This is a genomic window from Umezawaea endophytica, assembly GCF_025061645.1.
Lineage (GTDB): Bacteria > Actinomycetota > Actinomycetes > Mycobacteriales > Pseudonocardiaceae > Umezawaea > Umezawaea endophytica.
The window spans coordinates 55,750-169,236 of the sequence record NZ_JANYMP010000006.1 but is presented as its reverse complement, the minus strand read 5'-3'; the positions used below and the strand labels follow the sequence as shown (position 1 = coordinate 169,236).

At 69.5% G+C, this 113,487-nt stretch carries 108 protein-coding genes, 2 tRNA genes and 2 riboswitches (1 of these 112 only partly in view); of the genes, 63 read left to right on the top strand and 47 right to left on the bottom strand.

Going from position 1 to position 113,487, the window contains the following annotated elements; genetic code table 11:
• The 8 genes from NZH93_RS15285 to glyA all read left to right on the top strand — a co-directional run.
• Positions 1 to 678, top strand: the 3' portion of a protein-coding gene (locus NZH93_RS15285; RefSeq protein ID WP_259623723.1) for an acyl-CoA dehydrogenase family protein. The gene continues 447 nt to the left of window position 1, outside the view; the window shows 678 of its 1,125 coding nt (coding positions 448-1,125); its start codon lies off the left edge, out of view; the stop codon is at positions 676 to 678.
• 14 nt (positions 679 to 692) lie between these two features.
• Positions 693 to 1,823, top strand: a complete 1,131-nt coding sequence (locus NZH93_RS15280; protein ID WP_259623722.1) for a CaiB/BaiF CoA transferase family protein — start codon at positions 693 to 695, stop codon at positions 1,821 to 1,823.
• Between the two features lie 399 nt (positions 1,824 to 2,222).
• Positions 2,223 to 2,384, top strand: a complete 162-nt coding sequence (locus tag NZH93_RS15275) for a hypothetical protein (RefSeq protein ID WP_259623721.1) — start codon at positions 2,223 to 2,225, stop codon at positions 2,382 to 2,384.
• 245 nt (positions 2,385 to 2,629) lie between these two features.
• On the top strand, positions 2,630 to 3,121 hold the full coding sequence (locus NZH93_RS15270; protein ID WP_259623720.1) for a helix-turn-helix transcriptional regulator: 492 nt from the start codon (positions 2,630 to 2,632) through the stop codon (positions 3,119 to 3,121).
• Positions 3,122 to 3,230: 109 nt separating this feature from the next.
• On the top strand, positions 3,231 to 3,584 hold the full coding sequence (locus NZH93_RS15265; protein WP_259623719.1) for a hypothetical protein: 354 nt from the start codon (positions 3,231 to 3,233) through the stop codon (positions 3,582 to 3,584).
• Between the two features lie 26 nt (positions 3,585 to 3,610).
• A complete protein-coding gene (locus tag NZH93_RS15260) occupies positions 3,611 to 3,913 on the top strand; it encodes a DUF3817 domain-containing protein (RefSeq protein WP_259623913.1) in 303 nt (100 codons plus the stop codon).
• 67 nt (positions 3,914 to 3,980) lie between these two features.
• Positions 3,981 to 4,068, top strand: a riboswitch (glycine riboswitch).
• Positions 4,069 to 4,163, top strand: a riboswitch (glycine riboswitch).
• 117 nt (positions 4,164 to 4,280) lie between these two features.
• Positions 4,281 to 5,381 carry a glycine cleavage system aminomethyltransferase GcvT gene (gcvT, locus tag NZH93_RS15255; protein WP_259623718.1) on the top strand — a complete coding sequence of 367 codons (1,101 nt, stop codon included), beginning with the start codon at positions 4,281 to 4,283 and terminating at the stop codon, positions 5,379 to 5,381.
• Between the two features lie 19 nt (positions 5,382 to 5,400).
• Entirely contained in the window at positions 5,401 to 6,666 is a 1,266-nt protein-coding gene (gene glyA / locus NZH93_RS15250) for a serine hydroxymethyltransferase (RefSeq protein WP_259623717.1), read from the top strand.
• Positions 6,667 to 6,867: 201 nt separating this feature from the next.
• Here the strand turns inward: glyA and NZH93_RS15245 are convergent, their stop codons facing one another.
• Positions 6,868 to 7,521, bottom strand: a complete 654-nt coding sequence (locus tag NZH93_RS15245; protein ID WP_259623716.1) for a hypothetical protein — start codon at positions 7,519 to 7,521, stop codon at positions 6,868 to 6,870.
• Positions 7,522 to 7,650: 129 nt separating this feature from the next.
• Here NZH93_RS15245 and NZH93_RS15240 point away from each other — a divergent pair, with 129 nt between their 5' ends.
• Genes NZH93_RS15240 through NZH93_RS15220 form a run of 5 tightly spaced genes read left to right on the top strand, consistent with a single transcriptional unit; the run spans position 7,651 to position 13,874 of the window.
• Positions 7,651 to 8,937 (top strand): class I SAM-dependent methyltransferase, encoded by a 1,287-nt coding sequence (locus tag NZH93_RS15240; RefSeq protein ID WP_372506634.1) that lies wholly within the window; start codon positions 7,651 to 7,653, stop codon positions 8,935 to 8,937.
• Positions 8,934 to 9,710, top strand: coding sequence for a DUF1295 domain-containing protein (locus tag NZH93_RS15235; protein WP_259623715.1), 777 nt, complete (start codon positions 8,934 to 8,936; stop codon positions 9,708 to 9,710). Before NZH93_RS15240 ends, NZH93_RS15235 begins: the two co-directional genes overlap by 4 nt.
• A gap of 44 nt (positions 9,711 to 9,754) precedes the next feature.
• Positions 9,755 to 10,423 carry a response regulator transcription factor gene (locus tag NZH93_RS15230; protein ID WP_259623714.1) on the top strand — a complete coding sequence of 223 codons (669 nt, stop codon included), beginning with the start codon at positions 9,755 to 9,757 and terminating at the stop codon, positions 10,421 to 10,423.
• Positions 10,420 to 11,754: a sensor histidine kinase gene (locus NZH93_RS15225; RefSeq protein WP_259623713.1), complete on the top strand. Its 1,335-nt coding sequence runs from the start codon at positions 10,420 to 10,422 to the stop codon at positions 11,752 to 11,754. The genes NZH93_RS15230 and NZH93_RS15225 overlap by 4 nt, the downstream gene beginning before the upstream one ends.
• A 50-nt stretch (positions 11,755 to 11,804) precedes the next feature.
• The gene (locus NZH93_RS15220) at positions 11,805 to 13,874 is read left to right on the top strand and encodes a S9 family peptidase (protein WP_259623712.1); all 2,070 of its coding nucleotides are present in this window, start codon (positions 11,805 to 11,807) and stop codon (positions 13,872 to 13,874) included.
• Positions 13,875 to 13,914: 40 nt separating this feature from the next.
• Here the strand turns inward: NZH93_RS15220 and NZH93_RS15215 are convergent, their stop codons facing one another.
• The 4 genes from NZH93_RS15215 to NZH93_RS15200 all read right to left on the bottom strand — a co-directional run bounded on the left by NZH93_RS15215 (position 13,915) and on the right by NZH93_RS15200 (position 17,751).
• Positions 13,915 to 14,766, bottom strand: coding sequence for a spermidine synthase (locus NZH93_RS15215; protein WP_259623911.1), 852 nt, complete (start codon positions 14,764 to 14,766; stop codon positions 13,915 to 13,917).
• Between the two features lie 5 nt (positions 14,767 to 14,771).
• Positions 14,772 to 15,182: an adenosylmethionine decarboxylase gene (gene speD, locus NZH93_RS15210; protein ID WP_259623711.1), complete on the bottom strand. Its 411-nt coding sequence runs from the start codon at positions 15,180 to 15,182 to the stop codon at positions 14,772 to 14,774.
• A gap of 55 nt (positions 15,183 to 15,237) precedes the next feature.
• Positions 15,238 to 16,404: a type III PLP-dependent enzyme gene (locus tag NZH93_RS15205; protein WP_259623910.1), complete on the bottom strand. Its 1,167-nt coding sequence runs from the start codon at positions 16,402 to 16,404 to the stop codon at positions 15,238 to 15,240.
• Positions 16,405 to 16,542: 138 nt separating this feature from the next.
• Complete coding sequence (locus tag NZH93_RS15200; RefSeq protein WP_308214202.1) at positions 16,543 to 17,751, bottom strand: metallophosphoesterase; 1,209 nt, start codon at positions 17,749 to 17,751, stop codon at positions 16,543 to 16,545.
• Positions 17,752 to 18,136: 385 nt separating this feature from the next.
• On the opposite strand from NZH93_RS15200, the gene NZH93_RS15195 reads away from it, so the two are divergent.
• Entirely contained in the window at positions 18,137 to 19,753 is a 1,617-nt protein-coding gene (locus NZH93_RS15195; protein WP_259623710.1) for an aromatic amino acid ammonia-lyase, read from the top strand.
• 15 nt (positions 19,754 to 19,768) lie between these two features.
• Here the strand turns inward: NZH93_RS15195 and NZH93_RS15190 are convergent, their stop codons facing one another.
• Positions 19,769 to 20,032, bottom strand: coding sequence for a hypothetical protein (locus NZH93_RS15190; protein ID WP_259623709.1), 264 nt, complete (start codon positions 20,030 to 20,032; stop codon positions 19,769 to 19,771).
• Between the two features lie 92 nt (positions 20,033 to 20,124).
• On the opposite strand from NZH93_RS15190, the gene pabB reads away from it, so the two are divergent.
• Entirely contained in the window at positions 20,125 to 22,149 is a 2,025-nt protein-coding gene (gene pabB, locus NZH93_RS15185) for an aminodeoxychorismate synthase component I (protein WP_259623708.1), read from the top strand.
• A 104-nt stretch (positions 22,150 to 22,253) separates the two neighbouring features.
• Here pabB and NZH93_RS15180 read toward each other — a convergent pair whose 3' ends face one another.
• Positions 22,254 to 22,595 carry a histone-like nucleoid-structuring protein Lsr2 gene (locus tag NZH93_RS15180; RefSeq protein WP_259623707.1) on the bottom strand — a complete coding sequence of 114 codons (342 nt, stop codon included), beginning with the start codon at positions 22,593 to 22,595 and terminating at the stop codon, positions 22,254 to 22,256.
• A gap of 268 nt (positions 22,596 to 22,863) precedes the next feature.
• On the opposite strand from NZH93_RS15180, the gene NZH93_RS15175 reads away from it, so the two are divergent.
• From NZH93_RS15175 to NZH93_RS15160, 4 genes are all read left to right on the top strand, one after another.
• Entirely contained in the window at positions 22,864 to 23,145 is a 282-nt protein-coding gene (locus tag NZH93_RS15175) for a metal-sensitive transcriptional regulator (protein ID WP_259623706.1), read from the top strand.
• A 50-nt stretch (positions 23,146 to 23,195) separates the two neighbouring features.
• Positions 23,196 to 23,272 (top strand) — tRNA-Leu (locus tag NZH93_RS15170).
• An 82-nt stretch (positions 23,273 to 23,354) separates the two neighbouring features.
• On the top strand, positions 23,355 to 24,236 hold the full coding sequence (locus tag NZH93_RS15165; RefSeq protein WP_259623705.1) for a site-specific integrase: 882 nt from the start codon (positions 23,355 to 23,357) through the stop codon (positions 24,234 to 24,236).
• A complete protein-coding gene (locus tag NZH93_RS15160; protein ID WP_259623704.1) occupies positions 24,233 to 24,610 on the top strand; it encodes a tyrosine-type recombinase/integrase in 378 nt (125 codons plus the stop codon). Before NZH93_RS15165 ends, NZH93_RS15160 begins: the two co-directional genes overlap by 4 nt.
• A 2-nt stretch (positions 24,611 to 24,612) precedes the next feature.
• On the opposite strand, the gene NZH93_RS15155 is transcribed toward NZH93_RS15160, so the two are convergent.
• Positions 24,613 to 25,773, bottom strand: coding sequence for an NsdA family TPR-like regulatory protein (locus NZH93_RS15155; RefSeq protein ID WP_259623703.1), 1,161 nt, complete (start codon positions 25,771 to 25,773; stop codon positions 24,613 to 24,615).
• Between the two features lie 184 nt (positions 25,774 to 25,957).
• Between NZH93_RS15155 and NZH93_RS15150 the strand changes: the two genes are divergently transcribed.
• Genes NZH93_RS15150 through NZH93_RS15140 form a run of 3 tightly spaced genes read left to right on the top strand, consistent with a single transcriptional unit; the run spans position 25,958 to position 27,399 of the window.
• Positions 25,958 to 26,230 (top strand): hypothetical protein, encoded by a 273-nt coding sequence (locus NZH93_RS15150; protein ID WP_259623702.1) that lies wholly within the window; start codon positions 25,958 to 25,960, stop codon positions 26,228 to 26,230.
• A gap of 54 nt (positions 26,231 to 26,284) precedes the next feature.
• Entirely contained in the window at positions 26,285 to 26,509 is a 225-nt protein-coding gene (locus tag NZH93_RS15145; RefSeq protein ID WP_259623701.1) for a hypothetical protein, read from the top strand.
• Positions 26,506 to 27,399, top strand: coding sequence for a helix-turn-helix domain-containing protein (locus tag NZH93_RS15140; RefSeq protein ID WP_259623700.1), 894 nt, complete (start codon positions 26,506 to 26,508; stop codon positions 27,397 to 27,399). Before NZH93_RS15145 ends, NZH93_RS15140 begins: the two co-directional genes overlap by 4 nt.
• A 284-nt stretch (positions 27,400 to 27,683) precedes the next feature.
• On the opposite strand, the gene NZH93_RS15135 is transcribed toward NZH93_RS15140, so the two are convergent.
• From NZH93_RS15135 to NZH93_RS15115, 5 genes are read right to left on the bottom strand one after another with little or no spacing between them, the layout of a single operon-like run.
• Positions 27,684 to 29,846 (bottom strand): P-loop NTPase family protein, encoded by a 2,163-nt coding sequence (locus NZH93_RS15135; protein WP_259623699.1) that lies wholly within the window; start codon positions 29,844 to 29,846, stop codon positions 27,684 to 27,686.
• Positions 29,843 to 30,700 carry a hypothetical protein gene (locus NZH93_RS15130; protein WP_276023486.1) on the bottom strand — a complete coding sequence of 286 codons (858 nt, stop codon included), beginning with the start codon at positions 30,698 to 30,700 and terminating at the stop codon, positions 29,843 to 29,845. Before NZH93_RS15130 ends, NZH93_RS15135 begins: the two co-directional genes overlap by 4 nt.
• Positions 30,700 to 31,026 carry a hypothetical protein gene (locus tag NZH93_RS15125; protein ID WP_259623698.1) on the bottom strand — a complete coding sequence of 109 codons (327 nt, stop codon included), beginning with the start codon at positions 31,024 to 31,026 and terminating at the stop codon, positions 30,700 to 30,702. The genes NZH93_RS15130 and NZH93_RS15125 overlap by 1 nt, the downstream gene beginning before the upstream one ends.
• A complete protein-coding gene (locus NZH93_RS15120; protein WP_259623697.1) occupies positions 31,023 to 31,379 on the bottom strand; it encodes a WhiB family transcriptional regulator in 357 nt (118 codons plus the stop codon). Before NZH93_RS15120 ends, NZH93_RS15125 begins: the two co-directional genes overlap by 4 nt.
• Positions 31,376 to 31,660 carry a helix-turn-helix domain-containing protein gene (locus tag NZH93_RS15115; RefSeq protein WP_259623696.1) on the bottom strand — a complete coding sequence of 95 codons (285 nt, stop codon included), beginning with the start codon at positions 31,658 to 31,660 and terminating at the stop codon, positions 31,376 to 31,378. The genes NZH93_RS15120 and NZH93_RS15115 overlap by 4 nt, the downstream gene beginning before the upstream one ends.
• A gap of 149 nt (positions 31,661 to 31,809) precedes the next feature.
• Here NZH93_RS15115 and NZH93_RS15110 point away from each other — a divergent pair, with 149 nt between their 5' ends.
• Both NZH93_RS15110 and NZH93_RS15105 read left to right on the top strand, forming a co-directional pair.
• Positions 31,810 to 32,184 carry a helix-turn-helix domain-containing protein gene (locus NZH93_RS15110; RefSeq protein ID WP_259623695.1) on the top strand — a complete coding sequence of 125 codons (375 nt, stop codon included), beginning with the start codon at positions 31,810 to 31,812 and terminating at the stop codon, positions 32,182 to 32,184.
• Between the two features lie 150 nt (positions 32,185 to 32,334).
• Positions 32,335 to 33,510, top strand: a complete 1,176-nt coding sequence (locus tag NZH93_RS15105) for an NsdA family TPR-like regulatory protein (RefSeq protein ID WP_259623694.1) — start codon at positions 32,335 to 32,337, stop codon at positions 33,508 to 33,510.
• Here NZH93_RS15105 and NZH93_RS15100 read toward each other — a convergent pair.
• Positions 33,478 to 34,050, bottom strand: a complete 573-nt coding sequence (locus NZH93_RS15100; RefSeq protein WP_259623693.1) for an NUDIX hydrolase — start codon at positions 34,048 to 34,050, stop codon at positions 33,478 to 33,480. The genes NZH93_RS15105 and NZH93_RS15100 overlap by 33 nt on opposite strands.
• Before the next feature lie 225 nt (positions 34,051 to 34,275).
• On the opposite strand from NZH93_RS15100, the gene NZH93_RS15095 reads away from it, so the two are divergent.
• The 5 genes from NZH93_RS15095 to NZH93_RS15075 all read left to right on the top strand — a co-directional run bounded on the left by NZH93_RS15095 (position 34,276) and on the right by NZH93_RS15075 (position 43,107).
• Entirely contained in the window at positions 34,276 to 36,042 is a 1,767-nt protein-coding gene (locus NZH93_RS15095; protein WP_259623692.1) for an ATP-binding protein, read from the top strand.
• 168 nt (positions 36,043 to 36,210) lie between these two features.
• Positions 36,211 to 36,981 (top strand): hypothetical protein, encoded by a 771-nt coding sequence (locus tag NZH93_RS15090; protein ID WP_259623691.1) that lies wholly within the window; start codon positions 36,211 to 36,213, stop codon positions 36,979 to 36,981.
• A gap of 164 nt (positions 36,982 to 37,145) precedes the next feature.
• Positions 37,146 to 37,277, top strand: a tRNA-OTHER gene (locus NZH93_RS15085).
• 499 nt (positions 37,278 to 37,776) lie between these two features.
• Positions 37,777 to 42,246 (top strand): serine/threonine-protein kinase, encoded by a 4,470-nt coding sequence (locus NZH93_RS15080; protein WP_259623690.1) that lies wholly within the window; start codon positions 37,777 to 37,779, stop codon positions 42,244 to 42,246.
• A gap of 15 nt (positions 42,247 to 42,261) precedes the next feature.
• Positions 42,262 to 43,107: a hypothetical protein gene (locus NZH93_RS15075; protein ID WP_259623689.1), complete on the top strand. Its 846-nt coding sequence runs from the start codon at positions 42,262 to 42,264 to the stop codon at positions 43,105 to 43,107.
• 296 nt (positions 43,108 to 43,403) lie between these two features.
• Here the strand turns inward: NZH93_RS15075 and NZH93_RS15070 are convergent, their stop codons facing one another.
• Complete coding sequence (locus tag NZH93_RS15070; RefSeq protein ID WP_259623688.1) at positions 43,404 to 44,768, bottom strand: trypsin-like peptidase domain-containing protein; 1,365 nt, start codon at positions 44,766 to 44,768, stop codon at positions 43,404 to 43,406.
• Complete coding sequence (locus NZH93_RS15065; protein ID WP_259623687.1) at positions 44,768 to 45,412, bottom strand: hypothetical protein; 645 nt, start codon at positions 45,410 to 45,412, stop codon at positions 44,768 to 44,770. Before NZH93_RS15065 ends, NZH93_RS15070 begins: the two co-directional genes overlap by 1 nt.
• A gap of 132 nt (positions 45,413 to 45,544) precedes the next feature.
• Here NZH93_RS15065 and NZH93_RS15060 point away from each other — a divergent pair, with 132 nt between their 5' ends.
• Together NZH93_RS15060 and NZH93_RS15055 are read left to right on the top strand one after the other, a co-directional pair.
• Positions 45,545 to 46,141: a phosphoribosylanthranilate isomerase gene (locus tag NZH93_RS15060; RefSeq protein ID WP_259623686.1), complete on the top strand. Its 597-nt coding sequence runs from the start codon at positions 45,545 to 45,547 to the stop codon at positions 46,139 to 46,141.
• Positions 46,142 to 46,193: 52 nt separating this feature from the next.
• On the top strand, positions 46,194 to 46,931 hold the full coding sequence (locus NZH93_RS15055; protein ID WP_259623685.1) for a methyltransferase domain-containing protein: 738 nt from the start codon (positions 46,194 to 46,196) through the stop codon (positions 46,929 to 46,931).
• A 3-nt stretch (positions 46,932 to 46,934) separates the two neighbouring features.
• On the opposite strand, the gene NZH93_RS15050 is transcribed toward NZH93_RS15055, so the two are convergent.
• The gene (locus tag NZH93_RS15050) at positions 46,935 to 48,281 is read right to left on the bottom strand and encodes a pyridoxal phosphate-dependent decarboxylase family protein (RefSeq protein ID WP_259623684.1); all 1,347 of its coding nucleotides are present in this window, start codon (positions 48,279 to 48,281) and stop codon (positions 46,935 to 46,937) included.
• Positions 48,282 to 48,458: 177 nt separating this feature from the next.
• Here NZH93_RS15050 and NZH93_RS15045 point away from each other — a divergent pair, with 177 nt between their 5' ends.
• Positions 48,459 to 50,435: an APC family permease gene (locus NZH93_RS15045; protein ID WP_259623683.1), complete on the top strand. Its 1,977-nt coding sequence runs from the start codon at positions 48,459 to 48,461 to the stop codon at positions 50,433 to 50,435.
• On the opposite strand, the gene NZH93_RS15040 is transcribed toward NZH93_RS15045, so the two are convergent.
• A complete protein-coding gene (locus tag NZH93_RS15040) occupies positions 50,432 to 51,235 on the bottom strand; it encodes an alpha/beta fold hydrolase (RefSeq protein WP_259623682.1) in 804 nt (267 codons plus the stop codon). The genes NZH93_RS15045 and NZH93_RS15040 overlap by 4 nt on opposite strands.
• A gap of 163 nt (positions 51,236 to 51,398) precedes the next feature.
• On the opposite strand from NZH93_RS15040, the gene NZH93_RS15035 reads away from it, so the two are divergent.
• The gene (locus NZH93_RS15035; RefSeq protein WP_259623681.1) at positions 51,399 to 51,770 is read left to right on the top strand and encodes a PH domain-containing protein; all 372 of its coding nucleotides are present in this window, start codon (positions 51,399 to 51,401) and stop codon (positions 51,768 to 51,770) included.
• Between the two features lie 61 nt (positions 51,771 to 51,831).
• Here NZH93_RS15035 and NZH93_RS15030 read toward each other — a convergent pair whose 3' ends face one another.
• Together NZH93_RS15030 and NZH93_RS15025 are read right to left on the bottom strand one after the other, a co-directional pair.
• Positions 51,832 to 52,011, bottom strand: a complete 180-nt coding sequence (locus NZH93_RS15030; protein WP_259623680.1) for a DUF397 domain-containing protein — start codon at positions 52,009 to 52,011, stop codon at positions 51,832 to 51,834.
• An 11-nt stretch (positions 52,012 to 52,022) separates the two neighbouring features.
• On the bottom strand, positions 52,023 to 52,856 hold the full coding sequence (locus NZH93_RS15025; RefSeq protein ID WP_259623679.1) for a helix-turn-helix domain-containing protein: 834 nt from the start codon (positions 52,854 to 52,856) through the stop codon (positions 52,023 to 52,025).
• 316 nt (positions 52,857 to 53,172) lie between these two features.
• Between NZH93_RS15025 and NZH93_RS15020 the strand changes: the two genes are divergently transcribed.
• Genes NZH93_RS15020 through NZH93_RS15010 form a run of 3 tightly spaced genes read left to right on the top strand, consistent with a single transcriptional unit; the run spans position 53,173 to position 54,034 of the window.
• On the top strand, positions 53,173 to 53,376 hold the full coding sequence (locus NZH93_RS15020) for a hypothetical protein (protein WP_259623678.1): 204 nt from the start codon (positions 53,173 to 53,175) through the stop codon (positions 53,374 to 53,376).
• A 22-nt stretch (positions 53,377 to 53,398) separates the two neighbouring features.
• Positions 53,399 to 53,623, top strand: coding sequence for an HC3 family zinc finger protein (locus tag NZH93_RS15015; protein WP_259623677.1), 225 nt, complete (start codon positions 53,399 to 53,401; stop codon positions 53,621 to 53,623).
• Positions 53,624 to 53,644: 21 nt separating this feature from the next.
• Complete coding sequence (locus NZH93_RS15010; RefSeq protein WP_259623676.1) at positions 53,645 to 54,034, top strand: RidA family protein; 390 nt, start codon at positions 53,645 to 53,647, stop codon at positions 54,032 to 54,034.
• On the opposite strand, the gene NZH93_RS15005 is transcribed toward NZH93_RS15010, so the two are convergent.
• Positions 54,031 to 54,453 (bottom strand): CoA-binding protein, encoded by a 423-nt coding sequence (locus NZH93_RS15005; RefSeq protein WP_259623675.1) that lies wholly within the window; start codon positions 54,451 to 54,453, stop codon positions 54,031 to 54,033. The two genes, NZH93_RS15010 and NZH93_RS15005, sit on opposite strands and share 4 nt — an antisense overlap.
• A 116-nt stretch (positions 54,454 to 54,569) precedes the next feature.
• Here NZH93_RS15005 and NZH93_RS15000 point away from each other — a divergent pair, with 116 nt between their 5' ends.
• Positions 54,570 to 55,832 carry a phosphoinositide-specific phospholipase C-related protein gene (locus NZH93_RS15000; RefSeq protein ID WP_259623674.1) on the top strand — a complete coding sequence of 421 codons (1,263 nt, stop codon included), beginning with the start codon at positions 54,570 to 54,572 and terminating at the stop codon, positions 55,830 to 55,832.
• Here the strand turns inward: NZH93_RS15000 and NZH93_RS14995 are convergent.
• From NZH93_RS14995 to NZH93_RS14960, 8 genes are all read right to left on the bottom strand, one after another.
• A complete protein-coding gene (locus NZH93_RS14995; protein WP_259623673.1) occupies positions 55,829 to 56,656 on the bottom strand; it encodes a S1 family peptidase in 828 nt (275 codons plus the stop codon). The genes NZH93_RS15000 and NZH93_RS14995 overlap by 4 nt on opposite strands.
• Positions 56,657 to 56,711: 55 nt before the next feature.
• A complete protein-coding gene (locus NZH93_RS14990; RefSeq protein WP_259623672.1) occupies positions 56,712 to 57,797 on the bottom strand; it encodes a CaiB/BaiF CoA transferase family protein in 1,086 nt (361 codons plus the stop codon).
• Positions 57,794 to 58,918 carry a Glu/Leu/Phe/Val family dehydrogenase gene (locus NZH93_RS14985; RefSeq protein ID WP_259623671.1) on the bottom strand — a complete coding sequence of 375 codons (1,125 nt, stop codon included), beginning with the start codon at positions 58,916 to 58,918 and terminating at the stop codon, positions 57,794 to 57,796. Before NZH93_RS14985 ends, NZH93_RS14990 begins: the two co-directional genes overlap by 4 nt.
• Before the next feature lie 8 nt (positions 58,919 to 58,926).
• A complete protein-coding gene (locus tag NZH93_RS14980; protein WP_259623670.1) occupies positions 58,927 to 60,069 on the bottom strand; it encodes an NAD(P)/FAD-dependent oxidoreductase in 1,143 nt (380 codons plus the stop codon).
• The gene (locus NZH93_RS14975) at positions 60,050 to 61,558 is read right to left on the bottom strand and encodes an aldehyde dehydrogenase family protein (protein WP_259623669.1); all 1,509 of its coding nucleotides are present in this window, start codon (positions 61,556 to 61,558) and stop codon (positions 60,050 to 60,052) included. The genes NZH93_RS14980 and NZH93_RS14975 overlap by 20 nt, the downstream gene beginning before the upstream one ends.
• Before the next feature lie 140 nt (positions 61,559 to 61,698).
• Complete coding sequence (locus NZH93_RS14970) at positions 61,699 to 62,205, bottom strand: mycothiol transferase (RefSeq protein ID WP_259623668.1); 507 nt, start codon at positions 62,203 to 62,205, stop codon at positions 61,699 to 61,701.
• Between the two features lie 10 nt (positions 62,206 to 62,215).
• A complete protein-coding gene (locus NZH93_RS14965) occupies positions 62,216 to 63,805 on the bottom strand; it encodes a thiamine pyrophosphate-binding protein (protein WP_259623667.1) in 1,590 nt (529 codons plus the stop codon).
• Positions 63,806 to 63,829: 24 nt separating this feature from the next.
• Positions 63,830 to 64,534 (bottom strand): hypothetical protein, encoded by a 705-nt coding sequence (locus NZH93_RS14960; protein ID WP_259623666.1) that lies wholly within the window; start codon positions 64,532 to 64,534, stop codon positions 63,830 to 63,832.
• Positions 64,535 to 64,790: 256 nt separating this feature from the next.
• Between NZH93_RS14960 and NZH93_RS14955 the strand changes: the two genes are divergently transcribed.
• The 7 genes from NZH93_RS14955 (at position 64,791) to NZH93_RS14925 (ending at position 71,719) form a co-directional block, all read left to right on the top strand.
• A complete protein-coding gene (locus NZH93_RS14955; protein ID WP_259623665.1) occupies positions 64,791 to 65,765 on the top strand; it encodes a hypothetical protein in 975 nt (324 codons plus the stop codon).
• A 246-nt stretch (positions 65,766 to 66,011) separates the two neighbouring features.
• Positions 66,012 to 66,608 (top strand): ANTAR domain-containing response regulator, encoded by a 597-nt coding sequence (locus tag NZH93_RS14950; RefSeq protein ID WP_259623664.1) that lies wholly within the window; start codon positions 66,012 to 66,014, stop codon positions 66,606 to 66,608.
• Between the two features lie 276 nt (positions 66,609 to 66,884).
• Positions 66,885 to 68,048, top strand: a complete 1,164-nt coding sequence (locus NZH93_RS14945; protein WP_259623663.1) for a branched-chain amino acid ABC transporter substrate-binding protein — start codon at positions 66,885 to 66,887, stop codon at positions 68,046 to 68,048.
• Positions 68,049 to 68,165: 117 nt separating this feature from the next.
• Complete coding sequence (locus NZH93_RS14940; RefSeq protein WP_259623662.1) at positions 68,166 to 69,128, top strand: branched-chain amino acid ABC transporter permease; 963 nt, start codon at positions 68,166 to 68,168, stop codon at positions 69,126 to 69,128.
• A complete protein-coding gene (locus tag NZH93_RS14935) occupies positions 69,125 to 70,243 on the top strand; it encodes a branched-chain amino acid ABC transporter permease (protein ID WP_276023443.1) in 1,119 nt (372 codons plus the stop codon). The genes NZH93_RS14940 and NZH93_RS14935 overlap by 4 nt, the downstream gene beginning before the upstream one ends.
• A 32-nt stretch (positions 70,244 to 70,275) precedes the next feature.
• Complete coding sequence (locus NZH93_RS14930) at positions 70,276 to 71,016, top strand: ABC transporter ATP-binding protein (protein WP_259623907.1); 741 nt, start codon at positions 70,276 to 70,278, stop codon at positions 71,014 to 71,016.
• Positions 71,006 to 71,719 (top strand): ABC transporter ATP-binding protein, encoded by a 714-nt coding sequence (locus NZH93_RS14925; RefSeq protein WP_259623660.1) that lies wholly within the window; start codon positions 71,006 to 71,008, stop codon positions 71,717 to 71,719. Before NZH93_RS14930 ends, NZH93_RS14925 begins: the two co-directional genes overlap by 11 nt.
• A 66-nt stretch (positions 71,720 to 71,785) precedes the next feature.
• Here the strand turns inward: NZH93_RS14925 and NZH93_RS14920 are convergent, their stop codons facing one another.
• Positions 71,786 to 72,331, bottom strand: a complete 546-nt coding sequence (locus NZH93_RS14920) for a DUF4352 domain-containing protein (RefSeq protein ID WP_259623659.1) — start codon at positions 72,329 to 72,331, stop codon at positions 71,786 to 71,788.
• A 77-nt stretch (positions 72,332 to 72,408) separates the two neighbouring features.
• On the opposite strand from NZH93_RS14920, the gene NZH93_RS14915 reads away from it, so the two are divergent.
• Positions 72,409 to 73,248: an ABC transporter permease subunit gene (locus NZH93_RS14915; RefSeq protein ID WP_259623658.1), complete on the top strand. Its 840-nt coding sequence runs from the start codon at positions 72,409 to 72,411 to the stop codon at positions 73,246 to 73,248.
• Here NZH93_RS14915 and NZH93_RS14910 read toward each other — a convergent pair.
• Positions 73,245 to 73,691, bottom strand: a complete 447-nt coding sequence (locus tag NZH93_RS14910; RefSeq protein WP_259623657.1) for a PaaI family thioesterase — start codon at positions 73,689 to 73,691, stop codon at positions 73,245 to 73,247. The two genes, NZH93_RS14915 and NZH93_RS14910, sit on opposite strands and share 4 nt — an antisense overlap.
• Positions 73,692 to 73,744: 53 nt before the next feature.
• On the opposite strand from NZH93_RS14910, the gene polA reads away from it, so the two are divergent.
• Together polA and NZH93_RS14900 are read left to right on the top strand one after the other, a co-directional pair.
• Positions 73,745 to 76,420, top strand: a complete 2,676-nt coding sequence (gene polA / locus NZH93_RS14905; protein WP_259623656.1) for a DNA polymerase I — start codon at positions 73,745 to 73,747, stop codon at positions 76,418 to 76,420.
• An 815-nt stretch (positions 76,421 to 77,235) separates the two neighbouring features.
• On the top strand, positions 77,236 to 78,732 hold the full coding sequence (locus tag NZH93_RS14900) for a beta propeller repeat protein (RefSeq protein ID WP_259623655.1): 1,497 nt from the start codon (positions 77,236 to 77,238) through the stop codon (positions 78,730 to 78,732).
• 1 nt (position 78,733) lies between these two features.
• Here the strand turns inward: NZH93_RS14900 and NZH93_RS14895 are convergent, their stop codons facing one another.
• Together NZH93_RS14895 and NZH93_RS14890 are read right to left on the bottom strand one after the other, a co-directional pair.
• On the bottom strand, positions 78,734 to 79,702 hold the full coding sequence (locus NZH93_RS14895; protein ID WP_259623654.1) for a helix-turn-helix transcriptional regulator: 969 nt from the start codon (positions 79,700 to 79,702) through the stop codon (positions 78,734 to 78,736).
• A 69-nt stretch (positions 79,703 to 79,771) separates the two neighbouring features.
• Positions 79,772 to 80,221, bottom strand: a complete 450-nt coding sequence (locus NZH93_RS14890; protein WP_259623653.1) for a DUF1453 domain-containing protein — start codon at positions 80,219 to 80,221, stop codon at positions 79,772 to 79,774.
• A 43-nt stretch (positions 80,222 to 80,264) separates the two neighbouring features.
• Between NZH93_RS14890 and NZH93_RS14885 the strand changes: the two genes are divergently transcribed.
• Complete coding sequence (locus NZH93_RS14885) at positions 80,265 to 80,897, top strand: TetR/AcrR family transcriptional regulator (RefSeq protein ID WP_259623652.1); 633 nt, start codon at positions 80,265 to 80,267, stop codon at positions 80,895 to 80,897.
• 12 nt (positions 80,898 to 80,909) lie between these two features.
• Here NZH93_RS14885 and NZH93_RS14880 read toward each other — a convergent pair whose 3' ends face one another.
• Positions 80,910 to 81,359 (bottom strand): winged helix-turn-helix transcriptional regulator, encoded by a 450-nt coding sequence (locus tag NZH93_RS14880; protein WP_259623651.1) that lies wholly within the window; start codon positions 81,357 to 81,359, stop codon positions 80,910 to 80,912.
• Between the two features lie 82 nt (positions 81,360 to 81,441).
• Between NZH93_RS14880 and NZH93_RS14875 the strand changes: the two genes are divergently transcribed.
• From NZH93_RS14875 to NZH93_RS14865, 3 genes are all read left to right on the top strand, one after another.
• Entirely contained in the window at positions 81,442 to 81,963 is a 522-nt protein-coding gene (locus tag NZH93_RS14875) for a GNAT family N-acetyltransferase (RefSeq protein WP_259623650.1), read from the top strand.
• 51 nt (positions 81,964 to 82,014) lie between these two features.
• Positions 82,015 to 82,611 carry a P-loop NTPase family protein gene (locus tag NZH93_RS14870; RefSeq protein WP_259623649.1) on the top strand — a complete coding sequence of 199 codons (597 nt, stop codon included), beginning with the start codon at positions 82,015 to 82,017 and terminating at the stop codon, positions 82,609 to 82,611.
• A 187-nt stretch (positions 82,612 to 82,798) separates the two neighbouring features.
• Positions 82,799 to 83,362: a Rossmann-fold NAD(P)-binding domain-containing protein gene (locus NZH93_RS14865; RefSeq protein WP_259623648.1), complete on the top strand. Its 564-nt coding sequence runs from the start codon at positions 82,799 to 82,801 to the stop codon at positions 83,360 to 83,362.
• Between the two features lies 1 nt (position 83,363).
• Here NZH93_RS14865 and NZH93_RS14860 read toward each other — a convergent pair whose 3' ends face one another.
• From NZH93_RS14860 to NZH93_RS14840, 5 genes are all read right to left on the bottom strand, one after another.
• Entirely contained in the window at positions 83,364 to 83,960 is a 597-nt protein-coding gene (locus tag NZH93_RS14860; RefSeq protein WP_259623647.1) for a TetR/AcrR family transcriptional regulator, read from the bottom strand.
• On the bottom strand, positions 83,957 to 85,837 hold the full coding sequence (locus tag NZH93_RS14855; protein WP_259623646.1) for a YhgE/Pip domain-containing protein: 1,881 nt from the start codon (positions 85,835 to 85,837) through the stop codon (positions 83,957 to 83,959). Before NZH93_RS14855 ends, NZH93_RS14860 begins: the two co-directional genes overlap by 4 nt.
• Positions 85,834 to 86,499: an ATP-binding cassette domain-containing protein gene (locus NZH93_RS14850; protein ID WP_259623645.1), complete on the bottom strand. Its 666-nt coding sequence runs from the start codon at positions 86,497 to 86,499 to the stop codon at positions 85,834 to 85,836. Before NZH93_RS14850 ends, NZH93_RS14855 begins: the two co-directional genes overlap by 4 nt.
• 106 nt (positions 86,500 to 86,605) lie before the next feature.
• Positions 86,606 to 87,538: a GNAT family N-acetyltransferase gene (locus NZH93_RS14845; protein WP_259623644.1), complete on the bottom strand. Its 933-nt coding sequence runs from the start codon at positions 87,536 to 87,538 to the stop codon at positions 86,606 to 86,608.
• A 66-nt stretch (positions 87,539 to 87,604) separates the two neighbouring features.
• Positions 87,605 to 88,435 (bottom strand): class I SAM-dependent methyltransferase, encoded by an 831-nt coding sequence (locus NZH93_RS14840; RefSeq protein ID WP_259623643.1) that lies wholly within the window; start codon positions 88,433 to 88,435, stop codon positions 87,605 to 87,607.
• A 190-nt stretch (positions 88,436 to 88,625) separates the two neighbouring features.
• On the opposite strand from NZH93_RS14840, the gene rpsA reads away from it, so the two are divergent.
• The 3 genes from rpsA (at position 88,626) to coaE (ending at position 92,541) form a co-directional block, all read left to right on the top strand.
• The gene (gene rpsA, locus NZH93_RS14835) at positions 88,626 to 90,116 is read left to right on the top strand and encodes a 30S ribosomal protein S1 (protein WP_259623642.1); all 1,491 of its coding nucleotides are present in this window, start codon (positions 88,626 to 88,628) and stop codon (positions 90,114 to 90,116) included.
• Between the two features lie 748 nt (positions 90,117 to 90,864).
• Complete coding sequence (locus NZH93_RS14830; protein ID WP_259623641.1) at positions 90,865 to 91,353, top strand: hypothetical protein; 489 nt, start codon at positions 90,865 to 90,867, stop codon at positions 91,351 to 91,353.
• A 12-nt stretch (positions 91,354 to 91,365) separates the two neighbouring features.
• The gene (gene coaE, locus NZH93_RS14825) at positions 91,366 to 92,541 is read left to right on the top strand and encodes a dephospho-CoA kinase (RefSeq protein ID WP_259623640.1); all 1,176 of its coding nucleotides are present in this window, start codon (positions 91,366 to 91,368) and stop codon (positions 92,539 to 92,541) included.
• On the opposite strand, the gene NZH93_RS14820 is transcribed toward coaE, so the two are convergent.
• Both NZH93_RS14820 and NZH93_RS14815 read right to left on the bottom strand, forming a co-directional pair.
• Positions 92,517 to 93,035 carry a ribonuclease FAU-1 family protein gene (locus tag NZH93_RS14820; protein WP_259623639.1) on the bottom strand — a complete coding sequence of 173 codons (519 nt, stop codon included), beginning with the start codon at positions 93,033 to 93,035 and terminating at the stop codon, positions 92,517 to 92,519. The two genes, coaE and NZH93_RS14820, sit on opposite strands and share 25 nt — an antisense overlap.
• Before the next feature lie 90 nt (positions 93,036 to 93,125).
• Positions 93,126 to 93,665 (bottom strand): ribonuclease FAU-1 family protein, encoded by a 540-nt coding sequence (locus tag NZH93_RS14815; RefSeq protein WP_259623638.1) that lies wholly within the window; start codon positions 93,663 to 93,665, stop codon positions 93,126 to 93,128.
• A gap of 74 nt (positions 93,666 to 93,739) precedes the next feature.
• On the opposite strand from NZH93_RS14815, the gene NZH93_RS14810 reads away from it, so the two are divergent.
• On the top strand, positions 93,740 to 95,038 hold the full coding sequence (locus NZH93_RS14810) for a DUF5685 family protein (protein WP_259623637.1): 1,299 nt from the start codon (positions 93,740 to 93,742) through the stop codon (positions 95,036 to 95,038).
• A 58-nt stretch (positions 95,039 to 95,096) separates the two neighbouring features.
• Entirely contained in the window at positions 95,097 to 97,265 is a 2,169-nt protein-coding gene (uvrB, locus tag NZH93_RS14805) for an excinuclease ABC subunit UvrB (RefSeq protein WP_308214200.1), read from the top strand.
• A 578-nt stretch (positions 97,266 to 97,843) separates the two neighbouring features.
• Here the strand turns inward: uvrB and NZH93_RS14800 are convergent.
• On the bottom strand, positions 97,844 to 98,236 hold the full coding sequence (locus NZH93_RS14800) for a contact-dependent growth inhibition system immunity protein (RefSeq protein WP_259623636.1): 393 nt from the start codon (positions 98,234 to 98,236) through the stop codon (positions 97,844 to 97,846).
• A gap of 226 nt (positions 98,237 to 98,462) precedes the next feature.
• On the opposite strand from NZH93_RS14800, the gene NZH93_RS14795 reads away from it, so the two are divergent.
• The 3 genes from NZH93_RS14795 to NZH93_RS49805 are packed head-to-tail and all read left to right on the top strand — an operon-like array spanning position 98,463 to position 102,212.
• Positions 98,463 to 99,299 (top strand): vWA domain-containing protein, encoded by an 837-nt coding sequence (locus tag NZH93_RS14795; protein ID WP_259623635.1) that lies wholly within the window; start codon positions 98,463 to 98,465, stop codon positions 99,297 to 99,299.
• A gap of 5 nt (positions 99,300 to 99,304) precedes the next feature.
• Complete coding sequence (locus NZH93_RS14790) at positions 99,305 to 100,102, top strand: hypothetical protein (RefSeq protein WP_259623634.1); 798 nt, start codon at positions 99,305 to 99,307, stop codon at positions 100,100 to 100,102.
• A 13-nt stretch (positions 100,103 to 100,115) separates the two neighbouring features.
• Positions 100,116 to 102,212: a protein kinase domain-containing protein gene (locus NZH93_RS49805; protein WP_308214199.1), complete on the top strand. Its 2,097-nt coding sequence runs from the start codon at positions 100,116 to 100,118 to the stop codon at positions 102,210 to 102,212.
• A gap of 342 nt (positions 102,213 to 102,554) precedes the next feature.
• Here NZH93_RS49805 and NZH93_RS14780 read toward each other — a convergent pair whose 3' ends face one another.
• The gene (locus NZH93_RS14780; protein ID WP_259623633.1) at positions 102,555 to 102,935 is read right to left on the bottom strand and encodes a VOC family protein; all 381 of its coding nucleotides are present in this window, start codon (positions 102,933 to 102,935) and stop codon (positions 102,555 to 102,557) included.
• Positions 102,936 to 102,996: 61 nt separating this feature from the next.
• Complete coding sequence (locus NZH93_RS14775) at positions 102,997 to 103,590, bottom strand: TetR/AcrR family transcriptional regulator (protein WP_259623632.1); 594 nt, start codon at positions 103,588 to 103,590, stop codon at positions 102,997 to 102,999.
• Between the two features lie 90 nt (positions 103,591 to 103,680).
• Between NZH93_RS14775 and NZH93_RS14770 the strand changes: the two genes are divergently transcribed.
• Positions 103,681 to 104,145 (top strand): cupin domain-containing protein, encoded by a 465-nt coding sequence (locus tag NZH93_RS14770; RefSeq protein WP_259623631.1) that lies wholly within the window; start codon positions 103,681 to 103,683, stop codon positions 104,143 to 104,145.
• Between the two features lie 92 nt (positions 104,146 to 104,237).
• Here the strand turns inward: NZH93_RS14770 and NZH93_RS14765 are convergent, their stop codons facing one another.
• Entirely contained in the window at positions 104,238 to 105,179 is a 942-nt protein-coding gene (locus NZH93_RS14765) for an ABC transporter permease (RefSeq protein WP_259623630.1), read from the bottom strand.
• Complete coding sequence (locus NZH93_RS14760) at positions 105,176 to 108,046, bottom strand: alpha/beta fold hydrolase (protein WP_259623629.1); 2,871 nt, start codon at positions 108,044 to 108,046, stop codon at positions 105,176 to 105,178. Before NZH93_RS14760 ends, NZH93_RS14765 begins: the two co-directional genes overlap by 4 nt.
• A gap of 331 nt (positions 108,047 to 108,377) precedes the next feature.
• Between NZH93_RS14760 and NZH93_RS14755 the strand changes: the two genes are divergently transcribed.
• Positions 108,378 to 109,379 carry a TerC family protein gene (locus NZH93_RS14755; RefSeq protein ID WP_259623628.1) on the top strand — a complete coding sequence of 334 codons (1,002 nt, stop codon included), beginning with the start codon at positions 108,378 to 108,380 and terminating at the stop codon, positions 109,377 to 109,379.
• Between the two features lie 65 nt (positions 109,380 to 109,444).
• On the opposite strand, the gene NZH93_RS14750 is transcribed toward NZH93_RS14755, so the two are convergent.
• Positions 109,445 to 110,656 carry a metal-dependent hydrolase family protein gene (locus tag NZH93_RS14750; RefSeq protein WP_259623627.1) on the bottom strand — a complete coding sequence of 404 codons (1,212 nt, stop codon included), beginning with the start codon at positions 110,654 to 110,656 and terminating at the stop codon, positions 109,445 to 109,447.
• Positions 110,657 to 110,730: 74 nt separating this feature from the next.
• Here NZH93_RS14750 and NZH93_RS14745 point away from each other — a divergent pair, with 74 nt between their 5' ends.
• Both NZH93_RS14745 and NZH93_RS14740 read left to right on the top strand, forming a co-directional pair.
• Positions 110,731 to 112,653 carry a S9 family peptidase gene (locus NZH93_RS14745; RefSeq protein WP_259623626.1) on the top strand — a complete coding sequence of 641 codons (1,923 nt, stop codon included), beginning with the start codon at positions 110,731 to 110,733 and terminating at the stop codon, positions 112,651 to 112,653.
• 88 nt (positions 112,654 to 112,741) lie between these two features.
• Positions 112,742 to 113,314, top strand: coding sequence for a GNAT family N-acetyltransferase (locus NZH93_RS14740; protein ID WP_259623625.1), 573 nt, complete (start codon positions 112,742 to 112,744; stop codon positions 113,312 to 113,314).
• Positions 113,315 to 113,487 lie beyond the last annotated feature (173 nt).

The following is a 113,487-nucleotide window of genomic DNA, read 5'->3' as shown; positions in this document are numbered from 1 at the left end:
ACCTTCATCACCAACGGCAGCCAGGCCGACCTGGTGATCGTGGTCGCCAAGACCGACCCGGCCGGGGGAGCGGCGGGCACCTCGCTGGTCGTCGTCGAGACCGCGCAGGCGCCCGGCTTCCGGCGCGGCCGGGTGCTCGACAAGGTCGGCATGAAGGGCCAGGACACCGCCGAGCTGTTCTTCGACGACGTGCGCGTGCCGGAGGCCAACCTGCTCGGCGGCGCCGAGGGCCAGGGGTTCGTCCAGCTCATGAACCAGCTCCCGCAGGAACGGCTGATCATCGCGGTTGCCTCCGTCGCGGGCATCGAGGCCGCCGTCGCGCTGACGCTGGACTACGTGAAGGACCGGACCGCGTTCGGCCGCGAGCTGATCAAGTTCCAGAACACCCGGTTCACGCTCGCCGAGTGCGCCACCGAGGCGGCCGTGACCAGGTCGTTCGTCGACGACTGCATCCAGCGGCACCTGGAGGGGCAGCTCGACGTCCCCACGGCGGCGATGGCCAAGTGGTGGTCGACCGAGCGGCTCTGCCGGGTCGTCGACGAGTGCGTGCAGATGTTCGGCGGCTACGGCTACATGACGGAGTACCCGATCGCACGGGCCTGGGCCGACGCGCGCGTGCAGAAGATCTACGGCGGCACGAACGAGATCATGAAGGAAATCATCGCCCGGTCGCTGTAGAGCAGGAGCCAACCATGAAGCAGGGACCACTGGCCGGGCTGCGCGTCGTGGAACTGGCCGGGCTCGCGCCCGCGCCGTTCGGCGCGATGGTGCTGGCCGACCTGGGCGCGGACGTCATCAGGGTGGACCGGATCGGCGGCGACCCCGGCGCGGTGCCGGGTGACCCGCTGAGCCGCGGCAGGCGGTCGGTGGGCATCGACATCCGCACCCCCGAGGGCGCGGGGCTCGTGCTGCGCCTGGTCGACCGGGCCGACGTGCTGATCGAGGGCTTCCGGCCCGGCGTGACCGAACGGCTGGGCATCGGTCCGGCGCAGTGCCTGGCCCGCAACCCGCGGCTGGTCTACGGCCGCATAACCGGCTGGGGCCAGGACGGGCCCATGGCCGACCTCGCGGGCCACGACATCAACTACATCGCCCTCTCCGGGGCGCTGGAGCCCATCGGCCGGGCCGGGCAGCCGCCGACCGTGCCGCTGAACCTGCTCGGCGACTTCGGCGGCGGTGGCCTGCTGCTCGCGATGGGCGTGCTCGCCGCGCTCTACGAGCGGGAGCGCTCCGGTCGCGGCCAGGTCGTGGACGCGGCGATGGTCGAGGGCGCGGCGCTGCTCACCACGTTCCTGCACGGGATGCGCGGTGCGGGCGGGGAGAAGGGCGAGCGCGGCACGAACCTGCTGGACGGCGGCGCGCCGTTCTACGACGTCTACCGAGCGGCCGACGGCCGGTACGTCAGCGTCGGCGCGCTGGAGGACAGGTTCTTCGCCGAGCTGGCGCGGGTGCTGGACCTGGGGGAGCTGCCGAACCGGCACGACCCGGCGAACTGGCCCGAGGTGCGGGAGCGCATCGCGGCGGCGATCGGGACGAGGACCAGGGACGAGTGGGCCGACCTCGCCGCGGGCACCGACGCGTGCCTGGTGCCGGTGCTCGAACCCGGTGAAGCGCCGTCGCACCCGCACAACGTGGCGCGGGGGGTCTTCGTCGACGTGGACGGGATTTCGCTGCCCGCGCCCGCCCCCCGGTTCGACCGCACCCCCGCCGGGACACCGGAACCACCCGTTCGGGCCGGAAAGCACACGATCGAGGTGTTGGAGGAGCTCGGTCTCGTCGACTCGGAAATTACGGAACTGACTCGGTCCGGAGTAATTGGCTGATCAATAAAAGGGCACGAAAATGTCGCCGGGAAAGAATCACGGCAGTGGAACCGCGTGATCACGCAGCGTGCTCACCGAGTGCGGCTCGGGGGGGTCAGGGGGACCCTCTGGGTGTGCTGATGGTTCGCGAGTACCTCGGTGCTCTAGCTGGGGGGTTGCCGGACGAGACGCCCGTACCCAGGTCATCGACCTCCGCGGGGCGGCCCTTGAGCGGCCATTCGGGTGATGCTGAGACCCCCTCAGGCGTCTCAAGCGGCCGATCTTAGGGCCGGTCGGGGGCGGCGTGCGTGTTCGAGGTTCATCATCCGGGTGAATGGGGGACCATGTCGGGTGACACGGCGTGCTCCCGGTCGTCACCGGTGGCCGACGCACGAACCTGAGCGGACGGAGTGGCTTGACGTGAACACGAAGAAGGTGGTCGTGCTGGCGGCGGTCGCGCTGGTGCTGTTCCTCCTGATCACCCGCCCGGTGGAGTCGGCCGACGCGGTCTCGCAGGTCCTCGCCTGGCTGCGCGAGGGAGCCGAAGCGATCATCACGTTCATCCGGAGCCTCTTCGCCTAGTCGCCCGCACCCCGATTTCGTCCCGTTCCGCCGGGTTTCGCGGCCCGCGCCGCGCTGGGCCGCGAAACCCGCTCACGGACCATCACCCACGGTGACATCGTGCCCAGGCCGTTGGACCTTATGGGTGGAATAGGGCCTATAACACCCTGGTAACGGGGTTATCGACAAACAAGGGTCTAGCGGTTGGCCGAACCCTTGAATACGGTGCGCTGCATTGGCTGATCTTCGACCCCAGGGAGGCATAAATGGTCGAGGACTCCGGAGTCGACGAACTGCTTAGGCAGTGGGCGGCGGAGCGGTCGGACGACGCTGAGATGCAGGAGGTGAACCGGATCAAGAACGCCTGGCTGGCGGAGGCACCACCCAGCGCGTCGCCGGGGATCCCCTCCCAGCGGGCGAACGGTGGTCCACGTGGAGTGGTGCGGGTCGAGTCGGCCAGCCCCGCGTACGTGGCGGCTATGCGGAGGAGGGCGCCCGAGGTGCCCGAGGTCCTCCTGGAGGCGGCGGCGAGCTACTGGCAGCTCGTGGGCGACCTCGCCGAGGCGGAGCAGTGGTGGGACGCGGGCATCAGCCCGTTGGACCAGCGCGCTCTCGACTACCGGGTGGCCGGGCTCCTGCCCGCGGACCTCGGTCGTCGACTCGGACCGATGACGGTGCTCCAGCACCTGCGTCGGGGCAGCGCGGCGGCGTGGTGCGTCGCCAGGTTGCAGCGGCAGCGCCGGGACGGCGTGGCCTAGGAGGTCGGCGGTCCGGAAACGGGAGCGGGCTCCGTGGTGGAGCCCCAAACCCTTGGGTCACCCGGCCCTGGACCTCCAACCGCAGTAGCGCCGGTGCTAGCTTTGACGTGTGTCCGGCGGCCCGATCACCTCCCAGCGAGTGGCTATCGCGCTCGTGTGCGTCGTCGCGCTGGTGGGCTGTTGCGGTCTCGCGTGGTGGCAGTGGACGAGGTTCGAGTCCGCCAGCGGGACCTTCCAGAACCTCGGCTACGTGTTGCAGTGGCCGCTGTTCGGACTCTTCCCGGCCTTCATGGTCTGGCGCATCCGCAAGCTCGACGCCCAGCGCAAAGCCGAGCCGCCCGTGGTCGCGCCCACGCCTGTCGTTACCGTTGACGCCGTCAGGGCGCCCGCAGTGGACGAGGACGACGAGCTCGCGGTCTACAACCGCTACCTCGCCGAACTGAACTCGCGGGACCAGCGGTGAGCGGAACGAAGGCGGTCGGACGGGCGATGAGCGGTGCGTTGAACCGGTTCAGGTTCATGGCCTACGTGGTCGGTGTGGGCCTGTTGCTGCTGGTCGTGGCCATGCTCTTCAAGTACCTCGGCGACTCGCCCGGTCTGATCAAGCTCGTCGGTCCGGTCCACGGCTTCCTCTACGCCATCTACCTGGTCATCGCCGTCGACCTCGGCCTCAAGGCCCGCTGGTCGATCAAGGGCACGGTCCTGGTCCTGCTGGCAGGCACGATCCCGTTCCTGTCGTTCTACGCGGAGCGCAAGGTGGTCGAGCGCGTCCGGGAGGGCGTCCCCCTGTGAGGCGACCCCTGTTGACCTGCGGCACGGCCTGCGAATAGCGTCTGGCACATCAACTGAACACGGCCGTCGATGGCGCGCGGAAGAGTCCCCGCAAGGGGCGCCGAAGGAGCAAATCCTCCCCGGAATCTCTCAGGCCCAGGTACCGCGCGACGCAGGCAACTCTGAAAAGCAGGCGCGCCAGCGCGCCTCGCCCACGGTGCAAGTCGCGCTCGCGCGACGAAGCTCTCAGGCTCATGACAGAGGGGGAGGCTCGCTCACAGGAGGAGTCTCGCGGATGACCGTGTTCCCACTGCCCGCCGCCGGTCGACCAGTCGCCCTCGCGGCGCGGTCGGCCGTTGAGCATGCCCACCAGGGAGGATCCACCCAGATGGAAAGCCGTCGGACGCCGCTGCACGCCGAGCACGAGGCGCTGGGCGCCATGTTCACCGACTTCGCGGGCTGGCGGATGCCCCTGCGCTACGACAGCGAACTCGCCGAGCACCACGCGGTCCGCACGACGGCGGGGCTGTTCGACCTCACGCACATGGGCGAGATCGTGCTGGAGGGCCCGGAGGCCGGTGCCGCCCTGGACCACGCGCTGGTCGGGCACAGCTCCGCGATCGGCGTCGGCCGCGCCCGCTACACCATGATCACCCAGGCCGACGGCGGTGTGCTGGACGACCTGATCGTGTACCGGTTGGGCGACACCGAATTCCTCGTCGTCGCGAACGCCTCCAACGCCGCGCTGGTGTTCGGCGAACTGGTCGAGCGCGCGAAGGGCTTCGACACCACCGTCGTCGACCGGTCGACGGACTACGCGCTGCTCGCCGTGCAGGGGCCGAACTCGACCGCGATCCTGGCGGGCCTCACGCCGACCGACCTGGCGACGGTGAAGTACTACGCCTCCTACCCGACCGAGGTCGCGGGCACGGCGGTGCTGCTGGCCAGGACGGGCTACACGGGCGAGGACGGCTTCGAGCTGTTCGTGGCCCCGGCCGACGCCCCCGCCGTCTGGGCGGCGCTGCTGGAGGCCGGCAAGGACCACGGCCTGAAGCCCGCGGGGCTCGGCTGCCGCGACACGCTGCGGCTGGAAGCCGGGATGCCGTTGTACGGCAACGAACTCGACACCGCGCACACCCCGTACCACGCCAACCTCGGCCGGGTCGTGAAGCTCGACAAGCCCGGCGACTTCGTCGGTCGCGACGCGCTGGCGAAGATCGCGGAGTCCGGTGTGGACACCACGCTCGTCGGTCTCAAGTCCGAGGGCCGCCGGGCGCCGCGGCACGGGTACACCGTGCTGGACGCCGACGGCGCCGCGGTCGGCGAGATCACCAGCGGCGCACTGTCGCCGACGCTCGGGTACTCGGTGGCGATGGCCTACGTGGCCAGGAGCAGCGCCGAGTCCGGCACCAAGCTGGCGGTGGACGTCCGGGGCAGGCAGGAGCCCGTCGAGGTCGTCGCACTGCCGTTCTACAAGCGCGCCAACTGATCCGTCCAAGGGAGATTCCATGTCAGACCACTTCAACACCTCCCTCGCGGAGTTCGACCCGGAGGTGGCGGAAGCCGTCGCCGCCGAGCTCGCCCGCCAGCAGAACACGCTGGAGATGATCGCGTCGGAGAACTTCACCCCGGTGTCGGTCCTCGAAGCGCAGGGATCGGTGCTCACCAACAAGTACGCCGAGGGCTACCCCGGCCGCCGCTACTACGGCGGCTGCGAGAACGTCGACGTCGTCGAGCGGCTCGCCATCGCGCGGATCAAGGAGCTGTTCGGCGCCGGCTTCGCCAACGTGCAGCCGCACTCCGGCGCCCAGGCGAACGCCGCCGCGATGTTCGCGCTGCTGAACACCGGTGACACCATTCTGGGCCTCGACCTGGCGCACGGCGGTCACCTGACGCACGGCATGCGGATCAACTTCTCCGGCAAGCTGTACAACGTCATCCCGTACCACGTGTCCGATTCGGACGGTCTGGTCGACATGGCCGAGGTCGAGCGCCTCGCCGTGGAGCACCAGCCGAAGCTGATCGTCGCGGGCTGGTCGGCGTACCCCCGCCAGTTGGACTTCGCCGAGTTCCGCCGGATCGCCGACTCCGTGGGCGCGTTCCTGATGGTGGACATGGCCCACTTCGCGGGCCTGGTCGCCACCGGCCTGCACCCGAGCCCCGTGCCGCACGCGCACGTGACCACGACCACCACGCACAAGACCCTCGGCGGTCCGCGCGGCGGCGTGATCCTGTCCAACGACGCCGACATCGCGAAGAAGATCAACTCCGCGGTGTTCCCCGGCCAGCAGGGCGGCCCGCTGGAGCACGTGATCGCGGGCAAGGCCGTGGCGTTCAAGCACGCCGCGAGCCCGGAGTTCGCCGACCGCCAGCGCCGCACCGTCGAGGGCGCGAAGATCCTGGCGAACCGCCTGGTCCAGCCCGACGCCGCCGCTGCGGGCATCAAGGTGCTCACCGGCGGCACCGACGTGCACCTGGTGCTGGTCGACCTCGTCGCGTCGGAGCTGGACGGCAAGCAGGCCGAGGACCGCCTGCACCAGGTCGGCATCACCGTCAACCGCAACGCCGTCCCCAACGACCCCCGCCCGCCGATGGTCACCTCAGGCCTGCGCGTCGGCACCCCCGCCCTGGCCACCCGCGGCTTCGGCGAGGCGGACTTCGCGGAGGTGGCCGACATCATCGTCGCCGCCCTCCTGGCCGACCCGGACTTCACCGAACTCCGCGCCCGCGTCGAGGTCCTCGCCGCCAAGCACCCGCTGTACCCGAGCCTGTAGTCCGTGGCGGTGGTGGAGGCCGACCGGCTTCCACCAACCCCGACCACGCCAACGAGAACGGCCCCCCGCGGGTGCGGGGGGCCGTTCTCGTCGTACCTCACCGCGAAGCGAATGAGCGGCAAGTCTTCGGTGTACCAGGTGTGCACTGAAGCCCGGCCCCTTCCCCGGGGCCGGGCTTCACGCTCTACCTGTGGTTTTCCACTACACGGGGGCCGTGACGCCCGGCGGGAGGCACTCGACGTTGCGCTTGCCGTTCGGCTGGATCACGAACCACGTGCCGCCGACGCCCTGGCCCGCCCACTTGCCCGGACCCGGGTCCTTCGAGTAGGTGTACAGGCCCCAACCGTCGATCGTGACCTGCTCGGTGCCGTCAGCGCGCTTCAGCGTGCCGACCAGCGCCGGGTCGACGCCTTCGAGCTGCGGGGTGGAGCCCGCGGGGACGACGAGCGGCGGCCAGGTGACGGCGCACGCGTCGTTGCAGTTGGAGACCGGCGGCTTGGGGGTGTCCTTGTCGAAGCGGTACAGCGTGCGGCCGTCGCCGTCCTGCACGACGTCGCCCATCTTGTCGACGGTCTTGGCGACCAGTCGGATGTTCGAGACGGCGGGCGGCGCGGCGGCGGCGGGGGGCTGGTCGGCGGCGCTGGTCTGCGCACCGGCGGCGGGGGCGTCGGTGCCCGCGGCGGCAGGGGTGTCGTAGCCGTAGTCACCCGGCGCGGCAGCCGCCTCCACCGCGGGTGCGGTCTGAGCCACGTTGGTGCCCTGGACGCCAACGGCGTTGGTGCTCCACATGACCAGGGCGAGCACGGTTGCCATGCCGCCTGCGACGGCGATGGCGATGCGGTTACGTCGGATCACTTCTCGACTCCTCCTCGTCCGTTCATTCGCTTCATGGAGCAATACGGGGGGACCGCGTGAGCGGTTCAGAACCGAACCGAAAACAATCTCGGGACGAACTACAGCTACCCGTCTTGGCACAGGAGGCTCGTGGTGGTCGGAACCGGTGGAGTGGCAGGTCAGCTTGCCGCCGTCGTCGAAAAGGTCCTCGGAACGCCCCTGCCGATCGGCTTGCGGGCCTGGGACGGGAGCAGCGCGGGCCCCTCGAACGGACCAGTGGCGGTGATCCGGTCCAAGCGCGCGCTGCGCCGCCTGGTGTGGAACCCGGACGAGCTGGGCCTCGCGCGCGCCTACGTGGCGGGCGACCTGGACGTCGAGGGCGACCTGACCGACGGCCTGGCCCGGTTCTGGGCGCTGGCCAGGCAGGGCGCGCTGCGCGCCGGCAAGCCGAAGGCCTCCGACCTGTTCGGCGCGGCACGGGTCGCGCTGCGCCTCGGCGCGCTCGGCCCCCGGCCCGCGGCGCCCGGTGAGGAGGCCCGGCTGTCCGGCACGCGGCACACCCGCAGCCGCGACCAGGCGGCCATCGCGCACCACTACGACCTGAGCAACGACTTCTACCGGCTCGTGCTCGACCCGAGCATGGCGTACTCCAGCGGCTACTGGACGTCGGACAGCCCCGAGTACACCGTCGCGGACGCGCAGCGCGACAAGCTCGACCTGGTCTGCCGCAAGCTGGACGTGGGACCCGGCACTCGGATGCTCGACGTCGGCTGCGGCTGGGGTTCGATGATCATCCACGCGGCCAAGCACTTCGGCGCGTCCACGACCGGCGTTACGATCTCCCGGCAGCAGCACGCGCACATCAAGACGCGCATCGCCGACGAGGGACTGGAAGACCTGGTGACGGTCAAGCTCCAGGACTACCGGGAGGTCGACGACGAGCCGTTCGACGCGATCTCCACGATCGAGATGGGCGAGCACGTCGGCGAGGAGAACTACCCCGAGTACGCGGCCACGCTGCACCGCCTGCTCAAGCCGGAGGGCAGGCTGCTGCTCCAGCAGATGTCGCGCGGCGCCAACGCCCCCGGCGGCGGCGCGTTCATCGAGTCCTACGTGGCCCCGGACATGCACATGCGGCCGGTCAGCGCGACGGTCGGCCACCTGGAGCGCGCGGGCCTGGAGATCCGTGATGTGGAAGCGCTGCGGGAGCACTACGTTTGGACCGTGCGCGCCTGGGCCGCGACGCTGGAGGAGCGGTGGGCCGAGGTCGTCTCGCTGGTCGGCGAGGGCCAGGCGCGGGTGTGGCGGCTCTACCTCGCGGGTGGGGCGCTGACGTTCGAGGAGGGGCGGATGGGCGTGGACCAGGTCCTCGCGGTGCGGCCGAGCGCGAACGGGACGAGCGGCATGCCGCGCACCCGTGACTGGGTGGTGCGGTGAACGCCGGTGCCTTCGGCCTGAACGTCCTGCTCACCGCGGTCTTCGTGCTGGTGCTCGTGTCGGCGCTGTTCACCGCGGCGAGGTCGCGCGGCCGGTACGACGTGATCGACGTGTTCTGGGGCGTCGGCTTCGCGATCATCTCCGTGGTCACGCTGCTGATCGCCGGTCCGACGTCGCGCGGCCTGCTGGTGGCGCTGCTGACGGTCGTGTGGGGCGTCCGCCTCGGCTGGCACATCCACGCGCGCAACCGCGGCAAGGACGAGGACCCGCGCTACGTCGCCATCCTGAAGCGGCGGGGCGTGCTCGGCATGTACCGCGTGTACGTGACCCAGGCCGTCGTCATGGTGCTGGTGTCGCTGCCGGTGCAGGCCGCGTCGTACCTGACGGCCCCGCTCGGCCTGCTGGACTACCTCGCCGTCCTCGTCTGGGTGGTCGGGTTCGCGTTCGAGTCGGTCGGCGACTGGCAGCTCTCGAAGTTCCGCGCGGACCCGGCGAGCAAGGGCCAGGTCATGGACCGCGGGCTGTGGCGCTACACCAGGCACCCGAACTACTTCGGCGACGCCGTCGTGTGGTGGGGCCTGTTCCTGTTCGCCACCCACCACTGGGTCGGCCTGCTCACGGTCGTCGCGCCGATCGCCATGACGTTCACCCTCGCCAACGGCACCGGCAAACCGCTGCTGGAGAAGGACATGGCCAAGCGCAGGCCCGGCTACGCCGAGTACGTGGAGCGGACCAGCGGCTTCGTGCCGTGGCCGCCGAGGAAAACGGCCTAGTTCTTACCCGCTTCTCACCGTGACGGGTCAGACTCCAGCACGTGATGAGCACGGTGCTGCTGGCCGACGACGATCGGGCGATCCGCGAGTCCCTGGTGCGGGCGATGGAGCTGGAGGGGTACCGGGTCATCCCGGTGCCCAACGGCGTCCAGGCGCTGAACGAGGTGCGGCGCTCCGGTGTGGACGCCGCGGTGGTCGACGTGATGATGCCCGGCGTCGACGGCCTGGACGTGTGCCGCCTGCTGCGCGCGGACGGCTACCGCACCCCGATCCTGCTGCTGACCGCCCGGTCCGAGACCTCGGAACGGGTCGAGGGGCTGGACGCGGGCGCGGACGACTACCTGGTGAAGCCGTTCGAGCTGGACGAGCTGATGGCCCGCCTGCGGGCGCTGCTGCGCCGCGTGGAGCCGCCGGACGGGAACAGGGTGCTCCAGGTCTCGGACCTGCGGATCGACCCGGCCGCCCGGCGGGTGTGGCGCGGCGGCACCGCGGTCGAGCTGTCCAAGACCGAGTTCGACCTCCTGGAACTGCTGGTGCGCAACGCGGGCATCGTGCTCGACCACGCCACGATCTACGACCGGATCTGGGGCTACGACTTCGGCGTCGAGTCGAAGAACCTCGCGGTGTACGTGGGGTACCTGCGGCGCAAGGTCGGGATGCCGTCGCTGATCCACACCGTGCGCGGTGTCGGCTACACGGTGCGTGGGGCGTGAGCGCGCGGCGTGGGCTCACACGGGCGTTCACGGGCATCTCGGTCGCCGTCGTCCTCGCCGTCTCCGGCGCCGCCTACGGCATCGGGGAGAGCGCGCTGGAGGGTGACGCCGAGAGGGCGTTCCGCTCGCAGGTCGACGCCACGGTCGACCGCGTCTCGTGGACCGAGCTGACCCCCAAGGGGTTCACCGAGGACGGCGAGGTCGGAAGTGACGTGATGCGCTCCCGCGACGCCGTCACGCAGGTCCTCGCGGGTGACGGCAGGCTCGGCCGGACCGACCAGGAGGCGGGCTCGTTCCCCGTCTACACCGTGGACAAGGAGATCGCCGCCCTCGACACCGCAGGGGAGACGGCCGAGCGCGAGTTCACCCCTCGCGGCGGTGAGGAGCTGCGGGTGGTCACGGTGTCGCTCGGTGGTGGCCGGGGCGCCGTCCAGCTCGCGCGGCCGATCTCCCGGACCGAGGCGCTGGTCACCGGGTTCGCCTGGCGCCTCGCGGGTGTCGCGGCGCTGGTGCTGCTGATCGCGGTCCTGGTCGGGAGGGCCGTGGCCCGGCGCCTGACCCGCGGGCTGGAGTGGCTGACGGGGGCCGCCGAGGAGGTCGCCGCGAGCGGGAGGCTGGACCTGATGCTCGGGGCGGGCGGGAACGACGAGGTGGCCAGGCTGGGGGCCGCGTTCGACTCGGTGCTGGTGCGGCTGGCGGGCGCCCGCGAGGACCAGCGGCGGCTGGTGCAGGACGCGAACCACGAGCTGCGCACGCCGCTGACCAGCCTGCGCACCAACATCTCCGTGCTCAAGAGGGTGGACGAGCTGCCGTCGGAGTCGCGCGGGCAGCTCATCGAGGACCTGGACGGCGAGGCGCGGGAGCTGTCGCACCTCGTGGCGGAGCTGATGGAGTTCTCGGCGGAGCGGCGGGTCGACGAGGAGTTCAGCGCGGTCGACCTGCCCGCCCTCGCCGACCGGGTCGCCACCCGAGCCCGGCGGCGCAGCGGGCGCGAGGTGCTGGTGGACGCCGAAGGCGTGGTCACGGGGCGCGTGCGCGGCCTGGAGCGTGCGGTGACCAACCTGGTCGACAACGCGGTCAAGTTCTCCGAGGGACCGGTCGAGGTGGTGCTCCGGCCGAACGGGTTCCGCGTGCTCGACCGGGGCCCCGGTGTCGCGCCGGAGGACCGAGCCCACATCTTCGACCGGTTCCACCGCGCCACGTCCGCGCGCTCGCTGCCCGGTTCGGGGCTCGGGCTGGCGATCGTCCACGAGGTCGCCACCACCCACGGCGGCACGGTGTTCGCCCGCCAACGGCCTGGTGGCGGTGCGGACATCGGCTTCACGCTGTGACCCTGTCCACCGGCCGCGACCAGCGCGGATCCCGGCATTAGGGTGGCCGGGTGGGCAACGAAACCTCCTTCCCGCGCCAACACGCGCGCACCCAGCGGTTCACCCTCGGCGCACCGAGGACCTTCACCGTCGCACCCGACGGTTCACACGTGTACTTCCTGCGCGTCGCGTCGGCCACGAGCCGTGCGAACGGGCTGTGGGCGCTGGACACGGCCACCGGCGTCGAGACGCTCGTCGCCGATCCGGCGGTGCTGCTCACCGACCCCGAGGACCTCTCGCCGCAGGAGCGCTCACGGCGGGAGCGCAGCCGGGAGTCGAGCGCGGGCCTGGTCGGCTACGCGGTCGACTCGGCCGCGCGCCAAGCGGTGTTCGCCCTGTCCGGCAGGCTGTTCCTGGCCGATCTGACGACGAACGAGGTGCGGGAGCTGCCCGCGGCGGGCTCGGTGATCGACCCGAGGTTGGACCCGACCGGCGCGCGCGTCGCGTACGTGGCGGAGGGGGCGCTGCACCTCCTCGACCTGGCGAGCGGCGAGGACACCGCGCTCGGCCACGACGACGACCCCGAGGTCACCTGGGGCCTGGCGGAGTTCATCGCGGCGGAGGAGATGAACCGGTTCCGCGGGTACTGGTTCGCGCCGGACGGCACGGCCGTGCTCGCCGCGCGGGTGGACAACACCCCGGTGCCGCGCTGGCACATCGCCGACCCGGCCAACCCGGCGACGCCCGCGACCGAGATCGCCTACCCGGCGGCGGGCACGCCGAACGCGCTCGTGAGCCTGTCGGTGCTGGGCGTCGACGGCACGTCCACCGCCGTCGAGTGGGACCGGGACGCCTACCCGTACCTGGCGTCGGTGCACTGGTCCGCGGGCGGTGCCCCGCTGCTGCTGGTGCAGACCAGGGAGCAGCGGACCGCGCTGGTGCTGGCCGTGGACACCGCGACCGGCGCGACCGAGGTGGTGCACACCGACACCGACCCGCGCTGGGTCGAGGTCATGCCGGGCGTGCCCGCGTGGACGCCGGACGGCAGGCTCGTGCGGATCGCCGTGCGCGACGACGCGAACCGGCTCGTGGTCGGTGACGACGAGTGGACGCCGGACGGCCTCCAGGTGCGCGCGGTGCTCGACGTGACGGCGGACGACGTGCTGGTGACCGCGTCCGAGGACGACCCGACGCAGGTGCACGTCTACCGGGCGACGGCGGCGGGCGTCGAGCGGCTGTCCACTGTGGACGGCGTGCACCACGCCGTGCGAGGCGGTGGCGTCCTGCTGCTGACGTCGGCCTCGCTCGACTGGTTCGGGTCGAGGGTGACGGTGTCGACGGGGCAGGAGATCGCGTCGTTCGCCGAGACCCCCGTGCTGACGCCGGAGGTCCGGCTGCTGGCGGTGGGGGAGCGGGACCTGCGCGTGGCGCTGCTGTTCCCGACCGGCCACGTGCCCGGCTCGGCGAAGCTGCCGGTGCTGCTCGACCCGTACGGCGGGCCGCACGCGCAGCGCGTGCTGTCGGCGCGCAACGCCCACCTGGCGTCGCAGTGGTTGGCGGACCAGGGTTTCGCGGTGCTCGTCGCCGACGGTCGGGGCACGCCAGGTCGTGGCCCGGTGTGGGAGCGGGAGATCGCGTTCGACTTCGCGGGGTCGACGCTGGAGGACCAGGTCGACGCGCTGCACGCCGTGGCGGCGCGGTTCGACGACCTCGACCTGTCGCGCGTGGGCATCCGGGGCTGGTCCTACGGCGGTTACCTGGCGGCGCTGGCCGTGCTGCGCAGGCCGGACGTGTTCCACGCGGGCATCGCGGGGGCCCCGGTCACCGACTGGGCGCTCTACGACACGCACTACACCGAGCGCTACCTGGGGACCCCGCAGGACCGGCCCGAGGTGTACGAGGCGAACTCGCTGATCGCCGACGCGCCGAAGCTGGAACGCCCGCTGATGATCATCCACGGGCTGGCCGACGACAACGTGGTGGCGGCGCACTCGCTGCGGCTCTCGTCCGCGCTGGTCGCGGCGGGCAGGCCGCACACGGTGCTGCCGCTGAGCGGCGTCACGCACATGACCCCGCAGGAGCAGGTCGCCGAGAACCTGCTGCTGCTCCAGGTGGAGTTCCTGGCCAGGTCGCTGGCGTGAGCCCGAGGGGGGAGCCGGGAAACGGCTCCCCCCAACGGTTCTACGCCAGGGACTGGCGAACGGTGAACGGCGGGATCGAGCCCGACAGCAGCGCCAGGTCGTCGATCGTCTCCGGCTGGTAGCCGGAGGTCGTCAGCCGCTCGGCCATCAGCGAGGTCGGGTCGTCGACCACGTCCGCGCGCCCGAACAGGTACGCCCACTCGTGCTCGTCGGAGCCGTAGTAGACGACCGTGTCGAACACGTCGTTGAACCGCTGGAACGAGCGGATCAACGTGGTGTTGCGCCACATGGTCTGGCAGCCCGCCTGCGTCACGACGACACCGCCGGGCGTGAGCAGCGCCTTGCACATGCGCAGGAACTCCTCGCCGTACAGGCGGTTGTGCTGCGCCTCCTCCTCGCGCTCGTCGGGGAGGTCGACCAGCACGATGTCGTACTTCTCCGAGGTGGTCCTGATGTACTCCCACCCGTCGATGTACTTCACCCGGACGGGTCCGGTGCCCGCCTCGGCCTCGGCCAGCTCGGACTGCGAGTAGCCGTAAGGCAGGTGTTCCGCGCACAGCTTCACGGCCTGCTCGTCGATGTCGATGTGGTCGACGACGGTCGCGCCCGCCTCGACGGCCATCTGGCACACGACGCCCTCGCTGGACCCGATGACCAGCACGCGGTCGACGGTGTCCGCGAGCAGCAGCGCCGGGACCATCAGCGCCTCGTGGTAGGTGAGCTGGCTGAACTCCGTGCTCTGGCGGTCGTCGTCGCAGAACAGGGACCGGCCCTGCGCCGTGTCGGCGATCACCAGGTGCTGGAACTCGGTCTTCGTGTCCACCACGACGTCCTTGACGTCCCAGAGGCGGTGCAGGCCGTCGCCCAGTGGTTCCCTGATGGAGTTGTCGATCGTGGTCACGCCGTTTCCTCACCAACGAGAGCCGGGACGCGGTTGCCCCGGATGATCATGTCCGTCCGTGTCGACGCGGCGCCCAGCGCCTCGGCGAGCAACTGCACCGCAAGCGCGGGTTTCGCCTTCGTACCGCAGGTGAACACGTCCACGAACACCGATCCGACTTCCGGGTAGGTGTGGATGGACGCGTGCGACTCCGAAAGCAGGGCCAGGACGGTGACCCCCTGCGGATCGAACTGCTTGGAGACCACCTCCAGCACCGTGGCATTCGCCTGGGTGAGAGCCTCACCGAGCGCGTGTCGCAGGAACTTCTCGTCGTCGAGGATCTCGGGGCTCACGCCCTCCAACTCGGCGAGCACGTGCTGTCCTGCGAACAAGCCGACCGGCTCCGTCTCGCACGGAACTTCGGACATCAATCACTCCAAACATCTTCAGTGGGACCGAACGTGTGGACATCCGGGGGCGTGCTCATCGCACGCAGTACGTGGCCAGCGGGCCGAAGCCGTTGAACGCCACCGAGGAGTAGCTCGACGTGTACGCGCCCGCACCGAGCAGGTCGACGTGGTCACCGGCCCGCAGGTCGAGCGGCAGGTCGTAGCGGACGCGCTGGTAGAGCACGTCGTCCGCGTCGCACGTGGGGCCGGCCAGCACGACCGGGCCTCGTCGCCCCTCGTCCTTGCCGGTGCGCAACGGGTACGCGATGGCTTCGCCCTCGGTCTCCGCCAAACCACCGTAGCGGCCGATGTCGAGGTAGACCCACCGCCGTTCGTCCGAGTACGACTTCCGCGACACCAGAACGACTTCCGACCGGATCACGCCGGACTCGGCGACGACCGCGCGGCCGGGTTCGATCATCACGGCAGGCCGGTGCTCGCCGAAGTGCCTGGCGATCGAGGCCGTGATGGCGTCGGCGAAGTCCGCCAGCGGCGGCGGTTCCTCGAGGTACGCCGACGGCAGGCCGCCGCCGAGGTTGACCGTGGACAGTTCCAGGCCGTCGGCCCGCAGCTTCGCGGTGATCGCGCCCGCGTCGGCGATGGCGTCGTCCCAGCCGTGCGGGTCCAGTTGCTGGGACCCGGCGTGGAAGGCGACACCCAGTGCGCGCAGGCCGAGCCCGTCGGCCAGCTTCAGCAGGTCGACCGCCATCTCGGGGTCGCAGCCGAACTTCTTGCCGAACGGGTAGGTGGACCTGTTGGCCCTGACGAAGATGCGCAGCAGCACGGACGAACCGGGCGCGTGCTCGGCGATCGAGCGCACGTCCTGCTCGCTGTCCGACACGAACAGCCGCACACCGCGTCCGTACGCGTAGGCGACGTCCGCGGCCTTCTTGATCGGGTTGCTGTAGGAGATCCGCTCGGCGGGGGCGCCCTGCGCGAGGCACAGGTCGATCTCCGCCGGGCTGGCCACGTCGAACGAACTGCCCTCGGCGGCCAGCAGGCCGACCACCTCGGGCTCCGGGTTCGCCTTCACGGCGTAGAAGACACCGACGCCGGGGAGCGCGGACGAGATCGCGGTGTAGCGCTCCCGCACGGTCTCCAGGTCGATGACCAAGCAGGGGGTGGCCGGTCGCTCATGATCCAGAAAATGGCGGATGCGAGCTTGTGCCTCCTCGCGCCCGGTTCCAGCGGGACGCGGCATCGGCGGGGCTTCCGCCGGTGTGGCAACGCTCTCAGTCATTCCGCCAGGGATCTCCCATCACACCGTGTTCGGGCACGGCCGTCCACTCTAGGTGGTGTTCGCGGAAAACGGGGTATCCGATCCGGGTTATGTGATCGATCAGGCGTTACGCAGCTCGATCAGGGACACGTCCGGCGGCGCTCCCACCCGGACCGGCGGACCCCAGAAACCCGCGCCGTTGCTGACGTAGACGGGCATCCCGTCGACCGTCGCCAGCCCGGAGACGACCGGCTGCTGGAGGGTGACGGCGTAGTTGAACGGCCACATCTGGCCGCCATGGGTGTGCCCGGAGAGCTGGAGGTCCACGCCCAGCTTCGCGGCCTGCGTGGCCTGCACGGGCTGGTGCGCCAGCAGGACGACCGGCGTGGACGTGTCGCGGCCGTCGAGGGCCCTCTCCATGTCCGGGCCGTCGCCGTAGTTGCGGCCGGTGACGTCGTTGACGCCCGCGAGGTCGAAGGAGGCGCCGCCGCGGGAGATGGTGAGCCGCTCGTTGCGCAGCGGGTCGACGCCGAGCCTGCTCAGCTCGGCCAGCCACGGCTGCGCGCCGGAGAAGTACTCGTGGTTGCCGGTGACGAAGAAGCTGCCGTGCCTGCTGACCAGGTCGCGCAGCGGCGCGGCGGCCTCGCCCAGCTCCTCCACCGTGCCGTCGACGAGGTCGCCGACGATGGCGACCAGGTCGGGCTGGAGGCCGTTGATGGTGTTCACGATCCGCTCGGTGTGGCCGCGGCCCAGCAGCGGGCCGAGGTGGATGTCGCTGACGACGGCGATCCGGAAGCCGGAGAGCGCCGGGGAGAGCTTGCCGAGCGCGACGGGGACGCGCTTGACCGCCGGGCCGCCCAGCGCCTGCGTGGCGCCGTAGCCGACGACGCCGGTGGCGGCGATCCCGCCCGCGACGGCCAGCGAGCGGGCGATGAACAGCCGCCTGCTCGCGTCGACGGGGCCGCCGGACGGCTCCTCGGTCGGCGCGACCTCGGGTTCGGCGGGCACGGTGACCGGCGCGGGCACCTGCTGGCGCCGCCACAGCCGGTTGAGGACCGCCCGCGGCACCTCCAGCACGGCCAGCAGCAGCGTGAGGTAGAGCGTCATCGCCAGCCACAGGTAGCCGGGCCAGGCCAGCACCGCGCCGAGGTCGGGGCCGAGGTACCTGCCGCCCGCGAGACCGGCGAACAGGAGCAGGAACATGCCGACGATCGCGGCGGTGCCCAGCCTCCTGCCGCGAGGGGTGGTGGTCGTGTCGCGGACCAGCCGCTTCCACAGGTAGAGGTGGGCGAGCCCGCACGGCACGCCGAGCAGCAGCAGGAAGATCACAGGTCAAGTGTCCACGTTCGGGCGTTTGTCCGGTGTCGGGCCCCGCGATCGGCCATTCGGGTTGTCATGTCACAGCCAGTCGACCGTCCCCTCCGGACGGACACCCGTGCCGCGGTGGCGCGGACGGGCAGAAATGCGGAAAGTAACCGCGATATTCCTTGTCCTGCCCCCTTGGAATCGACTGTTGACAGGTTATCAGGGCCGCTGTCACGCTCCCCGCAGCAACACTGAAACCGCTTGCTTCAGCAGGGCGAAGTACAGCGGTGTGATTACCAGGTTTTTCTCGGTGACGTGGAAAGGAAGAAATCAGGCAACTAGGTGGGGGTTTCCTTTTTCTACTGAAGGGAGCCTTCGATGGGATATGCGGCTGGAAAGAGGCGACGAGATGACCTCGACCTTCGACGACGTGCGGAACTCGATTCTCCTGAACGGTCACGACCTGACGCCGCGCGAGGTCGCGGCCGTCGTGCGGCGCCCGGTGCGCCCGCGAGTGGGCGTCGACCCCGAAGCGCTCGCCCGCATGGAGTGCTCCCACGGCCTCAAGCTCCGGCTGATCGACCTCGGACTGCCCCTCTACGGGGTCACGACCGGGTTCGGCGACAGCAGCACGCGCCAGATCTCCGCGGCCAAGACCGCCGAGCTCCAGCGCAACCTCGTCCGCTACCACCTCAACGGCACCGGCCCGGAGAGCAGTCCCGACGTCGTGCGAGCCACCCTGCTGATCCGGGCGAACTGCCTGGCCAGAGGCCACTCCGGAGTCCGTCCCGCACTGGTCGCGCGGCTGCTGGCGCTGCTGGAGAACGACGTCCTGCCGATCATCCCGGAGCGCGGGTCGGTCGGCGCGAGCGGTGACCTCGTCCCGCTCTGCTACCTCGCGAGCACCGTCATCGGCGAGGGGACCGTCCGGTTCCAAGGCCGCGACCTGCCCGCTGTCGAAGCGCTCGCCGAGTGCGGTCTGGAGCCGTTCGTGCTGGAGGCCAAGGAGGGTCTGGCGCTCATCAACGGCACCTCGTTCATGTCCGCGTTCGCCGTCCTGGCGATCGAATCGGCGAAGGAGATCGCCGCCATCGCTGATCTTTGCACGGCGCTCGGCGCGCAAGTCCTGCTCGGCAACCAAGGTCATTACCACCGTTTCATCCACGAGCAGAAACCGCATCCCGGTCAACTCGCGAGTGCCGACAACATCCGTGTGCTGTTGGACGGTTCAGGTCTTTCGCGAACCTACGGAGAAGTGCTGACCTCCGATCCGATGCCGTCCGGAGCGGGGTTCCACCACCTCGACCACGCCGTTCAGGATCGCTATTCACTGCGCTGCGCGCCCGCCGTCACGGGCGTTCTGCGGGATCTGGTGGATTGGGCCGAGAAATGGGTCACCATCGAGATCAACTCGACCAACGACAACCCGCTCTTCGACGCCGCGGAGGACGCGGTGCGCAGCGGCGGCAACTTCTACGGCGGTCACATCGGCCAGGCGATGGACGGGCTGAAGCTCGCCGTGGCCAACGTGGCGGACCTGCTCGACCGCCAGCTCGCGCTCGTCGTGGACGAGAAGTTCAACAACGGGCTGCCCGCGAACCTGGCGTTCCCGTTCGCCGCGGACGACTGGCAGGCCGGGCTGCACCACGGCTTCAAGGGGATGCAGATCGCCGCGTCCTCGCTGACGGCCGAGGCGCTGAAGCTGACCGCACCGGCGAGCGCGTTCTCCCGGTCGACCGAGGCGCACAACCAGGACAAGGTCAGCATGGGCACGATCGCCGCCCGTGACGCCAGGACGGTGCTCGAACTGGCCGAGCAGGTCGCCGCGATCCACCTGCTCGCGCTGTGCCAGGCGGCCGACCTGCGCGGGCCGGACCTGCTCAGCCCGGCCACCCGGCCCGCGTACGACCTGATCCGCGACCACGTCCCGTTCGTGGACGCCGATCGGCGGATGGACGGCGACATCCACGCCGTCGTCGCCCTGATCCGCAGCGGTGAGCTGAGGAAGTCCTGCAAGCTGCTGTGAGCCGCGGCGCGGGGTTCAGAGTGGTGGGATGAGCCCGGTGAACGTCCGGTTGCCGTCGCAGTGCGGGCACGAACGCCCGTTGTCGACGGTCCTGGGCGTACCGCCGATCACGGCGAGCACCGGGTTCGCCACGAACCCCGCGCCACCACAGAGCTGGCACACGGTCCGAACCTCGCGGGTCACCTCGAACAGGTCCGACGGGTCTTCTTCGAAATCCTCGTCGAAGCCCTCGTCGTCGTCTTCCGAGTAGTCGTCTTCCTGCTCTTCGTCCTCGCTCATCAGGGCACCACCGTACCCGTTGAGATCCGCGCCACCGGCCCGTGGTCGAGGTACTCCGTTCGGGTGTTTCAGCAGGTACCGTGCCGTACGTCATGCGCACGCTGCTGATCGACAACTACGACTCGTTCACCTTCAACCTGTACCAGTACCTCGCGCGGGTGAACGGGCACGATCCGGTCGTCATCACGAACGACGATCCGCGCTTCCGGCTGACCGATCTCGACGGTTTCGACAACGTGGTGATCTCACCCGGACCGGGGAACCCCCGAAATAGGGTCGATTTCGGCCTCTGCCAAGACGTAATAGCGCACGCGCGCATTCCTCTCCTCGGTGTTTGCCTCGGTCACCAGGGGTTGTGCCTCGAGCACGGGGCCACCGTCGGGCTCGCGCCGGAACCGCGCCACGGCCGGGTGGACCTCGTGCGGCACACCGGGGCGGACCTGTTCGACGGGGTGCCGTCGCCGTTCCCGGTGGTGCGGTACCACTCGCTCGCGGTCACCGACCTGCCACCCGAACTGGAGCCGATCGCGTGGACGGACGACGGCGTGCTCATGGCCGTGCGGCACCGGACCCGACCCGCGTGGGGGGTGCAGTTCCACCCCGAGTCGATCTGCACCGAGCACGGCCACCGGGTGCTGGAGAACTTCCGCCGCCTCACCGAGGAGCACCACACCGTCACCCCCGTTCCCCCCGTCGAGGTCACCCGACCGGAGGCTTCGCTGCCGTCGCGGGAGGTGCTGGTCCGGTCGCTGGACGCGCACCCGGACGCCGAGGCCGCGTTCGCCCGGTTGCACGGCGGGTCGCCGCACGCGTTCTGGCTGGACAGCAGCCGGACCGGCGGGCGGGGGCGGTTCTCCGTGATGGGGGACGCGAGCGGACCGCTGGCGCGGGTCGCCACGTTCGACGTGTTCGCCGGGCGGGTGACCGTGACCGGCGCCGACGGCGTCACCGAGCACGACGGGCCGTTCTTCGACTGGCTGGAACGGGACCTGGCGGAGAACGCCGTGCGCCCGCTCGACCTGCCGTTCGAGTTCGCGCTGGGCTGGGTCGGCTACCTCGGCTACGAGCTGAAGGCCGAGTGCGGCGGTGCGGCGGCCCACCGGTCCGAACACCCGGACGCCGCGCTGGTGTTCGCCGACCGCGCGGTGGTGTTCGACCACCAGGAGCGACGCGTGCACCTGTTGTCGTTGACCGACGACGGCTGGTTCGACGAGGTCGAGGCCGCGCTGCTCGCGGTCGGCACCCTGCCCGACCCCGTGGCGGCGATCGGCCCCGGTTCCGCCGAGGTGTCGCTGCGGCACGCCAGGCCCCACTACCTGAAGCTGGTCGACGCGTGCTTGGAGGCGATCACCGCGGGGGAGACCTACGAGGTGTGCCTGACGAACGAGGTGACCTGGCGCGGCGCCGTCGACCCGTGGGCGGCGTACCGGTTCCTGCGGCGCGAGAGCCCGGCGCCGTTCGGGGCCCTGCTGAGGTTCGGGGCGCTGTCGGTGCTGAGCACGTCGCCCGAGCGGTTCCTGCGGGTCGACCGCGACCGCGTCGTGCTGTCCGAGCCGATCAAGGGCACCCGGCCGCGCGGCCGCACCCCCGCGGAGGATGCCGCGCTGCGCCACGACCTGGCGACCAGCGTGAAGGACCGCGCCGAGAACCTGATGATCGTGGACCTGGTCCGCAACGACCTCGGCCACCACGCGGAAGTCGGCTCGGTCGAGGTGCCGCGGCTCTTCGACGTCGAGACCTACGCGACCGTCCACCAGCTCGTGAGCGGTGTTCGGGCGACGCTCCGCCACGGCGGTTCGGCCGTTCGGTGCGTTCGCGACGCCTTCCCCGGTGGTTCGATGACCGGTGCGCCGAAGATCCGCACAATGCGGATCCTCGATGGGCTGGAAGGGGGACCCAGAGGTGTCTACTCGGGTGCCCTCGGTTACTTCTCGCTGTCGGGATCAGCGGACTTCAGCATCGTCATCAGGACTCTGGTGGTCCACGGCGACAAGGTGAGTTTCGGCGTCGGAGGAGCCGTGATCGCCCTCTCCGACGGCGCGGAGGAATTCGAGGAGACAGCGGTCAAGGCCACCGCGATGCTCCGTCTGCTGGACACGCCGTTTCCCGGCCGCTGAGTCGCCCGCGGCAAGGGGCGCGGAATGTCCCACGATGTGGTTAACGGCCCGTTTCCCCGCGTTGACCCGCCAGTGGGCCAGGTCAACGCGGCGAAACGACGACGTCAGGAAGCGTGTGCTTCCTGGAACTGCACGACCAGGCCCTGCGGAATGCGGCCACGGTCCGAGATCTGGTGCCCCTGAGCACGCGCCCAGTCGCGAATCGCCTGCGCCTGAGCCTTGTCACCAGCCTTGACGGTGCTCTTGCCAGTGCCCTTGCGCTGCTTGCGGCCACCCGCGCGACGCGCCTTGGCGACGAAGTCGCCGAGCGACTCGCGCAACTTGTCCGCATTCTCCTTCGACAGGTCGATGGAGTACTCCACACCGTCCAGCGCGAAGGTTACGGTCTCGTCGGCTTCGCCGCCGTCGAGGTCGTCGATGAGTTGGACGACGGTCTGCTGTGCCACTGTTCCTCCGTATGTGCTCGCATAGCGCGTGCTGCCGTCGACTGTAACTTCGCCACACGCTTCGGGGTCACCATAGTGCACAAGTTGAATATCGGCTAACCTTTGAGAGGGAAAATGTGACCGATCCCCCCGGTCGGGTCATTTTGGTGCCTGACGTTTAAATGCACGTCAAGGCGCGACCGTTACCGTCACAATCGGTGCACGCGAGGGCGGTGGGGGCGCCTATCCTGGAGGCGATACCCACCCAGGGTAGGGAAGGCCGGGAGTGATGCACGGGTACACCTCGAACAAGGACGCCTACCTCAAGCGGCTCCGACGCATCGAAGGCCAGGTGCGAGGACTCCAGCGCATGGTCGACAACGACGACTACTGCATCGACGTCCTCACCCAGATCTCGGCGGCCACCAAGGCCCTCCAGGCCGTCTCACTCGGCCTGCTCGACGAACACCTGAAGCACTGCGTCGCCCAGGCCGCCGCGGAAGGCGGCGAAGTCGCCGAGGAGAAGATCCGCGAAGCGAGCGAGGCCATCGGCCGCCTCGTCCGCTCCTAGGGCCCCTTTCCCGCGAGCACGACCTGATCCAGTACAGTTGCCCCCTGCCGGCCCCCGTAGCCCAACCGGCAGAGGCAGCGGACTCAAAATCCGTCCAGTGTCAGTTCGACTCTGACCGGGGGCACCACCGCTCACCAGCGGCGACAACTGAATGATCAGCAGAGAAGTTGATCTCTGTCCATGACGGTGTCCTTGAGTACACTTGGGTCGTGGACAGAGACGCTGCTGCGCGCTGTCCGAAGGGCAGTATCCGGGAGCGCGGGAACAACCTTCAGGTCCGGTACTTCGCCGGGCGAGACCCGGTCACGGGCAAAGATGTCTACCTCAACGCCACGGTCAAGGGCTTGGACGACGCGGCCCGCAAGAAAGCCGACGACAAGCTCGCCGAGTTCCGCACACAGGTCAACAAGCAGCGGTCGGCCGAATCCTCCGTCTCGCTGAGCTACGCGATCAACGAGTGGCTACGGACTAGCGAAGTAGACGACAGCACCCGGAAGACTTACGTCGGTTACATCGAACGGACGATAAAACCGGTTCTGGGCAGGGTCGCGGTCAACAAGTTGTCCGCCCGGACGATCGAGAGCTTCTATACCGAACTGCGCCGCTGCCGTGCCCGCTGCGACGGCAAGCCCTACTTCGAGAAGCACACGACCAAGGACGCGCACGACTGCGTCAAGGAGAAGTGCAGGCCGCACGCGTGCAAGGGCATGGCCGCGTCCACGGTGCGTCAGATCCACTCGATTTTGAGCGGCACGCTCAACGCCGCCGTCCGTTGGGACTGGATCTCTTCCAGCCCCACGCAGATCGTCCGCCGTCCAAAACAGAAACCGCCGCAGCCGGACCCGCCGACTTCGGCGGAAGCGGCGCGTCTGGTCGACAAGGCGTTCGACATGGACGAGGACTGGGGCGCTCTGGTCTGGCTGGTTATGACCACCGGAATCCGGCGCGGTGAGTTGTGCGGGCTGCGCTTCAACCGGGTGGACTTGGACGCCGAAGTCATCGATCTTCGCCGGAGCTGGGTGAACGGCAGGGAAAGGACACCAAGACCCACCAGAACCGCCGGATCGCGCTCGACTCGGAAACCGTCGTGATCCTTCGGGAGCAGCGCGACCGGGTTGCCGAACGCGTGCGGTTGTTGGGGCAGGAGTTCACCGAGGACCTGTTCGTCTTCAGCATGGCGCGAACCCCCTCACACCAGGAGCCGTACTCGCCCAATGCCGTTACGCAGCGCTATAAGGACATGGCGGACCGGCTCGGCATCGATACCCACCTGCACGCGCTGCGGCACTACTCGGCAACCGAGTTGCTGACGGCCGGCGTGGACTTGCGAACCGTTGCCGGACGCCTCGGACACGGTGGCGGTGGAGCGACGACATTGCGCGTCTACGCGGCTTGGGTGGCGGCCACAGACCGGAAGGCCGCCGAAATCCTGGGGTCCCGGATGCCGAAACGACGGCCGAAGTGAGATCAGATCACCAACGCGTCGAGACGCCTCCGCTGCCGGATTGAACCAATCTGCGCGGCCAGCAGTCGAGCGTGCTGCGCCTGCTCGGCCGCCGCAGCCATTTCACCGGTCGCGGTGAACACCTGAACAAGATCGACCCGCAACGCGGTCGCGGCCCTGGTGAATGTCGGGTCCAACTGGTCCAGCACGTCCGACAGGACGGGTATCGCCTCAGGCTCACCGAGTCGCGCCAGCGCGTTCCCACGCCACCGCTCCAAATGCGTAGGTCCGAAGACCAGGTACGGCGTTTCCGGCGACTCCGGCCGTGACGCCATCGAACGCTCCGCGTCGTCAAAAGCGTTCAGGCACTCCCGTTGATCGCCATTGGCCGCACAAGCCTCCCCGTACCCGGCGGTCAGCCACGAGCGGAGGAGCCCGGACGTCTGTCCTTTGGCGAGGGCCCGCGCGTGGTCGGTGAGTTCGATGGCCGCTTTCGAGTCGCCGACGTCGAGCAGCACGACGGCCTGCCCGGCACACGCGTAGGCCTCCAGTTCCCGCGAGTCCGCTTCCCTGGCAGCCGCACGAGCCCGGTTGTAGTGGTCCCACGCCTCGCCGACCATTCCCTGGTCGAGAGACTGCCAGCCAGCGAGGGTGGAGGCGTCTACGAGCACTTCGGCGAGGCTGGACCGCACAACCGGGTTCAGCGCGTTGCCGAGTGCCTGTTCCATCTGCTCGACCTGCCCGCGAAGTTCGCCCAGCAGAGCGGACGCCCCCAACCGCCGATCGATCACCCGCGTGATGTCCAGTTTCCGCCGCAGAAGATCGATCGTCTGAGCGTCCACGGTCCGCCCGGCCGCAATTCTGGCGCGGAGGCTCAGCGCGTCATCCGAGGAATCGAACCGCTCGGCTTGGGCGGGTGGCACCGGCCGGAGCAGTTGCTCCACCGGCACGCTGAACATCGTTTCGAGCAGCTTTCGCGTACCCGCGCGGACGGGTCCCAGAGACCGCCCGTCGTCACGTCCGCCGGACATCAGCCTGTGCAGGTGGCGGGGGCTCAACGTCGCGTCAATGCCGTGCTCGCGCGCGAACACCTCCGCGTCCTCGCTGAATTTCTCGGCGGTCCGCCCACGCTGTCGCACCAACTCACCGAGCAGCGTCCTAGGGCGCTTGCGCTCCGAATTCATCGGCTGGCCTCCGTTCGCCAATGTCAGCGCTGATGAGTGTAAGGGCGGTGGAGGGCAAGACAGGTCTTTGCCAGGTCATTTACGCCCGAATGGCATCAATGAAGGCTGACATCTGCGCACCTGATGTCAACGGAGGCGGGTGGAACCGGTGTTGAGCAACTTCGTGGGTGATGGTCCAGGGATCGTGCTGTTCCTGATCTGGCTGGTGCTGCCTCCGGTCTACATGGTGGTGATCGGCAGGCGGTACGCCCAGCAGTGCGCGGAGAGCGCCTACGAAGCCGTGTGGGCTCGCGAAGAGCTTCGGCAGGTACTCGATGACCTCCGCGCGGTTCCTGAGCCTGAAGAGCCCGTCACGGTCCCGCTGCCCCGCCAGCACCGCGCCGAACCGAGTGCACCTCCCGGACGGCATCGGCTGCGCACGGATCGATCCGTTCTGCTCGCTCGCACGGGCACGTGAACACCCTCGGGATGAACTAATGATCAACAAGTCGACTTATCGAGGTGTCGCCTCGTGATGCGGGACCTGCGTGTGTTCCTGGTGTCCGTGTCCGCAGTCAACACCGAGACCGCGCACTACATCTTCGGACTGATGGATGCGAACAACAACATCTCGCAGTCCGCGTTCGACCCGGACCGCGAGGAGGCGCTAGGCGCACAGATGGTGCAACTCGGCGAGACCTTGCAGGAACGCGCTCGCGACCGCCGGCGGACCGTAGAGGGAGGCCAGCAACCGTGACGCCCGACAACGAGACCAAGCAGCAACGCACGACCACGGCTCAGAGCCGCGAACTCGGAGCCGAACTCAAGGCCGCCCGCCGACGCGCCGGACTTCGTGGAACCCGAGTCACCGCTGAACTGGACTGGTCCACAGCGAAGCTCTCCAAGTTGGAGAAGGGGTGGCGCGGCACGAGCGAGTGGGAAATCGGCGTCCTGCTCGGGAAGTGCGGAACCGACAAGCCAACCCGAGACCGCATCATGCGGTTGATGCGCGAGCACCACACCGGGCACTTCCTTCGATCGCACTCCGACGAGCCCGCCGACGTGCTCCTGAGCCTGAACCTGCACGAGCGGTTAGCGACGTCGCTGACCTGTTACGAGCCGTTGGGGATCCCGGCCTTGCTCCAGAGCGAGGACTACGCCCGCGCACTCCTGTTCTCAGCCACGCATCCCCCGGTCACGGTGGAACCTGCGGTCCGACGTCGGATGGACCGGCAAGGCGTGTTGTCGGGCGACCACGTTGACGGGTTCGCGTTCTACATCCACGAGGCCGCGCTTCACCTGTGGGTGGGCGACCGGGCGACCATGTCCGGCCAAGCAGAACGACTGGTGCACCTGAGCACACACTCGAAGCTCACCTTCCGGGTGATCCCCACGAGCGCGGGCAACCATCCCGCCCTGCACCACGCCTCCACGGTGCTGACCTTCCGCAACGGGCTAAAACCGTTGGCGTACGGGCAATCCGACGTGAACACCGCGTTCGTGGAGGACGAACAGGCCATCAAATCCCACCTGGCCAAACACGTGGCGCTTTCAGCGCTCGCGCTCGATTCAACGGAGTCCCGCAAGGTCCTCACCGAGTGGGCGAACGACCACAGCCGCCCGAACGAAGACCTCCAAGCCTCCTGAGACTCCGGCCCCCGCCTCCGCCTCCGTGGGGCCGGCACACCAGGGGCCGGTACGGCGCGTGCCGACACCCACGCCGTACCGGCCCCGCTGACGTGACGGGTTGCCGTGTGCCGCGCCATCGTTCGGAGATGGCGCGGCACACGGCTGTTTTCGGTGCCTGTGACGGGTGACCCGTCACAGGCAGGACCCGTCACAACGACCCATAAGCGCAGGTAAGACCATGCTCGGTACCCGTCACAGGCCGTGTGACGGCGTGACAGGTCGCCAGCCCCGGTTGTGACGGGCTACTCGTCATCGGTCCCCGCCCCTCGGTGGGTGGCGACAGCCGCGCCGATGTCCGCCATGAGGTACCCGCGAACCTGGCGAACCCCATCCTCCGTGGTGACCCTCTCCCGCGTGGGCTTGCACCCCAGGTCGCCCATCTGCCTGCCAAAGGCTGTCGACTCCACCTCCAGAGCGGAGACGAGTTCAGCAGTCGGCACGAAATCCCTGTCACCGGAAGCCAACTCGTCACCGAGATAGTCCACAACGGACGCCAACGGTTCGGGCAACTCTGCTTCGGGACCGGACTCGACTTCAGCCGCCGATCCGCCGCCGATCGCTTTGGCGACAGCCGCATGATCGAGTACCGGCCTTGAGTCCTCTCCCGCAGCGTGTCCGGTCAAGGTGCGTTCCGCCTCCCGCAGCGCCCGCCCCTGCTGGCAGATGGTCCGCCAATCTTCGTTGGGCATGTAGAAGGTCCGGACCGTCATCGCGAGCACGTCCGCTCCCACATCGGTCTCCCCGTCTGGCCGCAGGATGCCCACCCCTTTGTGGGAGGCGAGCAGTCGACTGCTGTCGTACCCACGTGTGTTCATCTGCTCGCCAAGGACGATGTTGCTGTCCCGCCAGTCCATCACCCGCAACGCGAACCGCGAGCCGAGCACCGCCCGCAGGTTCGACGGAATCGTCTTGCTGTCAGGCCGCTGAGTGGCGAGCACGAGCAGAATTCCAGCCGCCGGCCCCTTGCGGGCAAGCCACGTCAGCAACTCCCCGACGTACCCGCCTGCGGTCAGCTTCTTCCCCTCCACCTCGACGGGAGAGCGGTTCTCCAACGGCACCTGCACCTCATCGATGAAGATCGCCGTTATCGGCATGTCCAACACCGGGTCACGGGACATGTCCGGCGTGATCTTCGATTCCGGGCACACCAGGTCGTCGAGATCCTGCATCCGCCGATACCGACCCTGCACCTCGCTGACCAGTTCCACGAGCCAATCCACGAGCGTGAGCACGTGTTCGGACTCGTCGCCGGACATGAACCGATGCGCAACCTGAGCCGCCGCGTACCAGTCCTTTCCGGACTTGAAGTCAGCGACGTAGAGCCGAGTATGCGGGTCCAGGATGAGCCCCGCGGCTGCCAGCCGTGCCGCGAATGTCTTGCCCTGCCTGGGAATCGCACCCACGAGCAACGACGTCCACACCAACGGCAAGTCGATCCGTCGATCACGTGCGTCCCGCCCGAACGGCACTGGCCGCCACGCGTCCCACCGTTGCACACCGAGCAGGGGAGTCCGCACTGGAGGCGACGCGTAGGGGTCCGAGTCCGCGACCCACATCGACACCCGCCCGGCGTGCCCACCGTTGCCGCGCACCCGCTCAACGATCAACTGCACCTCGTCCACGGCGAGCGCCGACGCGAGCGCTTCCCGATTCTTGATCACATCGGCTGCCTTGCGCGTCGCGGGAAGATCCACCGTGATGGCCCGCCCGTCACCGACGCGCAGTGCACGTTCGACCAGCCGAAGACTCTCGTCCTTGCCGATCAACTTCGCGTCGCGGAACGCGTCCACCAGAACTTGCGGATCCATCGTCCACGTCAGCGTGCGCGGACCGGCGAGCACCGGCTTGCGCCCAGGGCTGCCGTCCTTGCGCCTGCCGAGCACCGCCAGGCCCACGGAGACGAGCGCGCCCGTGATCCACAGCGATCGGGAGCCGTAGAGGAGATCGAGCACCGCGACCGCTACGGCACCGACCACCAGCACGCCACCGGTGACCTTCCACCGGAACAACGTCAGTGCGCGAATGTCGGTGAACTTGTCCGCCAACTTCTCGGACTGCTCCGCAGCCTCCCGGTAGTCGCTCACCCGTACCCACGACCGCCACCACCGTGCCGCGACCGCGACACCACGAACCACGGCACCGGCGATCCGGAACGGTGAGCGCAACAACCGCACCACGAGATCCTTGGCCGCCTGCACCGCCAGGCGGCGACTCTTCAGCACAGCGGGCACGCGTGGTGAACGCTGCCACCAACTCGTGAACCGTTCGGCTCGTGTCGCACGGCGCTTGTTCGGCCCGTAGTCGACCAGCTCACCGTCAAGCACGGGCGAGCCCTCCACAAGGTCCTGCCGGTCCGCGCGCACGGGCAACGCGTCGTGGCCCTGGTTGCTCGCTTCGGGGTTCATGACTCGTCACCTCCTTCCGCGTCGGCGAGTTCACCGGCAAGGACGGCCGCCAACCGGGAGGACAGACCGCGCGAGCAGTGGGTGACCTCCCGGACCCACAGGGGAGTGACCGAGACCCCTGGGCGCCAAGCCGCACGAGCTTCCGCCAGGTAGTCGGCGAACGACTTCCGAGCACCCGACCCCTTGCTCTTGCTCGCCGTGCGTGCAAGGGGTTCATGAACGCGCGCGACCACATTCACGGACTTGTCGGGAAGCGCTCGCCGCTCGGCTTCCGTGAACGCGGCGGTGACCGCCTCCGTCAGCTTGTCGCGCAGGTCGGTGACCGCCTCCGCAGCCACGAACACCACCAGCGGCGGCACCGAGTGCAGCACGATGCCCGCGAGCGACCCGGCCGCGTACGACGCCCAAGTGTTCATGACATACGTGGCCGCGAGCGTGAACCACTTCGCCCGCCGCACCCACGGCCCCGTGCGGACCTGGTAGCGAGCAGTCACCTGCTCGGCTCGCAGGATCGCGAGCAGCACGAGCGACACCGTGGGGTCGAGCAACCACGCGGCGAGCCACGGCAGCGACCACGGGGGAGTGCTGGCGGAGGCGAAGCTCTGGACGTTGGTCATCGTGAACGCCAAGCCGAGGATGATGCCCGCCCAACACAGCCGGTCCACCTGACCTCTGACCCGCTCAACCCGCAGAGCCACTACATCGGGCCGCGTCTGGTGGGCGCGCAGCTCGGCTGCCTCGACAGCCTCCCGCGCGAGCCGCCGTGCGCGGCTCACCTGGTCGTCGGCGGGGGCGGCGGGTGGCCGCCCGAAGGCGACCACCCTTCCCCCACCCCGAGAAGTGAGGGTGAACATCACCGACCGCCCTTCCGGCGAGGCCCGTCCGCACCGGTCACGGTCAACGCACGGGTGAGCGTGTGGGCCGCGAACAGGGCTGGCAGCCCCAGCACCACGAGCAGCAACGTCGTGTTGCCCGGATGCGTGATCACGAGCCACTGCACACCCACGATGGCCCCGGCCATGCCGAGCACCCGCCCGGTCAGCGACAGCAGCCGAGCACCCGAACGAGCCGTGTGGGCAGCAGCCTTGGCCCGGCGTGCGCTCGCACGCCACACCACGACCACCAGCAGCACCACGCCCAGGCAGGCGAGCAACTGTGTCGGCGTCAGGTTGATGGTCATGACGGCCCCTCCCCTTCCCGGCCAGGTGCACCGGCACGGCGGACCAGCCACACCGGGAGCAAGGCGCGGCGGTCGTCTTCCGACATGCCGCCCCACACGCCCACCGTCGCCGGACCGGCGACGCGCAGTTCGAGTTCCAGGCACTCCCGCTGAACGGGGCATCCCGCACAGATCCGCGCGGCCACTTCCCGCTCACCCGTCCCGTCGTCGTGCCACTCCGGTTCCTCGTCATCCGCCCGGAGCCACATGCAGGCCCCGTCACGGGTCACGATTTCCATCAGCACGTCATCGGGCACCTGGGCGTAGCGGTCGAGATCAGCCGCCACCACCTCGTAGTAGTCGTCCGCGTTCACCACGAGGCACCACCGGTCAGCCGCGCCACCTCGTGAGCCGTACGCCGCTCAGCGGCCAGACCCGCCACGTCGACCACGCCGCCCGACTCGACGGCCTGACTCACCAGCTCCTCAACCGCCCGAGCAGGCACGACGTACCGCGACCGCAGCCGCACAGCCGGAAAACCACCCTCCCGAATCGCCCGGTAGAGGGTCGACGGGTCCACCCGCATGACCCGAGCCGCTTCAGGAACTGTGTAGAACGTCGGCGAGCCGTTGCCCGCACTGTTTGTCGCACTCATAACCACGCCTCCGAAAGACTGATGTCGTCATCCGATTCGCAGAGATCAGCGGTGATTAACAGTCGAATAGCGCTGATGTCAGCGATAACTCCGTGAGATGCGTGAACCGCGCGCTAACGTCGGCGCTGAGGCGGAGCACGGAGGCGTACGTGAAAGAGGACTGGTCGGCGACTGCGGACGCGATCAACAAACGCGCTGCGGAACTGACTTTGAAGCAGAAAGAGCTGGCCGAGAGGTCCGGCGTGTCGCTGGCCATCGTGCGGGAGATCCAACAGGGCCGAATCCAACGCCGGCGCAATCCCCGAACCTTGGAAGCCCTGTCGATCGCACTCGACTGGCACCCCCAGCATTTGAGTGCGATCCTTCAAGGCAAGACGCCACCGGAGGCAGACGCAGTCACAGCGCAAACCGAGGACCCGATAGTCCCGCTGCTGAACACGATCATTCGTGAGATTCGCGGACTCCGGGCACAACTCGGGACGCTGTCGAACCGACTGGACGAGACTTCGAGGAAGAAGGAGTAACCGGGCTGCTTCGTCTGTTGCCTTTTCGTTCGCTGTCATGGCAACAGAAGACAGCCGAACAGGGGGTCCAAATAATTGTCAGCGGCTAACGCGGAGGTTGTTAGGTCGAGTTAGGTACGCAGGTCACGGCCTCAGGGGACGGGGGAGAACGTGGCAAGAAGGAAGCGCGGGGAACCACCACTCACCCGGTTGCAGGGGGCGCGTGAGGAGCTGAGGCGCACTCAGGAACAGGTCGTCAGGTACATCCTCAAGCGTCGCAACGAGGTGCCAGGCCTACCGCAGGCAACCGAGCAAGCTCTCTTCATCATGATCTCCCGTTGGGAAAACGGTCACGTCGAAGTGACCGAACCGGGTTATCAACGCCTGTTTCGAGAGTTCTACGGCCGCACCAACGAGGAGCTCGGATTTCCATCCGAGCTGCTGAGCCACGGTGTCGAGGAGCTACGGGACCGCCTTGTGGTCGCCCGCAGCATCGACACCGCCACACTCGACATGTTCCAAAGGCAAGTCAACGACCTGCGAAATTCAGACCAACGGTTCGGTGCCGTCGTGGTGCTGGAGCAGTTGAACGGCCTAGTCCGCCAGATGGAAAGCGTCCGCGCGTTCAGCGTGCGAACCCAACACCGCGAACGCTTGGCAGCGGTACTCACCGACGCGCGAACCCTTGCAGGCTGGACTGCGCTGGACCGTGGTTCGCAGCTACAAGCGTGGCAGTACCACGAGGACGCCAAGGTTTCCGCACGTGAAGCCGACTCGCCATATCTACTGGCACACGCAGCCGCCCAGCAAGCCGTGATCCTCCTGGATATCGGCGAACCGGCCGCAGCAGTTGAGCTGCTCGAATACGCGCGCTACGTCGCGGAGAACCGCGCCCCGTCGTTGTTGCGAACCTGGCTGGCAGCCGCGCACGGTGAAGGTCTTGCCGCTGCTGGTTTCCATCACGAGTCCGTACGTGCCTTTGATGATGCCGAGAAGCTATTGTCGAGTGATCCCGTGGACCCAGAGATGCCGTTTCTTCTGCTCAACGATGGACACCTGGCACGCTGGCGTGGAAGCGCCCTACTTCGGCTCGGAAACCAAGACGCAATCAACCAACTGGAATCGGCCGCGCGAGAGCTGGAAAACTCACCGCGGTCAGCAGTCCGCGGTGAAGCAGGAATGTACGTGGATCTAGCTTTTGCGTACGCCGCCGCTGGCGACAGCAGAGGGGCTCAAGAATACGCGCGCAAAGCTAAGCAGCTCGCGTCACGTATCGGCTCAGACCGCCAACGGCAGCGTCTCGCAAGTCTGGAACTACCCGTTGGTAGCGCCTCCCATATTGCGTGAGGCTAGGTAGAAAAGCAGCGGCACAATGGCCCCCGAGCCAAGAACCTCACCGCGCTTGATGAGTTCAAGCATCCGATCGATTGGGATCCACTCGATGCGTGCCGCTTCCTCGCCATCGGTGGGTTCGCCGACCTTCTCCGCGTTGCGCCAGATGTAAGCATTTACCGGTGCATCGACCATTCCAGGCATTGGCTGGAACGTGGCAATATGCTCCGGCTCCCCGATCGGCCGCCAACCGGTTTCTTCTTCGGCCTCACGTGCTGCGGTGGTTGCCGGCTCTTCTCCTTCTTCAATCAAGCCGCCGATAAGTTCGTAGCCCCACTGATCGACAGTGAACCTGTAGCGCCACAAAGTCAAGACTTCTTCATTCTCATTTATGAGAAGAGCCACTGCAACATGGTCAAGCTGTACCACGTGATGTTCGAACCTAGTTCCGTCGGGTGGCTCAACATCGACGAGCTTCAACTTTACCCAGCGGTTATCGTAGATTGTCCGCTCTCCGTGAACTTTCCATCTGAGCTCTTCTGGATAATCCGTCACCATAGAAGCTTACTACAATCGTCGACTTGTCACTGGTGTGTAACGCTGATGCAAGTTGACGCGATAGATCGTTAGGGTGGTCGTATGTTAAGCAGGTAGCTGGTGATTCGATAGGCGCAACAGCGGTTTCGAGGTGAAACAATCAAATACGCAATAAACTAGCGAGAACCTAGTCAAAATTTATTCGACTATTCTATTAGGATAGATAGGGGTCCATGGATGGTCATGATTCGCACGTTGACTGCCCGACGTTTTCGCGGGATCGATAGCGAAGTATCTGTCGATTTTAGGATGGCTGACGGCTCTCTTGGATCGGTATTGGTGCTAGGGGATAATGGGACAGGAAAATCCTCTATAGCGGACTCTCTGGAATTCTGCTTGAGGGGAAAAGTGAGCAGGCGAGGTAATAAAGGAACGAAAACGAAACGAGAGGCGCAAAACTATTTCGCGGATGGTCCACCTTGGATTAAAGTTGTACTGAATGATGGAAGTAGTTACAGCAGGGGTTTCGATCTAAATCCAGACAAAGGTGCGATAAAGCTTGGCGGCAACGAATTCTTGCCGGGGTTTTCGCTGTCGCCAGTGGTCTTGGGGCGATCAGATGTCGAAGTATTTTGGCAGCTTAACTCTACCGAAAAGATGCGCTTCTTTTTCGACTATCTACGTGATGTGGTAAAGCATCCTGGTTATGCTGCACTGCAAGTTGAACGAACGCAAGGAAAGCTAAATGGGTTACGTTCCGGTGTTCTCGAAGCGCAGATTGCCCTTTCTGTGGCGGCATCTATACCAATCGATCGTGTCCCTATAAGTAGTCGCAAGATCTTTTTGCAGTGGCGTCAGGAAAACTTTCCACAGTATAAGACTACGTCGCAGAAATTCAAGGACTCAAAGAGTGGTAAGCTGCGACCAAAGACCGATATTTCTCCTGATATACAGGCGGCTTTAAATAAGCTTGAAAGTCGTCTTGGTGCTATCTATAGCTTGCAGCGTCAATTGCAGGTCAGTCGTAGGGATAGTCGCTCAGCCACTGGAAATGGGGATGTTGTATCGCGCAAGCTTCCTGGACTTCTAAGTAAGGTTAGCGAAAGAGTTTCTAACGATTTCAGTGCAATTGCTGGACTCAAGCATATAGCTGCAGTCAGCCTCTTTGCTGCGCGAAGTGGCTACGAACTTGTTGTGAAGTGTCAATTAACTTCTGGACGCTCAGTGGAACCCGCACAAGTACTGAGCGAGGGTGCTCTGGACCTGTTAGCGATGCTCATACTTCTAAATGTTTCACATGCATGTGCTGAGCGAGGTCAGGTTCGGGTTCTTGCTCTTGACGATGTTTGGCAAAGTGTTGACTCGGTACATCGGGACGCCATACTTGACTACCTATTTTCTGCACGATTCGCCAATTGGCAATTCCTGATCACTGTTCACGATAGGCTATGGGCAAGGTTGATTGAGAATAAAGCTCGTAAATTTGCTTTCAAATTGAAGACAATTGAGATTGTTGAGTGGGACTCGGAGAGTGGTCCCAGGTTGAGAAGTGGTGGGATCGATACGCCAAATCAGCTGGAAAAGCTGATTCCTGATGCACCACCGGAAGCTTTGTGTGCATACACTGGGCGTGCACTTGAAGAGCTTTCGGATAAACTATCTCAAACCATGCGCACGTCGATTAGCAGGACAATGGGAGATCGTTATACGCTCGAAGATTTGTGGCCGGGCGTTTACAAATCTATTTCTAAATCAAAAGTACCTGAAGATTTGAAAATTGTAGCGTCTGAGATCAATGCAGGATACGCTCTCAGGAATATCTACGGCGCACATTACGCGATGTGGGCAGAATCTACTTCGGCGAGTGAAGTGCGCCGATTTAGCAGACTGGTAGTCGACCTCTGGAGAAAGGCCCATTGTCAAAAGTGCGGTTCTCCGTTGGGTTCGGTATTTATGGGGAAGTCTCGAGAAATTGGCCCTACTTGTAACCACGCCGACTTTTGGCAGTGATGTGTTCTTGTGTCGACTATGTCGGTTTAGTGGTTCGAAGGAGTGAGAATCAAAACTTGTAAGTATGCGTTTTACCCTAAATAAGGCAGGGTGAACACAAGTTGTTGGAACTGTGGTTCTTCTAGTCAAGCTATTGAGGTTTATAGTTCCTTCGAGAGGTTGGTTGGCATGTCTGAGATTTCTGGGGATCACGCATTCGAGTTGTTTCGGCGAGCAATTTCTGAGCGATACCCTGAGCTTTCGCAATCGCAAGTTAGCGAAGTAGCAAACGCGGTTATTTCTAAAATTGCATCAGGTATGGCGAAGGGGAGAAGTATTGCTCTAGTTGGTGAAAGCCGTGAAGGTGATGTCTCGCTGGATATTATAAGTTTCGATCGATCTAGCTCGACGAGATCGTTACTGTCCAGGCTTTCTGTTTATACATCAGGAGATGGGCCGCCTGAGGCGCTGATTGGGGCTATATCTTCGTTACTCAGTTCTAGTGGAATTGACCTAATTGACGACGAGCCTGCGAGAATTGGATCATGGTTTAAAAGTTGGAGGTTGAAAGGTCGCGATTCCGGCGCTGGCGAAAAGCTGTCAGCACTTGCCGGTAAGCTCGAGCGCGCCGGAGAATTGAAGTATATTTATGGTGAGCGTTCGCAAAGTGATGAACGCGAAGCCAGTGCATTTTCGAAAGTTATTGATTCACTTCCGGAGGGCCATGATGCGGTTGTGCAGCTAAGTTCCATGGTAATCGTGAAGACGGGAGGGGTGGTGGTAGCAAAAGTTCTGAGCGAAAGTGAAATTGCAGTACTTCAGGAAAATCCGGCCTTGTTGAAAGCGCCGAGCGAAATTCTTGGGCAACTGTCGGAGCTGGTTCGAAATCCGATTAAGTCTGTAGACGCCAAAGCGGTAGATCCCGATGATGAAGAAGGTTTCACTGAGGCCATTGGGTAAAAGTATTCAATTATTGTCTACTGGCGCCCTGGGCTGTGATGAAGAAAGTGCCATTCATGTTGATGGTTCGTTATGTAGGTTGAGTTTGCAAGATCATGATCCCCTGGCAGTCCAGAGCTGCAAAGTCCAAAGTGGATGGCTGTCCATGAACCTGTCCATGAACGGCCCTCGTGCGGCACCTGGCATGCCCCAAACGCCGCCAGGCATGGGCTCGCAATCCCAGGTCGCCATGTGTTGCCTGGCTACGTAGCCGACTCAAAATCCGTCCAGTGTCAGTTCGACTCTGACCGGGGGCACGCACAGGCTGCACACCGCGCGTCGGTGTGCAGCCTTTCTGTTTTCCGCGGCATCACCCGCAGGCACGCGGATCCGGCGCGCCCGTGCATATGCGCGCCGCCCCTGGTGTCCCGGTGCGGCGGGTGGTGCTGGGGAATGGGGTGGGGTTCTCGCAGCACGTTCTCCGCGTTCGCCCGTGGTGTCGCCGTGGTTTTCGCCGCGACCGGAGATGTTGACCTTCATATTTGCGCCGTGGCGGTGTCCGGGTGGGGAAAGCGGTCGTGCGCGGGTGGGTGGTGTGCGAATGGGCGAGTCCTCTGAGGACGGGGGATCGGTATCGCATTCGCTATGCGGAGGTGCGGCGTGGGGTGGGTATTCGGTGACCAGCGGATACGGGCTCGGGGGCGGTGGTTCGGCTGATCGGGTGTGGACGTCTTGGCGCATAGGGGGTTCGCCGGTCGTGGTCGGGGTGAATACTGAGCGGTGATCAGCTTTTCCGGCCGGGTGTAGGGGTGGATGATGGTCGAGGGGGAGCCGGGCGGGTTACCCGACTTCGGGCCGTACCGGGTTCGCGACCTGCTCGGGCAGGGCGGGATGGGGGTCGTCCACCGCGCGTACGACACGGTGAACGACCGGGTCGTGGCGTTGAAGCGGTTGTCGGTCGCCGATCGCGACTACCGGGCGCGGTTCCAGCGGGAGTCGCGGATCGTGGCGGGGCTGCGGCACCCGAACGTCATCCCGGTCAACGCGTTCGGGGAGATCGACGGGCAGCTCTACCTCGACATGATGCTGGTCGAGGGCGTGGACCTGCGGCGCGCGATCGGGTCGGGCGCGGTGGACCAGGACCGGGCCATCAAGATCCTCGCGCAGGTGGCGGACGCGCTGGACGCCGCGCACGCGAGCGGTCTGGTGCACCGGGACGTGAAGCCGTCGAACATCCTGATCGACCCCGACGGGCACGCCTACCTGGCCGACTTCGGCATCGCGCGGGAGACGTCGTCGGAGGCGACGGTGCTGACCGCGTCCGGCGACCTGATCGGGTCGTGGGACTACATGGCGCCGGAACGCCTGTCCGGCGGCCCGGTCGACGGGCGGGCCGACCAGTACTCGTTGGCGTGCGTGCTGTTCGAGTGCCTGACCGGGCGGCTGCCCTACCCGGTCGGCGACACGGCCGCGAAGGTCGCGGCGCACCTGCTCCAGCCGCCGCCGTCGCCGTCGGTGTTCATCCCGACCATCACGCCCGCGCTGGACGCCGTGGTGCTGCGCGGCATGGCGAAGTCCCCCACCCGCCGGTTCGAGTCGTCGACCTCGCTGGTGACGGCGGCGGAATCGGCCGCGTACTCCGGGATCACCGTGCGGGCCGCCGCGCACACCGCGCCCGGCCCGTCGAGCGGCCGGGACCAGGGCAGGCTGGTCCGGGCGATCGTGCGGTCGACGACCGTGCGCACCCGACCGACACTGGTCGTCCCGCTCGGCAAGCCGCCGACGTGCCCGTACCCCGGCCTGAGCGGGTTCGACCAGGAGGACGTCGACCTGTTCCACGGCCGCGACCACGTCGTCACGGACCTGCTGGTGCGCCTGGCCGAACAGCTCGACGGCGGCGAACCCGTGGTGCTCGTGGGCGCGTCCGGCGCGGGCAAGTCGTCGGTGCTGCACGCGGGCCTGCTGCCCGCGCTGGCGCTCGGCGACGGGCCGGGGCAGGGCGACTGGCCACAGATCGTCGTCGCGCCGGGCAACCAGCCGATCGCCACCCTCGCCACGGCGCTCGCCGCGCACGGCGACCTCGTGGCCGCGGAGTGGGACCGGGTGATCCGGGAGAAGCCCGCGGAGTTCGGGTCCGTCTGCGCGCGGGCGCTCGGCGTCGGTGACGGCGTGCGCCCGGTGATCGTGGTCGACCAGTTCGAGGAGCTGTTCACCCACGGCGTCCCCGAGGCGGAGCGGCTGGCGTTCGCGACGGCGCTGGCGAACGCGCGCCCGGCGCTGGTCGTCCTGGCCGTGCGCGCCGACCTGGTCGACCGGTGCATCGACCTCGCGCCGCTGCTGCCCGCGCTGAACGCCCCCGTGCTGCTGGGCGCGATGGACGCGACCGAACTGCGGCAGGCGATCGTCAGCCCCGCACGGGATTCCGGCATCGACATCGAACCCGGTCTGCCGGAACGACTGATCGCCGACCTCGGTGTCCGCGGCGAGATCGGCTACGACCCCGGCGCGCTGCCCAGGCTCGCGCACGCGCTGCGCGAGTCGTGGAACTACCGCGACGGCGACGTGCTGACGCTGGCCGCGTACCGCAGGGCCGGTGGCATCGACGGCGCTGTTTCCCGCACGGCGGAGGAGATCCACGACCGGCTGCCGGAGTCCGACCGGCGGACGCTGCGCACGATCCTGCTGCGGCTGGTGACCGTGTCCGACGACGGCGCGGTCTCCCGCAGGCGCGTCGACCCGCGCGAGATCAGCGGGTCCGGCGAGCAGCAGGGCATCGTGGACGAGCTGATCGCCGCCAGGCTGGTCACCGTCGACGGGACCGGCGCGCGGCTGAGCCACGAGGCGCTGGTGACGGCGTGGCCGCGGCTGCGCGACTGGATCGACGAGGACCGCGCGGGACTGGTGCAGCACCGCAGGTTCACCGACTCGGTCCGGGTGTGGGAGGAGTCCGGTCGGCAGCCGGACGACCTCTACCGGGGCGTGCGGCTGGCGGCGTTGACGTCGTGGCTGACCTCGGCGGCCGACCGGGTTCGGCTCCAGCCCGTCGAACGGGAGTTCCTGGACCGGTCGAACGAGGCCGAGCACGCGGGCCAGGTCGCCGCGCGGCGGCGCACCAACCGGTTGCGCGGACTGGTCGTGGCGCTGAGCCTGCTGCTGGTGGTCGCGGGCGTCGCCGGGGTCGTGGCCTACCAGTTCGGCCAGACCGCGCGCGCCGAACGGGACCGCGCCGACGTGGGCAAGCAGCAGAACCTGTCCCGCCAGCTCGCCGCGGAATCCGCGCTGGCCAAGGGGATCGACGGCCGGAGGGCGGCGCTGGCCGCGCTCGGCGCGTGGCAGGCGAGCCAGACCGTCGAGGGGCGCAGCGCCGTCCTCCAGGTCGGCTCCGACAGCTTCCGGGGCAGGTTGGCGGGCCACACGGCGGCGGTGACCGGCGTGGCGGTGACCGGCGACGGCAAGACCGCGGTGACCGGGGGGAGGGACGGGTCGCTGCGGGTGTGGGACGTGGCGACCCGCAAGGAGTTGGCCGTGCTGGCCGACGGCGACGGCTGGTACCGCACCGTGGCGATCCGGTCCGACGGCCTGGTGGCCGCCGCCGCGGACATCACGGGCAAGAAGGTCGAACTGTGGAGCGTGCCGGACCGCGAGCTGATCGCGACCGTTCCGGTGGCCGCCATCGACTTCGCCTTCGCGCCGGACGGCCGGACCATCGCGCTGAACATCGGCAGCGCGATCACCGTCGTCGACACCACGACCTTCGCCGAGGTCGGCCGGTTCCCGATCGGCGTCACCATCGCGATGGCGTTCAGCCCGGACGCCTCGCTGATCGCGACGGCGGCCGGGAAGGACGTCCTGGTGCACCGGGTCGCCGACGGCGCGCTGGTCGCGACCCTCACCGGCCACACCGACGAGGTCCTCGCGCTGGCGTTCGACCCGGTGCACGCCACACTGGCCACGGCGGGCAACGACTCGACGGTGCGGTGGTGGGACACCGGGTCGTGGACCACGACCAAGACCCTGACCGCCGACGGGCCGGTCAACACGTTGGCGTACAACGCGAAGAGCACCGTGCTGCTGAGCGGCGGCGTCGCCACGAGCTTCGCGGTGTGGAACCCGGTCACCGGCACCCAGATGGTGCGGTACGCGACCGGGTCGACGACCGTGGTGGGGCTGGCGGTGGCCGCCGACGGGCACACGCTGGTCGCGGGCGACACGGCGGGCCAGGTGCGGACGTGGTCGCACGCGCGGAACGTGCTGGGCGGGCGGGAGAACGCGATCACCGGGACGGCGTTCCAGCACGGCGGCGACCTCCTCGCCATGGGTGACGGCGGCGGCGCCGTGCGGTTGTGGAACGCCGCCACCGGCGACTTCGTGCGGAGCCTGGCAGGTCACGCGGACTCGGTGATGGACGTGGAGTTCAGCCCCGACGGCCGGGAACTGGTGTCCTCGGCGAAGGACGGGACGCTGATCGTGTGGAACGTGGAGACCGGCGCGGAGGTCAGGCGGTACGTCCGCCCCGGCACGGAGCTGAAGGAGGTCGCGTTCAGCCCGGACGGCGCGTTGCTCGCCGTCGCGGGCTCGTCACCCGTGGAGTCGACCGAGGACCACGACGAGGCGCTGGTGCTCAAGGTGTCCGACCTGACCGTGGCGCACCGGCGGCCGACGCGGGAGGAGGCCCGCAACGAGCGGCCGGACAACACGGTGACCAACTACCCCACCGGGGTCGCGTTCAGCCCGGACGGGCGCACGGTCGCGCTCCCGCTGTCGGGGGGCAAGGTCGCGCTGTGGAACCTGGTCGACCCCGGCGCCGCGTTCACGATCCTGGACGGGCACGACGGGATCGCGCTCGGCGCGGCGTTCAGCCCGGACGGCGCGACGCTGGCGACGGTCGGGACCGACCGGCTGGTGCGGCTGTGGCGGATGGGCGACGGGCAGCAGACCGGCGAGCTGACCGGCAGCGACTCGCCGCCGCGCGCGGTCGCGTTCAGCCCGGACGGGCGGGCCATCGCGACGGCCAGCCAGGACACCGTGCTGCGGCTGTGGGACGTGGTGACCGGGCAGCCGCTGGCACGGCTCGACCGGCACGAGGACGACCTCAACGAGGTGGTGTTCGACCCCGACGGCGACCGGATCGCCAGTTCCAGCGCGGACGGCACGGTCCGCCTCTGGAACCTCGTGCCGGACGAGGCCGTCCGAGTGGTGTGCGGCGTGCTCGACCGCGACACGCTGGCCGACGAGTGGCGCGCTCTCGGACCGGACCGCGGCGACCCGCCGAACTGCCCGAGCTGAGCGGGGGAGCAGCCGATGCCGAGGGTCGTCGTCCGGGGTACCGGGGTGGCTTCCGTCGTGCTGCGCTCGGGTGAGTCGCTGTTGTTCGGGCGGGCGCCGCACTTCGCGCTCGAAGCCGGTCCCGGCCGCTCCGCGCTGACGTTGCCGGGCTGCGCGCCGCACGTGTCGCGGCTCGTCGGCGAACTGGTGGTCGGCGCGGACACCGTGACGCTGACCTGGCTCGGCGCGGGGGAGGCGCAGCTCTCCGGCCTGTTCGACGCGCCGGGCGGCGCGCGGCGGGTGATCATGACCCGGTCGGTGTCGGCGCTGCTGGACGAGGGGGAGAACCAGCTCGCGCTGCTGCGCGGCCGGATCGCCGAGGACGGCGGGCTGGCCGACCTGCTGATCAGCGTCGACGTCGACCACGACCGCGCGGGGAACGCGGGCGCGCCAAGGGTTTCCGGTGAGGGCGAGGAGACGAGGACCGGGCCGGGGCTGGTCCCGCGCGGCCGGGACTGGTTCGTCGCGCTGGCGCTGACCGAGCCGTGGCTGGTCGGCAAGGACGACTACCCGCGCCCGCCGTCGAACCGGGAGATCTACGAACGCGTGCTGGAGTGGCACGGCTACGCGTGGAACCTGCAACGGGCGCAACGGGTCGACGACGCCATCCGGACCATCTCGGCCATCGCGTTCGGCGTCCGCGACGACCCGTTCCTCGCCCAGCACGCCGGGCGGTTGCAGAACATCCGGTTCGCCGTCGCCCGCCGGGCCGCGGAGACGCGACTGGTCACCGCGCGGGACCTGGCCGACGTCGAGCGGGCCGCGAGGAACCGGAAACTTCCACCCCCGCAGGCCTCGTCGGGACACCCCGTCGCTCCCTAGCCTTCGAGGCACACCACCGACCGGGACCGGTCGGGAAACCCACACCACCCACGACGTTCCGCGCTGCCCGGACGACGTTTCCGTGCTGTGCCGCGCCGTTCTCCGGAAGGGGCCGAGCCATGATCCAGCCACACGCCTCCGAGTCAGCCGCCACGTCGGACCCCCGAGCCAAGAAGTCCGCGGGCATCATCGTCCTGCTGTCCTTCCTGACGCTGGCCAACACGTTCGGGCTGGTGCTCGGCATCGTCGGTTGGGCCGACTGGTCCGACCACGGCTCGCGGTACGACGACATGGAACTACGCGCGATGATCTTCACGACCATCATGAGCGCCGTCGCCCTCGTCGCGCTCGGCGGGGCGTGGGCCACCCGGCGCTGGGGCCCCCGGCTCTACGTCAGCACCGCCGTGCTGAGCCTGATCATCGGCGTCGTCAACGCCGAGGGCGCGTTCTCGCCGCTCAGCCTGGTCGGCATCGCCATCGCCGTCGGGCTCTGGATCCACGCCGAGTCCAACTGGTAGCGGACCATCCACTGTGGACACCGGGCGGTGCGAGCGCCGGACCAGGAGGAGGGCGACCCCCACGGCGGTCGCCAGGCTCCAGCCCAGCACCGCGAGCACGAGGGGGAGGGCGGGGCCGCCACCGGCGGTCCCGCCCTGTTCGACGGCCAGCCCCCGGTACTCCGCGGCCAACCGGTGACCGGGCACGGCGGCCAGCACGGCGTCGAAGTACTCCACCGCGGCGTCGGGGTCGTCGTCGAAGTACAGGTCCAGCCCGGTCCGGAAGTTGCGGTCCTGCGGTCCGCTGGTGGCGGTGATCCCCTTGGTGCGCAACAGGTCCACCAGCGTCGAGGTCGAGGTCGCGACGGCGTTGGACGTGACGACGCCCACGACGCGGCCCCGCTGGTCAACGAGCGGCCCGCCGATCATCCGGCCCGTCGAGGCGGTGAAGTCGTAGAACCGCCGACCGCCCTCGGTGCGGTGGGCCGAGATCGCGCCGCCGCCCTTGCCGCTGGGCACCAGGTCGCGGTCGACCGGGTCCACGTGGCCGATGGCCAGCACCGGCATGTCGACCGGAGGGGGGTCCGGCCGGAGTTCCAGCGACGGCAGGTGGTCGCGCGGCACCTTGAGGACGGCCAGGTTGCCGTCGGTGGGAGCCAGCAGGTCCACGACGGTCGCGGGCGCGACGTCCCGCGTGAGCTTCCCGCCCGCGTCGACCTCCATCCGCTCCACCTGGATCCGCCGCTCCACCGGCCGGTCCGCGACCGCGCCCTCCGCGACCGCGCGGTCGGCCATCGCCTTCCTGGCACCGGCGGGATCGCCCGCGCGGCCCACGGCGTCGAGGTCGGCGACGGCCGCCTCGAACAGCGCCCCCGCCCCGCCCTCGGGTCCGGTGTGGACGCAGCGGCTCGCGGTCACCACGTAGCCGTCCGGGTTCACCACGATCCCGCCGCAGGCCGTCTCGACGTCGTAGCCGTCCACACCGCCGAACACCTCGCCGGTCGTCCTGTCCCGCACCCAGCCGTGCCAGTGCACCGTGACGAGTACGACGCCCGCCCGTGCCACCGCGGTGGCGTGCTCGTCGGACTGGGCCACCGCCGCGGTGGGCGTCGCCAGGGTCAACGCGACGGCGGCGACCCCGCACAGCGCCGCTGCGCGCGCCATCAGCGGTACACCCCGTACGCGTCGGTCCGCACCCAGGAGGACCGGAAGCCGTCCGGATTGGTCTCCAGCATGGTGTCGCCGGAGCAGACGTAGTCGTCGACCTCGTTCAGGTTCGGTTCCAGGTAGGCGTCGTGCTTGCCGAGCAACCCGCGGTGGTCGTAGTAGGACCACGAGTGGGCGACCTTCGTCCTGGCGAGGTAGGTGATCGCGTCGCCCGTGGCCGTCCAGCGGAACTCCGACGTGCCGTTGCCGACGACGCGCAGCTCGACGTCCCCGTACGGCGCCGTCATGACGACGTTGTCCTGCGTCTCCAGCATGGTCCCGTCCGGGCGGAACTGGAACTCCCGGCCCTTGCTGGTGAACCGGATCGCCGGTCGGTCGGTGTAGAACTTGATCATGAAGGTCTCGTCGACCGCTCGCCACGAGCCGATCAGGCACAGCGGGGGCCCGGCGGGTCGGGTGGACGGGGTCCTCGGCGCCGCGGAGACCCTGGTCGCGGTGGGAACGGCGGCGCAGCACCGTTCCGGTTCGGGTTGGGACAGCGCCGACGCGGTCGCCGTCGTCGCCACCCCCAGAGCGCAGGCGGCGGCCGCGAACAGCACCGCGACGGCGGATCTACCGGCTAACACGGGCGAATCGTTCACCGTGCCATCGTATTGAGCGCGGTGTCGCGACTCTGCCGCCGTCGGCCGGAAGTTTCCGGTTTCCCGCAACGATGTCCGCGCGCCGCGAGGTTCCGCGGGTGGCGGCCGGGCGGTCCGGGTAGCGTCGTCGGCATGTACGTGAAGCTGTGCGGGCTGCGCACCGAGGCCGATGTCGCCGTCGCCGTCGACGCGGGAGCCGACGCGGTCGGGTTCGTGTTCACGCCGAGCGCCCGCCAGGTCGACCTGGACACCGCGAAACGGCTCGTGGCGGCCGTCCCACCCGGTGTCCTGACGGTCGGCGTGTTCGCGGGCGTCCCCGCCTCCGACGCCGGGGACCTGGCCGTCGCGGCGGGCGTCGGCGCTGTCCAACTGCACGGCGACTACCCGCGCGAGGCGTTCGCCGAACTGGCCGACCTGCCGGTGGACCTGCTGCGCGCCACCGCGTTGCGCGCCGACACCGACCTGCGCGTAGGCGCGTACGGCGAACGCTACCTGCTGCTCGACTCCCCCATCCCCGGCTCCGGCCACCGCTGGGAACTGGACACCCTCGCCACCCGCCCCACCGGCCCGTGGCTGCTGGCAGGCGGCCTGGACGTGGCCAACGTCGCCGACACCATCACCCGCGCCCAGCCGTGGGGGGTCGACGTGTCGAGCGGCATCGAATCGTCCCGCGGCGTGAAGGACCACGGCCTGATGCGCGACTTCGTGGCAGCGGCTCGCGGCCGCTGAACCCGCGCAGTTCCTCCACAGGTCCTCCACACCGCGCTGGTTGGCTGACCGTATGGCAGACATCGGCTACCTGGACGACGTGGCGGCGTCCCGCGCGGGCAACGACTACAAGCGCGCACTGCTGGACATCCTGGCCCCCACCCGCGCCCACACCGTGCTGGACATCGGCTGCAGCCCAGGCACCGACCTCCCCGCCCTGGCGGCACTGGCGGGCACCGCCATCGGCGTGGACCACGACCCGACGATGGTTGCCGAAGCCCACCGCCGCACCGCGGACCTGCCGAACGTCCGCGTCCTGACCGCCAACGCCCACGCCCTGCCCCTGCCCGACAACTCGATCGACCGCGCCCGCACCGACCGCGTCCTCCAACACGTCACGTCCCCGTCGGCGGCGCTCGCCGAACTCCACCGAGTCCTCCGCCCCGGCGGCTACGCGACCCTCGCCGAACCGGACTGGGAAACCCTTGCCGTCGACCCGGGCGCCCTCGACACGGGCCGCGCGTTCAGCCGTTTCGTCCGCACGGACGTCGTCCGCAACGCCGTGGTCGGGCGGCAGCTAGCCCGGTTGGCCTCGGAGGTGGGGTTGGAGGTCCGGTCGGTCGGTGCTCGCGTCCCGGTGTTCCGGGAGTTCGTCGAGGCTGATCGGATCCTCGGGTTGACGAGGAACGCGGAGCGGGCCGTGGTGGCGGGGCGGATCGGGCGGGGTGAAGCCGAGGAGTGGCTGACGGCGTTGACCACGGGTCCGTTCCTGGCGAGCGTGGTGTTGTACGTGGTGGTCGTGGGGGCCTGACCGCTACACCGACCCGGCCGCCTCCACGATCGCCCGGTACACCCGCTCCACGTCGGCCGGTGTCGTGCGCCAGTTGCTGAACGCCGCCCGCAGCGCCGGAACCCCCTGGTACACCGTCGGCGTCAGGAACGTCTCGCCCGACTCCGTGATCGCCCGCGCCACGGCCGCCCCGTCGCCCGGCGGGGTGAAGCAGACGACGTTGAGGCGTACCGGGGCGACGAGGTGGAAGCCGGGGGTGGTGGTGAGGAGGTTGCCCAAGGTCTGGGCGTTGGTGGTGTTCTGTTCGACGATGGCGCGGTGGCCCTCGGCGCCGTAGGCGGTGAGGGTGAACCAGGTCGGTAGGGCGCGGAGTCTGCGGGACGACTCCGGGGTCAGGTGGAGGAGGTCGGGGGTTTCCGTGGGCGGGGGTAGGTAGGCGCCGGTGTTCTGGAAGATCCGGACCTGGAGGTCCTGGCGGCGGGTGAACTGGACGGCCGCGTCGTACGGGACGTTGAGCCACTTGTGCAGGTCCACGCACACCGAGTCGGCCTCCGCCAGGCCGTCCACGAGGTGGGCGTGTGCGGGGGAGAGGGCGGCGAAACCGCCGAAGGCGGCGTCGACGTGCAGCCAGAACGGGAACTCGGTGCGGAGGGCGGCGATGGCGCGCAGGTCGTCGAAGTCGGTGGTGTTCACGGTGCCCGCGTTGGCCACGACCACGGCCGGACCGTCCAGCGACTCCAGTGCGCGGCGGAGTTCGGTGGTGTCCACGGCTTCGCGTCCGGGGAGCGTCGGGACCAAGCGGAGCTGGTCGCGGCCGATGCCGAGCATCGACAGGGCTTTGTGGACGGTGGAGTGGGGTGTGCCGGACAGGACGTGGATCGGGCCCAGTGCCTGCACGCCGGACGCGGCGACGGAGACGCCGCGCGACTCGCCCAGCCACTCGCGGGCGATGGCCAGGCCGACGAAGTTCGACATCGTGGCGCCGGTGACGAACGTTCCGGTGTGCTCGGGACCCAGGCCGAACAGGGTGGCGAGCCAGCGGACCGCCTCGCGCTCCAGGTCGGTCGCGCTGGATTCGCCCGCGACGGCGTTCTGGTCGAACGTGCTGGTCAACCAGTCACCCGCGAGGGCGGCGGGAGTGGTGCCACCGGTGACGAAACCAAGGTAGCGGGGACCCGCGCTGCCGGAGAAACCCGGTTCCCAGCGGCGGGCGAACTCGGCCAGCGCGGCGTCGAAGCCGATGCCGGACACCGGTAGCGGCGCGAACGCCGAGGAGGTCGGCGGGTGGGCGACGGGGCGGTCGCCCAGGCCCGCGAGGGCTCGTTCGGCGAAGCGGCGGGTCGACTCCAGCACCTCGGGCAGTGGTTCCACGGATCAGACGATAGGTCCGTCACGGGGTCGTGTCGCGGGCCAATCCGGCGGAAGTGGACTCACCGGGGTTCACCGGATCAGTGGGACAAAACGGTCTCTCACGGGGTCTGACCAGCGTCGACGAATCGGGTCGGGCATCCTGGCGTCGTCGCGATCCGGTCAGGTGGCAGGAGAACCATGAGCACGCCAGAACTCCTCGTTCCCGAGAGCGTCGACTCGCCGGTCCGGCCGAAACCGCCGGGCGGCCCGCTGTCGCGGTGGCTGCTGGCGAACCGGGTGCAGCCGGTCGGACCGGAGAGCGACGAGTCGCACGCGACGCCGCAGTCGTGGTGGAAGGTCATGTGCCTGACCGGGGTCGACTACTTCTCGACGCTGTCGTACCTGCCCGGCATCGCCGCGCTCGCCGCGGGCGCGCTGTCACCGCTGGCGACGCTGCTGATCGTCGCGCTGACGCTGCTGGGCATGCTCCCGATGTACCGCCGCGTGGCGAAGGAGAGCCCGCACGGCCAGGGGTCGGTGGCGATGCTGGAGAGCCTGCTGCCGTTCTGGCGCGGCAAGGTCTTCGTCCTGGTGCTGCTGGGGTTCGTGGCGACGTCGTGGATCATCACGATCACCCTGTCCTCCGCCGACGCGACCGTGCACATGCTGGAGAACCCGTTCCTGCCCGGCTTCCTGCACGGGCACGCGGTGCTGATCACGGTGGTGCTGCTGCTGATCCTCGGCGGGGTGTTCCTGCTGGGGTTCAGCGAGGCCGTCAGCGTCGCCATCCCGCTGGTGGGGCTGTTCCTGCTGCTGAACACGATCGTCGCCGTCGCGGGCCTGGTCGACGTGGTGGGCTCGCCGGACGCCGTCCAGCGCTGGCTGGACGCGCTCACCGCGGGCGGTGGCCTCGGGGACGTGGTCGGGCCCGCGATCCTCGCGTTCCCGCTGCTGGTGCTGGGGTTGTCCGGGTTCGAGACCGGCGTCAGCATGATGCCGCTGGTCGCCGCGGACGGGAAGACGGCGGAGGAACGCCTGGAGAGCCGGATCCGCAACACCCGCAAGCTGCTCACCGTCGCCGCGCTGATCATGTCCGTCTACCTGCTCGCGACCAGCTTCGTCACCACCGTGCTCGTGCCCGCCGAGGCGTTCCAGGAGGGCGGCGAGGCGAACGGCCGCGCGCTCGCCTACCTGGCACACCAGGAACTCGGCACCGCGTTCGGCACGCTCTACGACATCAGCAGCATCCTGATCCTGTGGTTCGCGGGCGCGTCGGCGATGGCGGGCCTGATCAACATCGTGCCGCGCTACCTGCCGTCCTACGGCATGGCGCCGGACTGGGGCCGGGCCGTCCGGCCGGTCGTGCTGGTGTACACGGTGATCAGCGTGCTGATCACCATCGGGTTCGGCGCGGTCGTCAACGCCCAGGCCGGTGCGTACGCGACCGGCATCCTGGCGATGATGGTGTCCGGCGCGGTCGCCGTGACCATCTCCGCGCTGCGGCGCAAGCAGAAGCGGGCCGTCGCGGGCTTCACCACCTTGACGCTCGTGCTGCTCTACGCGCTGGCGGAGAACGTCCGCGAGAAGCCGGACGGCATCGCGATCTCCGGGCTGTTCATCCTCGGCATCGTGGTCGTGTCACTGGTGTCGCGGGTGTCGCGCACGACGGAGCTGCGGGTCGACCGGCTGGAGTTCGACGAGGCCGCGCGCCGGTTCGTCACCGACTCGATCGCGTTCGACGGCGCCCTGAACCTGATCGCGAACCGCAGGCAGGCCGGTGACAAGGCCGAGTACGACGCGAAGGAGACCGAGCAGCGGTCGATGAACCCGGTGCCGGGCCGGGCGGACGTGCTGTTCCTGGAGATCGACGTGGACGACCCGTCGGGGTTCAGCGAGGTGCTCCGGGTGCGGGGCGTGGAGGTCGGCGGCCACCGGATCCTGCGCGCCCACAGCCCGGCCGCGCCCAACGCCATCGCGGCGATCCTGCTGTCGTTGCGCGACACCACGGGTGTGCGGCCGCACTGCTACTTCGAGTGGTCGGAGGGCAGCCCGCTCGGCCACCTGTTCCGCTACCTCATCCTCGGCCGCGGCGACACGGCGCCGGTCGTGCGCGAGGTGCTGCGCCAGAGCGACGACGACCCGGCCCGCCGCCCCGGCATCCACGTGGGCGGCTAGGAGGCGAAGAACTCCACCAGCAGCCGGTTGACCTCGGCGGGCTGCTCCAGGTAACCGAGGTGGCCCGCGTCGGCCACCTCGGCGTACCGCGAGCCGGGGATGACGTCGGCGACCTCGCGGGCCAGGTGCGGCGGCAGCGTGCGGTCGTCGGTGAACCCGACCACGAGGCAGGGCACGGTGATCCGGCGGTACTCCGCGAGCCGGTCGGTGAAGTCGTTGAGCGCCATCTGGGCCCGCACGCCCGCGCCGACGGAGGAGCCGCTGTACTCGAACAGCTCCAGCCAGTCCTTCGCCGTCCTGGGGTCGGCCAGCGTCGCGGGCGACAGGTAGCGCAGCGCGCTGAACGCCGCGTGGAACTTGGCGGGCAGCTTCACGCCCGAGTCGTGCAGTTCCCGTTCCCCCAGCGACAGCGAGTTGCGCACCGGGTCCGGGCTGCCGTAGGTCGCCAGCAGCGCGGCGTGCGACACCAGGTCCGGTCGGGCCAGCGCGAGCTCCTGCGTCACGCGCGCGCCGAGCGACGTGCCCGCCACCCTCGCCCGGCCACCGCCCAGGTGCTCGATCAGCGCCGCCGTGTCGCCGACCATGTCGTCGACGGTGAACCCGCCCGCGCACTCGTCGGTCGGCGGGATGCCGCGGTTGTCGAACGTCGCGACCCGGTAGCCCGCCGCGACCAGCGCGGGCACCTGGTGCGCGCGCCAGACGCCGCCGGGGCTCCCGGTGCCCATCACGAGCACGACGAGGTCGCCGTCTCCGACGACCTGGTAGTTGAGGGTGATCCCGTTGAGCGACGCGGACGGCATGCACGAATGCTTACGGCAGCACTGACGATGATGTCAACGCGACCGGGCCGGAAGTGCTGGTGGGCCACCGGGTTCGGGTTCCCGCACGCCCCGCGCGCCGGTGTCCACGGCACGCCCGCCGCGGTTGCGGCTACCGTGGAGGTTCACCGAGCGAGGGGGTTCGATGGCGAAGAACGGTCCCGTCTACGACCGGCGCGAGCAGTACGACCAGATCGTGAGCGGGCTGCTCGACGGCGAGCGCGTGATCGCGGTCTACGACGCCATCGGCGCGGGCACGGGGTTCATCGGCATCACCGACCTGCGGGTGATCATCCAGGACAAGTCCTTCATCGGGAAGAAGGTCGCGCTGGTCTCGGTGCCGTACTCGAAGATCAGCAGCGTCGCCGTGGTGTCGAACAAGAGCTTCGGCGGCAGCTTCTTCAGCACGTCGTCCATCGCCGTCACGGCGGGCACCCACGTGCACGAGATCGAGTTCCGCGGCTCGGACAAGGCCCACCACGTGCACAACGTGGTGCTGTGGCACATCACCCGCTAGGCCGTCGAGCCTGACCGGAAGCCGCGCCCACCACTCCTGGACGCGGCCTCCAACACGTTCGTCAGCCGTCGAACCGGCCGTGCCTCGCCGAGTCCACGAACGCGGCGAGCCGGGCCGGGTCGAACCGCAGGATCGGTCCCGCGGGATTCTTGCTGTCGCGCACCGCGTCTCCGGTGTGCGCCAACTCCACGCAGCTCGACTCCTGCCCGCTCCGGCTGGACTTCTTCCAGCGAATGGGCATCTCCACTCCAATCAGTTGACCAACTTGGCGATGGTCGAGGCCGTGTCCTCCTCGCTCAACGCCAACGCGCGGATCTGGTCCGCGGCGACCGCGTAGGCCTCGACATCGGCCTCGTCGTACAGGAACACCCCGCTCCGGTGGTGCTCAAGATGAACAATGGCGGGATCTTGTGGGAAGTCGAACTTGATGAACGGGCCCATGAGACCGGGATGCCAGCCGATCCCGGACGGCACCAAGCGGATGGAGACGTTGGGTAGTCCAGCCATCTTCAGGAGGTGGTGCAGTTGGTGCTGGTGCTCGTCATCTGACCCGATGGGGTTCTTGACGGCGGCCTCGCCGATCAGGGCGATCAGGTGCACGGGGTCGACGCGGTGAATCGCTTCGGCCCGACCCACCCGCAGGGTGATGCGCGTTTCCAGGTCTGCCGGGGTTGCCGGGCCACCGCCGAGAACCAGCCGCGCGTATCCGCCGGTCTGGAGCAGGCCGGGCATCAGTGCCGGTGACCAGTCGATGATGGTCTTCGCGGTGCGCTCGCACTCCATGACGCCCGCCAACTGCTGAGAGATGCCGGGGATGCCAGTGGTCAGCCAGTTCGGGTCGCTGGCGTTGTGCGCCAACTCCAGGATGCGGTTCCGCTCGGCGCCGGTGACACCGAGCGCGCCGAGCAGGGTGGCGACGTCCTCGGCCTTGGGGACGCGCTTCGCGTGCGCCCACTGGGACAGCGTCGTGTGGCTGATGCCCATGCCCTTGGCGATCGTCCGGAGGCTCGGCTCCGAGTCGTCCAGAACCTGCCGGATGGCGGACGCCAGCGCCCTCGTCCTGGGGGTACCAGCGGTGTCGGTCACGAACCACAGCCTACGGCGTACCCATTGGTGTTCGTCTGTCCCTCGATCGGTGCCTTGCACAATGGTTCGTGACCACTGAGTCTGGTGTCGAACCACGAACCACGAACCACACTCGAGAGGAGGCATCCGTGCCCGGATGCTTCGACTCCGCGCCACCGTCCGTTCCCGACGGCCGGACATGCGCGGCGGGCAGGCACCAGTGCGCGCGACGTGTCCGCAGCGCTAAGTGCGCCCGCCGCGCCCCGAAGTCCTTCCGCTCGACCAGATGGGAGTCGGGGTGCGGAGCGGCTGTGGAAGTGCTCGCTCCCGACGTGCCATGACTGCGCCGGGAGTGGACGACTTGGACGACGTGCGGGAGTGCTTGAGCAGGCTCGCTTTCGCGTTCACCGGACTGCTGGGGAACAAGCCCGATCCGGTCGTGGCGGCTGCTCGGCTGTGGGAGTTGGCGGGGATCGCGCGGGAGATCGGCGAACTGTGCGATCGGCGGGCGGCGGGTTTGTGCGGAGGGTTGGGGCGATGACGGTCGTGTGTGGTGAGGACTGATGGGGACCCGGCCGTTCCGGTGGTTTCCGCACGAGGGGCGCAGGCACGCGATCCCGGATGACCTGGTGGCCCGTGACGACGGGGCGACCTTGTGCGGGGTGGAGATCGTGGTGCCGCGTGATCGTGGTTCCAAGACGGCGTGGTGCTGGCCGACGTGCACGGCCTGTGAGGCGGCGTGGCGCGACCGCGAAGGCCTGCCGAAACGTCTTGTGTTCCACCGGTAGGGCGGCAACTACGCTCCCCGCATGGGAGACCGCCGAGCCGTCCTGTCCGGGTCCACGTTCGAGGAGTCGATCGGGTACGCGCGTGCCGTAGTGGACGGTGACTGGGTGTTCGTGTCCGGTACGACCGGGTTCGACTACGCCACGATGACGATCTCCGACGACGTGGTCGAGCAGGTGGAGCAGTGCCTGGCGAACATCGGCGCGGCCCTGACCGAGGCGGGCTGTTCGTTCGCCGACGTGGTCCGGGTCCGCTACCTGGTCCCGGATCCGGCCGACTTCGAACCGTGCTGGCCCGCGCTGCGCAGGACCTTCGCCGACGTCCGGCCCGCGGCCACGATGATGTCCGTGGGGCTCGCCGACCCCCGCATGCGGATCGAGATCGAGGTCACGGCCCGCAGGCGCCACAGCTAGCGCGGTCCGTTGGCCGACCACTCGATGGCGGGGCAGCGGTCCATGACCATGGACAGCCCCGCCTCGCGGGTCCGGTCGAACGCGGGTTCGTCGACCACGTCGAGCTGGAACCACACGGCCTTCGCGCCGATCGCGACGGCTTCGTCGGCGACCGCGCCCGCGTCGGCCGAACGGCGGAACACGTCCACGCAGTCGACCGGGAACGGGATGTCCGCGAGTGACGCGTAGCCCTGCTCGCCGTGCACGGTGGCCGCGCTCGGGTGCACCGGCACGATCCGCTTCCCGTGCTGCTGGAGGAACTTCGCCACCCCGTAGGCGGCGCGCGACGGGTTGTCGCCCAGCCCGACGATGGCCCAGGTGTCGCACTTCGCGAGCACTTCGCGGATGGTGTCCCGATCGCCCCACGGCTCGTTCGTCATCCACCGATCGTACGTCCCGGCCGAGTATGAACATTTAATGAAACACTTTCGCATCCGTCGCGCGTCCGTGATCCTGGGCCCATCCGCCCGCCGCGGAGGATCCGAGAGGACACTTGATGCGCGCCATCCGCTCAGCCGTCGTCGCCGCCCTGCTGGCCGGACTGGTCGTGCCGACCGCCAGGGCCGACGTCCCCGCGCCGGGCCAGTTCTACCTCCAGAGCGTCGCGACCGGCCTGAACGCCGCGGTCACCGGCAACACCGTCGACCAGCACCGCCCGAAGGGCAACGAGGACCACCAGCAGTGGAACCTGCGCTCCGACGGACGCCTCGAAGAGGGCGGCCGGTGCCTCGGCCGGTCCGGCGACCAGGCCGCGATGCAGGCCTGCGACAGCGCGGACACCCGCTGGGAGATCAGCTCCGACGGCGACCTGCTGCGGTTCAAGGTGCCCGGCGCGGACCGCTACCTCAAGCCCGCCACCCCGTTGGCGATCGGCGCGGGCGGCGACCAGTGGTACCTGACGCCCGTGACGCCGAACCGGCAGCCCGCGCTGCCGGACGGTGAGCGGACGCTCGACCAGGTCACGTTCCTGACGTCCCACAACGCCTACGCGAACGGCGTGGACGGCGGCTTCGCGCCCCCGTTCGTGAACCTGTTCCCCAACCAGGCGCGCGGGATCACCCAGCAGCTCAACGACGGCGTGCGCGGGTTCATGCTGGACATCCACCAGACCTCCGACGGCGCGATCCTGTGCCACAACAGTTGCAGCCTCGTCAGCAAGCCGGTCGCGCTGTGGGTCGACGTCCAGCGGATCGTGGACTTCCTCAACGCCAACAGGAACGAGTTCGTCACCGTCTTCCTGGAGGACTACGTCTCCGCCGACGTGCTGCGCGCCGAACTGGCGCGCGTCAACGGGCTCCAGAACGTGCTGTTCCGGCCGGACCAGACCGGGGTGCGGCAGAACGGCTGGCCGACGATGGCCGACCTGCGGGCCCGCAACCAGCGGCTGCTGATCTTCACCGACCACGGCGCGGACGGCCGGGAGAGCTCCGGCGTGCAGTACCAGCGCGACTGGACCGTGGAGAACTACTGGTCCATGGGCGCGGGCGTCGGCGCGTCCGACTGGTCCTGCTACAGCCGCTGGAACGACATCCCGCTGTCCCGCACCGAAGGCGGGTTCCGCAGGCTGTTCGTGATGAACCACTTCCGGGACGTCCCGATGACCGGCACGGTCACCGACGACAACACCAAGCTGACCAACCGCGCCCAGCGCTTCTGCGAGCCCGCGGCCCGCAAGAAGCCGACGTTCCTCGCCGTTGACCACTACCACCTCGGCAACCCGAGGGCGGCGGTCGACACCCTCAACACCTACCGCTACTAGCCCAGCAGGGCCAGGCCCGACGGCTTGGGCAGCGCGCAGCCCGGCGCGGACAGCGTGAACGCGCTGTCCGCGCCGATGCACGCCACGGCGAGGTGCGTCTGCTGCCCGTAGCCGATGCCGCGCCGCACGGTGACCGCGCCCGCCTCGTCGACCTCGCACGGGTTGTTCTGGGTGCAGCGCTTGCCGTTCTCGTTCACCGTGTTGTTGACGCCGACGACCTTGCCGGTCCCGGCGTCGACGATCGGCGAGCCGGACGTGCCGCCGATCGTGTCGCACGGCGCGGTGTACCGGATCGAGTCGCGCCACGTCCACGCGCCCTCGCGCAGCTCGTGCGCGAACCCGTCCAGCCCGCAGGAGTACAGCCGCTTCCAGTACCCGGACACGACGCGGATGTCCGCGCCCGTGGCAGGCCGCCGGGGCGAGAGCTCCAACGCCCTGGAACCCAGCGCCTCCACGTCCGCGTAGGTCTGGTCGAGCCGGAAGAACGCCACGTCGGTGGTCGTCATCGTGGCGTACGCGACGGACTTCGCCCGCAGCGTCCCCAGCGTCGACCCGCCGGTGGAGTCGAGCAGCGTGAACGTCTTCTCGCTCGGCTGCCCCACGACCACCTCGCCCGCCGCCATCAGCTTCACGCAGTGCCCGTTGGACATGACCAGCGCCGTGTCGGTCGGCTTCGCCGTCGGCGTCCGCACCACCGCTCCCGAGCAGCCGCTCAGCGCCACGATCCCGGTGAAGTCCACGCCCGTCACCGCGCCCGCGGGCGCGACGGGCGCGATCAGGACCAGTGCGGTGCCGATCACGGCGGCGAGCGAGCGCTTGATCATGGCTGGATCAAACCAGGACCGGCCCGCTCCCCACGACTTCCTTCCCCCGATCGAGTTAGCCCAGCGGGGGTGGCGGTGACCGGTAGGTCGCGGGCGTGCGGGACAGCCTGATCGGGTTCGCCACCAGGTCGAGCCCGTCCACCGACACCACGGGCTCCAGACCGAGCCCCGCGGCGAGGTCAAACGCCCCGGCCAGGTCGTTCACCGGGCCGCACGGGACGCCCAGCGGCGTGAGGGTGTCGAACCAGTGCCGCGCGGTGCCGGTGCGGAGCCGCGGCCCCAGCAGCGCCATCAGCTCGTCCACGTGCGCGACCCGGTCGGTGTTCGCCGCGAACCGGGGGTCCGCCGCCAGCGCGGGCACGTCGAGCGCCGCGCAGAGCCGGGCGAACTGCCGGTCGTTGCCCACCGCCAGCACCATCGGCCGGTCCGCGGTCTCCACCAGCTCGTACGGCGCGATCGACGGGTGCCGGTTGCCCATGATCCCCGGCACGACGCCCGCCGCCGTGTACCCGGCGCTCTGGTTGACCATCGACGACAGCAGCACCGACAGCAGGTCCACCTCGACGAGCTGGCCCTCGCCGGTGGCGTCGCGGTGCCGCAGCGCGGCCAGGACCCCCACCGCCGCGTGCACCCCGGTCAGCACGTCCACCAGCGCCACACCCGTCTTCACCGGCTCGCCCGGCCGCGCGCCGGTCACGCTCATCAGCCCGCCGACGGCCTGCGCGAGCAGGTCGTAACCCGGCAGGTCGCGGCCCCGGCCCGCGCCGAAGCCGGTGACCGAGCAGTAGACCAGTCCGGGGTGGACGGTCCGCAGGTCCTCGTAGGACAGTCCGAACCGGGCCATCGTGCCCGGCCGGAAGTTCTCCACCACGACGTCCGCGCCGAGCACCAGCTCCCGCGCAGCCGACTTGCCCTCCACAGTGGACAGGTCCAGCACGGTGGACGTCTTGTTCCGGTTCACCGACAGGAAGTACGTGGCCACCCCGCCCGCGTGCGGCGGACCCCAGGCGCGCGTCTCGTCGCCGCGCGGGTGCTCGACCTTGACCACCTCGGCGCCCAGGTCGGCGAGCAGCATCGTGGCGTACGGAGCGGCCAGCACCCGGCCGAAGTCGGCGACGACCAGCCCGCCGAGCGCGCTCACGTCACCTGCCCCTTGAGCCGCATCGCGGCCAGCACCCGGTCCTGCGCCAGCGCGCGGGCGGCGTGGTGCGTGGTCACGCCGAGCCGGGCCGACTCGCGCACCACGAGCGCGGCGTTCGCCCGCAGCTTCGACGAGACGGCGGTCATCACGGTCGACGGCGCGACGGGGAACGGCGAGTAGCGCGCGTCCATCCCGAACGCGGCGGCGATGATCCCGCCCGCGTTGGCGATGAAGTCCGGCACGACCGTGATCCCCCGAGCCGCCAGCACCTCCTGCGCGGCGGCCGTGGTCGGCAGGTTCGCGCCCTCCACCACCATCCCGGCGGTGATCCGCCCTGCCCAGTCCTTGTCGATCACGTCCTGCGTCGCGGCGGGCACCAGCACGTCGCACGGCGCCAGCAGCTCCTTGCCCAGCGGCAGCACGCGCCCGTACTCGCCGACGGCCGCGTCGCCCAGCTCCTCCCGCAGCGCCAGCAGCCGCGGCACGTCGAGCCCGTCCGGGTCGTGCAGGGCGCCGTGCACCGACGACACCGCCACCACGAGTGCCCCCAGCTCGGCGAACCGCTTCGCCGCCGCCGCGCCGACCGCGCCGAACCCCTGGATCGCGACCCGCTTGCCGCGCAACGACTCCGACAGCTCGTCGGCCACCTCGGCCACGCCGAACCCGGTCACGCCCAGCTCGTCGTAAGGCAGTCCGCCCAGCGCGGCGGGCGCGCCCATCATCGCGCCGCGGTCGCCCAGCTCGTCCTGCACGATCGCCGCGTCCCGCTCGTTCAGCCCGACGTCCAGGCCCAGCACGTACTCGCCGGGCACCTCGTTGGACAGGGCGCGCGCGAACGCCCGCAGCGCGCCCTCCTTGCCCGGCGACGCGGGGTCGAACTTGATCCCCGCCTTGGCGCCGCCGAAGAACAGGTCGACCGCGGCCCACTTCCACGTCATCACCCGCGCCAGCCGGGCGACCTCGCCGGTCGTCACGTCCGGGCCCATCCGGGTGCCGCCCTTGCCCATGCCGCGGGCGGTGTTGTCGATGACCAGCACGCCCTTCATCCCGGAGCGGCGGTCGGAGACCGCGACGACCTTCTCCGGTCCCCACTCGTCCATGAGTTGCAGCACGTCGGTCATCGGGTCCCTCAGACGGTGTTGAGTTCGGGCCGGTGGGTGTTCGAGGCGAACCTGTTCGCGTCCAAGGTAGACACGTCTATGTCCGGCTCGCGCCCGAGGTACAGGTCGCGCACGACCTCACCCACGGCGGGACCCTGGAGGAACCCGTGGCCGGAGAAGCCGGTGGCGTAGAGGAACCGGCCGGGGGCCTCCCCGATCAGCGCGTTGTGGTCCGGCGTGACCTCGTACAGCCCGGCCCAGCCGCTCACGATCCCGACGTCGAGCAGGCTCGGCGCGCGGACGCCGATCGCCTCGGCCAGCCGCGGCAGCCACTCGTCGGACCGGTCGAGGTGGAAACCCGGCTCCTGCTGGGGGTCCGACATCCCCATGAGCAGCCCACGACCCTCGCGGTGGAAGTAGAACGACGATGCGAAGTCGATGGTGAACGGCACGACCGGGGCCAGGTCCGGGATCGGCCCGGTGCACACGACCTGCCGCCGCAGCGGCGTGACCGGCAGGTCGACGCCGACGAACCCGCCGATCCGCTGCGACCACGCCCCCGCCGCGCACACCACGGTCGACGTCCGGATGACGCCCCGGTTCGTGACCACGGCGCTGATCCCGTCGGCGTCGGACAGGATGTCCACGACCTCGGTGCGCGTGCGCAGCACGGCCCCCAGCCGCCGGGCCGCCGTCGCGTACCCGAGCACCACCGACTCCGGCGTGCAGTGCCCGTCGTCGGGGGAGTAGGTGGCGGCCAGCAGCCCGTCGGTGGAGATCAGCGGCGACAGCGCCTTCGCCTCGGCCACGTCCAGCATCCGGCTCGGCACGCCGAGCGCGTTCTGCACCTCGACGTTCCGCTCGAACGCCGCCACCGTCTCCTGGTCCGACAGCAGGAACAGGTACCCGGTCCGGTGCAGGTCGATCTCCTGGCCGGGCCGGTCCCCGAACCGCGCGAACGCCTCCAGGCTGCGCGCCCCGAGCCGGATGTTGACCTCGTCGGAGAACTGCGCCCGCACGCCGCCCGCGGCCTTGCTCGTCGACCCCGCGCCGAGTTCGTCGCGCTCCACCAGCACGACGTTCCGCACGCCCGCCTCGGCGAGGTGGAAGGCGGTGCTGACGCCCATCACCCCGCCGCCGATCACGACGACGTCAGCGGAGGCGGAAGTCAAGGTCCGCCTCGATCTCGACGGTGTCCATCTGCGCCTTCTGCAACGACCCCGAGTAGTCCCAGTTCATCGACTGCCAGCGGGTGAACTGGTCGAGCACCCACACGCCGGACTGCCGGGACCCGTTGCCGGACCTGCCGTTCCCGCCGAACGGCAGGTGCGCCTCCGCGCCGGACGTCGAGTTGTTCACGCTCACCATGCCCGCGCCGATCCCGGCCCGGAAGCGGAACGCCTTGGCCGGGTCGGTCGTGTAGATCGCGCAGGACAGCCCGTAGCCGGGCAGGTTCCCCAGCTCGACCGCCTCGTCCAGGTCGCGGTAGGTCGTGACGCCGATGATCGGCCCGAATGCCTCCTGGAGGAACAGCTCGTCGTCCGGCCGCACCCCGTCGACGATCGTCGGGTGGAAGTAGAGCCCCCTCTCGAAGGCGCCGACGAACCCCTTGCGCGGGTTGTCCCTGGTGATCCGCCCGGTTCCGCTGGACCCGCGCACCGCGTGGTGGGGCCGGATCGCGGCGAGCGAGCGCTCGAAGCCCGCCGCGAACTTCGCGTCCAGCAGCGGGCCGAAGAGGACGTCCTCGGCCGGGTCGCCCACCACGGCGTCCTCCGTCGCCACGACCAGCCGCCGGAGGAACTCGGCGTGCACCGACTCGTGCACGATCGCCGTGCCCAACGACGTGCACCGCTGCCCGGCGGACCCGAACCCGGCGAACAGCGCGCCCCGCACCGCCAGGTCCAGGTCGGCGTCCTCGGTCACGACCATGGGGTTCTTGCCGCCGAGTTCGAGGCACGGCGTCTGGAGGTGCCGCCCGCACAGCTCGCCGATCCGCGCGCCGACCTCGGTGGACCCGGTGAACCCGACCTTGTCCACCAACCCCTCCGCCAGCGCGCCCTCCAGCCCCTCGAACGTCTGCTCCCCGTCGGAGAACACGATGTTGAGGACGCCTTCGGGCAGCCCGGCGCTGCTGAAGACGTCGTAGAACGCCTGAGCGGACGCGGCGGAGTACTCGGCGGGCTTCCACACCACCGTGTTCCCGCACAGCAGCGCGGGCACGACGTACCAGGACGGCACCGCCACCGGGAAGTTGCCCGCCGTGATGATCGCGGCCACGCCGACCGGGTTCCGGAACGTGAACAACTGCTTGTCCGCCATCTCCGACGGCACGGTCTGGCCGTAGAGCCGCCGCCCTTCGCCGAGGAAGAACGAGCAGGTGTCGACGATCTCCTGAACCTCGCCACGGGCCTCGGCCAGGGGTTTCCCGATCTCACGGGTCACCAGCCTGGCAAGAGCCTCGGCGTTCGCGGACACCAGCCGTCCGATGTTGCCGATGACCTCACCGCGCACCGGTGCGGGCACCGCGGCCCACGACCTCTGCGCGGCCCTGGCCCGTCGCGCGGCCTCCACCAGCGCGGACCCCGGCAGCAGCTCGACCGACGTGACCACGTCGTCCACGTCGAGCGGACTGGTCGACGTGTAGACGTACCCAGGCGACATGGCATCAGCCTGCTGTGCGCACCGAGGGGTTGCCAAGCCCCCGCGAGGTGGAACATCACGGGGGCGAGCACGAGCCGAATCGAAACAACCGGAAATCGGGAGGAGATCCCACCGCAACAAATGATCTCCCTAAACGCGGTTCACTCGCCCTTGGTCCCGTCGGCCAGCTCCCGCAGGAAATCCAGGTGCCCGACATGTCGGGCCGTTTCCTGAATCACGTGCACGAGTACCCACCGCACCGTCTTGTCGTCCGGCAAAGCGGTCGGTTCATCCGGTCCGCGCCCTTCCAACGCGCGTGCCGACAACACCCACTCCGCCTGGTAATCGGAGATCACCGTCTCCGGCGTCTCGTCATCCCGGAAAACCCACGAGGCGTCCGCGTCGACGCCCCACAGCGACGGCAGGTCGGCTCCACCGCCCACGATCGACATCCAGTACCGCTCCACGGCCGTCAGGTGCTTCAGCACGCCCATCGCGGTCACCACCGGCGAGGTGGCCAGCGGAGCGGCGGCCCCCAGCGCCCGGCTCAGCCCGGCGACCTTCGACGTGGCGGTCAACCGCAGGAAGTCCAGGAACTCCCACTGCAACCGCAACTCGTCCGTCGCGTACGTCTCCGGCCAGCGGCGTTCAGGCAGGTTCGAACTCATGTTCGACACCTTAGCGCCGCCGGTACCACCGGGGCGAGGTCGTCGGCGGCGGCTTCAGCCGGGCCCGGACCACCAGCAGGTTCGGCCCGTCGGCGGCCGCGAACTCCGCCAACCGCGCCCCGAACACCGGCCCGAACCCGTCCACCGCCACGGCGGGCACCCCGAAACTCCGGGCCAGGGCCACGAAGTCCGGCGTCAGCAGGTCCACCCCGGCGGCGGGGTGACCGGCGATCTCCTGGTCGTACCGCAACATCCCGTACCCGCCGTCGTCCACGACCACCACGGTCACCGGCAACCGCTCCTGCGCCACGGTCGCGAGATCCCCGCAGGCAAACAGGAAACCGCCGTCCCCGCAGATCGCCACCGCCCGGCCGGCCACCGACGCCCCCACGGCCGCCGGGAAGCCGAAGCCGAGCGTCCCCCACCCCACCGGGTAGGCCAGTCCCCGAGGCCGCGGCACCCGGTGGAAACCGCCGACCCAGTAGCCCGCGACGCACATGTCCGCCACCAGCGTCGCGGACACGCCTTCCAGCGCCGCCAGCAGGTACGCCGCCTCCGGCGACTCGTCCGCGACGATTCGCCGCACCGCCGCGTTGACCCCGCTGACCAGATCCACCACCGGCACGGCGGGCGGCAGTGCCGGGACCAACGCCCGCAGCACCCGCCGGGCGTCACCGACCAGCACCACGTCCGCCGGGTAGTTCTTCGACGCCTCAACGGCGTCCACGTTGATCGCCAGCAACCGAGGAGGCCGCGGCATGGCCCAGTTCTGCGTCGACATCCCGTCGAAGTCGGTCCCGATGGCGATGACCAGATCCGCCGAGTCCCACAGCTCACCGACCTCCGGGACGTGCGCGGGCCCGTTCACCGCGTACGGGTGGTCGACCGGCAGCACCCCGCGCGCCCCGAACGTCGTCAGCACCGGCGCCCCGATCCGCACCGCCAGTTCCCCGACGTCGGCGCCCGACCGCGCCGCCCCACCGCCCGCCCAGATCACCGGCCGCGAAGCCCCCGCGATCAGCGCCACCGCCTCGCCGAGGTCAGGCAGCGGACCGTCCTCATCGGACTCGAACGCGGCCGGGGCCGCCGGGGCGACCAGGAAGTCCGTCGGGATCCCGAGGTACACCGGGCCCTGCGCACCGGACGAAGCCACGCCCACCGCCCGGTGCGCGTACGACGCGAGCGAGTCCGCGGACGGCACGGTCCACGCGTCCTTGACCACCGGCCGGAACATCCCGGCCTGGTCGCGCGTCTCGTGCAGCACACCCCGGTGCACGCCGGGAACCCGCAGGGTGGAGGGGATGTCGGTGGCGATCACCACGACGGGGGACCCGGACGCCATCGCCTCCCCGACCGCCCCCAGCGTGTTCGCCGCGCCCGGCCCGGTCGTCACCACGGCCACGCCCACCCGCCCGGTGGCCCGCGCGTACCCGTCCGCCGCGTACACCGCCGTCTGCTCGTGCCGGACCCCGATCATCCTGATCCCGGACCCGCGCAGCGCCTCCCACACGGCCAGGTTGTGCACCCCCGGCAGGCCGAACACCACCTCGACGTCGTGCGAGGCGAGCACTTCGAGCAGGCGGCGGGCTCCGGTGACCATGGGCCCGACGGTAGGCAGCCCCGCTCAGCGGGGCAACGCGCGCGAAGCGGTCCCGCCGCTCAGCAGCACCCGCGGGGGCGCCTCGACCACACCGCGCCGGACCAGCCACGCCACGGTCGCCGCCGTGTCCTCCGGCCGCTCCCTCGGGTCGTGCCGCCGCAGCGCCGCCGACACCTCGCCCACCGGCCTGCCGTCCAGCTCCCGCCACGTCCGCACCTCCCGCTCCGAGACCTCGACGTCGAGGCCCCTGCCGATCAGCGCCCACCCGTGGCGCAGCCGGACGGGGGTGGAGAACGGGTTGCTCCGGGGGCCGTCGCCGCCGACGTGCTCCGGCGGCGCCGGGAGTTCGCGCAGCTCGGCGGCCCACCCCTCGACCGCGCACCACGCCAGCAGCAGCCCGGTGGCGCGCAGGCGCTCCTCGACCACCTCACGCGCCGACCCGCCGAACGGCGGGACCTGCCGCGAGAGGCGCGACACGAGGTCGCACCACGGCGCGGTCACCCGGTTGCGGCTCAGCCTGCGGACCAGCGGGGCGCCGTCCGCGCGGACCTGGCCCGCGCCCGCCAGCGCGGCTTCGCAGGCCGATTCCAGTGCTTCGGTGGAGGCGATGGCCGCGCTCACGTCGTCGCGGGCCAGCACCGCGGCGTGCGCGTCCACGGTCCGGGCCGTGGACTCCGCGCCGTGGTGGAGCACAGCGATCCTGCGCGCCGTCGTCTGCGGTTCCGTCATGCTCCCCGCACGTCCGCCGCCGCGATCCGGTTCACCCGTTCGCGGAACTCGCGGGAATTCGGGTGCGGCCGGAGGTAGGGTGGGGACCGGCGTGCGTGAGCAGACGTGAGGCTGGAGCCACTCCCCGGCAACCGGGTGGCAGATCCGCCGCGGGGTAGAGGTACCCCTGCTCATCGAGTACCACCTGTCAGCAGACCGACGCACGAGTGCGCGCGTCCTACTTCGCCGAGCCGGGCGGTGCGAGCGGGAGCCCACCGTGTCACGCACGTCCCTCACCGACCAGTTGGTCGACCTCCGCCGGGTGTACACCGGCGAGAACCTGTCCCAGGCGGTGCCCGCGATCAAGGCCGCGCTGTCCGCGTTCACCGCGGACGACCGCGACCGCGTCGTGGACGCGCTGCGGGGCCGGGCCGAACTCCCCGAGCGGCTGCGCGGGGAACTGCTGCCCGAGGCGCTGTCCACGCCGCAGCGGGAACTGGAGTCCGCCCTGCTGCGCGTCGCCTCCGACGCCGCCGCCCACTTGCAGCTCCGCCCACCCGCGAGCATGCTTCGCCCGGCGCACGCCCTCCGCGCGGTCGAGCCGTTCGCCGTGCCGCGCGTGCACCTGGCGGACCACGCGCTCGGCCCGCTGCTCTACGAACTCCTGCCCCGCCTGGAGGAGACGTGGGTGGCGGGCTTGGCGGGCCTGCGCGTCCGCAAGCACCCGCGCGCGGTCGAGTTGCACGTGCTGGACGACCCGGACGCGCGGATCGTGCTCGCGGGCGTCGACGCCGCGGCGTGGGACACCGCCATGAAGTACGTCCACCGGCTGCTGGCCGACCGCGGTCTCACCTCCGTGTTCGTCGAGGGCGATCTGACCGAGCCGGAACGGGCGCACCTGGCCGAACACGGCCGCACGCCGGGTCCCGCGGGCCTGGGCAGCTCCCTGCTGCGCCGCGTCCACCTGTTCGCCGACGCCCCCTGGCTGCGGTCCTGGTCGCAGGGCGCGCAGTGGTGGCTGGAGTGGCCCGCGGGCCTCGGCCTGGTCCGGGTGGCCGATCGGCTGTCCCACGGCGTGTTCGGCCTGCCCGGCGCGGTCGAGGCGCCCGCTTCGGCGGGTGGTCTTGGCCTGTCGGTCGGCGCGGACCTGTTGTTCCTGCGCGAGGTGGAGGGTCCCGATCCGGCGAACGAGGAGGCGTTGGCCTCGTTCGAGTGGCCGGACGGCGTGACGGGCTGGGCGGCGATCATGTAGTGGTCGCGCGGGGGACGCGGGGCCTGTGTGCCTTGCGTCCCACGCGGTCCACGCCGCGAGTCCGTTGTGGACCGAGCGGTTCGGGTGCCGTGTTCACCCGTCCGGTGGTGGCCGAGAGCGACACGTGAAGCTCGCTCGTGTCCGCGATCACGGCAGTTCGCGATGGTGGGGCCCTTCGGCGTCGGTAGACTGCCCACGACCAGCCGCGACCGCGACCGGTCAGGCAAGACCGTCAGGAGGACCCCGGTGACCCAACCGGCCGAGGCCCACCCCGCGCCACGCCGCGTGCTCGTCGCGGAGGACGAAGCGCTGATCCGCCTCGATCTCGTCGAGATGCTGCGAGAAGAGGGCTACGAGGTCGCCGGTGAGGCGGCCGACGGTGACGAGGCGATCAAGCTCGCCACCGAACTGCGCCCCGACCTCGTGATCCTCGACGTCAAGATGCCCAAGGTCGACGGCATCGAGGCGGCGTCCGCCATCGCGGGCGGCCGCATCGCCGCCGTGGTGATACTGACCGCCTTCAGCCAGCGGGAGCTGGTCGAGCGCGCCCGTGACGCGGGCGCCATGGCGTACCTCGTCAAGCCGTTCGCCAAGCGCGACCTGGTGCCCGCCATCGAGCTGGCCATGAGCCGCTTCGCCGAGTTGCAGGCGCTGGAGAACGAGGTCGCGGGCCTGACCGACCGCCTGGAGACCCGCAAGGTCGTGGAGCGCGCCAAGGGCCTGCTGATGAGCAAGCAGAACCTGTCGGAGCCAGAGGCTTTCCGGTGGGTGCAGAGGACGGCGATGGACCGTCGCACGACCATGAAGGCGGTCGCCGAAGCCGTCATCGAAAATTTCGGCTGAGTTACCCGATCGGGTAAGGGGTTCGTTCTCCTGAGCTAAGGATCTCACTCATTGTTGGTGACTGGTTGCACGTGCCCTGTGACCAGCGGCAATTTGATGCCGATTTAAGACTGTTAACGGTTCGCTATTGTGACGCGACTACCGTCACAATGTGGACACAGAGCAGTAGGACCACCTGTTCACAGAACACATCTGAAGCTACGTTCCTGCCCTAACCCAGCCCCTGTGTCGGGGGCTCCGCCTACCGGCGGTTGGTTGGTTCATGGGAGGTAACCGGTGTCAGGAGCGCGACTCGGACGAGTACTCGTGCTAGCGACGGCAGCGTCGTTGGTTCTGAGTGCTTGTGCCGGCGGTACCAGCTCGTCGGGCGGGGGGGACGCAAGCACCATCAAGATCGGGTTCATGGGTGACCTCACCGGTGAGAACTCCGGAATCGTGATCCCGCCGAACAACGGCGCGAAGCTCGCGATCGACGAGTACAACGCCAAGAGCCCCAAGGTCAAGATCGAGCTCAAGGACTACGACAGCCAGGGCAAGCCGGAGCAGGCCACGTCGCTGATCGCGACCGCCGTCGGCTCCGACAAGATCGCCGCCCTCATCGGCCCGGCCTTCTCCGGTGAGTCGAAGGCCATCGGCGGCGTGCTGGAGCAGAGCAAGATCCCGAGCGTCTCGCCGTCGGCGACGAACCCGGGCCTGGCCAAGAACGGCTGGAAGTACTGGCACCGCGTGGTGGCGAACGACGACGACCAGGGCCCCGGCATCGCCGAGTTCCTCGTCAAGGCGAAGTCCCCGAAGAAGGTCTTCGTCCTGTCCGACGACCAGGAGTACTCGGTCGGCCTCGCGGAGGCCTTCACGAAGTCCTTCACGGCCGCGGGTGTGGCCGTCGAGACCGACAAGTTCGCCAAGGACGCCTCGGACTACTCGTCCACCGTGGCCAAGGTGAAGTCGTCCAACCCGGACATCGTCGCCTTCGGCGGCTACTACGCCCAGGGCGGCCGTCTGCTCAAGCAGCTCCGCGACGGTGGCGTGACCGCGACGTTCGCGACCGGTGACGGTTCGCTCGACGCCCAGCTCATCACCGGTGCGGGTACCGCCGCGGCCGAGGGCGCCGTCATCGGCTGCCCGTGCGCCATCACCACCGAGGGCGACCAGAAGGACTTCGCCACCAGGTACAAGGCGAAGTTCAACGTCGACCCGGCGATCTACGCGTCCGAGGGCTACGACGCCGCGACCGCGTACATCAAGGCGATCGAGGCTGGCAACACCACCTCGGAGAAGATCAACGAGTTCCTGAAGACCGCGGACTTCAAGGGCATCACGAAGCAGATGAAGTTCAAGGAGAACGGCGAGCCCGACTCGAACGCGATCTTCGTCTACCAGGTCGTCGGCGGCAAGATCAAGCTGCTCGGCCCGGCCGCGGAGGCGAAGCTGGGCAGTTGATGCCGGCGGAGCAGGAATAGCACGACGCGGGGGAGCGGGGGCGCTGGCACACCAGCGCTCCCGCTCCCCGCCACTGTGGCGAAGAATCCTCGCCCCGTCTCGTAAGGCATCCCAGTCATGCTTCAAGAACTGCAAAACCAGTTCCTGACCAGCACCGTAGGTGGACTGGTCATCGGCTCCATCTACGCGCTCGTCGCACTCGGCTACACCATGGTCTACGGCGTCCTGCGGCTGATCAACTTCGCGCACTCCGAGATCTTCATGATCGGCACGTTCGCGTCGCTCGTCACCCTCACGGCCATCGCCCCGACCGCCCCGCTCGGCGGCGTCGCGATGATCGGCGTGATGGCGCTGATCGTCCTCATCTCCGCCGCCGTCTCCGGTGGCGCGGCGATGCTCCTGGAGCTCATCGCCTACCGGCCGCTGCGCAAGAAGGGCGCGACCAGGCTGGCCGCGCTGATCTCCGCGATCGGCGCGTCGCTGTTCCTCCAGGAGCTGTTCGGCCTGGAGGTCATCAACTGGCTGACCGGCAAGCCCGGTCGCAACCAGCAGTCGGCTCCCAGGTTCGTCGACCGCGACACGCTCTTCACCATCGGCAACGCGAACGTCCGCACCGACCACGTGCTGGTCATCGTGGGCGCGGTCATCGTGATGGTCATCCTCGACCAGTTCGTGAGCCGGACGAAGCTCGGCCGCGGCATCCGGGCGACCGCGCAGGACCCCGAGGCCGCGGTGCTGATGGGCGTCAGCATCGACAACATCGTGCGGGTCACGTTCCTGCTCGGTGGCGCGATGGCGGGCGTCGCCGCCGCGTTCTACGTGATGGAGATCGAGAACACCGACTACCGCGTCGGGTTCGTGCTCGGCATCAAGGCGTTCACCGCTGCCGTGCTCGGTGGTATCGGCAACCTGCGAGGTGCCCTGATGGGCGGCATCGTGCTCGGCCTGGTCGAGAACTGGGGTGCGATCTTCCTGGGATCCCAGTGGAAGGACGTCATCGCGTTCGTGATCCTGGTCGCGGTGCTGATGTTCCGTCCCACCGGCATTCTCGGTGAATCCCTCCAGAGGGCACGAGCATGAAAGGCGACGGAGTGACTGCAAAGCGAAATGCATTCCACCCGGTCGACCGCGCACGCGATTGGTGGGCCGACGCCCCGCAGTGGCAGCGCTACACCGTGTACCTCGCGGCGATCGTGTTCGCGCTGATCCTCCCGGCGCCGTGGATCGGTTCGTTCATGTCCCCGGAATCGGACTGGACGACCGTTCTGTTCTACCCGATCGGCACGTACATCCTGCTGGCCGTCGGCCTGAACATCGTGGTCGGCCAGGCGGGAATGCTCGACCTCGGGTTCGTCGCCTTCTTCGCGATCGGCGGCTACACCCTCGCGTACTTCGGCACCAAGCACGGCCTGACGTTCTGGGCCACGCTGGTGATGGGCATCGTGCTGGCGGCGGTCTCCGGCGTCATCCTCGGCGCGCCGACGCTGCGGCTGCGGGGCGACTACCTCGCGATCGTGACGCTCGGCTTCGGTGAGATCGTCCGGATCACCGCGAACAACACCGACGAGATCGGTGGCGCTCGCGGCATCACGAACGTCCCCCACCCCGAGCCGCTGTTCGGCATGGAGTTCCTGCTCGACCCGGCGCCGTACTACTACCTGATCGTCGCGGCCATCGCGCTGGTCATCGTGTTCTCGGTCCGGCTCCACAAGAGCCGCGTCGGCCGCGCGTGGGCCGCGATCCGCGAGGACGAGGACGCCGCCGAGCTCATGGGCGTGCCGACGTTCAAGTTCAAGCTGCTCGCGTTCGCGATCGGCGCGATGATCGGTGGCCTCGCCGGGGCCATCTACGCCAGCAAGGCGATCTTCATCGAGCCGAACTCGTTCCCGTTCATCCTGTCCGCGACGATCCTCGCCGCGGTCGTGCTGGGCGGTGCGGGCAACCTGCCGGGTGTCATCCTCGGCGCGTTCGTGATCGCCTGGCTGCCGGAGCGGTTCCGCTTCCTGGCCGAGTACCGGATCCTCCTGTTCGGCGCCGTGCTCGTGCTGATGATGGCGCTGCGTCCGGAGGGCCTGCTGCCGTCGCGTCAGCGCAAGGCCGAACTCCACGAGGGAACGGGTGGCATGGGCACCCTTGCCGCCGAGGTTCCCGGCCCGGACTCCGACGACACGTCCGCGGAGGTGGGCAGCAAGTGACTACCCCAGTGCTCGAACTCGACAACGTGACCATGCGCTTCGGCGGCGTGACCGCGTTGAAGGAAGCGAAGATCTCCATCAACAGCGGGGAGATCTTCGCCCTGATCGGCCCGAACGGCGCCGGCAAGACCACGGTGTTCAACGTGGTCACCGGCGTCTACGCGCCGACCGAGGGCGAGGTGCGCTTCAACGGTGAGCGCATCGACGGCCAGAAGCGGTTCAAGGTCACCAAGAAGGGCATCGCCCGCACGTTCCAGAACATCCGCCTGTTCCACAACATGACGGCGCTGGAGAACGTGATGGTGGGCGCCGACGCGCACCACAAGACCGGTGCGATCGGCGCGACCCTCGGCCTCCCCTGGCACCGCAAGGAGGAGAAGCGCGGCCGCGAGGTCGCGCGCGAGCTGCTCGACTTCGTCGGCATCTCCGCGCGGATGACCGAGACCGCGAAGAACCTCCCGTACGGCGACCAGCGCAGGCTGGAGATCGCACGGGCCCTGGCGACGGACCCGAAGCTGCTGCTGCTCGACGAGCCCGCCGCGGGCATGAACCCGGCGGAGAAGATCGCGTTGCAGGAGCTGATCCGCAAGATCCGCGACGACGGCCGCACTGTGCTGCTGATCGAGCACGACATGAGCCTGGTCATGCACGTCAGCGACCGGCTCGCCGTGCTCGACTTCGGTCAGCTCATCGCGGAGGGGCTTCCGCACGAGGTGCAGAACAACCCGAAGGTCATCGAGGCGTACCTGGGAGTGGCAGAAGATGCTTCTTGAGGTCAAGGACATCAACGTCCACTACGGGAAGATCGCTGCCCTCAAGGGGATCAGCATCGAGGTCAACGAGGGCGAGATCGTGTCGCTCATCGGGGCCAACGGCGCGGGCAAGACGACCACGCTGAAGACGATCTCGGGTCTGCGCCCGCTCTCCAGCGGCCAGATCCTGTTCGACGGCGAGGACATCTCCAAGACCCCCGGCCACAAGCGGGTGCAGCTCGGCATCGGGCAGTCCCCGGAAGGCCGCGGGGTGTTCCCCGGCATGACCGTGCAGGAGAACCTCCTCATGGGCGCCTACACCCGCAAGGGTGATCTCTCGGGCGACCTCGAAGAGGTGTACGAGCTGTTCCCGCGCCTGAACGAGCGCAAGACGCAGTTCGGCGGCACGATGTCCGGCGGCGAGCAACAGATGATCGCCATCGGCCGCGCGCTGATGACCAAGCCGAAGGTCCTGCTCCTCGACGAGCCGTCGATGGGGCTGGCCCCGATGCTGATCGCGCAGATCTTCACCATCATCAAGGAGATCAACTCGCGCGGCACCACGGTGCTGCTGGTCGAGCAGAACGCCCAGCAGGCGCTCAAGCTGTCCGACCGCGCCTACGTGCTCGAGACCGGCCGCGTCGTCAAGAGCGCGCCCGGCGTCGAGCTGCTGAACGACCCCGGTGTCCGGGCCGCCTACCTCGGTGGCGAGCTCGGCCACTGAGCCGTTCCGGGCCAGACCCGCGAGGGCCGTCGGAGCACCCGCTCCGGCGGCCCTCGCGGCGTCCGGTCACGGATTCAGGTCGATCTCCGGACCGGTCAGGTCCTCCTGGTCCATCAGCGTCGGCCCGCCGAACACCCGCAGCTTCGCTGGCTTCGCGTCGTCCGGGATGTCGAAGTAGACGTCGTGCTCCAGCTTCACGGTGAACCCGAGCTCCACCTTGTCCGGCTGGCGCTTGATGGACATGGCCTGGACGTCCGTCGCGTGCTCCCGGCCCGCCGAGTCGATCAGCACCGGCCGCCGCGCGTCGTACAGGACGGTGCTGCGCCCGTTGCTCGTGACCAGCAGCCGGACCCGCACGTACTGGCCCTTCGCCTGCCACTCCGCGTGGCTGCCGATGACCATGTCCATACCGCTGGTGAGGCCAAGCGCCACGAACGACGTGTCGCCGTCGGTCACGGCGGGCAGGTGCAGGACGGTCTCGTCGGCGCGGGCCGTCTCGGGCGGCGGCGAGTACGTCCTCGGGGACGGCGGCGGAGCCGGGTCGTTCGCGGTGCAGGCGGTCAGGACGACCACCGCGGTCAGACCGGTGGCGAGGGCGCGTCGCGGATCCACCCCGCCAGTGTCGCAGCCGCGAGCCCGTGCCGGGGCCTTCGACCAGCGACCTCCCGGCCGTGTGGCAGCCTGGTCGGGTGAACCACCTGATGCCCGCCGGGTTGGTGCGGGGCGCCGACCTGCTCGTCGACCAGTGGCCCGCGATGGCGTTCGAAGGCGTGGTCCAGGGGTTCGTCTACGCCCTGCTGGCCCTGGCCTGCACCCGTGCGGCGGGCCGGGTCGACGTCGGCCAGGTGGCGGGGTTCTCGCTCGGTGTGTTCGCCGCCTACGCGGTGTTCTGGCTCCTCGGGTTCCGGCCGGGCCCGACCCCCGACGTGGCGGCGGCGCTGGTACCGGTCCACCTCGGTGTCGCGCTGGCGGCGGCCGTCGTGGTCGCCACGGCGGTCTCGGCCGCCGTGGGCTTCCGGTGGTCCGCGCCGCTCGGCGTCGGCGTGGTCGCCGTCGTGCAGCTCGGCCTCTGGCTGCTGCGGGGGCCGACGGCCGAGCCGCAGATCAGGGTGTTCCGGCCGCGCGAGCTGCTACCCGGTGTCGACAGCGTCCAGGTCACCGTGGTCGTGCTGGCCGCGGCGGCCATCGCGGGGTCGATCGCCGCCACCCGCCGCGGGGTGCCGCCGGTGGTCGTGAGCGGCGTGCTGTCCGGGTTGGCCGCCCTGCTGTACCTGGTCAAGGTGCCCGGCGCCGCCTGGTACCTGACCGGGATCTCGGTCGGCCTGTACGCGGTGACGGCCGCGCTCCTGGGCCGCACCCCGCGCGGCGTGGTGGTGGCGGCGATCCTGCTCGGCCTGCTGGAACTGCTCTTCGAGACCGTCGTCGGACCGCGCTGGTGGCTGCCGTTCGCCGCGTTCCTGCTGGTCGCGGCTCTCGGCTTCCGGCTGCTGCTGGCGCGACGCCGTCGGCGCCGCGCCGTCGCCGACTAGGACTTGGGCTCACCCGGAGGGCGTTCGCGCAGGATGCACGTCAGCCGCGCGGTGCACACGGCCTTGCCGTCCTCGTCGCTCACCGCGATCTGGAACGTCGCCGTGGTCCGTCCGACGTGCAGCGGCGTGCACACCCCCGTCACCAGACCCTCGCGGGCGGCCCGGTGGTGCGTGCAGGACAGCTCCAGCCCGAGCGCGACCCGGTCCGGCGCCGCGTGCATCGCCGCCGCGACCGACCCCAGCGTCTCCGCCAGCGACGCCGTGGCGCCGCCGTGCAGCAGGCCGTAGGGCTGCCGGTTGCCCGCGACGGGCATCGTCCCGACGAGCCGATCGCGATCCCATCGGGTGACTTCGATGCCCAGTTTGGTGGTGAGCTGTTCGACGGCCAGGTCCAGGTCGATGCCGGGGACCTGGTCGGGCGTGGGCGGTACGTGGGTGGTCACCGGCTACCTCCGGTCGGTGCGGAACTGTCGGTGCTCCACCCTAGACTCGGGCCGTGAGCACTTCCGACGCACCGCGCCTGCTGCTGATCGACGGCCACTCGATGGCGTACAGGGCCTTCTTCGCGCTGCCCAAGGAGAACTTCTCCACCAACACCGGGCAGACGACGAACGCCGTGTACGGGTTCACCTCGATGCTCATCAACCTGCTGCGCGACGAGGCCCCGACGCACGTGGCGGTGATGTTCGACGTCTCGCGCAAGACGTTCCGCTCGGAGGCGTTCGCCGACTACAAGGCGAACCGCAGCAAGTCGCCGGACGAGTTCAAGGGCCAGGTCAGCCTGATCCAGGACGTGCTCGCCACGCTGTCGATCAAGACCATGGCGAAGGACAACTTCGAGGCTGACGACCTGATCGCGACGATCACCACGCAGGCGGTCGCGGAGGGCTTCAAGGTCGCGATCTGCACCGGCGACCGGGACGCGTTGCAGCTCGTCAACGACTCGGTGACCGTGCTGTACCCGGTCAAGGGCGTGTCCGAGATGGCCCGGTTCACGCCCGAGTTGGTGCTGGAGAAGTACGGCGTCACGCCGGAGCAGTACCCGGACTTCGCGGCGCTGCGCGGCGACCCGTCGGACAACCTGCCGAAGATCCCCGGCGTCGGCGAGAAGACGATCACCAAGTGGATCCAGCAGTTCGGGTCCCTCAACGGGCTGATCGACCGGGTCGACGAGGTGAGGGGCAGGGCCGGTGAGGCGCTGCGGGACAACATCACCAACGTGATGCTGAACCGCCACCTGACCGAGCTGGTGCGCGACGTCGAGCTGCCGCTCCGGCCGCACGACCTGGAGAAGAAGGACTGGGACCGCGAGGCGGTGCACCGCCTGTTCGACGAGCTGGAGTTCCGCGTCCTGCGGGACCGGCTGTTCGCCACCCTGCCGTCGGAGGAACCCGAGGTCGAGGACGGGTTCGAGGTCAACGGCGGCGCGGTCCCGGTCGGGCTGCTCGGCGGGTGGCTGGACGAGTACGCGCGCGGGTCGCGGGTCGGGGTGGCGTTCCGGGTCGCGGCAGGCGACCTGGAGGGGATCGCGTTCGCGACGGCCACCGGGGACGGCGGGTACGTCGAGGTCACGTCACTCGACGAGGCCGACGAGAAGGCGCTGGCGGCCTGGCTGGCCGACCCGTCGGTGCTGAAGGCAGGGCACGACCTGAAGCTGCCGCTGCGGGCGCTGCGGGCGCGCGGGTGGCGGCTCCGCGGGCTGACCAGCGACACCGGCCTGGCCGCCTACCTGGTGCGGCCGGGGCAGCGGTCGTTCGCGCTCGACGACCTGGCCATCCGGTACCTGCACCGCGAGCTGCGGGCCGAGGAGACGTCGGACGGGCAGTTGTCGCTGCTGGCAGACGAGGAGGAAGAGCTCCAGAAGACCGCCACGGGAGCGATCATCCGCGCTCGGGCCGTCGCCGAGCTGGCGGACGCGCTGGACGAGCAGCTCGTGGAGATCCACGGCACGCGGTTGCTGGCCGAGCTGGAACTGCCGCTGATGGCCGTGCTGGACGAGGTCGAGGCGGTGGGGATCGCGATCGACTCCACGCACCTCGCCGAGCTGGAGGCGCACTTCGCGGCCGGGGTGAAGCAGGCCGCGCAGGACGCGTACGCGGTGATCGGCAAGGAGATCAACCTGGGGTCTCCGAAGCAGTTGCAGGTCGTGCTGTTCGACGAGCTGGACATGCCGAAGACGAAGAAGACGAAGACCGGGTACACGACGGACGCCGAAGCCCTCCAGGACCTGCTGGAGAAGACCGAGCACCCGTTCCTCCAGCACCTGATGGCGCACCGGGACGTCACGCGGTTGAAGTCCACTGTGGACGGGCTGCTGAAGGCCGTCGCCGACGACGGGCGGATCCACACGACGTTCCACCAGACGATCGCCGCCACCGGACGGCTGTCGTCCACCGACCCCAACCTCCAGAACATCCCGATCCGGACCGAGGAGGGGCGGCGGATCCGCGAGGCGTTCGTGGTCGGCGACGGGTACTCGGAGCTGATGACCGCCGACTACTCGCAGATCGAGATGCGGCTGATGGCGCACCTGTCGGAGGACGCCGGGCTGATCGAGGCGTTCAACTCCGGGGAGGACCTGCACACGTACGTGGCCTCGAAGGCGTTCTCGGTGCCGACGTCCGAGGTGTCCGGCGAGATGCGGCGGCGGGTCAAGGCGATGTCGTACGGGTTGGCGTACGGGCTGTCGGTGTACGGGCTGGCCCAGCAGTTGCGCATCCCGGCCGAAGAGGCGCGCGAGCAGATGGACGCGTACTTCTCGCGGTTCGGCGGGGTGCGGGAGTACCTCCAGAAGATCGTGGTGCAGGCGTCGAAGGACGGGTACACGGAGACGATCCTGGGGCGGCGGCGGTACCTGCCCGACCTGAACAGCGACAACCGGCAGCGGCGGGAGATGGCTGAGCGGATGGCGTTGAACGCGCCCATCCAGGGGTCGGCCGCGGACATCATCAAGGTGGCGATGCTCGGGGTCCACCGGGCGTTGGAAGCGGCCGGGTTGCGCACGCGGATGCTGTTGCAGGTGCACGACGAGTTGGTGCTGGAGGTGGCCGAGGGGGAGAAGGCCGCTGTGGAGGCGCTGGTTCGGGAGGAGATGGGGAAGGCGTACTCGTTGTCGGTGCCGTTGGAGGTGTCGATCGGGTATGGGCGGTCTTGGGACGCCGCTGCGCATTAGTGCGGGTGCGGGTTGGGGGCGGGTTCTGTAGGGCCTGTGGGGGTGGGGGTCGGGTGGGTCTGTGGGGGTGGGCTCGCCCCGATTTTTGATTGTTTCGATGGCTCGTTCGGTTTGTCAAGGCGGGAAAGATGCCTTGACAAACCGAACGAGCCACGAACTGCGCTGGGGATCGGGGGCAGGGTGGGGGCTGGGCTCGCCCTGCGGGCGTTGCCCCGCCCTTCGGGCGGGGAAAGACTGTGGGCCCGGGTGGGTGGGGGGCGGGTTTTCGGGCGGTGCGGGCTTGGCGCAGTTGCGACTTGGCGTGGTTGTGCCGGCGGTTGAGTAGTGACTGGGGGTGGTGGTCTCTGGAGGCTGTGGCCATGTACCGGAACTCTTGGAAGCTGGCCTCGCTCGCGGTGGCTGTGGGTGTTGTGCTCGGGACCGCTGTGCCCGCCTCGGCTGGGTCGGTGGACGTTGAGTCTGTTGGGCGGCAGTGGGTGTCGATGGGGCCCAATGCCGGTGGTGGGGATCTTGCGTTCACGCGGGCCAAGCCGTCGCGGTTGTACGTGTTGACCGTTACCGGGCGGAACGTTTATCGGACCGATGATCGTGGCAAGACCTGGTTGGCGCCCGTGGTGTTGGACCTGCCCGCTGCTGCTGGGCGGCAGATCGCGGCTGATCCGCGGGATCCGAACCTGGTTTACGTGGCCGCTGCTCCCCAAGGGGGTGAGCGTGGTTTTGTGTTGCGCAGTCGGGATGGTGGGCGGTCGTTCCAGTCGGTGTTCGAGACGCCTGGTGGGTTCACTAGCGTTGTGGTGTCGCGTAGTGGGCAGGCGGTGTTCGTTGCTGGTGACGAAGGCGTTTACCTGAGCACCGATCGTGGGGCGCACTGGAAGTTGCTCGCGGGGTCGCCGAAGGGGGTGCGGCAGCTCGGGTTGGATGATCGGGACCTGTACATCGGTACGGGGGCCGGGGTGCACATCATCGAGAACGCCACCTCCAAGCCGGAGAAGGCGCGGAAGTTGGCGGTTGACCTTGCCGTGGACTCGTTGTCCGTGGGAGAGCGGGTCGTGGTGGCGGCTGGGATCTTCAGCGGTGCGGTGTTGTCCACCGACCGCGGTCGGACCTGGCGTGCTGTCAGCGGGTCGTGGGGGAAGAAGGACGCTGTTCCGTACATCGGGGTCGGGCCCTCGGGTGACGTGCAGGTGCAGACGATCGAGGGGTCGCCGGACGGTAGCGGTGCCAAGAACCTGTGGGTGAGCAAGGACCTCGGGCGTACCTGGAAGGCGAAGCCCGCGTTCGACAAGGTCGACGTGTACAGCGAGGTCGGCAGTTTCCCGGATCGGCCGGACGTGCAGGTCGTCGCGGCGTCCGCCGGGATCTTCACGACCCGCGACTCCGTCGACTTCCAGCGGATCGGGGTGCCGGACACGTCGGTGAACGCGTTGGCCGTCGCGGGGTCCGCGCTGCTGGCGGGTACGCCGACCGGGAGCTACCGGTCCACCGCGCCGCTGGGTCGTGAACTCGGTGCGGGCTATCAGGACTGGGGCTGGACGGGCAAGATCCCGCACACCGTCGGCAACACCGTGAACGCGCTGGAAACGTTGCCCGGCAAGGGGAACGACGTGCTGCGGGCGCGGAACGCCTACTGCCCCGGCGAGTGCTTCTTCATCGAGAAGTCCGGTGACAATGGGCGGACGTGGAGCGGGCTGGCGTCGTTCCCCGGCAACTCGCACTCGGTGGTGGCCGACCCGAAGGACCCGAGCCGGGTCTACACCGGCGCGTACCTCGCGCCCGCGCTGTACGTGAGCACGGACGGCGCCACCAGCTTCACGCCGTTGCACGACACCGAGCTGTCCGGCGTGAACGGGCTCGCGATCGACCCGACCCGGCCTTCCGGGGTGTGGATCGCGGACGTGAGCGGCCTGTACCTGAGCACCGGTGCCGACCTGCCGCTGGCGAAGGCGTTCGACGGGCGGGTCGAGGCCGTGGCGGTCGACCCGAAGAACCCCTCGCACGTGGTCGCCGTCGGCCAGGGGCTGCTGAAGGTCAGCTACGACGCCGGGAAGTCGTTCGCCGACGGCGTGGGCTTGCCCGAGGTGTTCTACACGTCGGTGGTGTTCTCCCGTGACGGCGCGCTGTACGCCGGGTCGCGCGACTACTACGTGGCGGGCACGGGAGTGCTGCGCAGCACGGACGGCGGCAAGAGCTGGAAGGTGCTGCCGAACCAGCCCGCCGACCACGAGGTGCGGTCGGTGCTCGTCTCGCCGGACGGCGCGTGGCTGTTCGCGGGCACGATGGCCAGCGGGGTGCACCGGCTCGCGCTGCGCTGACTCACCACCCGGCGTCGCCGAGCCAGCCGAGTTCGTTGACCCGCCACGCCAGGTGCATCCGGCTCTGGGCGTTGGCGCGCCGCATGAGGTCCTGCAACCGGCGTTGCAGGGTGCGGCCGCTGACGCCGAGCTGCGTGGCGATCGACTTGTCGCCGACCCCGGCGAGCAGCAGCGACAGGAGTTGCCGCTCGTCCGGGGTCAGCGGCACGTCGGCGCCGCCGTCGATGCGCAGCGGGATCGCCCGCTCCCAGTAGCTCTCGAAGAGGGCGACCAGCGCGCTGAGCAGGCTGCTCTCCATGACCAGCGCGGCGGTCGGCTCTCCGGTGGCGTCGTCGGTGACCAGCGGGCAGAGGGCGATCTTGCGGTCCGCGATGGCGAGCCGGACGGGCAGCGCGGGCAGCGACCGGCCGATCAGGCCCGCGCGGACCGAGGCCATCACCTCGGCCAGCTCGCCCGGCTCCTCCAGCAGCGCCGTCTCGAACACCGCCTGGTACCGCACTCCCCGTGCCAGCGCCTTCGCCTCCTCGTCGTTCTCCGGCGACGACATCGCGATGGGGGCCTTCCGGCAGAACCAGAGCATCTCCTCACGGGCTCCGCGCTGGAGGCTCAGCAACTGGTTCCGGATCGCCTCCGCGCCGGTCACGACGTCCACCAGCCGAGCCGAGTCGCGGCGCCGCGCGCCTCCCCGGTACTCGTCCGCGAGCTGCGACACCGCCGCCCGCGCCTGTTCCAGCTCGGCCTGCCCCTTCACCAGCATCGGACCGAGCAGGACGTCCGGCGGCGCCGCCGCGTACCGCTCGTCGGTGCGGGTGACGAGCCCCTTGGCCAGCAGGACGTCCAGCGTCGCCGTCACCTCGCGGCGGTCGGCGCCGAGCGCTTCGGCCAACGCGTCCGCGTCGCTGCGGTAGCCGCTGACGACGGCCCGGTAGACCCGTTCCTCGGCGGGACCCAGCCCGAGTGCTCCCAGCACGACCACTCCCCACGGTGAGGCCACCACGTTCGCCTGGGGTGACGATACTTTCGCGGCCGATCGACGTGGTCACCTCGGTGTTGCGCTGAGCGCACCCGCCCGCAGCGCCCGCAGGCCGACCGGGACGGCCTCGCCGAGCAGGCCGACGCCGATCGACAGCGTGATCGGGCGGGCGTCGGTGTACATGCTCGCGGTGTAGCCGACGGCCAGGTTCACCGCGAGGGACAGCCCCCAGTAGCCGAACGTCCTGCCGGTGTAGCGCTGGCTCAGCACGCCGTCGCGGGTGAACAGCAGCACGGACGACCCGCGCAGCACGCCCATCGCCAGCCCGACCAGCGAGCTGACGACCAGCCAGAGCACGTCGACGGCGCTCAGGTGGACCTGCGTCAGCGCGTGCGCGCCGATCCCCAGCAGGACCAGCGACGGCACGGCCAGGTCCTTGAGGTCGACCGGTTCGCCGACGGTCCTCTTGACGATCACCGCCACCACCCCGACGACGATCAGCACCCAGGTGATCATGGTTCCCCCTCGTTTGTAGCATGGTCGTGCTACTTAAATTAGCATGCACGTGCTAAAAAGGGGAGTGCCCAGGGTCGTCGATGCCGAAGTCCGCCGCCGCGCCGTCGTGGACGCGCTGTTCCGCGTGGTCCGCAGGGAGGGCGTGGAGCAGGCGTCGCTGCGCAACGTCGCGGACGAGGCCGGGCTGGCGATCGGCTCGGTCCGGCACTACTTCGACAGCCACGACGAACTGCTGGTGTTCGCGCTCCGGGAACTGGAGGAGCGCGTCGAGGTCCGGATGCGGGCCGGGGTGGAGCGGATCTCCGCGGCGGGCACGTCCGGTGAGCGCGGGCCGCTGGTCGAGGCGCTGCTGGGCGAACTGCTGCCGCTCGACGCCGACCGCCACGACGAGTCCGTCATCTGGCTGGCGTTCGTGACCGCCGCGCGCACCCGGCCGTCGCTCCGGCCGTCGGCGCTGCGGCTGCACCAGGGCGTGCGGATGATCGTCGGCAAGGTACTGGCCGGGGCGGTCTCCTACGGGGCGCTGCCCGCCGACCTGGACCTGGACGTCGAGCGGGAACGCCTGGCGGCCCTGCTCGACGGGCTCGCCGTCACCGCCGTGCTGCAACCGGACCTGACGACGCCGGAGGTCATGACCGCGGTGCTGCGCCGCCACCTCGCCGAACTGGCGCGCTGACGGCCGCGGGGGTCAGTCCCGGTTCGGCGCGGTGACGCGCACGTCCCGCGCCGTCAACTCCTGGCCGCAGTCGGTGCACTCGACCTTGGCGCGCACGTCGCCGCCGCAGTCGCGGTGGTGCAGGTCGAACGACGGGCCGTCCTCGGGCGGCATCCACTGCGAGCCCCAGTCGCGCAGCGCCATCATCACCGGGTAGAGAGCGCGGCCCTTCTCGGTGAGCCGGTACTCGTAGCGCGTGCGGGCGTCCTTGTACGCGACGCGGCGCAGGACGCCCTCGTCGACGAGTTCCGCCAGCCGCTCGGTGAGCACGCTGCGGGAGATGTCCATCGTGGTCTGGAAGTCCTCGAAGCGGCGGGTGCCGAGGAAGACCTGGCGCAGCAGCAACAGGGTCCACCTCTCGCCGAGCAGGGCGGCGGAGCGCGAGATCGTGCACTGCGGGTCGGCGAGCTTCGCGTGTGCCATCCATCCAGAATACGCTTGCGTTCGAAAAACAGACTCAGCTATGGTGGCGTTCTGAATCCGAACCCAACTAGGTGGTCGCACCATGATCGGTCCCAGCGTGCGCGCGCTCGACCGCTGGAGCGCGCCGGCAGCCGTCGACGCCGTCTTCGACGGGCTCTCCGACCACAGCCGCTACCTGCGGTTCCACGCCCCGATGCCGCGGCTCACCAAGGCGTTCCGCGACCGGCTCATCGACCTCGACGGCGACGGGCACGCGGCCTGCGTCGCCGAGGTCCTCGGGCAGCCCATCGGCATCTCCCGGCTGGTCCGGACCGGCCAGGGGGCCGCCGAGGTCGCGGTCGCCGTCGTCGACCGCTGGCACCGCCGCGGCGTCGGCCGGATGCTGCTCACCGAGATCGGCGCGCTCGCGGGCAGCCTGGGCTACCTCGAACTGCACGGCGACGTGCTGCCGGAGAACACCCCGATGATGCGGCTGGTCCGCACCGCCATGCCGGGCGTGCGCACGGCCCACGTGGACGGTGTCGTCCACTTCACCTTCCCGGTCGGCTGGGCGTTCGGACTGCCGACCCACGAGGACCTGCTGGCCGCGATCAGCCGCTCCTAGGGCCTCGTCCGCCACCCGGTTCTTGTCGGTGCCCGGCGGTAGCCTGACCCGGTGCCGATCCTGGGACCGTCCGATCCCCTGCCGCACGCACCGAGACGGGTGCTCGTGGCGGGGACGGCGGGCGCGGGCAAGTCGACGATGGCCTGCCGGATAGCGGCCGTGCTCGGCCTGCCGTACGTGGAGTTGGACGCGCTGTTCCACGGTCCGGGGTGGACACCCAGGCCGGAGTTCGCGGCCGAGGTGCGGCGGTTCACCCGCGCGCCCGCGTGGGTGACGGAGTACCAGTACCGGGAGGTGCGGCCGCTCCTGCTCGACGAGGCGGACACCGTCGTCTGGCTCGACCACCCCCGGCACCTGGTGATGAGGAGGCTGGTCCTCCGCACGGTGCACCGGAGACTCGTGGGCACGCACCTGTGGAACGGCAACTACGAGCCGCCGCTGCGCACCGTGCTCACCGACCGCAGGCACCTGTGGCGCTGGGCGTGGAAGTCGCACGCGAGCCTGCGGTTGAAGCTGACCGGTATCCGCGACGGTGAGCACGGCGCCCGGCTCGCGGTGGTGAGGCTGTGCGGGCAGGGAGAGGTGGACCGGTGGCGCGCGGGCCCGCTGCGCCACGCGGCCGGACTCGACGAGGAGTCGCTGCTGTGACGTCATGTCTGTCCCGGAGAGTTCGCCCTGGGGGAGGGGCGTCGGTGGTGCGCGCGCTCCACCGCTTCCAAAACACCCGGTCCGCCGAGGGAGCCCGAAACCGTCTGTCCACTTCGGACCCGGTGTTCTCCGCGGGGCCGCCTCCTCCCCGGCGCGGAGGCCTAGGTGTCCACCGATTGGAGTTGGCATGACCGAGCGGATCGCGTTGGTGCTGGGCGGGACCGGGATGTTGGCCGGGTGCGCGTCGGCGTTGCTGGCCGACGGCTGGCGGGTGGTGCTGCCCAGCCGCAGACCCCGGTTCGGCCTGGCGGCGAGGGCCGCGGTCGTGCCGAGCGGGCACCGGCCGACGGCGGCGGGGCCGCGCGCCCGTGAGATCGCCGCGGACTGGGCCCGGCCCGCCGAACTGGCCGACCGGGTCCGCGCCACCCTCGACGCCCCCGCCGACCTGCTGGTCGCCTGGGTCCACTCGACCTACCGCGAGTCGGTGCTGCGGGCCGTCGCGCCCCTGCTCGCCCCGACCGCGCCGGTGGTGGAGGTGCACGACTCGGGCGCGGCCCACCGGGTCCACGGCCTGCCGGAACCGGTGCTCGACGGCCACCCGACGCAGCAGGTGGTGCTCGGGCACGTGAAGCACGGCGCGGGCACGCGGTGGCTGTCGCACCAGGAGACGGCGGAAGGCGTGCTCGCCGCCGTGCGCCGGGCGCTGGAGGGCAGGTCGCCGTCCACGCACCACGTGGGCGACGTGGACTAGCTCAGGTCCGGGGGCCGAGGCCGCGCACCAGCAGCAGCACCGATTCGCGGACCTCGACCATCGACCGGTCGGGTTGGAACACCTGCCAGTCGAGCGCGACCACCAGCAGCGTGCCGAACAGGGCCGCCGACGCCGTGCCGACCTGGACGCCCTCGGGGAGGCGGCCCGCGTCGTGCACCCGCTGCACCTGCGCCTTGACGATGGACACGATGTCGTCGCGCAGCAGGCTGAGCGTGCCGTGCCACTGGCCGGGCGTCCGCCACAGCTCGCTGACCAGGAGCTGGCCGAAGGCGGGGTACTCGGCGAAGAAGCCGAGCATCCCGTCGACCAGCGCGGCCAGCGCGTCCTCGGTCCCGGACTCCTCCTGGGCCGGGCGCAACCGCGCGGCGAGCAGGTCCACCCCGTGCCGCAGCAGGGCGTCGACCAGCGCGTCCTTGCTGCCGAAGTTGTAGTAGACGGTGCCCTTCGCGACCCCGGCCTCGGCGGCGATCTCGTCCACCGTCACGGACGCCGCGCCGCGCTCGCCGACGAGCTTCAGCGCCGCGTCGAACAGCTTCTGCTTGGTGACCCCGGTGCGGCCGGGCCGGGGGCCGCTCACAGCACGAGTTCCGGCTTCAGCCGCGACGGCGTCCAGACCCGCTGGCGGTACGCGGCGAACGTCGAGACCGCCAGCGCTCCGACGAGGTACGCCACCAGCACCAGCGCGTCGTGGCCGACGCCGCCCAGCTCGCCGCCGTACATGAGGTGGCGCAAGCCGTCCACCGCGTAGCCCATCGGCAAACCGTAGTGCAACGGGTACAGCGGTTCGGGGATGGTCTGCCACGGGAACGTGCCGCCCGCGCTCACGAGCTGGAGGATGAGCAGCACCAGCCCGACGAACTTGCCGACCGCGCCCAGCAGGGCGTTGAGGGCGTGCAGGACCGCGACGAACGTCATCGACGTGAGGAACAGGAACGCCAGCGTGCCGACGGGGTCGCTCGGCCGGATGTCCACGATCAGCGTGACGACGGAGAACATGACGACCACCTGCGCGATGCCGAGCAGTGCGCCGGGCAGCCAGCCGCCGACCGCGACCCGCACTGCGGACTGGCCCGCGGCCAGCGCCCGCCGGGACAGCGGCCGCAGCAGCAGGAAGAGCACGAACGCGCCGATCCACGTGGCCAGCCCGAGGAAGAACGGGGCGAGGCCCGCGCCGTAGGTGCCCGCGGCGGTCTGGCTGACCCCGCGCACGTTCACCGGGTCGCCGATGGTCTTCGCGGTCGACTCGCGGGTCGGGTCATCGGGGTTCGGGATCTGGCCGACGCCCTCGGTGAGCCCGTCGCGGAGTTTGGCCGTGCCGTCGACGAGCTGCTGCTCGCCGTCGCGCAGCTTGGTCGCGCCGTCGCGGAGCTGCACGGCGCCGGACGCGAGGGTGCCCGCGCCGTCGTCGAGCCTGCCGATCGCGTCGGTCAGCGCGGGCGTGGACGCCGCGAGCTGGGCGGCGCCGTCGGACACCTGCTTGGCACCGTCGGCCAACTGCCGGAGTTGACCCGCCGCGCCCTGCACCTTGGTGTTGGCGTCGGTGACCGGCGCCTTGGCCTGGCCCAGCGCCGTCAGGACCTGCTGCACGTCCTCCTCCGGCATGCCCGCGGCCCGCAGCTTCGCCGCGATGTCGCCGTTGACCTGGTCGAGCCCGTTCACCAGCGCCTGCGCCTTCGCGGCGTAGTCCTCGGCCGTCGTCGCGGCCGTCGCGTTGCCGTCGGACACCTGCCTCGCGCCGTTGGCGAGCTGCTGGGACTTGAGCGGCAGGTCCTTCGTCTGCGCCTGGAGCTGGTCCAGCCCGTTCGCCAGGGTGCCCGCGCCCGCGGCCAGCGGGGTGGCGCCGTCCACGAGCTGCTGGGTCCCGGTCAGCGCGGACTGCTGCGCCTCGGCGAGCTTGGTGGCGCCGTCGGCCGCCTCGACGGTCTTCTGCCGGATCGTCGAGAAGCCGAGCAGCAGCCGGTCCGCGGCCTCCTCGCCGATCTTCACCGACACCGAGCGGCGGACCTCCGTGACGACCTGGTTCGCGATGGTGCTGCCGAGGTAGTTGTTGGCGTCGTTGGTGGTCAGCGTGATCACGCCCTGGCGCGGGGTGAAGTCGCCCGAGGAGGAGAGGGCCTGCGAGAAGTCCTCCGGCAGGGTCAGCGCGAACGTGTAGGTGCCGTCGCGGACGCCCTTCTCGGCGTCCTCCGAGCTGACCTGGCGCCAGTCGAACTTGCCGCCCCTGACCAGCTCGTCGGCCACGTCGCGGCCCGCGTGGAGCTGGTCGGTGCCCCGGTCGGCCACGACGAGCGCGGCGGGCACGTGCTTGAGGTTCGAGTACGGGTCCTTGTTGGCGTACAGGTAGAGCGACGCGTACAGCAGCGGCACGAGCGCCAGCGCGAGCAGCGCGAGCTTGGGCAGGGTGCCGGAGCTGACCCGGCGCAGTTCGTTGAGCGCCATCCGGATCGCGGTCACGCCGTCGTCTCCTGAACTTCCGGTTCTTCGGTTTCCACCTCGGGGGTGTTGTCCTCGCCGAGCCGCGCGGCCGGGACGTCCAGCAGCCGCGCCGTGCTGGTCGAGCAGAGCGCCACGACCGAGCGTTCGGGGGAGACCTGCGCCCTGGCCAGCGCCAGCCAGGTCTCCGGGGTGCCGTGGTAGCGGTCGGGGCTGTCGAGGACGAGGGTCCGGACGCCGGGCCGGGCGGCGGCCAGCTCCAGCAGCAGCGCGCACCGCAGGTCCGCGGGCACGTGCTCGAAGCGGCTGTTCGCGTGCGCGTCGGCGCCGTGGTCGACCAGCCAGTCCGCGACGGCCTTGCGACCGCTGCGCCTGCCGATCATGGCCAGTTCCTCGCCGACGACGGTGCTCAGCTTCAGCGCGGCCTCTGGCTCGTTGACCTCCGGCGCGTCCACGAGGGCGACTCGCTCGCGCAGCTCGGCGGGGTCGTCGGAGCCGTCGAGGAGCACGGACCCGGTGCTGGGCCGGAGCCTGCCGGACAGGGCGAGGCCGAGCGCGGTGTGGCCCGCGCCGGGTTCGCCCGCGACGAGCACGAACTCGCCCGCGCCGATCCGCAGCGTGGTCGGCCTCAGCAGCGGGCCGTGTGCCCCCGTGACGCCGACGCGTTGGGCGTGGATCTCCACCATTGCCTCCTTGAACTGACCGGTCAGTTCAAATAGTCGCGCGCAGGGGAGTACCTCGCAACCCGAAGTGGTGTGACGTTCTCGGCAACCTCGCGAAACGGACGGCTCAGCGCAGCGCGGAGGCCGGGCGCACTTCCCACACGGTCCACAGTGGACGATAGCCCTGACGCGGCCAGAACACCGAGGAGAGCGGGTTCGGCGGGTTGTAGTAGAGGTAGGTGCCGACCGTGCCCATCCGGTCCAGCTCGCGGTGCACGTGCGCCATGAGCTGCTGCCCGAGGCCGCCGCCGCGGGCGCCCGGCAGCACGGAGAGGCAGTTCACGTACCCCCAGCGGCCCTGCGGGAGCCTGGTCAGCGAACCGTTCCCCGGCTCCGACCGCACGACGGCGCACTCCGCCATCGCCACCGCGATCCCGTCCTGCTCGGCCAGCCACACCAGGCCGTTGGCCGCCAGCCGCTCGCTGAGCGAACGGCGCTTGAGCGCCGCCGCCTCCGGCCGCGCCATCGTGGAGCCGACCTGGGAGGAGTAGCTCAGCTCGGCCAGCGAGAGCTGGAGGGTCGCCTCGATGTCGTCCGGCCGCGCCCGGCGGATCCGGAGCGTGGACGACGCCCTGACCTCGGTGTGCGGCGCGGCCCGGCGCACGGCGGCCGTCGACAGCGGCACGAGGCCGTGGGCGAGCAGCGCCTTCGTCGCCGAGACGTCGCGGCTCGGCCACGTGACCACGCACGACGAGTCCGGCTCTGCCGTGCCGACGCGGTCCATCGCCTTGCGCCACGACCGCAGCAGCGCGTCCATCCCGTGCCCGCCCGTCGCGCCGAGCAGGGGGGTCAGCTCCCACACCTCGGTGGCCGACCACAGCCTGACCAGGGACGTCCGGTCGTGCACCTGCCTGCGCAGCACGCCGGCCACCCGCGTGCCGTCCGGGAGGGCCGCGGTGAGCACGTCACCGTCGGGCGGGTCCGGCATGGGCGGGAGGAGCGGGTCGAAGGAGGCGAAGTACGCGGACTGGGTGTCCAGCAGTCCTCGACCTACCGTCATGACCTCCACATTACGACCACGGCGCCCGCGCGCGACGGCACGGTTGCGGGCGCGTCGCCGGGTGGACTACCGCTTGCGGGTCCGGAAGATCGCCGTGCCGGGGAACAGCTTCCCGCGCAGCGGGCTCCACTGGCCCCACTCGCGGTCGTGCCCGGCGGGCCACTCGGGTTCGAGCAGGTCCTCCAGCTCCAGACCGGCGTCCGCGAGCTGCCGCACGTAGTCGCCCATCGTCCGGTGGTGCTCCACGTACGTCGCCCGGCCCAGCCCGTCGACCTCGACGTACGGCGTCCGGTCGAAGTACGACTGGGTGACCGTGAGCCCGCTAGGGCCGGGGTCATCCGGGAAGATCCACCTGATCGGGTGAGTCACGGCGAACACCCAGGGCGCGCCGGGCCGCAGCACCCGCGACACCTCGCGCATCACCGCGCCGGAGTCCGCCACGAACGGCACCGCCCCGAACGCCGAGCAGGCGGCGTCGAACGACCCGTCCGCGAACGGCAGCTCGTCCGCGCTCGCCTGGACCAGCGGTACGTCGATCCCGGTCTCGCGGTTCGCGGCGGCGGCGTGCCGCAGCATGCCCGTGGAGATGTCGAACGCGACGGCGCGTGCGCCCTGCGCCGTGAGCCACCGCGCGCACGGCGCCGACCCGCAGCCGACCTCCAGCACCCGCTTGCCCACCACGTCGCCGAGCAGCCGCGCGTCCTCCTCGCGGACCCCCTCCGGGCACCACACGAAGTCGGCCGCGCCGAGGAAGTCGCCGTGCTCGGCGTGGTAGTCGTCGGCGTCGGCGTCCCACCAGATCCGGTTGGCGGTGCGCGACTCGGCGGCGTCCACGGGCCTCTTGGCGATCCCGGTCGTGCCGAGGGTGAGTTCGGCACTGGCGTGCTGCGTGGACACACTGCTCCTAACGTGGGGGTACCGGTTTGCCCGCTGGTCGCGAAGCCGCGTACGATACCGCCTGCGTAGTGGGTTAGCTCTGCCCATGATCCAGTAGCACGAAAACTGGCCTGTGGGGGTCGGGTGTGCCCGCCGCGCGACGCACTTTGCAGGCCACCCAATCCCAATCCGTACCGGAGCCACCTACCTAATGTCCACCGACACCACCATTGTCCCGGTCGCCAAGGCGCCGAAGCAGGTCGCGATCAACGATATCGGTACGGAGGAGGACTTCCTCGCCGCTATCGACAAGACGATCAAGTACTTCAACGACGGCGACATCGTCGAGGGCACGATCGTCAAGGTCGACCGGGACGAGGTCCTGCTCGACATCGGCTACAAGACCGAGGGCGTCATCCCCTCGCGCGAGTTGTCGATCAAGCACGACGTTGACCCCAACGATGTTGTGAAGGTCGGCGACGAGGTCGAGGCCCTCGTTCTCCAGAAGGAGGACAAGGAAGGTCGGCTGATCCTCTCCAAGAAGCGCGCTCAGTACGAGCGCGCGTGGGGCACCATCGAGGCGCTCAAGGAGAAGGACGAGCCGGTCAAGGGCACCGTCATCGAGGTGGTCAAGGGTGGTCTGATCCTCGACATCGGCCTGCGCGGCTTCCTCCCCGCGTCGCTCGTCGAGATGCGCCGCGTGCGCGACCTCCAGCCCTACGTCGGCCGCGAGCTCGAAGCCAAGATCATCGAGCTGGACAAGAACCGCAACAACGTGGTCCTGTCCCGCCGCGCGTGGCTGGAGCAGACGCAGTCCGAGGTGCGCAGCGAGTTCCTCAACCAGCTCCAGAAGGGCCAGGTCCGCAAGGGCGTCGTGTCCTCGATCGTCAACTTCGGTGCCTTCGTGGACCTCGGTGGCGTCGACGGCCTGGTGCACGTCTCGGAGCTGTCCTGGAAGCACATCGACCACCCGTCCGAGGTTGTCGAGGTCGGCCAGGAAGTCACCGTCGAGGTCCTCGACGTCGACATGGAGCGCGAGCGCGTGTCGCTGTCGCTCAAGGCGACGCAGGAAGACCCGTGGCGCCAGTTCGCCCGCACGCACGCCATCGGCCAGATCGTGCCCGGCAAGGTCACGAAGCTGGTTCCGTTCGGCGCGTTCGTCCGCGTGGACGAGGGCATCGAGGGCCTGGTGCACATCTCCGAGCTGGCCGAGCGCCACGTCGAGATCCCGGAGCAGGTCGTGCAGGTCGGCGACGACGTCATGGTCAAGGTCATCGACATCGACCTGGACCGCCGCCGCATCTCCCTCTCGCTGAAGCAGGCGAACGAGGGCTTCACGGTCGACTCCGAGTTCGACCCGACGCAGTACGGCATGGCCGCCGAGTACGACGCCGAGGGCAACTACATCTACCCCGAAGGCTTCGACGTCGAGAGCCAGGAGTGGCAGGAAGGCTTCGACAAGCAGCGTGAGGAGTGGGAGCGTCAGTACGCTGAGGCCCACACCCGTTACGAGGCCCACATGAAGCAGGTCGCCAAGGCCGCTGCCGCTGAGGAAGAAGCCGCGGGGGAGACCAACTACTCCTCCGGTGGCGACGCCCCGGCCGCCGCGTCCAGCACCGGCGCCCCGGCCCAGTCCGGCGGCACCCTTGCCAGCGACGAGCAGCTCGCCCTCCTCCGCGAGAAGCTGTCGGGCGGCGCCTGATCCTCACGGATCACCAGCCAAACTGACTGACGAAGCCCCGCACCACGCAAGTGGTGCGGGGCTTCGCCGTTCCCGCACAACGAACGCCACGGCCCACACGCGCCAGCCACCACCAGCAGTAGGCACGTCCAAGCCCCCACTCACCGCAGCCAACCAACACAACCCGCGGCACCACCCAAGCGGCACAAGCCCCACTAACCACAAACAACCATCGCGACCCACCGCCAACCGCACCCGACAACGCACCACGGGCCGAACCCAGACCCCACCCGCCCCCCGATCCCCAGCGCGTTCGTGCTTTGCCCTGCTTTGTCAAGGCATCTTTCCCGCCTTGACAAAGCAGGGCAAAGCATCGAAACAATCAAAAAATCGGGGAGAGGCCACCCCACCCGACCACCCACCTACCCACTCCCCGCCTTCCGACCCCACCCCCTCCGCACCTCGCACCCACCCACCTTCTGGCCCGCCTCGATCCCCATCACCCCCACCCCGACCACACCTCGAACCCACCCCCACTCACACCCCCGATCAGGTCAACCCCAAACACCACCCACCTCCACCCGGCATGCCGCTTGGATTCGACCTTCCGGCCTACTAGGTTCGGTCTCCTATGGCTGGCGTCGGGTTCCAGAAGCTGTCGGTAGGTTGGGTGATGGCCTTGTGCGCCATGGCTTTGGTGGCTTGCGCGACACCGAAGCGCGAAGCCGCGCCGCCCCCGCGAATCCCCACGATCGTGGTCCCCACTTCGGTGACCCGTACCCCGGTGATGGCCGACCGCCCCCTCCCCGAGGGCTGCGAGATGATCGTCCCGACCGAACAGGTCGCGCAGGCGATCGGCCAGGAACTCCCCAAGCCGACGGAGATCATCGGCATCCCCGAGCCGAGCATCGCCCGCACCGGCAAGATCGACTGCTACCACGGCATCCCGGCGGGCAAGGGGCTCACCGACGCGATCCTGGTCATCGGCGTCTCCACGTTCGCCGACGACGCCTCGGCGGCCCAGCGGATCGCCGAGAGCACGGAGTCCGAACGCCGGGACGGCGCGGTCGTCACCGACGTCGAGGTCGGCAAGCAGCGCGGCACCCTGCTGTCCACCCCCGTGGAGCACATCCTCATCGGCTCGCTCGGCAAGTCGACCTTCGTCGTCAGGGCCAAAGCGGGCCTCCTCCCGGACGACAAGCTGCCCGCGGTCATGTCCGGATTCGCCGTCCAGTCGATGACCCAGCAGATCTCCTGAAAGACTGGCCCCATGTTGCGCGTGGGGCTCTCAGGGGGAATCGGGTCGGGCAAGTCGACGGTCGCCAAGAGGCTGGCCGAGCACGGGGCCGTGGTGATCGACTCCGACAAGCTGGCCCGCGAGGTGGTGGAGCCGGGCACCGAGGGCCTGGCGCAGATCGTCGCGGCGTTCGGCGCCGACGTCCTGGACGAGCACGGCGCCCTCAACCGCGGAGCCCTGGCGGCCAAGGTCTTCACCGACGACACGGCCCGCCAGACCTTGAACGGCATCATTCACCCGAAGGTGGGCGCCCGAACGGCTGAACTCATCGCGGGTGCCGCACAGGACGCCGTCGTCGTCCACGACGTCCCCCTGCTCGTCGAGAACGGCCTGGCCCCGGCGTACCACCTGGTGCTGATCGTCCACGCCGCCGAGGAGGACCGCGTTCACCGGCTGGTGACCGCGCGCGGCATGGCCGAGCAGGACGCCCGCAACCGGATCGCGGCCCAGGCCGACGACGAGCAGCGGCGGGCGGCGGCCGACGTGTGGCTGGACAACTCCGGCACCCCTGACCTGGTCCTGGCGGCCGTGGACGAGCTGTGGGCCGACCGACTGGTCCCGTTCGAGGCGAACGTCCGCCTTCACCGCCGGGTGTCCGGCCGCCCCAAGGTGGTGCCGTACGACGAGACCTGGCCGCGGCAGGCGAAGCGGATCGCCGCGCGCGTCGCACTGGCGGCGGGTGGCCTGCGGGTCGAGCACATCGGCTCGACCGCCGTGCCGGGGCTGGCGGCGAAGGACGTCGTCGACCTCCAGTTGGGCGTCCCGTCGCTCGAGGCGGCGGACGAGCTGGCCGAGAGCCTGGGCGCCGCGGGGTTCCCGCTGGTGCACAAGGACGCCGAGGACGTGCCGAAGCCCGAAGGCGCGGACCAGGCGCTGTGGCGGAAGCGGTTCCACGCGGGAGCGGACCCGCGCAGGCTCGTCAACCTGCACGTCCGGGTCGAGGGCGGCCCGGCGTGGGAGTGGGCGCTGCGGTTCCGCGACTGGCTGCTGGCCAACCCCGCCGAGGTGGCGGACTACCAGGAGTTGAAGCTGAAGCTGTCGGCCGAGTTCGCCTCGGACGAGACGTGGGAGCACTACGCGGACGCCAAGGAGCCGTGGATGGCGGCGGCGTCCGAGCGGATGGGCTACAGCGGCGGCCAGACCTCGTAGAGGCCGCGGTGCATCAGCCACGACGTCATGTCGTGGCGGTGCAGGCTGATCTCCTCCAGCGTCCGGTGCACGGTCCGCAGCGCCAGGTCCGCGTCACCCGAGCGGAGGACGCGGCCCGCGACGGCGGCGGCGAACTCCTCGGAGCGCACGATCCGCGCGGTGGTGCCGCCGGGGACGGCGAGGCCCAGCAGGAGGTCGGTGGTGCGCCACGACCGGCCGTCGCGCTCCACGCGGACCGCCGTGAGCACGCTCGGCGCCCGCCGCGCGTGCCTCGATCGAGGGCGGTGGTGGGTGAGCCGCAGACCCAGGTCCGGGATCAGCCAGGTGACCTCGGAGTCGGAGAACGGGTCCTCCGGCGTAGGGCACTCCATCCGCAGGCCCCACCGTTCGACCTCACAGGTCGTCAGGTGTCGCGACATCCCGGAGGAGTAGCTGCGAACAGCGCTTATGGTGTCGACCGTGTCGACGAGCTGAGGTGTGATGACCGCTCCCACGCGACCCGAGGGTAGCCCTAAGTGTGCGTTCGGTAACCCTCCGGGTCGATTTGTTACATCACGGATTGGGGTATCAAAACACTGTCAGTACTACCGGCGTCGCCAGGTCGTGACTGCTCCCTGGGACGCCAGCCAGCGGATCGCGTCGAACCCGTGCGCGGAGATGCCCGCGACCGCCCGGTAGGTCGTCTCCAGCGCCCACTGCGCGCGCGGCGCCTGGACCAGGCCCGCGGCCAGCGCGGCGAGCAGCTCGTCGGTGTCCAGCACGGTCACGCCGCGCCCGGTGCGCACGATCAGGTCCAGGTAGAGGTCGATCGTCTTCCACACCGTGCCGCTGGAGGTGATCTCGACGACGTCCACGTACAGGTCGTAGTCACGCTCGTGGCCGGGGTGCCACGACTGCCGGGTGACGCGCAGCCCGAACGAGGGCAGCAGCCACGACTCGAAGTGCGAGAGCTGCGGGTGGCCGGGCACCGGGCGGAACATGTACAGCCCGTGCGGCGTCGTCCGGTACTCCTCCACCCCCCGCAGGTGGCCCTTGGGGTCGGTGTTGCTCTTCGCGTCCAGGTCGAAGTACTCGATCTTGGGCGGGTGGATGTGCGCCACGGGGGCGGCCTCCTGCGTGTGCATCCCGTTATCTTGCCGAGTCCAACCGTCTGCCGATATTGCTACATTCGGCTGAATCCGCTGTTTAAGATCCGCGCATGTTCGGGATCATCCGCCCCTGTCGCACCCGCCTCGGCCCTGAGCTGAGCGAGGCCTGGCTCGCCCACCTGTGCGGCCTCTGCCTGGCGCTGCGCGACGACCACGGCCAGTTCGCGAGGGTCGTCACCAACTACGACGGGCTGGCGATCTCGGCGATGGTCGAGGCCCAGTCGCCCGCCGGGACCGGCCGCCGCGCAGCGGGTCCGTGCCCGCTGCGCGGCATGAGGTCGGCCGACGTCTCCCACGGTCGGGGCGCCCGGCTGGCCGCGACGGTCTCGCTCGTCCTCGCCTCGGCGAAGGTCCGCGACCACGTCGAGGACGGTGACGGCGTGTTCGCCCGCCGCGCCGCCAGGGGCGTGGGCCGCAGGGTCGCGTCGCGGTGGGCCGACCAGGCCGCCGAGACCGGCGCGGACCTCGGGTTCGACACGTCGGTGCTGGTCGAGGCCGTGCGCAGGCAGGAGGAGGTCGAGGCGACCGCAGGCTTGGGCAGCTCGGTCCTGCTGGTCACCGAACCGACCGAGACCGCCACCGGCGAGGCGTGCGCGCAGACCGCCGTGCTCGCGGGTCGCCCCGGCAACGTCGTCCCGCTGCGCGAGGTCGGCAGGCTGTTCGGACGGCTCGCGCACCTGCTGGACGCCGTGGAAGACCTCGAGGCCGACCGCGCGTCCGGGGCGTGGAACCCGCTGACGGCCACCGGCACGGACCTCGCCGAGGCGCGGCGGCTGTGCGACGACGCGGCGCTCGGCATCAAGCTCGCGCTGCGCGAGGCGACGTTCACCGACGACCGGCTGGTGCACGTGCTGTTCGTGCACGAGCTGAAGCAGTCGATCGCGCGCGCGTTCGGCGACCCGCACGCCCACCAGCCACCCCCACCGCCCGGCTGGCAGCCCGACCCCGGCATGTACCCGCCCGCCGCCCAGCCACCGCCCTACCAGCCGCCGCCCGGCCAGGAGAACACCTACGGCCAGCACGCCCCGCCGCCCGTGCCGCCGCCCGGCGCGCCCGGTGGTGGGACGCCGCCCGGCCCGCCGCCACCGGGCAAGAAGGGCCGCAAGCGTCGCGAGAACCCCGGTCCGGGGCGGTTCCTGTGGGCGTGGCCGAAGCTGGTCGCGCCGCCGCACGGCCGCAACGCCCTCGCGGGCTGCCTCGCCGTGCTCTACCAGTGCGGCACCTGCCAGTACTGCTGCCGCGACCCGTTCCCCGGCCCGTGGAGCGGCAAGTGGCACGAGGCCTGCTGCAACAACTGCGACGGCTGTGACTGCTGCGACTGCGACTGCTGCGGGTGCGATTGCAGTTGACGGGGGGTTTGACCTGCGCCGATCAGAAATTGTCGGACCCCAGGCGTACCTTCGTGCTGTGGCATTCCCTACCGAGATCCCCGCTGAGGACGCGACCCCCAAGGCGCACTCGCAGTTCCGGCCCGTCGGCGACATCCCCCGCACCGACGGGCAGTTCCGCATGGTCGCCGACTACGAGCCCGCGGGCGACCAGCCCGCGGCGATCGCCGACCTGGAACGCCGCATCCGCCGCGGCGAGAAGGACATCGTGCTGCTCGGCGCCACCGGCACCGGCAAGTCCGCCACGACGGCGTGGCTGGTCGAGAAGGTGCAGCGGCCGACGCTCGTGATGGCGCCCAACAAGACGCTCGCCGCGCAGTTGGCGAACGAGCTGAAGGGCTTCTTCCCGGACAACGCGGTCGAGTACTTCGTCAGCTACTACGACTACTACCAGCCAGAGGCGTACATCCCGCAGACGGACACGTACATCGAGAAGGACTCCTCGGTGAACGACGACGTCGAGCGCCTCCGCCACGCGGCGACGATGAGCCTGCTGACCAGGCGCGACGTGATCGTGGTCGCCTCGGTGTCGTGCATCTACGGCCTCGGCACCCCGCAGTCGTACCTCGACCGGTCGATCTCGCTGGCCGTCGGCGCGGAGGTCGACCGCGACCTGTTCCTGCGCGCGCTGGTCGACGTGCAGTACACCCGCAACGACATCGCGTTCGCGCGCGGCACGTTCCGGGTGCGCGGCGACACGGTGGAGATCATCCCGGCGTACGAGGAGCTGGCCATCCGGGTCGAGTTCTTCGGCGACGAGATCGACAAGCTGTACTACCTGCACCCGTTGACCGGCGACGTGATCCGCGAGGTCGACGACCTGCGGATCTTCCCCGCCACGCACTACGTGGCGGGCGCGGAGCGCATGGAGCGGGCGATCGGCGACATCGAGCGCGAGCTGGAGGAGTCGCTGGCGAAGATGGAGCGCCAGGGCAAGCTCCTCGAAGCGCAGCGGCTGCGGATGCGCACCAGCTACGACCTGGAGATGATGCGCCAGGTCGGGTTCTGCAACGGCATCGAGAACTACTCGCGCCACATCGACGACCGCCCGGCGGGCTCGGCCCCGGCGACGTTGATCGACTACTTCCCGGACGACTTCCTGCTGGTGGTCGACGAGTCGCACGTGACGGTCCCGCAGATCGGCGGCATGTACGAGGGCGACGCGTCCCGCAAGCGCAACCTCGTCGAGCACGGCTTCCGCCTGCCCAGCGCGCTGGACAACCGGCCGCTGACGTGGGAGGAGTTCGCCGACCGCATCGGTCAGACGGTGTACCTGTCGGCCACGCCCGGCCCGTACGAGATCGGCCAGGCGGGCGGCGAGTTCGTCGAGCAGGTCATCCGCCCGACCGGCCTGATCGACCCCGAGGTCATCGTGAAGCCGACCGAGGGCCAGATCGACGACCTGGTCCACGAGATCCGCAGCCGCGCCGAGCGCGACGAGCGGGTGCTGGTCACGACCCTGACCAAGAAGATGTCCGAGGACCTCACGGACTACCTCCTGGAACTGGGCATCCGGGTCCGCTACCTGCACTCGGAGGTCGACACCCTGCGCCGCATCGAGCTGCTCCGGCAGCTCCGGCTCGGCGACTACGACGTCCTGATCGGCATCAACCTCCTCCGGGAAGGCCTCGACCTGCCCGAGGTGTCGCTGGTGGCGATCCTCGACGCCGACAAGGAGGGCTTCCTCCGCTCCGGCACCAGCCTCATCCAGACCATCGGTCGCGCGGCGCGCAACGTCTCCGGCCAGGTCCACATGTACGCGGACCGCGTCACCGACTCGATGCGCCACGCCATCGACGAGACGAACCGCAGGCGGGCCAAGCAGATCGCGTACAACACCGAACGCGGCCTCGACCCGCAGCCGCTGCGGAAGAAGATCACCGACATCCTCGAACAAGTCTACGCCGAGGCGGAGGACGCCATCGAGGTCGGCGGTTCGGGCCGCAACGCGTCGCGCGGCAAGCGCTCGACCGGCGAGGCGGGCGGAGGCCGCAGCTCCGGCGTCCTCGCGGACAAGGACCGCTCAGGCATGGCCCGCTCGGAACTGGCCGACCTCGTCCAGCAGCTCACAGACCAGATGATGGCCGCCGCGCGCGACCTCCAGTTCGAACTGGCGGGCCGTCTGCGCGACGAGATCCAGGACCTCAAGAAGGAGCTGCGAGGCATGGACGCCGCAGGCGTCAAGTAACCCGACCCCGACCCCCGACCCCCCGGCACCGAGGCTGCCGACGACCTGGGTCCCGACTACCGAGGCTCCCGATGACCTGGGTCCCGGCTGACCGAGGCTCCCGATGACCTGGGTCCCGGCTGACCGAGGCTCCCGACGACCTGAGTCCCGGCTGACCGAGGCTCCTGACGACGTGAGTCCTGACCACCCAGGTTGCCGACGACCTGGTTCCCGACCACCTGGTCACCTGGCTCCCAGCCCTCGACCCTCGCCCCCGACACCCTGGCTCCCGACCTGCTGGTCACCTGGCTACCCGACTCCCGGCCTCGACCTTCACCAACCTCCTGACCACCGCCGACCTCCAGTCCCCGGCCACCGCCGGGGAGCAGGCTCCGGCCATCACAGACCTCCCGGCCACCGCCGGGACCACTGGCTCAGCGCCCCGCGACTCGCTTCCTCGTCTCGTGGGGCGCTGTCCGACTACTTGGACCCTGCGTTGGGCGCGGGGTGGTGGGGCGGGGGAGTGCTGGGTCGTGCGGGTGGGTGCGAGACCGTGCGGGTGAGGCGTCGTCGGCCTGGTCGGCTGGTGACTGCCGAAGTCACACAGCCGTCGCCTCGCGGAACGTCCTGATAGCGGACCTGATGCTGCTGTCGGGGTGGTCGAGTGTGGTCAGGATTGCCTCGACGGCCGTGCGCTGCGCGGGGTTGGCGGACCAGTACGTCGACGGCAGGCGGAGGACGGAGACCAGTACGTCGCCTGGGTAGTAGTCGCCTTCGAGCAGCGGGTTCTGTTCGAGCAGGGTCACTGTGCGGGGGACCAGCACGTCCAAGCCGACCTGCTGGCCCACCAGCACCCGCAGGTCCTCGGGTTGGAGCGTGCCGATCGGTCTGCGCCGCAGTTCGTAGACCGTTCTCATCAACGCGGTGGCGTCCGACGGCACGGCGCCCCAACGGCCGTCCACCTCGTCCAGGGACAGGCCGTCAGTCGTCATCAGGCACCTTCCACGTCGCTTGGCCACTCCGGGCCATCTTTCCCCACCGCGCGGTGGTAGGTCACCGTGAGTGCCCACTTCGGACGGTGCGGTGGGAAGGCCCCGGCGGTTAGGTGCGGGAACCGGTGGACCAGGGCGGTTGGGGAGCGAGTGACCTCAATGACTGAGCGCACACGGACTACGGTGGGTGCCGTCAGTGACGCGGTCGACTCCGGAGGTACCTCGCGTGGCTTACTCAGCCGAGATCAGCAGGGTCAACCCGACCTGCTTCGTGTTCCTCGTGGACCAGTCCGCGTCCATGAACGACCCCATCGGTGGCGACAGCCCCCAGCGCAAGGCGGACGTGGTCGCGGACGCGATCAACCGGCTGCTGACCGAGCTGTCCGTCAAGTGCGCCAAGGAAGAGGGCGTGCGCGACTACTTCCACGTCGCCGTCATCGGGTACGGCAGTTCCGTCGGCTCGGCGTACGCGGGTGCGCTGGCGGGGCGTGACCTGGTGCCGTTGAGCGAGGTGGCCGACAACCCCGCGCGGGTCGAGGAGCGGGTCAAGAAGGTGCCGGACGGCGCGGGCGGGCTGGTCGAGACGACGACCCGGTTCCCCGTCTGGATGGACCCGGTGGCGAACGCGGGCACGCCGATGGGGCGGGCGCTCCAGTACGCGGAGTCGATCGTGTCGAAGTGGCTGGTGGACCACCCCGGCTGCTTCCCGCCGATCGTGCTGAACCTGACCGACGGCGAGGCGACCGACGGCGACCCGGACGGTCCCGCCTCCGGCATCCGGGCGCACGCCAGCGCGGACGGCGCGGCGCTGCTGTTCAACCTGCACGTGTCGGCCGGTGACGCCGAGCCGGTGACGTTCCCGGACACGGACACGACCCTGCCGGACGCGTACTCGAAGACGCTGTTCGGCATGTCCAGCGTGCTGCCGACGGACATGCGGTCCTACGCCGCCACGCAGGGCTTCTCGGTCAGCGACGCGACGCGCGGGTTCGTCTACAACGCCGACATCGCGTCGATCGTGCAGTTCCTCGACATCGGTACTCGCGCCACCGACCTGCGCTGACGCCGATGTGGGCCTACGTTTCGACGCTGTCGGTGCCGAAGGACGGCGCCACGGCGGAGGAGTGCGAGGACGCGTCCGTCGTGGTGCCGCTGATCGCGTCGGACGAGCCGACGGACGGGCCGGTGTCCGTCGCGGTCGCGGACGGCGCCTCGGAGAGCCTGCTGGCGCGGCCGTGGGCGCGGGTGCTGGTCGACTCGACGGTGGAGGCGGTGCGGGCGAAGCCCGAGGTGCTGCACAGCGAGGCCGGGTTCGCCCGTGTCGTGCTGGGCGCCGTCGACGACTGGGACACCTGGCTCGCGACGTACATCGCGGAACGCGAGGAGACCGCCCGGCCGATCAAGTGGTACGAGCAGCCGGGGCTGGAGCGGGGCGCGTACGCGACGCTGCTCGCGTTCCACCTCACCGACGTCGGGCTGTGGCACGCCGCGGCGCTGGGGGATAGCTGCCTGTTCCAGGTGCGCGCGGACAGCATGCTGCGGGCGTTCCCGGTCGACACGGCGGTCGCGCTCGGCACGTCGCCCGCGCTGCTGAACAGCCGCAACCGCGACGACGAGCTGATCGCGTCCAACGCGTTCGTCGCGGGTGGCGACTACCAGGAGGGCGACCAGTTCTTCCTGGGCACGGACGCGCTCGCGCACTGGTTCCTGACCGAGGTCGAGCAGGAGGACTGCCCGTGGGAGGTCCTGCGGGACCTGAGCGCCGCGGGCAGCGTCGACGAGTTCGCCGAGTGGGTGGCCACCGAGCGCGCGGGCGGCCGGATGAAGAACGACGACGTGACGCTCGTGCACGTCGACCTGGGGTAGGCCCGTGGTGTCCGTGAGGTTCCCGTCCGGCGCGGCGTACGTCGAAGCGTTGCAGAACACAGCGCTGTGCTTCGACGACCCGGAGCTGAAGGGCGCCCGCGTCGAGCTGGACAAGCTGCACCGCCCGAGGGCGATCTCGGGCAACTTCGCCAGCGTGTTCTCGGTGACGGCCGCGAACGGGCGCCGCTACGCGATCAAGTGCTTCACCAGGGAGGTCTCCGACCAGGAGGTCCGCTACCGCGCGGTCAGCGACCACCTGGCCAAGCTCGACCACCGCTGGAAGGTGGGGTTCACCTACCTGCCGCACGGGATCATGGTCGAGGGGCGCCGCTACCCGATCCTCAAGATGGACTGGGTGGAGGCCACGAGCCTCACCCGGTGGCTCGACGACCACGTGAACGACTCGGCCGCCGTCGCCCGCGTGGCGCAGCGGTTCGCCGAGCTGGTGGCGGAGCTGGAGCACTCGGGCGTCGCGCACGGCGACCTCCAGCACGGCAACCTGCTCGTCGTCGGCGACGGTTCGCTGCGGCTGGTCGACTACGACGGCATGTACGTCCCCGCGCTGGCGGGGGCGGGCGCCGCCGAGCTGGGGCACCGGAACTACCAGTCGCCGACGCGGTCGCAGTCGGACTTCGACCCGACGATCGACCGGTTCTCCGCATGGGTGATCTACCTGTCGCTGGTCGCGCTCGCCGCGGAACCCGCGCTGTGGCAGCAGCTCCGCGAGGACGGCGGCGAGTACCTGCTGCTCGCCGAGGACGACTTCACCGATCCGATGACGTCCAGCAGGTTCTCGATCCTGCTCAACCACGTCTCACCGGACGTGCGGCTGCTGGTGGGGCAGGTGCAGGCGCTCGTGGCGATCCCGCCGACGCTGCTGCCGGAGCTGAAGCCCATCACGATCGAGACCCCGTCGACCCGGCACGCGTTCAACCAGCCGACGATCATGGGGCTGCCCGCGTGGATGGCCGATCACGTGGCGGACGTGGAGCCGGTGGTGGAGCGGCGGTTCACCCGGCGCGGGCCCGGTCTGATCGGGGCGACAGTGTTGTTGGCGGCCGTTCTGGTCGGGATGGTGGTGCTGGGGGCGCTCGCGTTGGTCGGTCCGGCGGTTGCCGGTGGGCTGGCGGCGTTCGGTGGGGTGCTGTGGTGCGTTGGGTTGGCGGTGTCCTACGTGCGTGGGGCGGATGCGAAGGCCGCGCGGGAAGCGCGTGTTCATCGGGACAACGCTCGGCAGGACCAGGTGGTGGCCAAGCAGGAGTTGGCTGTCGCTGCTCGGCGGGCGGATGAGTTGGCGGACGCGGCCAAGCGGATCGCTGAGGACGGGCGGAAGCGTCGGCAGACGGTGCAGGCCACGCACGGTAGTGAGCTTGCTTTGGTCAATCAGGAGCATTCTCGGTATTTGGCGATGTTGGCTACTGAGCGCACTGGTACGGCCAATCAGCTTCGGCAGGAGTTGGCCCAGGCTTTGTTGGCGGCTCAGGCTGAGCATGTTCGGGGGAAGTTGGAGAGGATCCTGATCGCTGAGAGCGGGATCGATGGGATAGGGGGGAAGCTCGTCGGGAACCTGCGTGATGCGGGGATCGTGACGGCTGCGGATTTCAGTGGTGTCGGGTTCATGGTTAACGGGCAGTTCCAGAACAAGATCGCGCAGTTCCACCTGACTTCCGGGTATTCCGTTCGGGTGCCTGGGATCGGGGAGGTGAAGGCGAATCGGCTGGAGGAGTGGCGGCGGGAGCAGGAGCGGCATGCTCGGCGGTCGCAGCCGGTTACTTTGCCTGAGGGGCAGATGAAGGTGATCGAGGCTCGGTTCCGGGCGCAGTTGCTTCAGTTGGGGACGGCTGAGCAGCAGGCTCAGGCGACTATCCAGGCCAAGAAGACGTTGTTGAATCAGCGGTTGAGCCATGATTTGGCGGCTTTGGATTTGGAGCAGAGGGCGTTGACGGCGCAGGCGTCGCAGGATCGGAGTCGGCATGCTCCGGTGCTTCGGAAGGCTGAGGGTGGGGCTGAGCGGGCTGGGCGGCGGTATGAGGCTGCTGTTCGTGAGGCGAACGGGTTTCGGCGGATTACGTATCCGCGGTATTTGGTGTTTGCGGTTGTTGGTCGGTAGGGGGTTTTGGGGAAGAGCTGGGAAGACCTAGGGAAGACCTAGGGAAGACCGGAAGACCCCGATGGCGCGAGTGTGTCGATGCCCGTTTCTTTTTGTCAAGGCGGGAAAGATGCCTTGACAAAAAGAAACGGGCATGACTTGCGCTGAAAATCGGGGTCCGGCCGGGGGTGGGGTTGGAAAAGCTGCGGTCGGGTTGCGGTTGCGTTGTGGGGGGCGTTGGGGCCGGGGGCCGGTACGCGGCGGTGGGTGGGGGGTCTGGTTTGGGCCGGGGGCCCTGGGATGTGCTGGTGGGTGGGGGGTCCGGTTGGGGTCGGGGGCCCTGGGATGTGCTGGTTCTTGGGGTTAGGTGCGGGGTAGGGGTTGGATGATGCCGAAGATGTTGCCCTCGGTGTCTTTGTAGTACGCGAGGTCGCCGATGCCTGGGACTGTGTCTTTTGGTAGTGCGACTGTTGCGCCTGCGCGTTCTGCGGCTGCTATGTAGGCGTCGATGTCGTCTACCGCGATCGTCAGTGGTGAGGCGTTTACTGGGGCGTCTGGGGCTGGTTCTGGGCCTCGGCGGACTGTTAGGCCGCCGTTGATGCCGTCGCCCTCGTCGCCGGTGGTGATGGACCAGTAGTCCATGTCGCCGAACCTCTGGAACTTCCAGCCGAACGTCGACTCGTAGAAGGCCTGGGCGCGGGCTGGGTCTGAGGCGTGGATTTCGAAGTGCACTGGGCGAGGCATGGGGCGGACGCTACGCCCGAAGGCGGTGGGCTACCAGGACTGTTGTTGTCGCCAATTCGGCTTAACGTTGGTGGCTCTTCCGCGTTGCGGGGTTGCTGACTGTGGTGCTGAGGGAGTGCACCGCTTCTGTCAGCAGGTGGCTCAGGGTTCGGGTTTCGCCTGGTGTTGTCCACTGGTGGAAGGCTGCCTGTTGGGCGAGCATGGCTGCGCCCGCTGCCAGGAACGCGGTTTGCCGGGGGTGGCCCCGTGTGTGTAGTTCGGTGGCGATGGCGGTGGTCAGTGCGGCGTTCTTGCTGAGTTCGCGCTCGTGCAGCTCCGGGTTGGCGGTGACGACGGCGTGGCGGCGGGCTGTCACGGTGCGGCGTTGTTCTAGCACCGTCTCGGCTACTGCTTCTAGGGCGCGTACGACGGTGTCGAGTGGTGGTGTGGTGTCGTCGCAGGTCGCGATCTCCTGGACGATCCGCTGTTGGAGTTCTGCGCTCAGGATGAACAGGACTTCGCGTTTGTCGGTGAAGTGGTTGAAGAACGTTCGTTGGGTGAGGCCTGCCCGTTGGGCGATTTCGGCGATGGTCGTGCGTTCGAACCCCTGCTCGTCGAACAGGTCCAGTGCGGCGGCTTGGAGGCGTTCGGCCGCGTCCGGTTTCCATCGGGGCATGGTTGGAGACTAGCGACTGCACGATGTGCAGTCACGGTGCTACGGTGATTGCACAAGCTGCAATCACGTCACTCAGCAGGAGGTCGTTCCATGGTCGCTGTATCGGTTGTCGGTCCTGACGACGGTGAGGTCATCGCCAGCGGGCCGTCTTCGAGGATTCGGATCCTCGAGGACGGCAGCAACACCGATCACCGGCTGGGGATCGGTGAGATCACGATCCCGCCGCACACCCCCGGTCCGCCGCAGCACCGGCACGCCCAGCACGACGAGGGTTTCTACGTGCTCAAGGGGACCGTGCGGTTCACCGTGGGGGTGGAAAACCACGACGCCGGCGCGGGGACGTGGGTGCTGGTCCCGCCGGGCGCGCCGCACACGTTCGCGAACATCGGGGACGACCCGGCGGTCATGTTGAGCACGTTCACACCGGACCTGTACGTGCAGTACTTCCGCGACCTCAAGGCGATGGTCGACTCCGGGCAGCCGATGACGCGGGAGACCATGGCGCCGATCTGGAAGAACTACGCCACCGAGCCGTCCACCGAGTACGCCACCTGACGTTGAAAAAGGTCGGGCCGACCGGCGGGTGCGGTTGTTCTCCTGGGATCCGAGGAGAGCGCGCACCTGGCCGGTCGGCCCGTTTTCAGCTACTAGCTGGTGATGTCCTTCGTGGTGAAGCGGCGGGCGGCCAGCAGGGTGAAGAGGCCGCCGTACACGAGCGCCGAGAACGCGCCCTTGGTCATCTCCGTCCAGTCGATGTCCGTCGACAGCAGGTCCGCCCACGACAGCGCGTAGTGCGTCGGCAGGTACTGCCGCAGGTCGCCCAGTGCGGTGATCTGGTCGAGGATCTGCGACAGGATCGACGCCAGCACGGCGCCGCCGACCGCGCCCAGCGGCGCGTCGGTGGCGACGGACAGGAACAGCGCCAGGCCCGCGACCCAGAACAGGTGGAGCGCGATGTAGCCGACCGCGAGCACCAGCGCGGTGACGCCGTCGCCGAACGACGCGGCCTCGCCGGTGGGGCTGACCAGTTCGCCTGAGCCGTACCAGACGACGCCGACGGCGAGCGCGACGGCGGGCAGCAGGATCAGGGCGAACAGCGACAGCAGGCCGGACGAGATGGCCTTGCGGCGCAGCAGCCGGTGGCGTGGGATCGGTGCGGCCAGCAGGTACTTCAGGCTGGACCACGACGCCTCGCTGGCGATCGTGTCGCCGAAGAACAGCGCCACGATCATCGGCAGCAGGAAGCTGCTCGTGACGAACAGGGTCAGCAGCACGAAGTTCACGCCGCTGGCCGTGGCCAGGTCGACGAAGCCGCCGGAGCGGCGGTTCGGCGACGCCTCGCCCAGTTCGAACGAGACCACCAGGATCACCGGCAGCAGCACCAGGAACGCCAGCACGAGCTGGGTCCGGCGCCGTCGGAGCTGGCGGATCAGCTCGACCCGCAGCGGCAGCGTCTTGCGGGCCCGGTAGCCGACGGTCGAGCCGTCCGGCGCGACCGCGGTCACCTCGCTCGCCACGGCCGTGGTCAGGTCGTCGATCGCGGCCGAGTCGGTGTGGACGCCGCTCGCGCCTTGTTCTTGCTCGCTCACGACGAACTCCCCTCTCCGACGAGTTCCAGGAACGCGTCCTCCAGCCTGCGGCGGGGACCGGCCTGGTCGACCATGATCCCGGCCTTGACGAGTTCGCCGAGCGCGACCGCGCGCGGCGTGCCGTTGAGGCCCGCGTGCACGAGTTCACCGTCGACGTGCACGTCCTGCACGCCGTCGAGGCCCCGGAGCACGGTGGCTGCCTGCGCGGGCTCGTCGACCTTGAACGTGGCCTCGCCACCGCCCTGCGCGATGTCCTCGACCAGTCCGGCCGCCACGAGCTGGCCCTTGTGCATCACCACGACGTGCGAGCAGGTCTGCTCGACCTCGGCCAGCAGGTGGCTGGAGACCAGCACCGTCCGGCCCGCCGCCGCGTAGCGGCGCAGCACGTCGCGCATCTGGTGGATCTGGGGCGGGTCGAGGCCGTTGGTCGGCTCGTCCAGCACGAGCAGGTCCGGCAGGCCGAGCATCGCCTGGGCGATGGCCAGCCGCTGCCGCATGCCCTGGCTGTACGTGCGGACCTTGCGGTTCACGGCGTTGCCGAGGCCCGCGATCTCCAGCGCCTCCTCGAAGTGCGCCTGCTCGACCGGTCGGCCGGTGGCCGCCCAGTACAGGTGCAGGTTCGCGGTGCCGGACAGGTGCGGCAGGAAGCCCGCGCCCTCGACGAACGAGCCGATGCGGGACAGCACGGGCGCGCCGGGCGTCACCTTGTGCCCGAAGACCCTGATGCCGCCCTCGGTCGGGTGGATCAGGCCCATCAGCATCCGCAGGGTGGTGGTCTTGCCCGCGCCGTTCGGCCCGAGCAGGCCCAGCACCTGGCCGTGCTCGACCCGGAAGGACAGGTCCTTCACGGCGGTGAGCTTGCCGGGGTAGGACTTGGTCAGGTTCTCGATGACCAGCGGCACGGTCAGCAGCTCGGGGTCGACGTCCGCGGCGAGCCTGCGCCGGAACGCGGCCACGACGCCGACCGCGACGAACGCCAGCAGCACGATGCCGATGCCCCACAGGGCGGTGGTCGACGTCGCCGCGACCACGTTGGTGCCCGGCACGACCGGGAGCTGGATGGCGTCGTCCGCCAGCGAGATCCGGTAGGCGGCGGGGGTCTCGGCGTTCGCGTACGACTGGTCCGTGGTCGCCACGACGAGCTGCACGCGGTGGTTGCTCTCGACCGGCCGCACGACGCCCGCGAGCGACACGGACACCTCGACGGGGCTGCCGTCGGCGGGCAGCGACGTGATCCGGACGGGCGCCACGGCCGCGCCGGGGAGCGTCCGGTTGCCGTTCTGGTCGGCGTCGTAGAACTTCACGAACAGCACGGCGCCCTCGGCGGGCACCGGCTGGCCGGGCACCGCCGCGACCTTCAGCTTCACCGTGGGGGAGCCCGCGACCAGCACCTGGGAGGTGAGCTGCTCGGAGCTGAACACGGCGGCCTGGCCGGGCAGGTCGATCGACAGCCTGCTGGACAGCGAGTTGGACCCGCTGAGGACCGCGCCGAAGCCCGGCAGGCTGCTCACCGCGGCGGGGTTGCCGCCCGCGGGGTTGACCACGATCTGCTCGCGGCCCTCCAGCGGCAGCGAGGTCCGCTCGGTCGCCGTCCCGCCGGTGAGACCGGGGTAGCTCCCCGAGGTCACGGTCCGCAGCGACGACGTCCCGTTGGTGCGGAACGCGCCCTGCACCGCGTACTCGAAGCCGGTGCCGGGGTCGGTGCCCTTGCCCTGGAGGTGGAACGCCATCCAGTCGGCGATCTCGCCGCGCAGCGACGCGCCGGGGCTGCCGCCGTCGTGGCCGCCCGCGTACCAGACGACCTTGACCTTGGCGCCGTTCGCGCTGATCTGGCGGGCGTTCGCGTCGGCCTGGTCGAGGCCGAACAGGGTGTCCTGCTCGCCCTGCACGATCAACGTCGGCTGCTTGATCCCGCTCGTGACGGACACGGGGGAGGCGTCGCGCAGCAGCTTCAGCGTCGCCGGGCTCGCCTTGCCGGTGGTCGCGACCTCCGTGTAGGCGGCGCACACCTCCGGGGTGAACCGGCCGCACGCGTCCGGGGCCTGCGGGGTGGCCGTGCCGGGCTGGCGGCCCTGCGCGGCGACGGAACCCGCCGCCGAGGCGGCGTTGCCGACCGGGTCGTCGTCCTCCTGGCCGGGCTCGGGAGCCTCGCGGCCGGGGTTCGTGCCGTCGGCGCCGGACAGGCCCGCGGAGAAGAAGATGCCCGCCCACGAGCGCTTGAACACGCCGACGTCGCCGGAGGAACCGGCGGCGGGCGTGGTCGCGGAGGACGCCTGCGTGGCGCCGTAGTTCGGCAGCAGCGCCTGCGACAGGTCGTTGTAGGTGATGACCGGCGCGAGGGTGTCCACCCGCGGGTCGACACCGGCGAGCAGCAGCGACAGCGAGCCGCCGTAGGAGCCGCCGGTCACGCCGACCCTGGGGTCGCCGGGGCCGTCCGTCTGCACCTCCTCGCGGGTGGCCAGCCAGTCGAGCAGCTTCTGGGCGTCCTTGACCTCGTAGTCGAGGGAGTTCAGCGAGATCTTGCCGGTGCTGCGGCCGAAGCCGCGCGCCGAGTAGGCGAGGACGACGAACCCGCGTTGGGCCAGCTCGGTGGCCTGGGTGGCCACGCTGGCCTTGCTCCCGCCGAAACCGTGCGGGAGCAGGACGGCGGGCGCGGGCGTCTGGGCGGGCAGGTACAGCGTGGTGTCGATCTGGATCGTCTGCGAGTTGCCAGGACTTTCCGGTACGTCGATCACCGCGTCACGGGTGCTCACCGGCGGAGGGGCGTCTTCCGATCGTGTCCAGAGCACGGTGCCGCCGACGAGGGCGAGCACCACGAACACGATGGGGAGAGACCACCTGCCGCGGAGGCGGGAGAGGTGGGACACGAGTTGACCTTATTGGAGGTTTGCTGAGAACGGGCTGAAGGTATAGGGCGGCCTGCCCGTGGTCTCCCGGCATTTCGGCTGGTGGAAGAAACTCGGAGGTCTTTCGGGTGAAATCGGCCGGAACGGGTGCGTCTGGTCACCACGAGTGGCGCGGGGTACCCCCGGTGGGACACACTCAGGGCGAGCGTGGAGGGGAGTACTCCCGACGCAGCGGTGTCGTCAGCACGGTGCTCGACCTGAAGAGCACCCGGTGCCGTTGGCTGGGCAGCACGATCGCCCGGTGGAGGAGACCTCCGGGCATTGGCGTGCGCCTGTCCGGAGGTTTGGAATAATGGTAGTTCCCGCGTGGCTGTGGATCGCCACGATCGCCGGTCTCCTCGTCCTCCTGGCCGTCGACCTCGTGATCGTCGACCGCAAACCGCACGAGGTCACCATCGGCGAAGCGGGTCGGTGGGTGGCGTTCTACGTCGCCGTGGCCATCGCCTTCGGGGCGGGCCTCTGGTTCTTCGCGGGTAGCCAGCCCGCCACCGAGTTCTTCGCCGGGTACATCACCGAGTACTCGCTCAGCGTGGACAACCTGTTCATCTTCCTGATCATCATGACCACGTTCAAGGTGCCCGCGATCCACCAGCACCGGGTGCTGCTCATCGGCATCCTGATGGCGCTGGTGATGCGCGGCATCTTCATCGCGGTCGGCGCGGCGGTCATCGCGCAGTTCAGTTGGGTCTTCTACATCTTCGGCGCGTTCCTCATCTACACCGCCTACAACCTGGCGAGGACGAACCACGACGAGGAAGAGGACGACTTCAAGGAGAACACCGCGCTGCGCCTGGTGCGGAAGGTCTTCCCGGTCACCGACGAGTACCACGAGTCCAAGTCGTTCATCAAGGTCAACGGCAAGCGCTTCGTGACGCCGATGTTCATCGTGATCGTCGCGATCGGCACGACCGACCTGCTGTTCGCGCTCGACTCGATCCCGGCGATCTTCGGCCTCACCAAGGAGCCGTTCCTCGTCTTCGCCGCCAACGCGTTCGCCCTGATGGGCCTGCGGCAGCTCTACTTCCTGCTCGGCGGCCTGCTCAGCAAGCTGGTCTACCTGTCGGTCGGCCTCTCGGTCATCCTCGGGTTCATCGGCGTGAAGCTGATCCTGGAAGCCCTGCACACCAACACGTTCTCGTTCCTCAACGGCGGTGAGGGCCTGCCGGTGCCGACGATCGGCATCGAACTCTCGCTCGGCGTGATCGTCGGCGTGCTGACCATCACCACCATCGCCAGCCTCATCAAGGTGAAGCGCCACCCCGAGGCCGCCAAGCACGTGGGTTCCTCGCTCTGACCCGGTAGGAGCCGTGAGCGTGCTGGACTGTCCTCGGACCTCCAGCACGCTCACGGCTCGTCCCGTCACACCACGCGCTTCCCGTCCATCCACACGCCGCTGACGGCCTCGCGGAACTCCGCGCCGCTGCGCGCGGCGAGTTCCTCCGCGTTCCCGCGCACCAGAACGAGATCCGCCTTCTTGCCGGGCTCGACCGTCCCGAGTTCACCGTCCACACCGAGCAGTTCGGCGGCCGACCGGGTGGCGGCGTGCAGCGCCTGCGCCGGGGTGAGTCCACACGCGACCATCAGCGGCAGCTCGTCCAGGTTGTCGCCGTGCGGGCCGACGCCGGAGTCCGAGCCCATCGCGATCTTCACGCCCGCCTCGACGGCCATCCGCACCGACTCGTCGTGCCGCGCGGACACGCTGATCGCCTTGTCGCGGATGTGGTCGGACACCGTCATGCCCGCGGCGATCTGCTTGAGCACGGCTCGCGGCGCGGTCAGCGTCGGGACCAGCCACGTGCCGCGCTCCAGCATCAGGGTGACCGCCTCCTCGTCGAGGAACACGCCGTGCTCGACCGAGCGGACGCCGTTGCGCGCGGCGACCTTGATACCGTCGGTGGCCTGGGCGTGCGACATGACGAAGATGCCCGCCGCGGCGGCCTCGGCGACGACCATCGCGACCTCCTCGTCGCGGAACTGGCCGAGCTTCGGGTTCGAGCGCGGTGACAGCACCCCGCCGCTGGTGGCGATCTTGATGACGTCCGCGCCCGCCCGCACGAGTTCGCGGACGATCCGCCGCAGCTCCTCCGGGCCGTCGCCGACGCCGTTCGGCATGCCGGGGTGCAGCACCGAGTTGTGGACGCCGCACGGCATCCAGTCGTCGCCGTGACCGCCGGTCTGCGACACCATGCTGATCGCGATCTGCATCCGCGGGCCCGCGACCAGCCCGGTGCGCACGGCCGTGGCGACGCCGAGGTCCGCGCCCAGCGCGTCGCGCACCGACGTGATGCCGCACTCCAGCGTCGCGCGCATGTTGCCGATGGCCTGGTAGAACGGCAGCGAGAACGGGGTGTTCAGCGCCTTGACCGTGTCGATGTCGCCGAACATGAAGTGCGTGTGGCAGTCGAAGAGGCCCGGCAGGACCGTGCACCCGGTCGCGTCGACGACCTCGTCGCCGTCCAGACCCGTGCCGACCTCCACGATCCGGCCGTCCTCGACCACCACGTCACCGGCCTGCGCGGACGCGCCGGAGCCGTCGAACACCTTGCCACCTGCGAACACGATCCGAGTCATGGCACCGCAATCCTGTGTGATCGTCAATAAATCTCGTGAGGCTTGCTAAGAATAGTGCGGTAACGTGCTCCATCGTGCGCCCCGATGACCTGAAACTGCTGTCCGTGCCCGGCCCGCTCGCGCTGCACGGCGACCTGCTCCTGGTCACCGTGACGAGCCCTGACCTGGCCGCGAACGCCTACCGGGGCGGCCTGCACCGCGTCCCGCTCGACGGCGGCGACCCCGTCCGCTGGACGTGGGGCGACCGCGACTTCGCCCCCCGAGTCTCACCGGACGGCCGCTGGGTGGCGTTCCTGCGCAGCTCCGGCACCGGCAAGGCCGCTGCACCGCAGGTGCACGTGCTGCCCACCGGCGGCGGCGAACCGCGCCGCGTCACCGACCTGCCGCTGGGCGCGGGCGTGCCCGTTTGGGCCCCGGACTCGCGGCGGATCGCGTTCACCGCGCACGTCCCCGAGCCCGGCCGCTACGGCACGACGGCCGTCGAGGGCGAGGACGCCCCGACCCCGGACGCCGAAGCGCCGCGCCGCATCACCCGGCTCGACTACCGCGTGGACGACATCGGCTTCCTCGGCGACCGCGAACCGCGGCTGCACGTCCTGGACGCCCTCGACCCCGAGGCGAAGCCGGTCGAGCTGACCGACGGCCGGTTCGCCGTCGCCGAGCCCACCTGGACGCCGGACGGCGCCCGCGTCGTGTTCGTCGCCGACCGCGACTTCGGCACCCCCGAAACCCTGCACAGCGACCTGTTCTCCGTGTCGACCGACGGCGGCGAGCCCGAGCTGCTGGTGCGCACCGAGGGCAACGCCGTGCTCCCCGTGCACGGCCCGGACGGCACGCTCTACTTCTACGGCGGCGAGTACACGGGCATCCACTCGGTGGCCCGGAACCTGGGGCTCTGGGCGCACTCGGCGGCGGGGCTGCGCAGGCTCACGGACGTGGAGACCGTCGACTGCGAGCGCGCGGCGGGCACGGCGGTCCCGACCGAGTCCGGTGTGGTCGTCGCGGTGCGCAACCGAGGTGCCGTCGAGCTGCGTCGGGTGCCGTTGGACGCGTCCGGTGCGGTACTGGCGGACCTGGAGGTCCTGACCGGGGAGAACGCCGAGGTCAAGGCGTTCGGCGTGCACGGCGACCGGATCGCGGCCGTGGTGTCCACTTCGGACAACCCCGGCGAGGTCGAGCTGCTCGGCAGCGGTGTGCTGACCGACTTCGCCGGGCCGGTGCGGGAGGCCGGGGTGCACCCGTCGGTGGAGCTGACCGGCACCGCGCCCGACGGCTACCCGGTGCACGGCTTCCTGGTGCTGCCGGAGGGCGAAGGTCCGCACCCGGTCCTGCTCGCCGTGCACGGCGGACCGTTCATGTACCACGGTCACGGGTTCTTCGACGAAGCCCAAGTGTACGCGAGCGCGGGTTACGCCGTCGTCCTGCCGAACCCGCGCGGGTCGGCGGGGTACGGGCAGGAGCACGGGCAGACCGTGGTCGGCGCGTTCGGCACGGTGGACGTGGACGACGTCCTGGCGGTACTGGACGCCGCGCTGGAGCGCCCGGAACTCGACGCCGACCGGGTGGGCGTCATGGGCGGCTCGTACGGCGGGTTCATGACCAGTTGGCTGGCCGCGCACCACGGTGAGCGCTTCCGCGCCGGGTGGAGCGAGCGGGCCGTCAACGCGTGGGACTCGTTCGGCGGGTCGTCCGACATCGGCTGGTTCTTCGTCGACGCGTACTGCGGCGCGGACCCGGCGAAGCAGCACGCCATGAGTCCGCTGACGTACGCGGAGAAGATCTCGATGCCGTTCGCCGTCGTGCACTCGGAGCACGACTGGCGCTGCCCGCTCGAGCAGGCGCAGCGGATGTTCGTCGCGCTGAAGCGCAACGGCGTGGACGCGGAGATGCTGGTCTTCCCCGGCGAGGGCCACGAGCTGACCCGCTCCGGGAAGCCCCGGCACCGCCACCAGCGCTTCGACGCGGTGCTGGAGTGGTGGTCCAGGCACCTGGGGTGAGCGGTCCGCCGCGGGATTCCCGTCCTGAGTGGTGGGCGGGATATCTCAATGGCTAGCGATAACGGCGTCAGTGCGGCACGCTGCCTCCATGCAGTGGACCGTCCGGACGGCGCGCCCGGAGGACGCCACGGAGATCGCCAGGATCAACGTGGCCGCCTGGCAGCACGCGTACCGGGGCATCGTCGCCGACCCCGTGCTGGACCGGATGCTGCCCGAGAGCAGGTTGCCTGGGTGGACGCGTGTCCTTGCCCTGCCGGAGCCGTCGGCCGTGTTCGTGTCGGTGGGTGAGGATGGGGTGATCGGGGCTTACTGCGCGGTTGACGCCGTGCGGGAGGTCGGGGACGCGCATCCTGATCTGAATACCGGGGAGATGACGGCTATTTATGCTGATCCTCGGTTTTTGGGGACCGGGGCTGGGCATGAGGTGCATGAGGCTGCTGTTCGGCATTTGATCGAGCATGGGTTTCGGTATGCTGTTTTGTGGGTTTTTCAGGATAATTTGCCCAGTCGGGAGTTTTATGAGGCTCATGGGTGGCGGCATGATGGTGTCGTGCACCGGTATGAGCTGGGGGAGCAGGAGTTGCCCGAGGTGAGGTATGCGCGGTTCTTGTCCGCGCCTCGGAGGAGGAGTACGGCCGCTGTGCGGCGGAGGAAGAATTGAGCTTGTGGTCGTTCTTGGGGGCGGCTGCGGGTTCCGGCGCAATCGGCTCGGCGGGTGCGCGTTCCAGCGTGGTGTGGCCGATTTGACTTGGGGCCCCTAGATTCGACCCTTCGCCGGGCACTTAGGGCGGAGGGTGAAGCTGCCGCCCGGCGAAAGTTTAAGGGTCGAATCCC

Bases quoted from the DNA above. Each gene is read 5' to 3' on its own strand.
- NZH93_RS15280 (WP_259623722.1), top strand. From the start codon at position 693: ATGAAGCAGGGACCACTGGCCGGGCTGCGCGTCGTGGAACTGGCCGGG.
- NZH93_RS15270 (WP_259623720.1), top strand. From the start codon at position 2,630: ATGGTCGAGGACTCCGGAGTCGACGAACTGCTTAGGCAGTGGGCGGCG.
- NZH93_RS15260 (WP_259623913.1), top strand. From the start codon at position 3,611: ATGAGCGGTGCGTTGAACCGGTTCAGGTTCATGGCCTACGTGGTCGGT.
- gcvT (WP_259623718.1), top strand. From the start codon at position 4,281: ATGGAAAGCCGTCGGACGCCGCTGCACGCCGAGCACGAGGCGCTGGGC.
- glyA (WP_259623717.1), top strand. From the start codon at position 5,401: ATGTCAGACCACTTCAACACCTCCCTCGCGGAGTTCGACCCGGAGGTG.
- NZH93_RS15230 (WP_259623714.1), top strand. From the start codon at position 9,755: ATGAGCACGGTGCTGCTGGCCGACGACGATCGGGCGATCCGCGAGTCC.
- speD (WP_259623711.1), bottom strand. From the start codon at position 15,182: ATGTCCGAAGTTCCGTGCGAGACGGAGCCGGTCGGCTTGTTCGCAGGA.
- NZH93_RS15205 (WP_259623910.1), bottom strand. From the start codon at position 16,404: ATGCCGCGTCCCGCTGGAACCGGGCGCGAGGAGGCACAAGCTCGCATC.
- NZH93_RS15195 (WP_259623710.1), top strand. From the start codon at position 18,137: ATGACCTCGACCTTCGACGACGTGCGGAACTCGATTCTCCTGAACGGT.
- NZH93_RS15190 (WP_259623709.1), bottom strand. From the start codon at position 20,032: ATGAGCGAGGACGAAGAGCAGGAAGACGACTACTCGGAAGACGACGAC.
- pabB (WP_259623708.1), top strand. From the start codon at position 20,125: ATGCGCACGCTGCTGATCGACAACTACGACTCGTTCACCTTCAACCTG.
- NZH93_RS15175 (WP_259623706.1), top strand. From the start codon at position 22,864: ATGCACGGGTACACCTCGAACAAGGACGCCTACCTCAAGCGGCTCCGA.
- NZH93_RS15155 (WP_259623703.1), bottom strand. From the start codon at position 25,773: ATGAATTCGGAGCGCAAGCGCCCTAGGACGCTGCTCGGTGAGTTGGTG.
- NZH93_RS15135 (WP_259623699.1), bottom strand. From the start codon at position 29,846: ATGAACCCCGAAGCGAGCAACCAGGGCCACGACGCGTTGCCCGTGCGC.
- NZH93_RS15130 (WP_276023486.1), bottom strand. From the start codon at position 30,700: ATGTTCACCCTCACTTCTCGGGGTGGGGGAAGGGTGGTCGCCTTCGGG.
- NZH93_RS15125 (WP_259623698.1), bottom strand. From the start codon at position 31,026: ATGACCATCAACCTGACGCCGACACAGTTGCTCGCCTGCCTGGGCGTG.
- NZH93_RS15115 (WP_259623696.1), bottom strand. From the start codon at position 31,660: ATGAGTGCGACAAACAGTGCGGGCAACGGCTCGCCGACGTTCTACACA.
- NZH93_RS15095 (WP_259623692.1), top strand. From the start codon at position 34,276: ATGATTCGCACGTTGACTGCCCGACGTTTTCGCGGGATCGATAGCGAA.
- NZH93_RS15090 (WP_259623691.1), top strand. From the start codon at position 36,211: ATGTCTGAGATTTCTGGGGATCACGCATTCGAGTTGTTTCGGCGAGCA.
- NZH93_RS15080 (WP_259623690.1), top strand. From the start codon at position 37,777: ATGGTCGAGGGGGAGCCGGGCGGGTTACCCGACTTCGGGCCGTACCGG.
- NZH93_RS15075 (WP_259623689.1), top strand. From the start codon at position 42,262: ATGCCGAGGGTCGTCGTCCGGGGTACCGGGGTGGCTTCCGTCGTGCTG.
- NZH93_RS15070 (WP_259623688.1), bottom strand. From the start codon at position 44,768: ATGGCGCGCGCAGCGGCGCTGTGCGGGGTCGCCGCCGTCGCGTTGACC.
- NZH93_RS15060 (WP_259623686.1), top strand. From the start codon at position 45,545: ATGTACGTGAAGCTGTGCGGGCTGCGCACCGAGGCCGATGTCGCCGTC.
- NZH93_RS15055 (WP_259623685.1), top strand. From the start codon at position 46,194: ATGGCAGACATCGGCTACCTGGACGACGTGGCGGCGTCCCGCGCGGGC.
- NZH93_RS15045 (WP_259623683.1), top strand. From the start codon at position 48,459: ATGAGCACGCCAGAACTCCTCGTTCCCGAGAGCGTCGACTCGCCGGTC.
- NZH93_RS15040 (WP_259623682.1), bottom strand. From the start codon at position 51,235: ATGCCGTCCGCGTCGCTCAACGGGATCACCCTCAACTACCAGGTCGTC.
- NZH93_RS15035 (WP_259623681.1), top strand. From the start codon at position 51,399: ATGGCGAAGAACGGTCCCGTCTACGACCGGCGCGAGCAGTACGACCAG.
- NZH93_RS15030 (WP_259623680.1), bottom strand. From the start codon at position 52,011: ATGCCCATTCGCTGGAAGAAGTCCAGCCGGAGCGGGCAGGAGTCGAGC.
- NZH93_RS15020 (WP_259623678.1), top strand. From the start codon at position 53,173: ATGACTGCGCCGGGAGTGGACGACTTGGACGACGTGCGGGAGTGCTTG.
- NZH93_RS15015 (WP_259623677.1), top strand. From the start codon at position 53,399: ATGGGGACCCGGCCGTTCCGGTGGTTTCCGCACGAGGGGCGCAGGCAC.
- NZH93_RS15010 (WP_259623676.1), top strand. From the start codon at position 53,645: ATGGGAGACCGCCGAGCCGTCCTGTCCGGGTCCACGTTCGAGGAGTCG.
- NZH93_RS15005 (WP_259623675.1), bottom strand. From the start codon at position 54,453: ATGACGAACGAGCCGTGGGGCGATCGGGACACCATCCGCGAAGTGCTC.
- NZH93_RS15000 (WP_259623674.1), top strand. From the start codon at position 54,570: ATGCGCGCCATCCGCTCAGCCGTCGTCGCCGCCCTGCTGGCCGGACTG.
- NZH93_RS14995 (WP_259623673.1), bottom strand. From the start codon at position 56,656: ATGATCAAGCGCTCGCTCGCCGCCGTGATCGGCACCGCACTGGTCCTG.
- NZH93_RS14985 (WP_259623671.1), bottom strand. From the start codon at position 58,918: ATGACCGACGTGCTGCAACTCATGGACGAGTGGGGACCGGAGAAGGTC.
- NZH93_RS14975 (WP_259623669.1), bottom strand. From the start codon at position 61,558: ATGTCGCCTGGGTACGTCTACACGTCGACCAGTCCGCTCGACGTGGAC.
- NZH93_RS14970 (WP_259623668.1), bottom strand. From the start codon at position 62,205: ATGAGTTCGAACCTGCCTGAACGCCGCTGGCCGGAGACGTACGCGACG.
- NZH93_RS14965 (WP_259623667.1), bottom strand. From the start codon at position 63,805: ATGGTCACCGGAGCCCGCCGCCTGCTCGAAGTGCTCGCCTCGCACGAC.
- NZH93_RS14960 (WP_259623666.1), bottom strand. From the start codon at position 64,534: ATGACGGAACCGCAGACGACGGCGCGCAGGATCGCTGTGCTCCACCAC.
- NZH93_RS14940 (WP_259623662.1), top strand. From the start codon at position 68,166: ATGCTTCAAGAACTGCAAAACCAGTTCCTGACCAGCACCGTAGGTGGA.
- NZH93_RS14935 (WP_276023443.1), top strand. From the start codon at position 69,125: ATGAAAGGCGACGGAGTGACTGCAAAGCGAAATGCATTCCACCCGGTC.
- NZH93_RS14930 (WP_259623907.1), top strand. From the start codon at position 70,276: ATGCGCTTCGGCGGCGTGACCGCGTTGAAGGAAGCGAAGATCTCCATC.
- NZH93_RS14925 (WP_259623660.1), top strand. From the start codon at position 71,006: ATGCTTCTTGAGGTCAAGGACATCAACGTCCACTACGGGAAGATCGCT.
- NZH93_RS14890 (WP_259623653.1), bottom strand. From the start codon at position 80,221: ATGATCACCTGGGTGCTGATCGTCGTCGGGGTGGTGGCGGTGATCGTC.
- NZH93_RS14885 (WP_259623652.1), top strand. From the start codon at position 80,265: ATGCACGTGCTAAAAAGGGGAGTGCCCAGGGTCGTCGATGCCGAAGTC.
- NZH93_RS14880 (WP_259623651.1), bottom strand. From the start codon at position 81,359: ATGGCACACGCGAAGCTCGCCGACCCGCAGTGCACGATCTCGCGCTCC.
- NZH93_RS14875 (WP_259623650.1), top strand. From the start codon at position 81,442: ATGATCGGTCCCAGCGTGCGCGCGCTCGACCGCTGGAGCGCGCCGGCA.
- NZH93_RS14865 (WP_259623648.1), top strand. From the start codon at position 82,799: ATGACCGAGCGGATCGCGTTGGTGCTGGGCGGGACCGGGATGTTGGCC.
- NZH93_RS14845 (WP_259623644.1), bottom strand. From the start codon at position 87,538: ATGACGGTAGGTCGAGGACTGCTGGACACCCAGTCCGCGTACTTCGCC.
- rpsA (WP_259623642.1), top strand. From the start codon at position 88,626: ATGTCCACCGACACCACCATTGTCCCGGTCGCCAAGGCGCCGAAGCAG.
- coaE (WP_259623640.1), top strand. From the start codon at position 91,366: ATGTTGCGCGTGGGGCTCTCAGGGGGAATCGGGTCGGGCAAGTCGACG.
- NZH93_RS14815 (WP_259623638.1), bottom strand. From the start codon at position 93,665: ATGCACACGCAGGAGGCCGCCCCCGTGGCGCACATCCACCCGCCCAAG.
- NZH93_RS14810 (WP_259623637.1), top strand. From the start codon at position 93,740: ATGTTCGGGATCATCCGCCCCTGTCGCACCCGCCTCGGCCCTGAGCTG.
- NZH93_RS14800 (WP_259623636.1), bottom strand. From the start codon at position 98,236: ATGACGACTGACGGCCTGTCCCTGGACGAGGTGGACGGCCGTTGGGGC.
- NZH93_RS14790 (WP_259623634.1), top strand. From the start codon at position 99,305: ATGTGGGCCTACGTTTCGACGCTGTCGGTGCCGAAGGACGGCGCCACG.
- NZH93_RS14780 (WP_259623633.1), bottom strand. From the start codon at position 102,935: ATGCCTCGCCCAGTGCACTTCGAAATCCACGCCTCAGACCCAGCCCGC.
- NZH93_RS14775 (WP_259623632.1), bottom strand. From the start codon at position 103,590: ATGCCCCGATGGAAACCGGACGCGGCCGAACGCCTCCAAGCCGCCGCA.
- NZH93_RS14770 (WP_259623631.1), top strand. From the start codon at position 103,681: ATGGTCGCTGTATCGGTTGTCGGTCCTGACGACGGTGAGGTCATCGCC.
- NZH93_RS14755 (WP_259623628.1), top strand. From the start codon at position 108,378: ATGGTAGTTCCCGCGTGGCTGTGGATCGCCACGATCGCCGGTCTCCTC.
- NZH93_RS14750 (WP_259623627.1), bottom strand. From the start codon at position 110,656: ATGACTCGGATCGTGTTCGCAGGTGGCAAGGTGTTCGACGGCTCCGGC.
- NZH93_RS14740 (WP_259623625.1), top strand. From the start codon at position 112,742: ATGCAGTGGACCGTCCGGACGGCGCGCCCGGAGGACGCCACGGAGATC.